Source organism: Curvibacter sp. T50, from assembly GCF_057219955.1.
Window position 1 is genome coordinate 1,824,053 of the sequence record NZ_JBXVVU010000001.1, and the last position, 112,151, is coordinate 1,936,203.

The 112,151-nt window shown below is 66.7% G+C and carries 108 protein-coding genes, 1 pseudogene and 1 riboswitch (2 of these 110 running past the window's edge); of the genes and pseudogenes, 37 read left to right on the top strand and 72 right to left on the bottom strand.

The window, feature by feature from the left end; genetic code table 11:
* The 8 genes from htpX to AC2EBU_RS08715 all read right to left on the bottom strand — a co-directional run.
* Window positions 1–339 carry the beginning of a protease HtpX gene (gene htpX / locus AC2EBU_RS08680; RefSeq protein ID WP_484609954.1) on the bottom strand. It extends 537 nt beyond the left edge of the window, so only the first 339 of its 876 coding nucleotides appear in the window; the start codon lies at window positions 337–339; the stop codon falls past the left edge of the window.
* A 69-nt stretch (window positions 340–408) separates the two neighbouring features.
* Complete coding sequence (locus AC2EBU_RS08685; protein WP_484609955.1) at window positions 409–1,200, bottom strand: DUF3025 domain-containing protein; 792 nt, start codon at window positions 1,198–1,200, stop codon at window positions 409–411.
* Window positions 1,185–2,216, bottom strand: a complete 1,032-nt coding sequence (gene pyrC, locus AC2EBU_RS08690) for a dihydroorotase (RefSeq protein WP_484609956.1) — start codon at window positions 2,214–2,216, stop codon at window positions 1,185–1,187. Before pyrC ends, AC2EBU_RS08685 begins: the two co-directional genes overlap by 16 nt.
* 167 nt (window positions 2,217–2,383) lie before the next feature.
* On the bottom strand, window positions 2,384–3,121 hold the full coding sequence (locus AC2EBU_RS08695) for an amino acid ABC transporter ATP-binding protein (RefSeq protein ID WP_484610151.1): 738 nt from the start codon (window positions 3,119–3,121) through the stop codon (window positions 2,384–2,386).
* 17 nt (window positions 3,122–3,138) lie between these two features.
* Window positions 3,139–3,807, bottom strand: coding sequence for an amino acid ABC transporter permease (locus AC2EBU_RS08700; protein WP_484609957.1), 669 nt, complete (start codon window positions 3,805–3,807; stop codon window positions 3,139–3,141).
* A 92-nt stretch (window positions 3,808–3,899) separates the two neighbouring features.
* Window positions 3,900–4,658 (bottom strand): amino acid ABC transporter permease, encoded by a 759-nt coding sequence (locus tag AC2EBU_RS08705; protein ID WP_484609958.1) that lies wholly within the window; start codon window positions 4,656–4,658, stop codon window positions 3,900–3,902.
* A gap of 87 nt (window positions 4,659–4,745) precedes the next feature.
* Window positions 4,746–5,645 carry a transporter substrate-binding domain-containing protein gene (locus AC2EBU_RS08710; protein ID WP_484609959.1) on the bottom strand — a complete coding sequence of 300 codons (900 nt, stop codon included), beginning with the start codon at window positions 5,643–5,645 and terminating at the stop codon, window positions 4,746–4,748.
* Between the two features lie 214 nt (window positions 5,646–5,859).
* A complete protein-coding gene (locus AC2EBU_RS08715; RefSeq protein ID WP_484609960.1) occupies window positions 5,860–6,804 on the bottom strand; it encodes a LysR substrate-binding domain-containing protein in 945 nt (314 codons plus the stop codon).
* 112 nt (window positions 6,805–6,916) lie between these two features.
* On the opposite strand from AC2EBU_RS08715, the gene AC2EBU_RS08720 reads away from it, so the two are divergent.
* The 5 genes from AC2EBU_RS08720 (at window position 6,917) to AC2EBU_RS08740 (ending at window position 11,227) form a co-directional block, all read left to right on the top strand.
* Window positions 6,917–7,873 (top strand): complex I NDUFA9 subunit family protein, encoded by a 957-nt coding sequence (locus tag AC2EBU_RS08720; protein WP_484609961.1) that lies wholly within the window; start codon window positions 6,917–6,919, stop codon window positions 7,871–7,873.
* Between the two features lie 151 nt (window positions 7,874–8,024).
* Window positions 8,025–8,714, top strand: coding sequence for a glutathione S-transferase family protein (locus AC2EBU_RS08725; RefSeq protein ID WP_484609962.1), 690 nt, complete (start codon window positions 8,025–8,027; stop codon window positions 8,712–8,714).
* A 125-nt stretch (window positions 8,715–8,839) separates the two neighbouring features.
* Window positions 8,840–9,403: a bacteriohemerythrin gene (locus AC2EBU_RS08730; protein WP_484609963.1), complete on the top strand. Its 564-nt coding sequence runs from the start codon at window positions 8,840–8,842 to the stop codon at window positions 9,401–9,403.
* A gap of 47 nt (window positions 9,404–9,450) precedes the next feature.
* Window positions 9,451–10,761: a multifunctional CCA addition/repair protein gene (locus AC2EBU_RS08735; protein ID WP_484609964.1), complete on the top strand. Its 1,311-nt coding sequence runs from the start codon at window positions 9,451–9,453 to the stop codon at window positions 10,759–10,761.
* A 58-nt stretch (window positions 10,762–10,819) separates the two neighbouring features.
* Entirely contained in the window at window positions 10,820–11,227 is a 408-nt protein-coding gene (locus AC2EBU_RS08740; protein WP_484609965.1) for a zinc ribbon domain-containing protein, read from the top strand.
* 21 nt (window positions 11,228–11,248) lie between these two features.
* Here the strand turns inward: AC2EBU_RS08740 and trxC are convergent, their stop codons facing one another.
* The 3 genes from trxC to AC2EBU_RS08755 form a co-directional block, all read right to left on the bottom strand.
* A complete protein-coding gene (gene trxC / locus AC2EBU_RS08745) occupies window positions 11,249–11,692 on the bottom strand; it encodes a thioredoxin TrxC (protein ID WP_484609966.1) in 444 nt (147 codons plus the stop codon).
* A gap of 74 nt (window positions 11,693–11,766) precedes the next feature.
* Window positions 11,767–11,961, bottom strand: a complete 195-nt coding sequence (locus AC2EBU_RS08750; RefSeq protein WP_484609967.1) for a DUF2905 domain-containing protein — start codon at window positions 11,959–11,961, stop codon at window positions 11,767–11,769.
* Between the two features lie 46 nt (window positions 11,962–12,007).
* Window positions 12,008–13,111, bottom strand: coding sequence for a class I SAM-dependent methyltransferase (locus tag AC2EBU_RS08755; protein ID WP_484609968.1), 1,104 nt, complete (start codon window positions 13,109–13,111; stop codon window positions 12,008–12,010).
* A 20-nt stretch (window positions 13,112–13,131) separates the two neighbouring features.
* Between AC2EBU_RS08755 and AC2EBU_RS08760 the strand changes: the two genes are divergently transcribed.
* The 3 genes from AC2EBU_RS08760 (at window position 13,132) to AC2EBU_RS08770 (ending at window position 16,154) form a co-directional block, all read left to right on the top strand.
* Window positions 13,132–13,920, top strand: coding sequence for an SDR family oxidoreductase (locus tag AC2EBU_RS08760; protein WP_484609969.1), 789 nt, complete (start codon window positions 13,132–13,134; stop codon window positions 13,918–13,920).
* Window positions 13,921–13,944: 24 nt separating this feature from the next.
* The gene (locus AC2EBU_RS08765; protein WP_484610152.1) at window positions 13,945–14,316 is read left to right on the top strand and encodes a dihydroneopterin aldolase; all 372 of its coding nucleotides are present in this window, start codon (window positions 13,945–13,947) and stop codon (window positions 14,314–14,316) included.
* Window positions 14,317–14,444: 128 nt separating this feature from the next.
* Complete coding sequence (locus AC2EBU_RS08770; protein ID WP_484609970.1) at window positions 14,445–16,154, top strand: CotH kinase family protein; 1,710 nt, start codon at window positions 14,445–14,447, stop codon at window positions 16,152–16,154.
* Between the two features lie 74 nt (window positions 16,155–16,228).
* Here the strand turns inward: AC2EBU_RS08770 and AC2EBU_RS08775 are convergent, their stop codons facing one another.
* The 3 genes from AC2EBU_RS08775 to AC2EBU_RS08785 all read right to left on the bottom strand — a co-directional run bounded on the left by AC2EBU_RS08775 (window position 16,229) and on the right by AC2EBU_RS08785 (window position 19,032).
* On the bottom strand, window positions 16,229–16,978 hold the full coding sequence (locus AC2EBU_RS08775; protein WP_484609971.1) for a hypothetical protein: 750 nt from the start codon (window positions 16,976–16,978) through the stop codon (window positions 16,229–16,231).
* A 198-nt stretch (window positions 16,979–17,176) separates the two neighbouring features.
* Window positions 17,177–17,704 carry a hypothetical protein gene (locus AC2EBU_RS08780; RefSeq protein ID WP_484609972.1) on the bottom strand — a complete coding sequence of 176 codons (528 nt, stop codon included), beginning with the start codon at window positions 17,702–17,704 and terminating at the stop codon, window positions 17,177–17,179.
* A 224-nt stretch (window positions 17,705–17,928) separates the two neighbouring features.
* Window positions 17,929–19,032 (bottom strand): hypothetical protein, encoded by a 1,104-nt coding sequence (locus AC2EBU_RS08785; RefSeq protein WP_484609973.1) that lies wholly within the window; start codon window positions 19,030–19,032, stop codon window positions 17,929–17,931.
* A gap of 87 nt (window positions 19,033–19,119) precedes the next feature.
* Here AC2EBU_RS08785 and ttcA point away from each other — a divergent pair, with 87 nt between their 5' ends.
* From ttcA to AC2EBU_RS08805, 4 genes are all read left to right on the top strand, one after another.
* Window positions 19,120–20,049: a tRNA 2-thiocytidine(32) synthetase TtcA gene (ttcA, locus tag AC2EBU_RS08790; RefSeq protein WP_484609974.1), complete on the top strand. Its 930-nt coding sequence runs from the start codon at window positions 19,120–19,122 to the stop codon at window positions 20,047–20,049.
* A 96-nt stretch (window positions 20,050–20,145) separates the two neighbouring features.
* Window positions 20,146–20,787: a histidine phosphatase family protein gene (locus AC2EBU_RS08795; RefSeq protein WP_484609975.1), complete on the top strand. Its 642-nt coding sequence runs from the start codon at window positions 20,146–20,148 to the stop codon at window positions 20,785–20,787.
* Window positions 20,771–21,946 (top strand): DSD1 family PLP-dependent enzyme, encoded by a 1,176-nt coding sequence (locus AC2EBU_RS08800; RefSeq protein ID WP_484609976.1) that lies wholly within the window; start codon window positions 20,771–20,773, stop codon window positions 21,944–21,946. The genes AC2EBU_RS08795 and AC2EBU_RS08800 overlap by 17 nt, the downstream gene beginning before the upstream one ends.
* Window positions 21,947–22,018: 72 nt before the next feature.
* On the top strand, window positions 22,019–23,827 hold the full coding sequence (locus AC2EBU_RS08805; RefSeq protein ID WP_484609977.1) for a lysoplasmalogenase family protein: 1,809 nt from the start codon (window positions 22,019–22,021) through the stop codon (window positions 23,825–23,827).
* A 55-nt stretch (window positions 23,828–23,882) separates the two neighbouring features.
* On the opposite strand, the gene ruvB is transcribed toward AC2EBU_RS08805, so the two are convergent.
* From ruvB to AC2EBU_RS08835, 6 genes are all read right to left on the bottom strand, one after another.
* Window positions 23,883–24,941, bottom strand: a complete 1,059-nt coding sequence (ruvB, locus tag AC2EBU_RS08810; RefSeq protein ID WP_484609978.1) for a Holliday junction branch migration DNA helicase RuvB — start codon at window positions 24,939–24,941, stop codon at window positions 23,883–23,885.
* Between the two features lie 6 nt (window positions 24,942–24,947).
* Entirely contained in the window at window positions 24,948–25,520 is a 573-nt protein-coding gene (gene ruvA, locus AC2EBU_RS08815) for a Holliday junction branch migration protein RuvA (protein WP_484609979.1), read from the bottom strand.
* 51 nt (window positions 25,521–25,571) lie between these two features.
* Entirely contained in the window at window positions 25,572–26,231 is a 660-nt protein-coding gene (locus AC2EBU_RS08820) for a response regulator (RefSeq protein WP_484609980.1), read from the bottom strand.
* Window positions 26,232–26,243: 12 nt separating this feature from the next.
* Window positions 26,244–28,409 carry a sensor histidine kinase gene (locus tag AC2EBU_RS08825; protein ID WP_484609981.1) on the bottom strand — a complete coding sequence of 722 codons (2,166 nt, stop codon included), beginning with the start codon at window positions 28,407–28,409 and terminating at the stop codon, window positions 26,244–26,246.
* 17 nt (window positions 28,410–28,426) lie between these two features.
* Entirely contained in the window at window positions 28,427–29,425 is a 999-nt protein-coding gene (locus tag AC2EBU_RS08830; RefSeq protein WP_484609982.1) for an SGNH/GDSL hydrolase family protein, read from the bottom strand.
* Between the two features lie 81 nt (window positions 29,426–29,506).
* Entirely contained in the window at window positions 29,507–31,474 is a 1,968-nt protein-coding gene (locus AC2EBU_RS08835) for a sensor histidine kinase (protein WP_484609983.1), read from the bottom strand.
* A gap of 3 nt (window positions 31,475–31,477) precedes the next feature.
* On the opposite strand from AC2EBU_RS08835, the gene AC2EBU_RS08840 reads away from it, so the two are divergent.
* On the top strand, window positions 31,478–32,446 hold the full coding sequence (locus tag AC2EBU_RS08840) for a PhoH family protein (RefSeq protein ID WP_484609984.1): 969 nt from the start codon (window positions 31,478–31,480) through the stop codon (window positions 32,444–32,446).
* 65 nt (window positions 32,447–32,511) lie between these two features.
* Entirely contained in the window at window positions 32,512–32,970 is a 459-nt protein-coding gene (ybeY, locus tag AC2EBU_RS08845; RefSeq protein ID WP_484609985.1) for an rRNA maturation RNase YbeY, read from the top strand.
* Window positions 32,971–33,075: 105 nt separating this feature from the next.
* On the opposite strand, the gene dtd is transcribed toward ybeY, so the two are convergent.
* Both dtd and AC2EBU_RS08855 read right to left on the bottom strand, forming a co-directional pair.
* On the bottom strand, window positions 33,076–33,531 hold the full coding sequence (dtd, locus tag AC2EBU_RS08850) for a D-aminoacyl-tRNA deacylase (RefSeq protein WP_484609986.1): 456 nt from the start codon (window positions 33,529–33,531) through the stop codon (window positions 33,076–33,078).
* A complete protein-coding gene (locus AC2EBU_RS08855) occupies window positions 33,531–34,460 on the bottom strand; it encodes a cation diffusion facilitator family transporter (RefSeq protein ID WP_484609987.1) in 930 nt (309 codons plus the stop codon). Before AC2EBU_RS08855 ends, dtd begins: the two co-directional genes overlap by 1 nt.
* A gap of 34 nt (window positions 34,461–34,494) precedes the next feature.
* Here AC2EBU_RS08855 and AC2EBU_RS08860 point away from each other — a divergent pair, with 34 nt between their 5' ends.
* The 4 genes from AC2EBU_RS08860 to AC2EBU_RS08875 all read left to right on the top strand — a co-directional run bounded on the left by AC2EBU_RS08860 (window position 34,495) and on the right by AC2EBU_RS08875 (window position 38,045).
* Window positions 34,495–36,000, top strand: coding sequence for a sensor histidine kinase (locus AC2EBU_RS08860; RefSeq protein ID WP_484609988.1), 1,506 nt, complete (start codon window positions 34,495–34,497; stop codon window positions 35,998–36,000).
* 35 nt (window positions 36,001–36,035) lie between these two features.
* Window positions 36,036–36,689, top strand: coding sequence for a response regulator transcription factor (locus AC2EBU_RS08865; RefSeq protein WP_484609989.1), 654 nt, complete (start codon window positions 36,036–36,038; stop codon window positions 36,687–36,689).
* Window positions 36,690–36,792: 103 nt separating this feature from the next.
* A complete protein-coding gene (locus tag AC2EBU_RS08870) occupies window positions 36,793–37,290 on the top strand; it encodes a GlcG/HbpS family heme-binding protein (RefSeq protein WP_484609990.1) in 498 nt (165 codons plus the stop codon).
* A 35-nt stretch (window positions 37,291–37,325) separates the two neighbouring features.
* Complete coding sequence (locus tag AC2EBU_RS08875; protein WP_484609991.1) at window positions 37,326–38,045, top strand: ankyrin repeat domain-containing protein; 720 nt, start codon at window positions 37,326–37,328, stop codon at window positions 38,043–38,045.
* 22 nt (window positions 38,046–38,067) lie between these two features.
* Here the strand turns inward: AC2EBU_RS08875 and tyrS are convergent, their stop codons facing one another.
* Window positions 38,068–39,300 (bottom strand): tyrosine--tRNA ligase, encoded by a 1,233-nt coding sequence (tyrS, locus tag AC2EBU_RS08880; protein WP_484609992.1) that lies wholly within the window; start codon window positions 39,298–39,300, stop codon window positions 38,068–38,070.
* Between the two features lie 158 nt (window positions 39,301–39,458).
* Here tyrS and AC2EBU_RS08885 point away from each other — a divergent pair, with 158 nt between their 5' ends.
* Together AC2EBU_RS08885 and AC2EBU_RS08890 are read left to right on the top strand one after the other, a co-directional pair.
* Entirely contained in the window at window positions 39,459–40,802 is a 1,344-nt protein-coding gene (locus AC2EBU_RS08885; protein WP_484609993.1) for a M23 family metallopeptidase, read from the top strand.
* Window positions 40,803–40,862: 60 nt separating this feature from the next.
* The gene (locus tag AC2EBU_RS08890; protein WP_484609994.1) at window positions 40,863–41,999 is read left to right on the top strand and encodes an anhydro-N-acetylmuramic acid kinase; all 1,137 of its coding nucleotides are present in this window, start codon (window positions 40,863–40,865) and stop codon (window positions 41,997–41,999) included.
* A gap of 51 nt (window positions 42,000–42,050) precedes the next feature.
* On the opposite strand, the gene erpA is transcribed toward AC2EBU_RS08890, so the two are convergent.
* From erpA to rplM, 5 genes are all read right to left on the bottom strand, one after another.
* Entirely contained in the window at window positions 42,051–42,416 is a 366-nt protein-coding gene (gene erpA, locus AC2EBU_RS08895; protein ID WP_484609995.1) for an iron-sulfur cluster insertion protein ErpA, read from the bottom strand.
* A gap of 57 nt (window positions 42,417–42,473) precedes the next feature.
* The gene (locus AC2EBU_RS08900; RefSeq protein ID WP_484609996.1) at window positions 42,474–42,881 is read right to left on the bottom strand and encodes a bactofilin family protein; all 408 of its coding nucleotides are present in this window, start codon (window positions 42,879–42,881) and stop codon (window positions 42,474–42,476) included.
* A gap of 18 nt (window positions 42,882–42,899) precedes the next feature.
* A complete protein-coding gene (locus AC2EBU_RS08905; protein ID WP_484609997.1) occupies window positions 42,900–43,619 on the bottom strand; it encodes a DUF6776 family protein in 720 nt (239 codons plus the stop codon).
* 102 nt (window positions 43,620–43,721) lie between these two features.
* On the bottom strand, window positions 43,722–44,114 hold the full coding sequence (gene rpsI, locus AC2EBU_RS08910; protein WP_484609998.1) for a 30S ribosomal protein S9: 393 nt from the start codon (window positions 44,112–44,114) through the stop codon (window positions 43,722–43,724).
* Window positions 44,115–44,125: 11 nt separating this feature from the next.
* The gene (rplM, locus tag AC2EBU_RS08915) at window positions 44,126–44,557 is read right to left on the bottom strand and encodes a 50S ribosomal protein L13 (protein ID WP_484609999.1); all 432 of its coding nucleotides are present in this window, start codon (window positions 44,555–44,557) and stop codon (window positions 44,126–44,128) included.
* A 205-nt stretch (window positions 44,558–44,762) separates the two neighbouring features.
* Here rplM and AC2EBU_RS08920 point away from each other — a divergent pair, with 205 nt between their 5' ends.
* From AC2EBU_RS08920 to paaE, 6 genes are all read left to right on the top strand, one after another.
* Complete coding sequence (locus AC2EBU_RS08920) at window positions 44,763–45,713, top strand: 23S rRNA (adenine(2030)-N(6))-methyltransferase RlmJ (RefSeq protein WP_484610000.1); 951 nt, start codon at window positions 44,763–44,765, stop codon at window positions 45,711–45,713.
* A 114-nt stretch (window positions 45,714–45,827) separates the two neighbouring features.
* On the top strand, window positions 45,828–46,850 hold the full coding sequence (gene paaA, locus AC2EBU_RS08925; RefSeq protein ID WP_484610001.1) for a 1,2-phenylacetyl-CoA epoxidase subunit PaaA: 1,023 nt from the start codon (window positions 45,828–45,830) through the stop codon (window positions 46,848–46,850).
* Complete coding sequence (paaB, locus tag AC2EBU_RS08930; RefSeq protein ID WP_484610002.1) at window positions 46,847–47,143, top strand: 1,2-phenylacetyl-CoA epoxidase subunit PaaB; 297 nt, start codon at window positions 46,847–46,849, stop codon at window positions 47,141–47,143. The genes paaA and paaB overlap by 4 nt, the downstream gene beginning before the upstream one ends.
* A complete protein-coding gene (gene paaC / locus AC2EBU_RS08935; RefSeq protein WP_484610003.1) occupies window positions 47,143–47,961 on the top strand; it encodes a 1,2-phenylacetyl-CoA epoxidase subunit PaaC in 819 nt (272 codons plus the stop codon). The genes paaB and paaC overlap by 1 nt, the downstream gene beginning before the upstream one ends.
* A gap of 10 nt (window positions 47,962–47,971) precedes the next feature.
* Window positions 47,972–48,502 carry a 1,2-phenylacetyl-CoA epoxidase subunit PaaD gene (gene paaD / locus AC2EBU_RS08940; RefSeq protein WP_484610004.1) on the top strand — a complete coding sequence of 177 codons (531 nt, stop codon included), beginning with the start codon at window positions 47,972–47,974 and terminating at the stop codon, window positions 48,500–48,502.
* Window positions 48,503–48,534: 32 nt separating this feature from the next.
* A complete protein-coding gene (gene paaE / locus AC2EBU_RS08945) occupies window positions 48,535–49,641 on the top strand; it encodes a 1,2-phenylacetyl-CoA epoxidase subunit PaaE (RefSeq protein ID WP_484610005.1) in 1,107 nt (368 codons plus the stop codon).
* Between the two features lie 78 nt (window positions 49,642–49,719).
* Here the strand turns inward: paaE and AC2EBU_RS08950 are convergent, their stop codons facing one another.
* The 5 genes from AC2EBU_RS08950 to ahcY all read right to left on the bottom strand — a co-directional run bounded on the left by AC2EBU_RS08950 (window position 49,720) and on the right by ahcY (window position 54,788).
* Window positions 49,720–50,997: an O-acetylhomoserine aminocarboxypropyltransferase/cysteine synthase family protein gene (locus AC2EBU_RS08950; protein WP_484610006.1), complete on the bottom strand. Its 1,278-nt coding sequence runs from the start codon at window positions 50,995–50,997 to the stop codon at window positions 49,720–49,722.
* A gap of 81 nt (window positions 50,998–51,078) precedes the next feature.
* Entirely contained in the window at window positions 51,079–51,561 is a 483-nt protein-coding gene (locus AC2EBU_RS08955) for a septal ring lytic transglycosylase RlpA family protein (RefSeq protein WP_484610007.1), read from the bottom strand.
* Window positions 51,558–52,400, bottom strand: coding sequence for a methylenetetrahydrofolate reductase [NAD(P)H] (metF, locus tag AC2EBU_RS08960; protein ID WP_484610008.1), 843 nt, complete (start codon window positions 52,398–52,400; stop codon window positions 51,558–51,560). Before metF ends, AC2EBU_RS08955 begins: the two co-directional genes overlap by 4 nt.
* Before the next feature lie 16 nt (window positions 52,401–52,416).
* Entirely contained in the window at window positions 52,417–53,208 is a 792-nt protein-coding gene (locus AC2EBU_RS08965; RefSeq protein ID WP_484610009.1) for a TlyA family RNA methyltransferase, read from the bottom strand.
* Window positions 53,209–53,348: 140 nt separating this feature from the next.
* Complete coding sequence (ahcY, locus tag AC2EBU_RS08970; RefSeq protein ID WP_484610010.1) at window positions 53,349–54,788, bottom strand: adenosylhomocysteinase; 1,440 nt, start codon at window positions 54,786–54,788, stop codon at window positions 53,349–53,351.
* A gap of 65 nt (window positions 54,789–54,853) precedes the next feature.
* A riboswitch (S-adenosyl-L-homocysteine riboswitch) is annotated at window positions 54,854–54,944 on the bottom strand.
* A gap of 162 nt (window positions 54,945–55,106) precedes the next feature.
* Between ahcY and AC2EBU_RS08975 the strand changes: the two genes are divergently transcribed.
* From AC2EBU_RS08975 to AC2EBU_RS08995, 5 genes are all read left to right on the top strand, one after another.
* A complete protein-coding gene (locus AC2EBU_RS08975; RefSeq protein WP_484610011.1) occupies window positions 55,107–56,663 on the top strand; it encodes a WS/DGAT/MGAT family O-acyltransferase in 1,557 nt (518 codons plus the stop codon).
* A gap of 82 nt (window positions 56,664–56,745) precedes the next feature.
* Window positions 56,746–58,374: a peptide chain release factor 3 gene (locus AC2EBU_RS08980; RefSeq protein ID WP_484610012.1), complete on the top strand. Its 1,629-nt coding sequence runs from the start codon at window positions 56,746–56,748 to the stop codon at window positions 58,372–58,374.
* 114 nt (window positions 58,375–58,488) lie between these two features.
* Window positions 58,489–59,310 (top strand): HAD family hydrolase, encoded by an 822-nt coding sequence (locus AC2EBU_RS08985; RefSeq protein WP_484610013.1) that lies wholly within the window; start codon window positions 58,489–58,491, stop codon window positions 59,308–59,310.
* A 126-nt stretch (window positions 59,311–59,436) separates the two neighbouring features.
* Entirely contained in the window at window positions 59,437–60,246 is an 810-nt protein-coding gene (locus AC2EBU_RS08990; protein WP_484610014.1) for a hypothetical protein, read from the top strand.
* Window positions 60,247–60,305: 59 nt separating this feature from the next.
* Window positions 60,306–61,004: a hypothetical protein gene (locus AC2EBU_RS08995; RefSeq protein WP_484610015.1), complete on the top strand. Its 699-nt coding sequence runs from the start codon at window positions 60,306–60,308 to the stop codon at window positions 61,002–61,004.
* Window positions 61,005–61,027: 23 nt separating this feature from the next.
* Here AC2EBU_RS08995 and AC2EBU_RS09000 read toward each other — a convergent pair whose 3' ends face one another.
* The 8 genes from AC2EBU_RS09000 to AC2EBU_RS09035 all read right to left on the bottom strand — a co-directional run bounded on the left by AC2EBU_RS09000 (window position 61,028) and on the right by AC2EBU_RS09035 (window position 71,799).
* Complete coding sequence (locus tag AC2EBU_RS09000; RefSeq protein ID WP_484610016.1) at window positions 61,028–61,993, bottom strand: tripartite tricarboxylate transporter substrate binding protein; 966 nt, start codon at window positions 61,991–61,993, stop codon at window positions 61,028–61,030.
* Between the two features lie 117 nt (window positions 61,994–62,110).
* Entirely contained in the window at window positions 62,111–64,276 is a 2,166-nt protein-coding gene (locus AC2EBU_RS09005) for a 3'-5' exonuclease (protein WP_484610017.1), read from the bottom strand.
* Window positions 64,273–64,647 (bottom strand): response regulator transcription factor, encoded by a 375-nt coding sequence (locus AC2EBU_RS09010; RefSeq protein ID WP_484610018.1) that lies wholly within the window; start codon window positions 64,645–64,647, stop codon window positions 64,273–64,275. The genes AC2EBU_RS09005 and AC2EBU_RS09010 overlap by 4 nt, the downstream gene beginning before the upstream one ends.
* 13 nt (window positions 64,648–64,660) lie before the next feature.
* Window positions 64,661–67,408 carry an ATP-binding protein gene (locus tag AC2EBU_RS09015; protein WP_484610019.1) on the bottom strand — a complete coding sequence of 916 codons (2,748 nt, stop codon included), beginning with the start codon at window positions 67,406–67,408 and terminating at the stop codon, window positions 64,661–64,663.
* A 13-nt stretch (window positions 67,409–67,421) separates the two neighbouring features.
* Window positions 67,422–67,637: a hypothetical protein gene (locus AC2EBU_RS09020; RefSeq protein ID WP_484610020.1), complete on the bottom strand. Its 216-nt coding sequence runs from the start codon at window positions 67,635–67,637 to the stop codon at window positions 67,422–67,424.
* A 214-nt stretch (window positions 67,638–67,851) separates the two neighbouring features.
* A complete protein-coding gene (locus tag AC2EBU_RS09025) occupies window positions 67,852–69,684 on the bottom strand; it encodes a putative nucleotidyltransferase substrate binding domain-containing protein (RefSeq protein WP_484610021.1) in 1,833 nt (610 codons plus the stop codon).
* Between the two features lie 94 nt (window positions 69,685–69,778).
* Window positions 69,779–71,494 carry a cation acetate symporter gene (locus AC2EBU_RS09030; RefSeq protein WP_484610022.1) on the bottom strand — a complete coding sequence of 572 codons (1,716 nt, stop codon included), beginning with the start codon at window positions 71,492–71,494 and terminating at the stop codon, window positions 69,779–69,781.
* A complete protein-coding gene (locus tag AC2EBU_RS09035; protein WP_484610023.1) occupies window positions 71,491–71,799 on the bottom strand; it encodes a DUF485 domain-containing protein in 309 nt (102 codons plus the stop codon). Before AC2EBU_RS09035 ends, AC2EBU_RS09030 begins: the two co-directional genes overlap by 4 nt.
* A gap of 470 nt (window positions 71,800–72,269) precedes the next feature.
* Between AC2EBU_RS09035 and AC2EBU_RS09040 the strand changes: the two genes are divergently transcribed.
* Entirely contained in the window at window positions 72,270–72,968 is a 699-nt protein-coding gene (locus AC2EBU_RS09040; protein ID WP_484610024.1) for a hypothetical protein, read from the top strand.
* A gap of 48 nt (window positions 72,969–73,016) precedes the next feature.
* Here the strand turns inward: AC2EBU_RS09040 and AC2EBU_RS09045 are convergent.
* From AC2EBU_RS09045 to AC2EBU_RS09055, 3 genes and pseudogenes are all read right to left on the bottom strand, one after another.
* Window positions 73,017–73,705, bottom strand: a pseudogene (locus tag AC2EBU_RS09045) (tripartite tricarboxylate transporter substrate binding protein).
* A gap of 114 nt (window positions 73,706–73,819) precedes the next feature.
* Window positions 73,820–73,990, bottom strand: coding sequence for a hypothetical protein (locus AC2EBU_RS09050; protein WP_484610025.1), 171 nt, complete (start codon window positions 73,988–73,990; stop codon window positions 73,820–73,822).
* Window positions 73,983–74,333 (bottom strand): HPF/RaiA family ribosome-associated protein, encoded by a 351-nt coding sequence (locus AC2EBU_RS09055; RefSeq protein WP_484610026.1) that lies wholly within the window; start codon window positions 74,331–74,333, stop codon window positions 73,983–73,985. The genes AC2EBU_RS09050 and AC2EBU_RS09055 overlap by 8 nt, the downstream gene beginning before the upstream one ends.
* Window positions 74,334–74,430: 97 nt before the next feature.
* Here AC2EBU_RS09055 and AC2EBU_RS09060 point away from each other — a divergent pair, with 97 nt between their 5' ends.
* Window positions 74,431–75,315: a LysR family transcriptional regulator gene (locus AC2EBU_RS09060; protein ID WP_484610027.1), complete on the top strand. Its 885-nt coding sequence runs from the start codon at window positions 74,431–74,433 to the stop codon at window positions 75,313–75,315.
* A 71-nt stretch (window positions 75,316–75,386) separates the two neighbouring features.
* Here the strand turns inward: AC2EBU_RS09060 and uvrA are convergent, their stop codons facing one another.
* The 5 genes from uvrA to AC2EBU_RS09085 form a co-directional block, all read right to left on the bottom strand.
* Window positions 75,387–81,353 carry an excinuclease ABC subunit UvrA gene (uvrA, locus tag AC2EBU_RS09065; RefSeq protein ID WP_484610028.1) on the bottom strand — a complete coding sequence of 1,989 codons (5,967 nt, stop codon included), beginning with the start codon at window positions 81,351–81,353 and terminating at the stop codon, window positions 75,387–75,389.
* Window positions 81,354–81,518: 165 nt separating this feature from the next.
* Window positions 81,519–83,642 carry a sodium:solute symporter family protein gene (locus AC2EBU_RS09070; RefSeq protein ID WP_484610029.1) on the bottom strand — a complete coding sequence of 708 codons (2,124 nt, stop codon included), beginning with the start codon at window positions 83,640–83,642 and terminating at the stop codon, window positions 81,519–81,521.
* Between the two features lie 3 nt (window positions 83,643–83,645).
* On the bottom strand, window positions 83,646–83,906 hold the full coding sequence (locus AC2EBU_RS09075) for a DUF4212 domain-containing protein (protein WP_484610030.1): 261 nt from the start codon (window positions 83,904–83,906) through the stop codon (window positions 83,646–83,648).
* A gap of 132 nt (window positions 83,907–84,038) precedes the next feature.
* Window positions 84,039–84,623, bottom strand: a complete 585-nt coding sequence (locus AC2EBU_RS09080; protein WP_484610031.1) for a tetratricopeptide repeat protein — start codon at window positions 84,621–84,623, stop codon at window positions 84,039–84,041.
* Window positions 84,614–84,910, bottom strand: coding sequence for a hypothetical protein (locus AC2EBU_RS09085; protein ID WP_484610032.1), 297 nt, complete (start codon window positions 84,908–84,910; stop codon window positions 84,614–84,616). The genes AC2EBU_RS09080 and AC2EBU_RS09085 overlap by 10 nt, the downstream gene beginning before the upstream one ends.
* A 147-nt stretch (window positions 84,911–85,057) precedes the next feature.
* Here AC2EBU_RS09085 and AC2EBU_RS09090 point away from each other — a divergent pair, with 147 nt between their 5' ends.
* Complete coding sequence (locus AC2EBU_RS09090; RefSeq protein ID WP_484610033.1) at window positions 85,058–86,950, top strand: DUF294 nucleotidyltransferase-like domain-containing protein; 1,893 nt, start codon at window positions 85,058–85,060, stop codon at window positions 86,948–86,950.
* Window positions 86,947–87,603 (top strand): 3'-5' exonuclease, encoded by a 657-nt coding sequence (locus AC2EBU_RS09095; protein WP_484610034.1) that lies wholly within the window; start codon window positions 86,947–86,949, stop codon window positions 87,601–87,603. The genes AC2EBU_RS09090 and AC2EBU_RS09095 overlap by 4 nt, the downstream gene beginning before the upstream one ends.
* 16 nt (window positions 87,604–87,619) lie before the next feature.
* On the opposite strand, the gene AC2EBU_RS09100 is transcribed toward AC2EBU_RS09095, so the two are convergent.
* The 11 genes from AC2EBU_RS09100 to AC2EBU_RS09150 form a co-directional block, all read right to left on the bottom strand.
* Window positions 87,620–88,273: a 2-hydroxychromene-2-carboxylate isomerase gene (locus tag AC2EBU_RS09100; protein WP_484610035.1), complete on the bottom strand. Its 654-nt coding sequence runs from the start codon at window positions 88,271–88,273 to the stop codon at window positions 87,620–87,622.
* On the bottom strand, window positions 88,270–88,500 hold the full coding sequence (locus AC2EBU_RS09105; RefSeq protein WP_484610153.1) for a DUF1289 domain-containing protein: 231 nt from the start codon (window positions 88,498–88,500) through the stop codon (window positions 88,270–88,272). The genes AC2EBU_RS09100 and AC2EBU_RS09105 overlap by 4 nt, the downstream gene beginning before the upstream one ends.
* Window positions 88,500–89,003 carry a YbaK/EbsC family protein gene (locus AC2EBU_RS09110; protein ID WP_484610036.1) on the bottom strand — a complete coding sequence of 168 codons (504 nt, stop codon included), beginning with the start codon at window positions 89,001–89,003 and terminating at the stop codon, window positions 88,500–88,502. Before AC2EBU_RS09110 ends, AC2EBU_RS09105 begins: the two co-directional genes overlap by 1 nt.
* 6 nt (window positions 89,004–89,009) lie before the next feature.
* Complete coding sequence (locus tag AC2EBU_RS09115; RefSeq protein WP_484610037.1) at window positions 89,010–89,654, bottom strand: LysE family transporter; 645 nt, start codon at window positions 89,652–89,654, stop codon at window positions 89,010–89,012.
* 1 nt (window position 89,655) lies between these two features.
* The gene (locus AC2EBU_RS09120; RefSeq protein WP_484610038.1) at window positions 89,656–90,564 is read right to left on the bottom strand and encodes a hydroxymethylglutaryl-CoA lyase; all 909 of its coding nucleotides are present in this window, start codon (window positions 90,562–90,564) and stop codon (window positions 89,656–89,658) included.
* A gap of 30 nt (window positions 90,565–90,594) precedes the next feature.
* Window positions 90,595–91,515 carry a 2-hydroxyacid dehydrogenase gene (locus AC2EBU_RS09125; protein WP_484610039.1) on the bottom strand — a complete coding sequence of 307 codons (921 nt, stop codon included), beginning with the start codon at window positions 91,513–91,515 and terminating at the stop codon, window positions 90,595–90,597.
* 62 nt (window positions 91,516–91,577) lie between these two features.
* The gene (locus AC2EBU_RS09130; RefSeq protein WP_484610040.1) at window positions 91,578–93,590 is read right to left on the bottom strand and encodes an acetyl/propionyl/methylcrotonyl-CoA carboxylase subunit alpha; all 2,013 of its coding nucleotides are present in this window, start codon (window positions 93,588–93,590) and stop codon (window positions 91,578–91,580) included.
* 9 nt (window positions 93,591–93,599) lie between these two features.
* Complete coding sequence (locus tag AC2EBU_RS09135) at window positions 93,600–94,325, bottom strand: DUF4126 domain-containing protein (RefSeq protein ID WP_484610041.1); 726 nt, start codon at window positions 94,323–94,325, stop codon at window positions 93,600–93,602.
* Between the two features lie 25 nt (window positions 94,326–94,350).
* Entirely contained in the window at window positions 94,351–95,142 is a 792-nt protein-coding gene (locus AC2EBU_RS09140; protein ID WP_484610042.1) for an enoyl-CoA hydratase/isomerase family protein, read from the bottom strand.
* Window positions 95,143–95,153: 11 nt separating this feature from the next.
* Window positions 95,154–96,287, bottom strand: coding sequence for an acyl-CoA dehydrogenase family protein (locus AC2EBU_RS09145; RefSeq protein WP_484610043.1), 1,134 nt, complete (start codon window positions 96,285–96,287; stop codon window positions 95,154–95,156).
* 15 nt (window positions 96,288–96,302) lie between these two features.
* Window positions 96,303–97,910: a carboxyl transferase domain-containing protein gene (locus tag AC2EBU_RS09150; protein WP_484610044.1), complete on the bottom strand. Its 1,608-nt coding sequence runs from the start codon at window positions 97,908–97,910 to the stop codon at window positions 96,303–96,305.
* 109 nt (window positions 97,911–98,019) lie between these two features.
* Between AC2EBU_RS09150 and AC2EBU_RS09155 the strand changes: the two genes are divergently transcribed.
* Complete coding sequence (locus tag AC2EBU_RS09155) at window positions 98,020–99,084, top strand: AraC family transcriptional regulator (protein ID WP_484610045.1); 1,065 nt, start codon at window positions 98,020–98,022, stop codon at window positions 99,082–99,084.
* Between the two features lie 22 nt (window positions 99,085–99,106).
* On the top strand, window positions 99,107–99,775 hold the full coding sequence (locus AC2EBU_RS09160) for a glutathione S-transferase family protein (RefSeq protein WP_484610046.1): 669 nt from the start codon (window positions 99,107–99,109) through the stop codon (window positions 99,773–99,775).
* Window positions 99,776–99,918: 143 nt separating this feature from the next.
* On the opposite strand, the gene AC2EBU_RS09165 is transcribed toward AC2EBU_RS09160, so the two are convergent.
* The 12 genes from AC2EBU_RS09165 to AC2EBU_RS09220 form a co-directional block, all read right to left on the bottom strand.
* Window positions 99,919–100,923, bottom strand: a complete 1,005-nt coding sequence (locus AC2EBU_RS09165; RefSeq protein WP_484610047.1) for a Bug family tripartite tricarboxylate transporter substrate binding protein — start codon at window positions 100,921–100,923, stop codon at window positions 99,919–99,921.
* 46 nt (window positions 100,924–100,969) lie between these two features.
* Complete coding sequence (locus AC2EBU_RS09170; RefSeq protein WP_484610048.1) at window positions 100,970–102,121, bottom strand: CaiB/BaiF CoA transferase family protein; 1,152 nt, start codon at window positions 102,119–102,121, stop codon at window positions 100,970–100,972.
* 97 nt (window positions 102,122–102,218) lie between these two features.
* Window positions 102,219–102,617: a YchJ family protein gene (locus AC2EBU_RS09175; protein ID WP_484610049.1), complete on the bottom strand. Its 399-nt coding sequence runs from the start codon at window positions 102,615–102,617 to the stop codon at window positions 102,219–102,221.
* 10 nt (window positions 102,618–102,627) lie between these two features.
* Window positions 102,628–103,053: a rhodanese-like domain-containing protein gene (locus AC2EBU_RS09180; RefSeq protein WP_484610050.1), complete on the bottom strand. Its 426-nt coding sequence runs from the start codon at window positions 103,051–103,053 to the stop codon at window positions 102,628–102,630.
* A 48-nt stretch (window positions 103,054–103,101) separates the two neighbouring features.
* Entirely contained in the window at window positions 103,102–104,562 is a 1,461-nt protein-coding gene (locus AC2EBU_RS09185; protein ID WP_484610154.1) for a TrkH family potassium uptake protein, read from the bottom strand.
* A gap of 23 nt (window positions 104,563–104,585) precedes the next feature.
* Window positions 104,586–105,974, bottom strand: coding sequence for a Trk system potassium transporter TrkA (gene trkA, locus AC2EBU_RS09190; protein WP_484610051.1), 1,389 nt, complete (start codon window positions 105,972–105,974; stop codon window positions 104,586–104,588).
* Window positions 105,975–106,034: 60 nt separating this feature from the next.
* Window positions 106,035–107,162 (bottom strand): acyl-CoA dehydrogenase family protein, encoded by a 1,128-nt coding sequence (locus AC2EBU_RS09195; protein ID WP_484610052.1) that lies wholly within the window; start codon window positions 107,160–107,162, stop codon window positions 106,035–106,037.
* 35 nt (window positions 107,163–107,197) lie between these two features.
* A complete protein-coding gene (locus tag AC2EBU_RS09200) occupies window positions 107,198–107,866 on the bottom strand; it encodes an SDR family oxidoreductase (protein WP_484610053.1) in 669 nt (222 codons plus the stop codon).
* Window positions 107,867–107,939: 73 nt separating this feature from the next.
* Entirely contained in the window at window positions 107,940–109,121 is a 1,182-nt protein-coding gene (locus AC2EBU_RS09205) for an acetyl-CoA C-acyltransferase (protein ID WP_484610054.1), read from the bottom strand.
* A gap of 79 nt (window positions 109,122–109,200) precedes the next feature.
* Complete coding sequence (gene aceK, locus AC2EBU_RS09210; protein WP_484610055.1) at window positions 109,201–111,045, bottom strand: bifunctional isocitrate dehydrogenase kinase/phosphatase; 1,845 nt, start codon at window positions 111,043–111,045, stop codon at window positions 109,201–109,203.
* A gap of 3 nt (window positions 111,046–111,048) precedes the next feature.
* Complete coding sequence (gene can, locus AC2EBU_RS09215; RefSeq protein WP_484610056.1) at window positions 111,049–111,801, bottom strand: carbonate dehydratase; 753 nt, start codon at window positions 111,799–111,801, stop codon at window positions 111,049–111,051.
* Window positions 111,802–111,838: 37 nt separating this feature from the next.
* Window positions 111,839–112,151, bottom strand: the 3' end of a protein-coding gene (locus tag AC2EBU_RS09220; protein WP_484610057.1) for an isovaleryl-CoA dehydrogenase. The gene runs 869 nt beyond the window's last position; 313 of the gene's 1,182 nt are visible here — the last part of the coding sequence; the start codon falls outside the window, past its right edge — the gene reads right to left on this strand; the stop codon is at window positions 111,839–111,841.

Below are 112,151 nucleotides of genomic sequence, written 5' to 3' on the forward strand. Positions count from 1 at the left end.
CGCAAAGGCGTTGGGATCGCCTTCGAAGATGCCGACCTCGGGCATGCCGATGCCGGCTTTGTCGGCAAACTTGCGCACGGTTTCGACGATCCAGCGCTCGTCGGCCGAGCCGGAACCATCGATCACCCGCACGCCGGAGCTCCACTTGGCGACGGGTTTGCTGATCAGCAGCGAGATGATCGCGCCGCCAAAGCCCATGATCAGGGCAAAGCCCAGCAAGGCGCCGAGGTTGAGGCCGTTGGCGGTCAGGAACCTGTTCACGCCGAGCAGGCTGGCCACGATGCCCAGCACAACGACCACGGCCAGGTTGGTCAATACAAACAGGATGATGCGTTTCATGTCAGTCAGGGTAAACAGCCCCGCAATGTGGAGCCGATGGCGCGAATATTAGGGCCGGATCGGGTGAAATCAAGCCACCCGGTCCAAATCCGGCTGCAGATACGGGCTTTCCGGCGGCGCCGGGCGCACACGCGCCGGCCGGAACACCGTGGGGTCGGCGTAAAACTCCGGCGCTTCGTTGGCGGCCCACCAGCCGGGCACACCCAGCACCGGCAGCGGCACGAAAGGCTTGGCCGCCAGCCTGGCAGCTGTGAGATCCTGGGCCAGCCAGGTGTCCAGCGCCGCCACCGAGCCCCAGGGCTGGCTGACCCGCCAGACATGCACGGTGATCGACTTGTAGGGCGTCACGAGTTTTTCCAGCGCCGCGTGGCCGAACACCACCAGTTGCGCCTGCGCCCACAGCGGACGCAGTTCACCGAACAGCCGCTGCCACTGCCGTGTCGCCAGCGCTTCCCACAGCGCGTCGGGCGCGTGCACCAGCGCGCCGTTTTCGTCGAGCACGGTGATGGCGTCGCGCACCGGCCCGCGCACGGCGACGCCGCGCGCGGCGATTTCCGCTGCCTGGATCTGGTTCAGCCGCCGCTTGGCCTGCGGGAACACCATCCAGCACAGTGCGTTGAAAAAATCGTGCAGGTTCTCGCGCGTCGGTACCTGGCCGCGCTCGAAGATGAATTGCTCGTAAGCCATGCCGGGCGGCAGCGCATCCTGGGAGACAAACGGCACCGCCGCGCGCCCGCACCGGTTGGCGGCATCGGGGACGCCGTCACCGGCGTCCACCCCTGCCTGGACCAGGCGCCCGGCGTCCCGCCAGGGCGCGAGCCAGGGGCGTTGCCAGTCGATGCCGTTCAGGCCAGCCGCCATGGCAGCGCTTCGCCCGCGCGCAGGGGCTTGAGCTCCGCCTCGCCGAAGGCGAACGACTCCGGCGGCGTCCAGCTTTCCTTGCGCAGCGTGATCGTACCGGTGTTGCGCGGCAGGCCGTAGAAATCGGCGCCGAAGAAGCTCGCGAAGCCTTCGAGCCGGTCGAGCGCGCCGGCGGCCTCGAAGGCCTCGGCGTACATCTCGATGGCCGCGTGCGCGGTGTAGCAGCCGGCGCAGCCGCTGGCGTGTTCTTTCAGGTGGGCCGGGTGCGGCGCGCTGTCGGTGCCCAGGAAAAACTTGGGGTTGCCACTGGTGGCGGCCTGGACCAGCGCCAGGCGGTGGGTTTCGCGCTTGAGCACCGGCAGGCAGTAGTAATGCGGCCGGATGCCGCCGGTGAAGATGGCGTTGCGGTTGTACAGCAGGTGGTGCACGGTGATCGTGGCGCCCAGCAGCGCGTCTTCACCCGCGACGTATTGCGCCGCTTCTTTTGTGGTGATGTGCTCCATCACGATCTTCAGGCCGGGAAAGTCGCGCCGAAGCGGCATCAGCTGCTGCTCGATGAACACCGCCTCGCGGTCGAACAGGTCGATGTCGGGGCTGGTGACCTCGCCGTGCACCAGCAGCAGCAGACCTTCGCGCTGCATGGCTTCCAGCGTGGGGCAGGTCTTGCGGATGTCCGTCACGCCGGCGTCGCTGTTGGTGGTGGCGCCGGCCGGGTAGAGCTTGACGGCAACCACACCCGCCTCTTTCGCGCGGCGGATTTCGTCGGGCGGCAGGTTGTCGGTGAGGTAGAGCGTCATCAACGGCTCAAACGCCAGGCCGACGGGCACGGCGGCGCGGATGCGCTCGCGGTAGGCCACGGCCTGGGCCGCGGTGGTCACCGGCGGCCTGAGGTTGGGCATGATGATCGCGCGGCCGAACTGCGCGGCGGTGTGCGGCACCACGGTGTGCAGCGCGGCGCCATCGCGCACGTGCAGGTGCCAGTCGTCGGGGCGGGTAAGGGTGATCTCGGAGGTCATGGGACCGATTGTCCCAGACGATCGACCCGCCACCGTCCCAGCGCGTCGCGAGCGGGTGTAGGGCAAGGCGCGGGTGTCAAGCCGCCGCAACGTACTTCAGGTACGTGAGGACGGCCTGAACGGGACCCGCAACGCCGCCCGGCGCCCGCGCAGTAGCGCCTTCGCGTCTAATGCGACAGGATCTTGTTGAGGAAGTCCTTGGTCCGCGGCTGGCGTGCGTCGGGATTGCTGAAGAACTCATCCTTGGGGCAGTCTTCCAGAATCCGGCCGCCCACGTCGATGAAGATCACGCGGTTGGCGACCTTGCGCGCGAAACCCATTTCGTGCGTGACCACCATCATGGTCATGCCTTCCTTGGCCAGTTTCACCATCACGTCCAGCACCTCGCCCACCATTTCGGGGTCGAGTGCGGAGGTCGGCTCGTCGAACAACATGACGATCGGGTCCATGGACAGCGCCCGGGCGATGGCCACCCGCTGCTGCTGGCCGCCGGAGAGCTGGCCGGGGAACTTGTCCTTGTGCGCCATCAGGCCCACGCGGTCGAGCATCTTCAGGCCGCGGGTCTTGGCTTCGTCGGGGCTGCGGCCCAGCACCTTGATCTGGGCGATGGTCAGGTTTTCGGTGACCGACAGGTGCGGGAACAGCTCGAAGTGCTGGAACACCATGCCCACGCGGCTGCGCAGCTTGGGCAGATCGGTCTTCGGGTCGTGCAGACCGATGCCATCGACAAAAATCTCGCCCTTCTGGAAGGGTTCGAGCGCGTTGACCGTCTTGATCAGCGTGGACTTGCCCGAACCCGACGGCCCGCAAACCACCACCACATCCCCCTTGTTGATGTGGACCGAGCAGTCATTGAGCACCTGCACCGGGCCGTACCACTTGGAAACATTCTTAATTTGAATCATCGACATGTCCGGTCTCCTCAACGGATGATCTGAATCTTGAGCTGAATACGCCGCACGGCATACGACAGCCCCATGCACATCACAAAATACACCACCGCTGCCAGCAGGTAGGCCTCCACCGGGCGGCCCAGGTTCTTGCCGGCGGTCTCGAAGCCCTTGAGCAGGTCGTAGGCGCCGATGGCATACACCAGCGAGGTGTCCTGGAACAGGATGATGGTCTGGGTCAGGAACACCGGCAGCATGTTGCGGAACGCCTGTGGCAGGATGACCAGCTTCATGTTCTGGCCGTAGGTCATCCCCAGCGCATAGCCGGCGTTCACCTGCCCACGCGGAATCGACTGGATGCCCGCGCGCACGATTTCGGAGAAATACGCCGCCTCGAACGCGATGAAGGTGATCACCGCCGAGGTTTCGGCTCCCAGCGGGCGGCCGATGGCAAACGGAATCAACAGGAAGAACCACAGCAGCACCATGACCAGCGGGATGGAGCGCATGGTGTTGACGTAGGCAGCTGCAGGGATTTCGAGAAACTTGTTGCCCGACAGACGCATCAGCGCCAGCACCGTGCCCAGCGCGATGCCGCCGATGGTGGCCACCACCGTCAGCCAGAGGCTGAAGATCAGCCCCTTGGTGACGAAAGGACCGATCAGCGACCAGTCGAAGAAGGAAAAGTCCAGGGAACCCATGTCAAGCCTCCCGACGGGCCGCCCCTAGGGTGGCTTGCGCCCCCTCGGGGGGCAGTGAAGTACACAAAGTGACGAACGTGGGGGCCATCATGTCAATGCCCCCCGCTCATGCCGCCCGCGGCGACAAATCCGGGCACCCGCGACTTCTTCTCGATGAAGCCCATGATGCGGTTGACGGCAAAGGCGGACACCGCATACAGCAGGGTCACCGCCAGGTACATCTCCACCGGCTGCGAGGTTTCCTCCCCGGACTGGCGGGCGAAGAACGTGAGTTCCGCCACCGATACCGCAAACGCCACCGACGAATTCTTGATGATGTTCATCGACTCGCTGGTCATCGGCGGAATCACGATGCGCAGCGCCATCGGCAGCAGCACGTAGCGGTAGGTCTGCGCCGTGGAAAATCCCAGCGCCATGCCGGCGTAGCGCTGGCCACGTGGCAGCGCCTGAATACCCGAGCGCACCTGCTCGGCCACCCGTGCCGAGGTGAAAAACCCCAGTGCCAGGATGACCAGGATCTCCGAAGGCACGTCCTTCATGGCCGGAAAAATCGCCGGCACCACGAAGTACCAGAGAAAGATCTGCACCAGCAGCGGGATATTGCGAAACAGCTCCACCCACGCATTGGCCAGACGCACCAGCCAGGGGTTATCGGGAAGGGTCCGCAAGGTGCCCATCACCAGCCCGGCGACCAGTGCCACCACCAGTGCGCTGAGCGACACGGTGAGTGTCCAGCCCCAGGCGGAGAGGATCCAGTTCAGGTATGTCTGGTCCCCCCCCTTGCCAAAACAACCGGCGATGATGTCACCGGTGGTGGTTTCCTTGCAGAAAACCTTCCAGTCCCAGGCCATTCTTGTCTCCTGTGGGATTTCGGTCGGAAAAACGGGATACAAAAAACCCCTCCGGCGCGGGCCGAAGGGGTCTCGCCGAACGGCTGCTTACTTCTTGGCGTAGTCTTCCATCGGCTTGTCGTTCGGGCTGGCCCAGGCGGCCTTGGTGCTTTCCGACAGGGCCAGGCCCACCTTGATGTTCTTCGGCGGGATGGGCTGCATGAACCACTTGTCCCACATCTTGGCCATGTCGCCGGACTTCACCAGGGCGGCGATGGCGTCATTGCCCACTTTCTTGAAGGCCGCGTCATCCTTGCGGATCATGATCGCGATCGGCTCGACGCTCAGCACTTCACCGACGATGCGGAAATCGGCGGGGTTCTTGGCGTTGGCGATGTTGCCGGCCAGGATGGAGCCGTCCATCACAAAGGCGTCCGCACGGCCGGACTCCAGCAGCAGGAAGCTGTCGGCATGGTCTTTGCCGAACACTTCCTTGAAGTCCACGCCCGCGCCGCGCTCGTGTTTGCGCAGGTGCTGCACCGAGGTGGTGCCGGTGGTGGTGGCAACGTTCTTGCCATTGAGCTGGGCAATGGACGTGATGCCGGAACTGGTCTTCACCGCGATACGCACTTCTTCGACGTAGGTGGTGTTCAGGAAGGCTACGTCCTTCTGGCGGGTGGCGTTGTTGGTGGTCGAGCCGCACTCGATATCCACCGTGCCGTTCTGCACCAGGGGAATGCGGTTCTGCGAGGTGACCGGGGTGTATTTCACTTCCAGCTTGCGGCCGACCGCTTTTTCGACTTCGGCAACGATGCGCTGGCAGACTTCGACATGGAAGCCGGCGAACTTGCCGTCGCCGAGCGTGTAGGACAACGCGCCGGACGATTCACGCACACCCATGCTGATGGAGCCGGAGGCCTTGACCTTGGCCAGCGTATCGTTGGCTTGCGCCATCGCGCTGCCGGCAGCAACGGTAGCCACGGCAAATGCAATCAGATGCTTCTTCATGAAGGTTCCTTGAAAACAAAAAAGTTGAAAACAACGGAAACAGGCATTCTAGGGACTTGTCAGTTTCGTGAAACCCGGAAAACCCTAGCGGCGACCTGCCGCGAAACCGACCCTTTTCGGGCCAAGCAGACTTCGTGCCCGTCGCGGTGGCGGACTGTAGAGGCATCTCCCCAATTTCGCCAATGCCGAATGCGGGGAGGTCCATGCATTTTTTTTATGACAGCAGCGCCCGCCCTGGCGGCTGGCTGTGAAGCCACTCCCACAAAGCCTGGGCCTGGTGCTTGTTCGGCTCGCGTCCGGTGGGCTTCTCGCGGTAGGCCCGCACTTCCATCACCATCTCCAGCGGCGGTCCGCCCGGCCCTGTGGCACTGACCAGCCTTTTCGCGCGCACATCCTTGCGCACCGCGCTGGCCGGCAGGAACGCCACGCCATGGCCCTCCAGTGCCATGGCCTTCAGGCCCTCGGCCATGTCGGTTTCATAGACGCGGTCCAGATGCACCGGCACGGCAGCTTCTTTCAGGATCAGCTCGACCACGCGGCCCAGATAGGCTCCGGGGGCATAGCCCAGGTAGGGCAGCGGGCGCCCCAGGGTTCCGGGCAGCCGGTGCAGCGGCTGCCCGTCCGCGCCGGGCCGCACCCACGGCGCGAGCAACTCCTGCCCCAGCACCATCATGTCGTAGCGCTCGGTATCCAGCTGCAGCGGCTGCGACGGGTGGTGATAGGCAATCAGCAGGTCGCAGCTGCCTTCGACCATGCGCAGCACCGCATCATGCACATTCAGTGCGATCAGGCGGCTCTTGAACGAGCCGAAACTCTGCCGCAGTCCCGACACCCAGGCGGGGAAAAAGGTGAACGCGAGGGTGTGGGGCACGGCGAATTCGATCACGTCCTGCCCCGCCGCCGAATGCCCGCGCAACATGGCGCGGGTGCCCTGCAGCGCCTGCAGGATTTCCAGCGACTGGGTGTAGAGCGTCTGCCCGGCGGGGGTGAGGCGGGTGGGGTAGGAGCTGCGGTCCACCAGGTCGGTCCCCGCCCAGGCCTCCAGGGCCTGGATGCGCCGGGAAAACGCCGGTTGTGTCACATGCCGCAACTGCGCCGAGCGGCTGAAGCTGCGGGTTTCGGCAAGACTGACGAAGTCTTCAAGCCATTTGGTCTCCATCGGCCGCATTATGGGCCGCGTCGGCGGGTTCGCCGCGAACCGCCACCCCTGGGCCAGGCAGGGTTTTCCGCAGCAAACGGCCTGGGGGCCATCGACACGGTAGAGTGACGCCATGGAACCTGTGCTTGTCTTGGGCGGAACCGGATTCGTCGGCCGCCACCTGTGTGAAAAACTGGTCCGTGCCGGCTACCCGGTCACGGTCGCAACACGCGCCGGAACACAGACTTCGCCGTTGCGGTGTCTGCCGCGCCTGAACCTGGTGCAGGCCGACATCCACGACGCACCCGTTTTGGGCGATCTGGTCGCCGGCCATCGGCTGGTCGTGAATCTGGTCGCGGTACTGCACGGAGACCAAGCCCGGTTTGCCGCCGTCCACGTCACCCTGCCCGGCCAGCTGGCCCGGGCCTGTCACGCGTCCGCCGTGCGCCGCCTGGTGCATGTCAGCGCACTCGGTGCCGACACTGCGGGTCCGTCGATGTACCAGCGCAGCAAAGGGCGTGGCGAACAGGTGCTGCGCGAAGCCCTCGCCGGGAGCGCCACAGACGGGTGCATCGTCCGGCCGAGCGTCATTTTCGGCGCGCAGGACCGCCTGCTCAACCTGTTTGCCCGCCTGCAGGCCTGGCTGCCGGTGCTGCCGCTGGCCGGCGCGGGCTGCCGCTTCCAACCGGTCTGGGTCGAGGATGTGGCCGAGGCCATCGTGCGTTGCCTGTCTGCCCCCACCCCCCCGGCGCCGGTCATCGAGGCGGCGGGGCCCGACGTGATGACACTGCGCGAACTGGTGACCCTGGCCGCGACCGCCAGCGGCAAGCCGGCGGCGCACATCCTGCCGCTGCCGGACACCCTGGCCCGCTGGCAGGCCCGCCTGATGGAGCTCGCCCCCGGCGAGCCTTTGATGAGCCGCGACAACCTGGCGTCCATGGCGGTGGACAACATCGCCAGCGGCCAGTTTCCCGGCCTTGCCGCCCTGGGGATCACACCTGCCAGCGTCGCGGCAGTGGCACCCGGCTACCTGGGGCAGCGCGGTCCGCGTTCCGGCCTGGATGGCCTGCGCAGAGGCGCTGGCCGCTGAAGCCCGACAGCAGCGGCCGCTCCTTCTTCGGCAGCAGCCCTCCGGTCCCGGCGCATTCAGCGTGCGGCCAGCATCAATGGCCGGCGTCGAATTCATCAATTCCGACCCCCTGGCGGCGCTAGCATGACCCCCTGTCCAACCGGAGGTCTTCATGCTCACGCTGTACATCGGCAACAAGAATTATTCGTCCTGGTCCATGCGTCCCTGGGTGCTGCTGCGCCAGGCGGGCATTCCGTTCCAGGAGGTGATGGTCCGCTTTGACGACATGGCCGCGCAATCGGCGTTCCGGCAGACCATGGCCGCGGTCACGCCGGTCGGCAAGGTGCCGGTGCTGGTCGACGACGGCCTGGTGATCTGGGACACCCTGGCGATCGCCGAGTACCTGGCGGAGCAGTTCCCCGACCGCGCCCTGTGGCCCGCCGACCGTGCCGCCCGGGCGCGCGCCCGCAGCATCTGCGCGGAAATGCACAGCGGCTTTTCCGCGCTGCGCAGTGCCTGCGGGATGAACATCGAAGCGAAACTGCCCCATATCGGGGCGCTGGCCCTGCGCGACCAGCCGGCCGTGCGCGCCGACCTGGCCCGCATCGTGGCCATGTGGTCCGAGCTGCTGGCGCAGCATGGCGGGCCGATGCTTTTTGGCGCGTTCAGCATCGCCGACGCCTACTACGCCCCGGTGGCCATGCGCATCCGCACCTATGCGCTGCCGGTACCGGCCGACGTGGGGGCCTACATCAACCGTCTGGTCGCATTGCCCGGTGTGGCCGCATGGATGACCGACGCGCTGGCCGAGCAGGACTTCGTTGCCTTCGACGAACCCTACCGCCTGTCCCGCACAGACTGACCGCCTGTCGCCGCGTGCCGGCTGTGGATTGGCGAACCGCGGGCTTGGCGCTACAGTGCGGCACGTGCTCCCCTCTGCGCGGTCGTTGTTGCGGCCGCAATTGCCGGGGTCCGGCGCCTCACACCATGGACTTCTCTGCGATTCACCTCACTCTTGGCCTTGCCGTGGGCATTGTGTTGCTGGGTTTTGCTGCCGTGCAATGGCGGGCACGGCAGCGGCCGGACTTCGGCCACAGTACCCAGGCCGGCGAATCCGGACTGCCCAGCCGCTGGTTGCCGGACCGCCCCATCACCCTGCCGCAGTGGTCCGACGATCTGGTCTGCGGCCATCCGGTCGTTGACGCCCAGCACCGCCACCTGGTGGAAGCCAGCGCTGCTTTGGTCGAACAGGCGCTGGCGGGCGGCCATCCGCGCGAGATCCTCAGGCAGCTTGCCGACCTGGTCGAGCATATTGCGCGGCATTTCGCCGAGGAAGAGGCCATCCTGGCGCGGACCCGTTTTCCGCTGTCGGACGAACACCGCTTTCACCACGAATGGCTGCTGGCGGCCGCGCGTTCGCTGCATGAGCGCGTGCGCAGCGGTCAGGCGGACCTGGCCGAGCTGGTCGACTTTGTCAGCGACGACCTGATTGCCGGTCATGTGCGCGATGAAGACCTGAAATTCGCGCTGAAGAAATCGCCCGCCGCCTGAGCGGCGCATCGGGCACAGGCCACAACCCCCACCACGATACGGGCGCGATGAAGATCTACCGCGTGGGCGGCTCCGTCCGCGACGAACTGCTGGGCCTTGCGGTCAGCGACCGCGACTGGGTGGTGGTCGGCGCCACACCGGACGAGATGCTGGCCCGCGGTTTCCTGCCGGTGGGCCGCGACTTTCCGGTCTTCTTGCATCCCGAAACCCGCGAGGAATACGCCCTGGCGCGTACCGAGCGCAAAAGCGGACGCGGCTACACCGGCTTCACCGTCTACGCGGCGCCCGGCGTGCGCCTGGAAGACGACCTGGCCCGCCGCGATTTAACTATCAATTCGATAGCTAAAGAAGACCTTTCCGCGATGGGTATTGACCAAAATGGCACCAAATCCGCGCTGATCGACCCGTTCGGCGGCCAACGCGACCTGCAGGCGCGGGTGTTGCGGCACGTCACCGACGCTTTTGCCGAAGATCCGGTGCGAATCCTGCGGGTGGCGCGTTTTGCCGCCCGTTTCACCGACTTCTCGGTGGCGCCCGAGACCATGGCCCTGATGCGCACCATGGTCGATCACGGTGAAGTGGACCACCTGGTGCCGGAGCGGGTGTGGCAGGAACTGGCGCGCGGCCTGATGGAAAAGCAGCCCTCGCGGATGTTTGCCGTGCTGCGCGACTGCGGGGCGCTGCGCGTGTTGCTGCCGGAGGTCGATCGCCTGTGGGGCGTGCCCCAGCGCCCCCATTACCATCCCGAGATCGACACCGGTGTGCACGTCATGCTGGTGGTGGACATGGCGGCGCGCCTGGGCGCCAGCCTGCCGGTGCGGGTCGCCTGCCTGATGCACGACCTGGGCAAAGGCACCACGCCCGCCGATGTGCTGCCACGCCATATCGGCCACGAACAGCGCAGCGCCCGGCTGCTGGCCGCCGTCTGCACCCGCCTGCGGGCGCCCACGGAATGCCGCGAACTGGCCGATGTGGTGGCACGGGAGCACGGCAACATCCACCGCTGCGGCGACCTGGGCCCCGCCGCGTTGATGCGCCTGCTGGAACGCTGTGACGCACTGCGCAAGCCGGCCCGGTTTGCCGACGTGCTGCTCGCCTGCGAATGCGATGCGCGGGGGCGCCTGGGATTCGCCGACGCGCCCTACCCCCAGCGCCCGCGACTGACGGGCGCGCTGCAGGCCGCGCTGGCCGTCGCCACCGCCCCGCTCGCGGCCCAGGCCGCCGCCGCCGGCCTCACGGGCGCCGACGTTGGCAAACACATCCACGCCGCGCGCTGCGCGGCGGTGGAAACCTGGCTGCGCGCAGCGTCGACCGGGCACGCGGCAACCATCGAATCCGGGCCGTCTGAAAGACCATGACTTTGGCAGGGTTTCGGGCGGCGCGTGCGCCATGGCGGCCCTTTTGCCATGATGGCGTGTGGCTGACGATCCGCGCAACTACCTGAACCGTCCCCTGGCCGAAGGGGTGCGGCGGGTCGGTTTTCGCAAGTGGTACGAGCGGGAGCTGCTGTCCAGCCATGCCCATCTGGTGCTGACGCTGCTGGCTACGGTGGCCATGATGGGCGCGGCAGAAGCCTTCGGCAAGGCCGACCTGCAAGGCAAGCTGATGGATGTGGCACTGTTTCTGATCAGTGCCGGTATCGGTCTGTGGGCCTTGCGAAGGTATCTGTACCTGCTGATGCACGCCGAGTCCGTGGCCAATCAGGCCAACTGCCCCGACTGCAAGACCTATGGCCGCTTCACGGTGGAACAGGACAACCCGCAGGGGCGATGGGTTCGGGTGTGCTGCCGCAAATGTGGCCACCGCTGGCCCATCGAATACTGAGGCCCCGGGGCGACGCGCGCTTCAGCGGGGCAGGACCGACTGCACCCAGCGGGCGATATCGGCGGCTGAGCGCAAGGCGCCCGGCTGGCGGGCCACTTCACGCCCGCCGACAAACAGCGCCAGCGTCGGAATGCTGCGGATGGCGAAGCGCGCGGCCAGGTTCTGGTGGTCTTCGGTATTGACCTTGGCCAGCCGCACGTGCGGCTCCAGTTCGGCGGCGGCCTGCTCGAAGGCCGGCGCCATCATGCGGCAGGGCCCACACCAGGGCGCCCAGAAGTCCACCAGCACCGGGATCTGGCTGCGGCCGATGTGGCGGTCGAACGCGGCGTCATCCAGCGCCACCGGGTGGCCGGCAAACAGCGGCCGGTGGCAGTGTCCACAGTCCGGCGCGCTGGCCAGATGTTCGGCGCGCACCCGATTGGTGGTGTGGCAGTGCGGGCAGACGATGTGCAGGGCTTCGGTCATGACAGATACTCCAATGGGTACCACGTAAGGACAAACAGGCGGGATTCAAGACCGCGGGCCGCTGGCGCGGCCGTTCAGATGAACTTGGCAATCACCCCGGCGACAAAACTCAGCAGCAAGGTGGTGGTCAGCGGGATGAACCACTCGCGCCCGAACAGCCGAAAGCGAAAGTCACCCGGCAGCTTGCCAAAACCCAGCTTGTTGAGCAGCGGCGTGAACCAGCTGATGAGCAGCAGCGCCAGAAAAATGACGATCATCCAGCGGATCACGGGCGGCTCCTTGCGGGCGCGGGCACCGGCGAAAACGCCACGGCGCTCACAGGCGGTGGCTCCGGTCGCCCACCGCGAAACCCAGCGCATCCCAGGGCTCGCCTGTGCACAGGCCGATCACCTTGAACAGCTCGCCCATCTCATGTTCGGCCACCAGCGTGTGCGCCTGCGCCCGGGTGGGCAGGTCGGCCGCGTCCAGCAAAGGACCCAGACCACAATTGAGCAGGAAACGGGCCTGGCTGGTGTAGCCCAGCACCGACAGCCCGCTGTCCTGCGCGGCCAGCGCCACGCCGGTGAAGTCCACATGCGCCGTGATGTCCTTCTCGCCCGGGTCGGCCAGGGCGTCCGCATCGGCCTGGTGGGCCCGGTGGCACATCAGCGTGCCTTCGTTGCGCTGCGGGTGCCAGTATTCCTGTTCCGGGAATCCGTAGTCGATGAAAAACGCCGCGCCGCGCCCCCCCGCGGCCAGCGCCGCCGCCAGGGTGCGCACGAACGCCTGGCCCTGGGGGTGGATTTCGGTCAGGTAGTCCTGGTCGCCGGCAATGGCCACCGGGGGCTGCAGGTCGGTCGGCCGGTCCTGCCAGACAAGCCGGCCGGCGGCATCCATCGCCACCCCGCGCTCCCGCCACTGGCCGGACACCCGCGCCAGCAGCTGCACCGGCATGGCGTCGAGCACCTCGTTGCCCACCACCACACCCGTCATCACGTCGGGAAGACGGTCCGCCCAGACCACCGTATCGCCCCAGGCCGCCAGCCGGGCCTGCTGGCGGTGCCGCAGCGCCCCCGACAGGTCCACGATGGTGTAGCGCCGCACGCGCGGGCCCAGCGCATCCAGCACCTGCGCGGCCAGCGCGCCGCTGCCGGCGCCGAATTCCCAGACGGTGTCGGTGCCGGTGTGGTCCAGGGCCTCGGCCACCTGCGCCGCCAGCGCCCGGCCGAACAGGGGCGACAGCTCGGGCGCCGTCACAAAATCGCTTCCGGTGCCGGGCAGGGCGCCGAACTTGGCGCTGCCATGGGCGTAGTAGCCCAGGCCCGGCTCGTACAAGGCCATGGCCATGAAGCGGTCAAACCCGATCCAGCCGCCGGCGGCGGCAATGGCCTGGGCCAGCCGGGTCTGCAACACGGTCGTTACACTGGGGGTATCGGTCATCACCCCCGGATTGTCCCTGAATGTCAGCCCCTGCCGCCCCGCCCGCAGCCCCGTCCCGCCCGCGATCGGTCCTGGTCACCGGCGCCGCACGCCGCCTGGGCCGCGCCATTGCGCTGGCACTGGCAGCGGCTGGCTGGCGGGTGGCCATTCATTACCGGCAGTCCGCCGAGGACGCTATCAAGACAGTAGCTGAATGTGACCTTTTTACGGTGGGTAGTGCCTGTTTTGACGCCGATCTGGACGACGAAGCCGCGACCCGCGCCCTGCTGCCCCGTGTGATCGCCCACTTTGGCGCGGTGGACGCCGTGGTCAACAGCGCCGCGCTGTTCGAGCATGACGACGCCACCAGCTTCGGCTACGCCGCGCTGGAGCGCCACCTGCGCAGCAACACCGCCGCGCCCATCGTGCTGGCACAGGCGCTGCATGCGCACCTGGTCGCGCGCGATGCGCGCGGCTGTGTGGTCAACCTGCTCGATCAGAAGCTGTGGAACCCCAACCCCGACTTTCTGAGCTACACCCTGTCCAAAGCCGCCCTGGAAGCCGCCAACACCCTGCTGGCGCAGGCGATGGCGCCGCATGTGCGGGTGGTGGGCGTGGCGCCGGGCCTGACGCTGACCAGCCACCTGCTCAGCGAAGAAAAATTTCAGGCCTTGCACCGGCTCAGCCCCCTGGGGCGCTCGTCCACGGCGGACGACGTGGCCTCGGCGGTGCGCTTTGCGCTGGACAACGGCGCGCTCACCGGCACCACGCTGCTGGTCGATGGCGGCCAGCACCTGATGAAATTCGACCGCGATTTTTCGCTGATGTGAACCGCCATGGACGCCAAGACGCTGATGGGCAAGACGCCCGGAACCCAGATCCTGACCCTGAACGGGCTGCGTTTCGATGCCAGTCTGGGCATCCTGGACCATGAAAAGTCCGCGCCCCAGCCGATCCGGGTCGATGCCGAGCTCAACCTGGGCCCGCAGCCGCTGCTGCCGCGTGATGACGACATCACCCATGTGCTGGACTACCGCAAGGTGCGCCAGATCATCATCGACGAATGCACCGCCGAACACGTCAACCTGCTCGAAAGCCTGATCGGCAAACTCGCCTGGCGCCTGATGCAGCTGCCCGGCGTGGTCGGCGTGCGGGTGCGGATCGCCAAGCTGGAGATCTTTGACGACTGCGAAGTGGCGATACGGGCCGAAACCGGTCAGTGGTAGGCGCGCCGGGCGACACCGGTGATCCCGCAGTTTTTTTCGCCCGGGTCTTGCCGGGCGGCGCATTGCCGGGCAGACTGGCAGGCGATTGGCCGCGCACATCCCGTGCATCTTCCGGCCGGTCCCGCCTGATGCCCACCTGGACTGTGTCTTTCCCTTTCCCCGGCGCCATCGCCGGGCACCGGTTCGGCCGGTTTGCCGGACAGGGCCTGCGGCGAGCCCTTGCGGCCTTGCTGGCGGCCATGCTGACCGCATTTCTGGTGGCCTGCGGAGGAGGCGGCGGAAGCACCGAGCCCGCCGTGGCCCCGCCACCCGCCGTGCCGGACGGCTGGCCGATCAGCCTCCAGGCCAGCAGCGATGCGATCACCGTGCGCTGGTCGCCCCTGGCGACGGCCGTTCGGTACACCGTCTGGCACCGCCCGGCCGGGCAGACGGGCGGCGGCACGGCGTCGCGCACCCTGGCCGCCGACTTGCCGACGGTGCACACCATCCCGGAGCTGGGCCCGGGCAGGACCACCACCGTCTGGGTGACGGCAGAGCTGCCGGCGGCTGGCAGCTCGCGATCGGCCGAGGCGCAACTGCGCACCACCGCCGGCTCCGCCACGCCCCAGACCCGGAGCAGTTACCGCCCGGGCACCCAGAGTCTGCCGGTGCTGGTGATCGACACCGCCGGCGGCGTCGCGGTCGACAACCGCGAGGACTACCGCAGCGCCACCTTCAGCCTGTTTGCCGATTCGGCCGGGCGCGACAGCGGGGTGCGCCTGGCGGCGGGCGCAGTGCAGATTCGCGGCCGGGGCCACAGCAGCTGGGAGCAACACCCGAAAAAGCCCTACCGCCTGCGCCTGGCCACCGCCACCGCCCTGTTGGGCATGCCCGCCAATCGGCACTGGGTGCTGCTGGCCAACCATTCGGACAAGACGCTGCTGCGCAATGACCTGGCGTTTGAAATCGCCCGGCGCATCGGGCTGCCCTACACCACCCGATCGCGCACGGTGGAAGTCACCCTCAACGGCGACTACCTCGGCGCCTATTCGCTGGTCGAACATATCCGCCAGGGCAGCGAGCGTGTTGCGGTGGCCGAACTGGGCGCCTCGGCGGACGACAACACCGAGCCGCGCATCAGCGGCGGATACCTGCTGGAAGTGGACCGCACCGACGCCACCGATCCCGGCTTCGACAGCCGTGTCTGCACCAGCCAGTCACCGCGGATGCGGCTGACCGTCCAGACACCCGACCCCCCGACGGCGACCCAGCTGGCCTGGATCGACAACTACTGGAACCAGACCGAGCGCGCGCTGCACGCCGGCAATTTCGCCGACCCGGTGAACGGCTATGCCGCCTGGATCGACGTGGACAGTTTTGTCGACTGGATCATCCACGCCGAGATCGTGCACAACATCGACTCCTTCCGCTTCAGCACCTTCCTCACCAAAGACCGGGGGCAGAAGCTGCGCATCGGCCCGGTGTGGGACTTCGACCTCGCCATGGGCAACTACGACACCTATTTCTCTGACCGGCCGGGACGGACCGACGGGTTTTCACCGGCCCTGACACGCTGCTGGTACAGCCGGCTGATGGCCGATCCGGCCTTCGTCAGCCGGGTCAAGGCCCGCTGGGCGGCCTTGCGCGCCGGCGGCCTGGCCGACCTGTCGCCCTTCCTGCGGGAACAGGCCCGCCTGACGGCGCCGGCCGCCGCCAACAACGAGGCGCGCTGGGGCATCCTGTCCGCGCCGCTGTGGAAAAACATTGTGGCCACCGGCAGCTACGACGCCGAAGTCGAATACCTCGACTGGTGGCTGCAACGCCGCCTGCGCTGGCTGGACAGCCAGTGGCGGCAATAGGCCTGCGGGCAACGCAACCGTTCTCCGGGGGTGATGGTCTGCCGCGTGCGCCGCGCAGGCTGCTGCCATCCCGCTCAGCGCGGCTTGGCGTAGTCGTAGTAAACGCCACTCACACAAAAACGTACCCCTTCATCCACCCAGCCAGCGCGTCGCATCTCTTCCTTGCTGTCGGGTGTGTCGGCAACAAACCGATGGCTGGGTGTGCGTCCGGTCAGATGACCGTTGTTGTAGTAACGGCGAATGAGCACTTTTCCCCGCGAATCGCTACACCCCGTCCCCGTCGCATCCAGCGCCACCACGCTGAAAGCGTTATCCGATTCCAGGTTCCAGCGCGGTTGGTCCGGTGGTCCTTTCGGTAACGATTGCAAAAAAGCGCACTCCGTCGGGTCAGCGGTAAAGAAATGGCTGTTCGGCCCCGGCCAGACCGAACCGTAAAAGCGGCACACCCTCGTCCCGCCGGCATTGCCAATCCAGACGCCAAACTCCCGAAAGGTCCTGCGCCATCCCGGCCCGGCGGCGCCGGACCAAATGATCTCCTCGTCGTTACTGCAGGGCTGCGTGTAGAAGAACTGATTCAGGAGAACGTTGTAATACTCCGTCAAATACACATGCGGGTAGATGCTGTAGCAGGCCCGAGCCGGCTCATCGCCGAAATCGTCGACGGTGATCGATTCGTCAAGGACGTTCGCATGGCCCGCTGGGCTCGCGCATAAAAGGCTACAAACCAACCCCAGCGCCAGACCCAGGGCGCGAACGCGACCGCTCTGGCGGCCGGCGCGCCGCGGCAGCCGCCGCAGGTACTGCTCCTTTGGACGATGGGTCAAGACAGCCTCCTTGCACCTTTTCGAAATGGGTCTTGAAGTCCAGGATTTGCCTTTACGGGCATCCGGTCGCAGCGAAGACCTCGCCCACCCCAGGTGCTGTTCAAATACGATAGCAGGAAAGGACGTCTTTTCGCTGGGTATGCGCCCAAAAACAGGACCCATACGGTTGGACAGTGACGCCGCGCTGGCCGGCATCCCTCAGGGCCGCTTGACGGCGTTGAAATACACACCAGACACACAAAAGCGGACTCCTTCATCCACCCAACCCTTGCGCAACATCTCGTTCCTCAGGTTCACCTCGTCGTCGGCCACGAAACGGTGGTTTGAGTCGCGGCCGTTGGCAGGGCCATTGTTATAGAAGCGGCGCACCAGTTTCTTTCCAGCGGAGAATTTGCATCCCGTTCCGGCCGCATCAAGGTCGATGGCGGCAAATGCGCTCGCAGTCTCCAGGTTCCAGCGCGGCTGCGACGGAGGGCCTTTTGGCAACAATTGCAATGCGTTGCATTCCTGCGGATCAGATGTAAAAAAATGGCTGTTCGGCCCCGGCCAGACCGAGCCATAGAAGCGACAAAAAACACCAGCGCTTGACCAAGACCAGACACCGAACTCCCATCCTGTTTTGTACCAACCCGGCCCGGCAGCGCCAGATGTGATGATGGCCTCGTCGTTAAAGCAGGGCACGGCATAAAAATATTGGTTGAGGAGATGGTTGTAGAACTCCGTCAAGAAGACATTCGTGTAGTACGAATAACACGCCCTGACGGGCTCCCCGCCAAAGTCACCAATGCCGGCAGACTGCGATGTCGGGCTCAGAAAGAGAAGCCCTATAAATGACAGTCTCGCCATTCGGTGCAGGGAGCGGACCAGTCCGAAGACTTTTCCCTGAATGAAACGCTGGATACTGCGAAACCCGCAGTATCCGCTTTCTAGGCTGAGAGTCGACCAAAGCATCAGAACCAGCCTCCTTGTACTTGGGTGAACTGGATGTCGAAGTCAATGCCTTGAGTGTTGCGGTCCTCCGTCGTCGTAAAAACCAACACGCCGCCACCGTTCGGGTCCCAGTATGTCGGGCGGACACTGCTGGTGTTTTTGGCGCGAGGGGTTAGCCCGGGCCCCCAGTAGGCCACATCCTGGTACATGTTGGCGTGCAGGGTATAGAACTGGGTCTGCCCCAGCGGCGCCGACTGCGGCTGGCAGGTGCTGTCGAAGACCGCGTTGCCTCCGACCCAGAAGGCTTCGATCTGCGAGTTGAACGCGGGATAGCCCGAGCCAGGCCCCCCGCAGCCAATCAGGTCAGGTCCCGGCGTAGACGTGGACCAAGCCTGAGTGCTGCCGATGACCATACCGTTGCCAATGATCGCCAGGGCGCCCACGTTGGGGGTCAGGAACAGCGTGACGGCAATGTGCTCCTGCGTCGCCTGATACGAGGGGGACATGTTGACGCCAAAGTTCAGCCATTGGGTGGTGGTGCCCGCCGGACGCTGGGCAATGGTGTAAAACCCACTGGTATGGAAGTAAGCGGCTGACAGAATGACGCCGTAGACGATGCCGCTCAGGCGGACGACGGAGAACTCCGGGGGCAGCGAGGGTAGTGCCCACGCCGTCGCCGATGCCAGCCTGGCCCGTTCTGACGTCGGAACGGCTACCCGCGACAGGTCGACAGATTCGTGGGCCAGCACCTCGCGACCGGGCGCTACGGGCACCGGACCGCTTGCCAGCGCCGGGGCGTCACCAAAAAGCGCCAGTTCGTATCCCTGCCGGCACAGGTTGGCCGCCTCGGTGCGGCGTTCGACGCGGTAGCGCAGGGTGGGCCCGGTTTCAGCCCGGGTGTCCGCTACCTCCAGACTGACCATGCGGCCCAGCGCATCCCGGTAAACGTGGATGAGCCCCCGCTTCGCGGATGTCTGGTTGGCCGCTTCGACAGGGCCAATGACCTGGTCACAAACCTTGGGGAACGGCGACTCACGCGCCTGCGCCAACGCGGCCCCCCCCCCGATCAGCATGACCAAGCCCAAGGCCGCCCGGGTTGCGACCCGCACCGATGTGACTGACATGATTTCCCCCTGAAAAATGATGGTGGAAAAGATGATACGGCGACGAGTGCAGGCGGCGCAAGCGCCCCGCGGTGCGAAAATCGGCCGATGAACTATCCCGTAGAACACGAGCACCTGGCGGCGCCGAACGGTGCCGCCGGCAGCTTGCGGATCGAGCGCGAAACCCACAAGCTCGAAAAACGCCTGTGCCGCCAGGTGGGCCAGGCGATTGGCGACTTCAACATGATCGAGGCCGGCGACCGGGTGATGGTGTGCCTGTCCGGCGGCAAGGACAGCTACACGCTGCTGGACATCCTGATGACGCTGCGCAAGCGGGCGCCGGTGGACTTCGAGCTGGTCGCGGTGAATCTGGACCAGAAGCAGCCGGGTTTCCCCGATCAGGTGCTGCCGGCCTACCTGAAAGGCCTGGGCATCCCGTTTCACATCGAAACGCAGGACACCTATTCCATCGTCAAGTCCAAGATTCCCGAAGGCAAGACCACCTGCAGCCTGTGCTCGCGGCTGCGCCGGGGCATTCTGTACAAGGTGGCGCGCGAGCTGGGCTGCAACAAGCTGGCGCTGGGCCACCACCGCGACGACATGTTGCAGACCTTTTTCCTCAACATGTTCTTCGGCGGCAAGCTCAAGGGCATGCCGGCCAAGCTGACCAGCGACAACGGCGAGTTCATCGTCATCCGGCCGCTGGCCTACGTGGCCGAAAAAGACATCGTGCGCTGGGCGGCGCACCGGCAGTTCCCCATCATTCCGTGCAACCTGTGCGGCAGCCAGGAGAACCTGCAGCGCCAGCAGATCGGCGACCTGCTGCGCGACTGGCAGAAAAAATACCCCGGCCGCATCGAAAACATGTTCACGGCGCTGCACAACGTGGTGCCCTCGCACCTGATGGACGCGTCGCTGCATGACTTCAAGGGCCTGAAAGCCACCGGCGTGCCCGACGAGAACGGCGACAAAGCCTTCGACGCCGACGAACCGCCCCGCGCCGCGCCCCCGGGGCTGGCGGTGGTGAATTTTGAATGAAAATGATCCATACCCAGCGTAAAAAGGTCACTTGACGCTATCTTTTTTGATTGCCTAAGACCCTGACTCGCCCCCACCGAACGATCTGCACCCGCCATGGAAGCGACCCGCATCCTCGCCATACGCCACGGCGAAACCGCCTGGAACGTGGACGCCCGCATCCAGGGCCAGCTGGACATCGCGCTCAATGAAAAGGGCCGCTGGCAAGCCGCCCGCCTGGCGCTGGCGCTGGCGGCACGCGACCGTATCGACGCCATCTACACCAGTGACCTGGTGCGCGCCCGGGACACCGCCCGCGCGATCGCCGAGCGGACCGGCGCGCCACTGACGGCCGACAAGGGCCTGCGCGAGCGCGCTTTCGGCCGTTACCAGGGAATGACGTTCGCCGAGATCGAAGCCGTCCGGCCGGACGAGGCGGCCCGCTGGCGCCACCGCGACCCGCACTGGGCGCCGCCCGAAGGCGAATCCCTGCTGCAGATGCGCGAGCGGGTGCGGCAGACCCTGGACCAGCTGGCCGCGCGCCACCCGGGCGGGCAGATCGCGGTGGTGGCCCACGGTGGGGTGCTCGATCTGCTGTACCGCGCGGCCACCGGGATGGAGCTGCAGGCGCCCCGCACCTGGCAACTGGGCAATGCGGCCGTGAACCGCCTGCTGTGGACCACCCAGGCGCTGACTTTGGTCGGCTGGGCCGACACCGCCCATCTGGACGAGGACTGGCACGATGAAACCAGTACCTGAGGACGCCCCCGAGGCGCTGCGGGCCCTGGTGGGCCAGCCGGTCACCCAGATCGACACGCCGGCGGCAGTGGTCGATCTGGACCTGATGGAGCGCAACCTGGCCCTGATGGCCAGCTGGTGCCGCGTGCACGACCTGCGCTGGCGCCCCCATGCCAAGATGCACAAATGTGCCGCGCTGGCGCGGCAGCAGATCGCCGCGGGCGCCGTGGGCGTGTGTGTGCAGAAAGTGTCCGAGGCGGCCGCCCTGGCGGCCCAGGGGGTGCGCGACATCTTCATCACCAACGAAGTGGTGGCACCGGCCAAACTGGCGCATGTGGCGTCGCTGGCGCGCATCCTGCAAGGCCTGGGCGGCCGGCTGGCCATTGCCGTGGACAGCGCCGAGGGCGTGGCCGGCCTGGCCGGCGCCATGGGCCGCCAGGAAAACAGCATCGACGTGTTTGTGGAGATTGACGTCGGCCAGGGGCGCTGTGGCGTGCCGCCCGGACCGGCCGCCTGGGAGCTGACGCGCCGGGTGCTCGCCCAGCCGGCACTGCGGTTTGCCGGCCTGCAGGCCTACCAGGGGCAGGCACAGCACCTGCGTTCGGCCAGCGAGCGCAGCGCCGCCATCACCCGCGCCGCACAGGCGGTGCGCATCGCCCGCGCCGAAATCGAAGACCAGGGCGTGCCGGTGGAGCTGGTCACCGGCGCCGGCACGGGCAGTTTCCCGCTGGAGGTGGCCACCGGCCTGTGGGGCGAAATCCAGCCCGGCAGTTTTCTGTTCATGGACGCGGACTACGCCCGCAACGAGCCGCTGCCGGGCACGCCGCGTTTTCGCCAGGCGCTGTACATCCGCAGCCAGGTCATCAGCCGCGGCCCCGGCCACGCGGTCTGCGACGCGGGCCACAAGGCCCATGCCATCGATTCGGGCCTGCCCGACGTGCTGCTGACACCGGGCCAGTCGCCACTGCGTTATGCCAACGGCGGCGACGAGCATGGCGTGCTGCGCTGTGTGGAGCCCGACGGCCAGTTGCCGGCGGTGGGTGATACGGTCTGGCTGATTCCCGGCCATTGCGACCCGACCGTCAACCTCTACGACTGGCTGATCGGCGTGCGCGGCGGCCCCAACCACGGGGTTGTCGAAAAGCTCCTGCGGGTGGACACCCGCGGCTGCATGACCTGAGCGGCCGGCCCGCGCAGGGCGACTGGCACAAACCCGCTTGCGGGCATTCCGCGCCGGCGGCACCATCGCCGCATGAGCCCCAGCCAGATCATCGTCCTTGCCACCCCGGTCTTTTTCCTGCTGATCGCCCTCGAATTCGCCTGGGGCCTGCGCACCGGGCGCAACACCTACCGGCTGGACGATGCCATCAGCAGCATCGGGCTGGGCATGCTCAGCCAGATCAGCGCGGTGTTCACCCGGCTGCTGCGGGTGGGCCTCTACACTGCCGCCTACACCCATGTTTCTCTGGTGCCCGAGGCGGCCGCCCAGGCCTTCTGGACCAGCGCCGGCGGCTGGCTGCTGGCGCTGGTGTTCTACGACTTCTGTTACTACTGGCTGCACCGCCTGAGCCACGGTGTGGCGGTGCTGTGGGCGGCGCATGTGGTGCACCACCAGAGCGAGCACTACAACCTGTCCACCGCGCTGCGCCAGACCAGCAGCGGCGCGCTGCTCGGCTGGGTGTTCTACCTGCCGATGGCGCTGGCCGGGGTGCCGCCGCTGGTGTTCGGGGTGGTGGCGCTGATCGACCTGCTCTACCAGTTCTGGGTGCACACCGACCATGTGCCGCGTCTGGGCTGGTTTGACCGCTGGTTCTGCAGCCCCAGCAACCATCGGGTCCACCATGCCGTCAACGACCGCTACCTGGACCGCAACCACGGCAGCATCCTGGTGCTCTGGGACCGGCTGTTCGGCACGTTTCAGGAGGAAGACCCGCGCGAGCCCTGCGTCTACGGCACCCGCGCGCCGCTGCGCAGCTGGGACCCGCTGTGGGCCAACGCCGAGGTCTACGCCGCCTTGGCGCACGACAGCTGGCATGCCCGAAGCTGGGCCGACAAGCTGCGGGTGTGGATCAAGCCACCCGGCTGGCGACCGGCCGATGTGGCGGCGCGCTTTCCGCGGCCCGCCTTTGACCTGGCCCAGGTGCAGCCCTGGCGGCCGCAGGTGGGCCGGGCGGCCTCGGCGTTTGGTGCGCTGCAGTTTGCCGCGCTGCTGGCCGGTGTCTCGGTGTTTCTCTGGTTTGCCGACACCCTGGCCACCGGGCCGGCGCTGGTGGGTTTTGCCGCGCTGACGGCCGCGCTGTGGGTGGCGGGTGCGGTCACGCAGGGCCGCATCGGGGTGCTGGAGGCGCTGATGATCGACTGCGCCATCCTGGCCACGATCACCAGCGCCTGGGGTCTGGTGGAGTGGCACCGGCTGTTCAAGCCGGCGACGATGCTGATTGCAATGGTTCTGGTAGCAAATTATGACCATTTGACGCTGGGTATCGCCCGAAAACATTCCAAAAGCGCCGCGACGATGCCCGAGGGGCCGTCCGTAGGCGACGGCGCCGGCCGCCGCTGGCTGCTCGCGGCGTTGGCGGCATCGCTGGCCGGCGATGTGGCGCTGATGTTCCCCGGCTACTTCGTCCCCGGGCTGGTGGCTTTCCTGCTGGCGCATCTGGCCTACATCCGGCTGTTCGGGCGCGACGCGCCGTGGTTCGCCGACCGCCGCGCGCTGGCCGCCACGCTGGGTGTGGGCGGCATGATGTTCGCCGTGCTGTGGACCGGCGGCCTGCCGGCAGCCTTGCGAATGCCCGTGGCCGCCTACGTGGTGGTGATCGCCCTGATGGCCGCCCAGGCCATCGGCCGCGCGCGCACCCTGGGCGGCACACCGGCCTGGAGCGTGGCCGCCGGCGCGGCGCTGTTCATGGTCAGCGACTCGCTGCTGGCCTTCAACCGGTTCGTGACGCCGCTGCCGCTGGCGCAACTGGGTGTGCTGGGCACCTATTACGCGGCCCAATGCCTGATCGTGGGCGGCTGGCTGCGCGGGCAGGCCGACGGCCAGGCACGCCGACACCCCTGAAACCATAGCAAAAGAAGACCTGTTTACGCCGGGTATGGGCGGTTTTGCCGGGTATTTACTCGGCAAACAGCTCGCCGGCGGCTTTGGGCGGCGTCAGGCCCAGATGGCGGTAGGCCGCCAGCGTGGCGATGCGCCCGCGCGGGGTGCGCTGCAGGTAGCCCTGCTGGATCAGGTAGGGCTCGATCACGTCCTCGATGGTGTCGCGCTCCTCGCCGATGCTGGCGGCGATGTTGTCCAGCCCCACCGGGCCACCGTCGAAACGGTGGATCACGGCTTCCAGCAGCTTGCGGTCCATCAGGTCGAAGCCTTCGGGGTCCACGTCCAGCATGGCCAGTGCGCGGCGCGCGATGTCCTGGGTGATGCGCCCGTCGCCCTTGACTTCGGCGTAATCGCGCACCCGGCGCAGCAGGCGGTTGGCGATGCGCGGCGTGCCGCGTGAGCGCCGTGCGATCTCGAAGCCGCCTTCGTCGTCCATCGGCGTCTTCAGCAGGCCGGCGCTGCGGGTCACGATGCGCGCCAGCTCCTGCGGCGTGTAGAACTCCAGCCGCGAGACGATGCCGAAGCGGTCGCGCAGCGGGTTGGTGAGCATGCCGGCGCGTGTGGTGGCGCCCACCAGCGTGAACGGCTGCAGGTCGAGCTTGATGGAGCGCGCGGCCGGGCCCTCGCCGATCATGATGTCGATCTGGTAGTCCTCCAGCGCGGGGTAGAGGATTTCCTCGACGACCGGGCTCAGCCGGTGGATCTCGTCGATGAACAGGACGTCGTTGGCCTCCAGGTTGGTCAAGAGCGCCGCCAGGTCCTTGGGCTTTTCCAGCACCGGGCCGCTGGTCTGGCGCAGGTTCACGCCCAGCTCGGCGGCGATGATGTGCGAGAGCGTGGTCTTGCCCAGCCCGGGCGGGCCGAACAGCAGCACATGATCCAGCGCCTCGCCGCGTTTGCGCGCCGCGCCGATGAAGATTTCCAGCTGCTCGCGCACCTTGGCCTGGCCCACGTATTCGTCCAGCAGCTTGGGCCGAAGCGCCCGCTCGATGGCTTCTTCCTGCGGCGAAGCGGGCGCAGCCGAGACCACGCGCTTCGGCGGCGCGGGCAGGAAATCGTCGGTCTTGATGGTCATGGACGTTTACTTCGCCAGCGCCTTCAGCGCCAGCTTGATGCCTTCGCTCACGCCCACACCGGCCGGCAGCGCCTTCAGCGCCAGGGCGGCTTCCTTGTCGCTGTAGCCCAGCGCCACCAGCGCCTGCAGGATGTCGGCCTGGCTGTCGTCGGCCACCTGGACCGGGGCACCCAGGTCGGCGCCGAGTTTGCCTTTGAGCTCCAGCAACAGCCGCTCGGCGGTTTTTTTGCCGATGCCCGGCACCTTGACCAGGCGGCCGGGCTGCTGCGCCGTCACCGCCTGCGCCAGCTCGGCCACGCTCATGCCCGAAAGCACCGAGAGCGCCGTGCGCGGGCCGACCCCGCTGATCTTGACCAGCTGGCGGAAGGCCTCGCGCTCGGTGGCGGTGCCAAATCCATACAGGATCTGCGCGTCCTCGCGCACCACAAAATGGGTCAGCAGCGTGACCGTCTCGCCGGTGGCGGGCAGGTTGTAGAAGGTGCTCATGGGCACATCGACCTCGTAGCCGACGCCGTTGCAGTCCAGCAGCACCTGGGGGGGATTTTTTTCGGCAAGGATGCCGCGCAGACGTCCGATCACGGGGGCACTTTCAGGGCAGGAGGTGTGCGGGCAAACGGGCGCTGGCGCCGTTCAGGGATTGACGAGGCCGCGCCGGGCGGCCTCCAGCGCCGCTTCGGCGCGCGAGGAAACATTGAGCTTGCGGTAGACCTGCTTGATGTGGTCCGCAATGGTGTGTCGCGACAGCCCGAACTGGGTCGCGATTTCGGGCAGGGTGTAGCCTTTGGCCACCCGCTGCAGCACTTCGGTTTCCCGGTCGGTGAGTCGCACCTGATCTTCCACCTGCCGCACCAGGCTCTGCCGGCGCTGCGCCTCCCCGGCGAAATACGACAGCACGCGCCGGGCGATCGGGGGCGACAGCGGCGGCTCGCCCTGGGTCATGCGCAGCAACTGGGCCACCAGCGCGTCCTGCGGCTGCTCTTTGAGCAGGTAGCCGAAAGCGCCCGCCTGCAGCGCGGGAAACAGATGGTCGTCGTCGTCGTAGATGGTCACCACCACCGGCACGGCCGTCGGCTGGCGCTGGCGCAGGGCACCGACCACGTCGATACCCGAGCCGTCGGGCAGGCCCAGGTCGATCAGCGCCAGGTCGAATCCGCGCTCGGTCACACGGGCCAGCGCCTCGTCGACCCGCGCCGCGCGGGTGACGGCCACCCCGGGAAACGCCGCCTGCGCCACCTGGACCAGCCAGTCACGGATCTCGGGCAGGTCTTCGACAATCAGGGCGTTTTGCATGGCAGGCGCATCTTAGCGGATGGCTGCGCCCGCCCGGTGGAGCGCCAGCGGTACCTCGACCGTCAGTGTGGTGCCGCCGCCCGGCGGCGTATGAAAGCGGTGGTCTCCACCAAGTTTGCGCACCCGCCGCTCGATATTGGGCAGCCCATGGCCCCCTGCGGACGAATGTGGCTCGCCGCCCAGGCCACAGCCGTCGTCGGTCACCGTCAGCCGCAGCTGCTGCGGGGTCCGCCGCACGCACACCTGACAATGCCGGGCGCCGCTGTGCCGGATCACATTGGAAACCGCCTCGCGCAGCACCCGGGTCAGCTGGCCGATGGGTCGGGCGGCGACCAGTTCACCGGCTGGCGGCTCGTCGGCCAGCCACTGGGCCGCGATCCCCGCCGCGCTCAGTCGGGACACGGTCTCGGCCCGCCAGTCGGCCAGCGCGTCGGCCAGCACCACCCCGTCGCTGGCCATGTCGCGCAGGCTCAGCCGCATTTCGTCCATCGCCTGCCGCGCCAGCGTCGCGGCCGGCCCGGACGGCTGGGTGTGCGCAATCGCCAGCAACTTGGCCCCGAGGTCATCGTGCAGGTCGGCGGCGATGCGCAGCCGCTCCTCGCGCACCCCGCGTTCGTAGGACTCCTGCGACTGCAGGCCATGCCGGACCAGACGCAGGATTTCTTCGGCCCGCTGCGCATCGCGCCGGTTGAACAGGCGCCGGCCGCGCTCGGGCAAGGACAGCTGCAGCGACTGCAGGCGTCCCCAGCCGGGTATGCGCAGCGATTGCCCCTGACCGTCGATCGCCACCGCGCCGTCGTGCACCGTGGGCTGCAGCTGCTGCGGCGCAAACATGTGTTCCCAGAGTTGGCGCCACAGCTCGTTCAGGCGCGCCGGGTCGGCCTGCGACACGGTGGCAATCTGCACCACGTCGGGCAGCAGGTCCCGGGTTTCGGGGAGGCTGCCACGGGTCAGCCGGGCCCACAGTGCCTGACGCAGCGGGAAATACAGCCAGCCGCCGATGGCCAGCGCGAGCATCAAGGCGTTTTCGTTGCTCAGCGGCAGGAGGGTCAGCAGCAGCACATCAAGCACCACCACCAGCAGCCCGCCCAGAAACCACAGCCAGGCCAGCGCCCACCAGCGTTCCAGCCGGAACAGCCCGATGCGCCCGACCAGCGGAACCAGCCCCAGAAACACCAGGGCAATGATGGTGAGGCCGAAGTTCTGCGGCAGGGTGATCACATGGCCCATCGCGCCCATCGCATAGGCCACGAACACCACCGAAAACGACGCAAAAAGCAGCAGACCCAGCCACTTGAGTTGCCCCCGCAGCAAGGGGTCGTGCCGGCATGCGCGCCACTGCGCCACAAAAACCAGCGCCATGGCCGCCGTCACCGCCACCAGCGGAATACGGAACGTCAGCGCGATGGTCGGCAGGCCGTGCAGGGCATCGGCCAGCACCGACAGCCCGCAGACCAGCAACAGGACGGTCGGATACAGCGCGCCACCCAGTGGCCGGGGGTGGCGCCACAACACCATGCTCAGCCCGATCACCACCAGAAATGAGCCCGCGTGGGAAAACACATGCAATGCCGGCCAGAGCCAGGGGTCCTGCGTCAGCAGCCGCGAACCCCAGCCGGCGGTGCACAACATGCCACTGGCATACCCCAGTGCCGCCGCCGCGTACCACCATGCGGCCGGGTCGTCCGGGCGGTGGGCCCAGACCATCAGACCCACCGACAGCGCCAGCAGGCTGACCAGCCACGGATACCAGAAGCGCAGGCCCAGCTCCAGCAGATCTTTGCCTTGCGGCTGCGCCCATTCGACGCCACGGTCGTGTTCGATGCCCACCCGGGTCTGGTGCAATATCTGCCACAGGGCCCGGTGCTCGTCAAAGAAAATCCGGTGGTCGCTGTAATCGTTGTGCTGTCCTGCGCTTTCCACCAGCGCCAGCGGCGAGATCGGCGCGCGAAGGCCGTCTTCAGCGATCAGCGCGCGCACCCCGGTCAGCACCGCCTCGCCCCGGACCTGGGTCGCCTGGGGCCGGCCGCCCTCATCCAGCGAAAAGCGCCAGCCGAGCGACGGCTCCAGCATGGCACGCCACAAGGCCAGCAAGGCGAACGCCACGATCAGGGTCGACGCCAGCGCCATCCGCCATCCCGCCGGCGGCGGACGCGGGGCGGCGGGAGAGTGGTCCATGCGCCGCCGCCCGGGTCTTACAGACGCCCGGCCGCCCGCAGCACCGCAAGGACCTGGGTGGCCAGATGGCGGTGATAGGCCGGTGTGGTGTGCAGCGTATCCGCCCACAGGGAGGTCTGCGCCGCGCCGGCCGCGACCAGCGTCGCATCGCTGCAGACAATCGCGCTGCGGATCGGCAGCCGATCCAGCGCGCAGGCGGGATCGGTGACATTGTTCAGACCGAACGCAGCCGGATCGGCCACCACACGGCGACTGAAGGTGAACTGGTCGACCACCATCACCGACGAGCCCTCCAGCGCCGCGGCCAGCGCCGCATTGAACCGGGGCGTCAGATCCTGGTAGAGCGCGCGCACCGGGGCGCTGGCTGCGGCCACCGGTGACTGGGCGCCGTCGGCCTGGTTGAGCAGCACCACCGGCCCCAGCGCCTGCAGGCGCCGTGCCTGCGCCGCCATCTGCTGCGCCGCGGCGACCACACCGGCGCGCGCCTGATCGGGCGAAATGGCGCCCGCCAGCACCGCCTGACCGAGAAAGCCGATGTCATTGCCACCCCCGTTGAGCAGGAACAGGCTGCCCGACGCCGAGGCCACCGGTCCCGCCAGGAAATGATCTACCTGCTGGCGCACCGACAGCGCGGCCAGTTGAACGCCCGGCGTCAGTGAAACCGCCGGCGCATCGACCCGCGCTCCGCCCTGGGCCCAGGAGTCGCCGTTGCCGGCGACCACCGGAAACACCGCGAATTGCGGTGTGGTGAGGGTCACGCCACCGCTGAGCGCCGGCGCAATCGTCAGTTCCAGGTCGGCGGCGAGCCATTCGGTCCAGATGCGGGGGCCCGCGCCATTGACCGTGAACCGGCCGCCGCCAAATGCCGCCGCCGCGGGGCGGTACGACCCCACATCCGACAGGCTGTCGCCGAACGACACGATGCGACTGAACGGCGGCTCGGCGCTGCAGCCCCCCAGCGCCGCCAGCAACACGACCAAAACCAACCAACGCAAGCGATGAACAAGGCGGAACATGGGGGAAATCTCTGTTGGACAAGCCCGGACGGGCCACTGTGCGGCATTCTGCACCAAGGGGTCGGGCGCGCGCCGGGTCTTTTACCGGGCAAGGCGGTCGGGTGAGGCAAGCCGTTTTTCGGGCCCGTCGGCGACACCGGCCGTCGCGGCTGCCGCCGCCATGCCCTGGCTCGCCACCGTGTCCGGCAACACGGGAATCGACACCTCCAGGCACACGCCGCCCAGCACACTGACGCGCCACGCCGACTGCCCGCCCAGCGTACGCACCCGCCGTTCGATGCCCCCCAGCCCATGGCCCTTGTCGGTCGATCCGGCCACATCCATGCCCACACCGTCGTCTTCCACCGTCAGGGCCAGCTGCTCGTGGGCCATGTGGACGGTGACCCGGCACCGGCGCGCGCCGCTGTGCCGAATCACGTTCGACACCGCCTCGCGCAGCACCCGCGTCAATTGCACCTGGGCCCGCGCCGGCACCAGAAAGTCGGCGGGCGGCTCGGCAGCGGTCCATTCGACCTGCAGCCCGGCGGTCATGAGACGCTGCACGGTCTCCGCCCGCCAGTCGGCCAGCACGTCCGCCGCCCGCAGCGGCTCGCGCACCATGCCCTGCACCGACAGGCGCATTTCGTCCAGCGCCTGGCGCGCCAGGTTGGCCAGTTCTTCCCGATCCCGCTGGCGCGCGCTTTCGTGCGCGATGCTCAGCAGCTTGGCACCCAGGTCATCGTGCAGGTCCGACGCGATGCGCCGTCGCTCTTCCTGGGCCGCCTCGCGCGCGCGCAGCAGGGCCAGCTCGGCATAGCTGCGTTCGATCTCCGACGAGGCCTGCCGCACGCGGCGCTCCAGCTCGTCATTGAGTTCTTCGCTGCGGCGCAGGTTGTCGCCGAACACACCGATCAGCCGCAGGCACAAGGGAATCAGGGTGACGGGTCCGCCCAGGTGGCCCAGGTGCATCTTGAGCGGGTAGCCGAAGAAGGCCGCCGCAAACTCGACCGCAATGATGCCGATCATGATGAGCAGGATGGCGGAAAACAGCCAGAAGTCGCGCCGCGACACCCGCCAGGACACCACCGTGAACCACACCGACACCCCAATGAACTGCGGCACCAGCCACAGGTAGACCGCCCGGGCCACCGGGTAGATGTGCTCCGTGCCCGACAGCAGGAAGACCACGGGAATGACCGCAATCTGCCACCACAGCACCTGATTGATCCAGCCCACTTCGCGGCGGAGAAAGCGCATCAGGAACAACACCAGGCCCGACACACACACTGGCGCCGTGGCGGGTACCAGCAATTCGATCCACGGCCCCGGCAGGGGCGGATCGATGACATACAGCCGGGCGGTATTGATCGTCCACCAGCCGATCCAGAGGGTGAAATAGCCATAGATCGAATCCTGCGGCCGCGTCAGCCACAGGGCGCCGATGAACACGGTAAAGGCCCCGAGAACCGCGGTGATGATCTTGGGCAGGGTGATGTTCCACCACAGCGCCTGCTCGTACTGCGCGCGCAGCTCCTGGGCATCGCCCATGCGGATCACCGACAGGCCCGACGAACGCTGCGCCGCCGAAACCTGGCGCAGCGGGTACCCCACCACCTGAACGGTGACGGTGTTGACGCCCGGGCTGAGCAGCGCCAGCGGCAGGGTGAAAAACTGCGGCGTGAAACAGTTGCGGCTGTAGGGAAGCACCAGGCTGCCCCCGGAGCCGACCAGCGCGCCGTTGAGGTAGACCGCCAGGTTGCTGCACACGCGCTCGATATAGATGGCGGGCACGATGCTGGCGCCGGAAAACACCCGGGCATCCACCGTGAAGCGGTACCACAGCGTCCCGCCATGCTCGGGGCGGGTGCGGCCCCAGTCGTCCGGCAGTGCCTGCGGCCGCCATTGCGCGACCGTCCCGCCCGGTGCGCCCGCTCCGGGCGGAGCAGCCACTTCCACCTGGTCGATCCGCAGCACCTCGGCCAGAGCCGGCGCCGCCAGCAAACCGAGCCACAACAGCGCCGCCGCAGCGGCGCGCGAAAGCGCGACAATGAAGGAACCGACCCCAGACACCCCATGATTGTCCGCCACACCTTCACCCCCCACGACAACACGCGCCTGTCGCACCTGTGCGGCCCCATAGACGAACATCTGCGCACCATCGAAGCCGCGCTGCAGGTCTCCATCGCCCACCGGCATGAGCAGTTCAAGGTCGACGGCCCCAAGGCCAAGGCCCAGCGGGCCATGGAAGTGCTGCAGGCCATCTACGAAATCGCCGAACGCCCGGTCAAGGCCGAGACCGTGCAGCTGATGCTGGCCGGCGACGCCGCCACTCTGGACGAGCCTCCCGGCGGCGCCGTCAGCCTGCACACCCGCCGCGCCGACCTGCGCGCCCGCACGCCCAACCAGACGGTGTACCTGGACAACATCGCCACCCACGACATCACCTTCGGCATCGGCCCGGCCGGCACCGGCAAGACCTACCTGGCGGTGGCCTGCGCGGTGGACGCGCTGGAACGCGCCGGCGTGCAACGCATCGTGCTTACCCGTCCGGCGGTCGAAGCCGGCGAACGCCTGGGTTTCCTGCCCGGCGACCTGAGCCAGAAGGTGGACCCCTACCTGCGCCCGCTGTATGACGCGCTCTATGACCTGATGGGCTTCGAGCGGGTGCAGAAAGCCTTCGAGCGCAACGCGCTGGAGATCGCGCCGCTGGCCTTCATGCGCGGGCGCACGCTGAACAACGCCTTCGTCATCCTGGACGAGGCGCAGAACACCACGCCGGAGCAGATGAAGATGTTCCTGACCCGCATCGGCTTCGGCGCCCGCGCCGTGGTCACCGGGGACGTCAGCCAGATCGACCTGCCCAAGGGCCAGCTGTCGGGCCTGATCGAGGCGGAACAGGTGCTCCGGCGCGTCAAGGGCATCGCCATCACCCGCTTCACCAGCGCCGACGTGGTGCGCCACCCGCTGGTGGCCCGCATCGTGGACGCCTACGACGCCCGCGGCCGCACGGCCCGCGCACGGCCGGCAACCCGTGACTCCTGATTCAATAGCAGAATATCACCTTTTTACGCTGGGTATCCGGCAAAAAACCTTAGAAACGGCGCGCCATGGCCCTTCCGCCCCTCCTGCTGTCCCTTCAATTCGGCCAACTTGACAACGCGGCCGTCCACCGGGCCGCCCTGCCCCGCCACGCCGTGGCCCGCTGGATCCGCCACGCCCTGGCGCGCGAGGCCGAAATCACCGTGCGCATCGTGGACAGCGACGAAGGCCGCGCGCTCAATCGCGACTACCGACACAAGGACTACGCCACCAATGTGCTGACCTTCGACTACAGCCGCGAACCGGTGGTCTGCGCCGACCTGGTGCTGTGCGCCCCGGTCGTGGCGCAGGAAGCCCGCGAGCAGGGCAAGACGCTGCAGGCGCACTACGCCCACCTGCTGGTCCACGGCACGCTGCACGCCCAGGGCTGGGAGCACGAAACCGGCGAGGCCGACGCGCAGGCCATGGAAGCCCATGAAACCGCCCTCCTCGCCCGGCTGGGCATCGCCGACCCGTACGGGAGCTGACATCCGGCGGCCTGCGCGCCCAGTGGGACGCTTTTGGGGCATTTTCCGGCCCTACCCAGCGTAAAAAGGTCGTTTTTAGCTATCTCTACGATAGCTCCAACTCCCTCAGACCACCTGGATCGGAATCGTCACCGGGCCGTCGTTGATCAGGTGGACCCGCATGTCGGCAGCAAACTGCCCGGTCTGCACCTGGGGGTGGGCGGCGCGGGCGCGGTCCACCAGGTAGTCGAAAAGCTGACGGCCTGTGTCCGGCGGCGCGGCGTTGGTAAAACTGGGGCGGTTGCCGCCGCGGGTGTCGGCCGCGAGGGTGAACTGGCTGACGATCAGCAGCCCGCCGGGGGTGCCGCGGCCGTCGATGTTCTGCACGCTGTGGTTCATCTTGCCGCCGTCATCGCTGAAGATGCGCAGCTTGAGCAGTTTGGCCAGCAGGCGGTCGGCCTGTTCGGGCGTGTCACCCCGTTCCGCACAGACCAGCACCAGCAGCCCCGGCCCGATACGGCCAATTTCGGTACCGGCCACGAGCACGGCGGCTTCGGCCACCCGTTGCACCACACTGAGCATCAGATCAGGTCCTTGGCGTCATCAAAGTGGGCCTCCACATCACTGGGCAGCAACTGGATGCTGGCCCGCAGGCCGGGCACGGCGCTCATCAGGGCCTGCTCGACGCTGGCGCGGACGGCCGCGGCCCGCCCCAGCGTCCAGGCCGCGGGCATGTGCATGTGCAGGTCGACAAAACGGCGCTGGCCGGCCTTGCGGGTGGTGACGTGGTCAAAGCGGACGATGGCGGTCTCGCCGCGCCGGTGCTCGAAGCCGTCCAGCGTCTGGCGGATCGTGGCCAGCACCTCGGGCTCCACCGCCTCGTCCATCAGTCCCTGCGATGAGCGCCACATCAGGTGAAAACCTTCCTTGAGGATGTTCAGCGCCACGCCGATGGCCACCACCGGGTCCAGCCACAGCCAGCCAGTCACAGACACCAGGGCGATGCCGATCACCACGCCGGCCGAGGTCCAGACATCGGTGACCAGGTGACGCGCGTCGGCTTCCAGCGCAATCGACCGGTGCTCCCGCGCCGAGCGGAACATCACCCAGGCCAGCAGGCCGTTGAGCGCCGAACTGGCCACCGACAAGGCCAGGCCCCAGCCGACCTGCTCCAGCGGCTGCGGGGCCAGCAGCCGGTGCAAGGCCGTCCAGATGATGCCGATGGCGGCCGCGATGATCAGTACGCCCTCGAAGCCCGAGGAGAAATACTCGGCCTTGTGGTGCCCGTACGGATGGTCCTCGTCGGCGGGCCGCGCGGCGATGGTGACCATGACCAGGCCAAAAATGGCGCTGGCCAGGTTAACCAGTGACTCCATCGCGTCGGACAGCAGGCCAACCGAGCCCGTGAGGTACCAGGCCAGTGTCTTGAGCGTAATGGTCACCACCGCAACGACCACGGATGCCATCAGCAGGCGGCGAGGCGTCAGGAAACGGGTGACAGGACGGTTCATGCGCCGATTGTGACGCAGCGGGCACAATGCACCCATGCGCACAACACCGCTTGCCGCGTTCCGGCACCACGGCCTGTGGCTGCTGGTCTGGTGCGTGCTGTCACTGGCGGGCGCGGCGCTGGTGGGTCGTTCGGAGTTGGCGCGCCAGCAAAGCACTTTCGAGACCGATGCCCGCATCACCCACCGCCTGCTCAGCCAGCGGGTCGTGCAGCATGACGCGATTTTGGCCACGCTGGCCCTGCTGCAACCGGCGACCGACGCGTCGGCGCCCGAGCGGCGCCTGCCGGCCCTGTATTCGCAGATCCTGGCCGTCGAGCGCCGGGACGGTGGGGCCCCTTGGGCCGTGCCGGCCCTGGACACCGCCGAGACGCTCTCGCGCGCCCTGCGGCGGCCCGCGCTGGCCGGTCTGGACCTGGCCGCCGGGCGTTTCTGGCTGGTGCTGGCCGCCGAGCCAGCCAGTTTCGCCCTGCAGATGGACCTCAAGGCCGTCGTTCCCTGGGCCGAATGGCCCATGGCGGCCGACACCAGTCCGGTGCGGGTCACGCTGGAGCATGCCAGCCAGACCTTTGTGGTGCAGCCCGGACGAATGCGCGCCGGTGGCTGGCAATACGACTTCCGCAAGCCGCTGGCGTCAGACAGCCAGCCTTTTGACGTCGTCGCGACACGTCGGATCGGCTGGGGTGAGCTGCCATGGCTGACCATGGCGGTGCAGGCAGTGATCCTCGCGGGGGTCCTGGCCGGGTTGCGCACCGTGCTGCGCCAGCGCGAGCAGCGCCGCCGCGCCGAGGAACTGCTTCGCCTGGGCCAGGTGGCACGGTTGAATGCGATGGGTGAACTGGCAGCCGGCATGGCGCACGAGATCAACCAGCCGCTCACCGCCTTGCTGGCGAGCACCCAGGCGTGTGGACGCCTGCTGGACGACGAGCCGCCGGACTTGCCGCTCGCGCGGGTCGCGGCAGAACAGGCTGCCCGGCAGGCGCGTCGCGCCGCCGATGTGGTGGGCCGCCTGCGCCGCACCGTCGAGCAGCCCGACCTGCGCGCCCCGTTGCGCCCGGTCGATCTGCGCCAGAGCGTGCGGGCCGCACTGCACCTGTTGGCGCCCGAGCTGCAGGCCCGGCAGATCCGAACGGACATGGAGGCCGCCGGCGCCTCGGTGACCGTACTGGCGGACGCGGTGGCGCTGGAGCAGATCGTGCACAACCTGCTGGTCAATGCCCTGCAGGCGCTGGAACAGGTACCGCAGGGGCAGCGCGCGCTGGTGCTGTCCGTCGGCGAAAGCGGCGGCACGGGCGCGCTGACGGTGCGGGACACCGGCCCGGGGGTTGCGGCGGAGGCTCTGCCCCGGCTGTTCGAGCCGTTTTTCACGACCCGACCCGGCGGCCTGGGCCTGGGCCTGAACCTGTGCGAGACCCTCGCCGGCCGGATGGGCGGTCAGCTGATCGCGGCCAACCACCCTTCTCGGGGGGCAGTATTCACCCTGACACTGCCTCTGGCGACCCCGCTCGGGGATGGGGCGGCCAATGCCCTGAACACCCACTGACCATCAATCGCCCAGGCCTCCAGGCATTCCTGTCCATGTCCCACTCGCTGTCTCCGCTGATCCATCTCATCGACGACGACCACGCCGTGCGCGCCAGCTTGTCGCTGCTGATCGGTACGGTCGGACTGCGCGTGCAGGACTGGTCCGATCCGCAGCAGTTTCTGGATCGCTTCGACCGCCAGGCGATCGGGGCCATCGTGCTCGATGTGCGCATGCCCGGCATCAGCGGACTGGCGGTGCTGGACCGCCTGGTGGCCGAGGGGGTGGACCAGCCGGTCATCATGCTCACCGGCCACGGTACCGTCGATATGTGCCGGCGCGCCTTCAAGTCGGGGGCGGCCGAGTTCCTGGAAAAGCCGGTCGACGACGAGATGCTGCTGGAGAGTCTGCAGGCCGCCGTGCGCCAGCATGTGCGCTCGCGCCAGCACCATCAGGCCGACCGCGCGGCCCGCGAACATTACGCCCAGCTGTCGGCGCGCGAACGCGAGGTGCTGGGCCTGATTGTCGGCGGCCTGACCAACAAGGAAATCGGTCGGGCGCTGGAGCTTTCGCCGCGCACGGTGGAAACACACCGTGCCAATCTGTTTGCCAAGTTGCACACCGGATCGCTGGCCCAGCTGATACGTCAGTACGCCGCGCTGGTGGAGGCGTCCGACAAAGACCGGCCGCCCCCCGGCGCCACTGCGTAGTTCTACGGAGCTTCGCGCGTAGTCGGCCGAATGGCCGTGACCGGTCGGAATTCCTACAGTTCTCCCACGGTTGATTGAACCGCATCACCTCCAGGAGAACCCCATGAAACACACCCGTTCGACCATCACATCCGCCCTGCTGCTGACGCTGCTGTCGGCCGCCGCCTCGGCCCAGCCCGTCCGCACCGAACGCAACATGTCGCTGGACCTGGCCAGCCAGATTGCCGCTGCCACCGTGGCCGCCTGCTCGGCCAACAATTACAACGTCACCGCAGCCGTGGTGGACCGGGCCGGTACCTTGCGTGCGCTGCACCGGGCCGATGCCGCGGGCCCGCACACCGTAGGTGCGGCGCAGGCCAAGGCCTACACGTCGGCTTCGGCCCGCAACACCACGTCGGCCATGCTGGAGAACGTCCAGAAGAACCCGGGCGCGGCGACACTGGTGCATATCCCGGGCTTTCTGATTCTGGGTGGCGGCGTTCCGGTGCGAGTCGGCAACGACGTCATCGGCGCGGTCGGAGTGGGTGGCGCGCCTGGTGGTCACCTGGACGAACAATGCGCCATGGCGGCGCTGGACAAGGTCAAGGATCTGCTGAAATAAGCAGCACCGTACCCTCCGCCGCAATGACCTCTGCCATGAAACGGTTGTTCCTCCCATGCCGCCGAAGCTCTTGCTGCCTGGCAGCCGCTTGGGCTCTGGCGCTGTCCCTGTCGGCCCCGCCGGCAGCGGCGCAGACGGCGCCTTCACCGACGGAAGTCGCCCGCTACACCGGTTTGCACGCGGCCGCGCATTCGGGCAGCCCGTCGCTGATCGAACGGCTGATTGCCGACCGCGCAGACCTCAACAGCCGCGACGCAAACGGACGCACGCCGCTGCATGTGGCGACCTTCGCGCGCCAGCGCGACGCCATCCGCGCTCTGGTGCGGGCCGGCGCCGACATCAACCGGCTGGAAAACGACCGGTACGACGCGGTAACCATCGCTTCGGTCGCCGATGACGAAGAAACCTTGCGCCTGCTGCTGTCACTGGGTGCCAGCGCCCGGCAGGTCACCAGTCGCTACGACGGCACCGCCTTGATCGCCGCGGCCCACCTGGGTCACGACGGCGTCGTCCGCCAACTGATCGCCGCCGGTGCGCCGTTGGACCATGTCAACAACCTGCACTGGACGGCGGTGATCGAGTCCATCGTGCTGGGCGACGGCGGCATGCGCCACCAGGCCACGCTGAAAGCCCTGATCGACGCGCGGGCCAATCTGCAACTCACCGACCGCAACGGCCAAACACCGCTGCAGCTGGCGCGCGCGCGCGGATATCGGGAGATGGTGAAAATGCTGGAAGTCGCCGGCGCCCGCTGAGACGAGCCGCCGACCCTCGGGATCAGCGGAGCGTGACCCGCGCAAACTTGCGTTTGCCCACCTGGACGACGTAGGTCCCTGCGCCCAGCTTGAGGCCCCGGTCGCTGACCACACTGGAGTCGACACGCACACCGCCGCCGTCAATCAGGCGACTGGCCTCGCTGGTCGACGGCGCCAGCCCGGCAGACTTGAGCACCGCGCCAATCCCCAAAGGCGCGCCGCCGAGGCTGATTTCGGGGATTTGATCGGGCACGCCCCCTTTGCTGCGATTGATGAAATCCTGCTCGGCGGCATCAGCCGCCGCGGCGCTGTGGAAACGGGCGGTGATTTCCTTGGCCAGCGCCACCTTGGCGTCCTTGGGGTTGCGCCCGCCTTCGACCTGGGCCTTCAGTGCGGCGATTTCGGCCTCGGTCCGGAAACTCAGCAAGGTGTACCAGCGCCACATCAACTCGTCGCTGACGGACAAGACCTTGGCGAACATCGTGTTGGCGTCCTCGGCAATGCCGATGTAGTTGTTCTTGGACTTGGACATCTTTTCGACGCCGTCAAGGCCTTCCAGCAAGGGCATGGTCAGGATGCACTGCGGCTCCTGGCCATATTCCTGCTGCAGGTGGCGGCCCATGAGCAGATTGAACTTCTGGTCGGTTCCGCCAAGTTCCAGGTCGGCCTTCAGCGCCACGGAGTCATAGCCCTGCATCAGCGGATACAGGAATTCATGCACGCTGATCGGCGAGCCGGCCTTGAAACGGTCGTGGAAATCGTTGCGCTCCATCATGCGCGCCACGGTGTATTTCGCGGCAAGCTGGATCATGCCCATGGACCCCAGCGGAAGCGACCACTCACTGTTGTAGCGAATCTCCGTTTTGGCCGGATCCAGTACCAGGCTGGCCTGCCGGTAGTAGGTCTCGGCGTTGGCCTTGATCTGCTCCGGTGTCAGTGCAGGGCGGGTGCTGTTGCGTCCGGACGGGTCTCCGATGAGGCTGGTGAAGTCGCCAATCAGAAAAATCACCTGGTGCCCAAGGTCCTGCAACTGGCGCATCTTGTTCAGCACCACGGTGTGCCCGATGTGAATATCCGGCGCTGTGGGGTCCAGGCCCAGCTTGATCCGCAGCGGCACGCCGCTGCGTTCCGATCGCGCCAGTTTGCGCACCCAGTCATCTTCCGGAATCAGTTCGTCACAACCACGACGCGTCACGGCCAGCGCCTGCTTGACACAATCGGTTACCAGAAGGTGGTTTTCAGAGTCGGTTTTCATGGGTTTCGGCGCTGGGAGGCACGGCCTCCCGTCGCTATACTCGGGCGTTTTCGGACCTGCGATTCTAGTGGTCCGGTTTCCTATTTCCCCTCGCAGACCGAGACTGGCTCCCGCCGGCTCGCGGACTGACCGAAGGCCGATAACAAAACAGAGACGCCGTGGTTGAACGCCTTGAAGAATCGCTGTCCCGCCTGACAGCCTGGATCCGGCAGCACCCCCAACGAATCAGCGCGGCCATGGCGGCTGTCCTGATGGCCGGTGGCGGTGGAGCCTATGCGGTTGCCACCCTGGGCCCCGACGCAGCAGCAATGCCGGTTCAGGAACTGGTCGAGTCCGTCAGTCCGCTTGCACTGGCCCCGCAGCTTGCGGCACTTGAGCGCATGAACCTGCAGCTTCAGCGGAGCGAGATGACGCGTTCGTCTGACACGCCCGAAGCCTTGCTCCAGCGCCTGGGTGTCCGGGATGCCGAAGCGGCTGCCTTTCTGCGGCGCAGCCCGGAGGCCCGGCAAGCGCTGTTCGGGCGTGCGGGAAGGCTGGTCACGGCGGATGCCGGCCGCGCCAACGAGCTTCTGGCCCTGACCACACGCTGGATCACCAGTGATACCGATACCGAATTCAAGCGTTTCGTCGTGAAACGCGGCCCCGCGGGGTTCACGGCGCGGATCGAAATCGCGCCGCTGGTTGCGACACAACGGCTGGGCAGCGGAGCGATTCAGTCCTCCCTGTTTGCGGCAACGGACGAGGCCCGCATTCCGGACGCCGTCGCTGTGCAAATCGCGGAAATTTTTTCCGGTGACATCGACTTCCGCCGCGATCTGCGCAAAGGCGACCGCTTCAGCGTGGTGTTTGAAAGCCTGGAAGCCGATGGCGAACCTTTGCGGACCGGTCGTGTGCTCAGTACCGAATTCGTCAATGCATCGCGCACCTTCCAGGCGGTCTGGTTCTCTGAGGCAGGGCAGGACGGCGGCTACTTCACCCTCGACGGACGCAGCACCAACAAGGTTTACCTCGCGTCGCCGCTGCTTTTCTCCCGCGTGAGCAGCGGCTACGGCATGCGCTTTCATCCCATCCACGGCGACCGGCGCGCCCATCTGGGCGTAGACTATGCCGCCCCGACCGGAACCCCGGTGCGCACCGTCGGTGACGGTGTCGTCGAGTTTGCCGGGTGGCAGCGTGGCTATGGCAACGTCATTGTCGTCTCCCACCGCAATCAGGACAGCACGCTCTACGCCCACCTGAGCCGCATCGATGTCCGCAAAGGTCAGCGCGTCAGCCAGGGCCAGTTCATCGGTGCAGTCGGCTCGACCGGCGCCTCCACGGGGCCGCACCTGCATTTCGAGTTCAAGGTGGCAGGTGTCCACCAGGATCCGCTCCTGGTGGCGCGGCGCAGTGAAAGTGTGCCTTTGCCGGCGCATCTGAAGCCCCGATTCGATGCGTTGGCCCAGATCCAGAAGCACAATCTGATCGCTGCAGCGTCAATGCAGCCCGCCGGATTTCAGTAAACCGCCCGGCCGGGAATCCAACCGCATTGCCCTGGCGCCTTTCCCGGAGGAACCGACCGGATGGAGTACCTGCTGATCGGGTTGATGTCGGGTACTTCGCTGGACGGGGTTGACGCCGTCCTGGCACGCGTCTCTGACCATGATGCGCGCGTTCTTGCCCACGCCAGCGCGCCCTTTCCGGCTGCGCTGCGCACGGAACTTCTGGCCCTCAATGCGTCGGGGACGGATGAGTTGCACCGGGCGTCGCTGGCCGGCAACCAGTTGGCCCGGATCTATGCCGAACTGGTCTGGGAACTGTTGTCACGCTGCAGATTGCGGCCCGCAGAAATTGCGGCCATCGGTGCGCACGGGCAGACAGTTCGACACCGGCCGCTGGAGTTTGACGCATCCCCGGACGGCCGCTGGCCCGCCGTCGGATACACCATTCAATTGAACAATCCGTCCTTGCTGGCCGAATTGACCGGAATCGACGTGGTCGCCGATTTCCGTAGCCGAGACCTTGCTGCAGGGGGGCAAGGCGCGCCACTGGTTCCGCTGTTCCATCGGCATTGGTTCGGCAACGCGGGAGCCGACATTGCGGTCCTCAACATCGGTGGGATTGCCAATCTCAGCGTCCTGTCCGCCAATGGCGAAGTCTTGGGATTCGACTGCGGGCCGGGCAACGTTTTGCTGGACGGCTGGACCTCCCGTCATCTGGGCCAGGCCTATGACCAGGATGGGGCGTGGGGCGCCGGAGGCACTCCTGATCCCGCCCTGCTGGAAACATTGCTCGCGGAGCCATTCTTTCGCCGTGAGCCCCCCAAGAGCACCGGCCGCGACCTTTTCAATCTGCCGTGGCTTGACCGACGCTCGGCAGACTTCACCCACCTGAAGCCGGTGGACGTGCAGGCAACCCTCGTGCGCCTGACGGCTGAAAGTTGCGCCCATGCGGTCAAGGCGTGGGCGCCGGAATGCACCCGTTTGATCGTCTGCGGTGGAGGAGCCCTGAATACCGACCTGATGACCCGGCTGAGAGCGTCATTGCCAAGTGCGGTTGAGCTGCAAGGATCGCAGGAGTGGGGCCTGCCCCCTCTTCAGGTTGAAGCCACGGCTTTTGCGTGGCTTGCTTGGCGCACCTTGCGACGGGAGACGGGTTCGATTGCTGCGGTCACCGGCGCGCGTGGAGCCCGCGTGCTGGGGGCGATCTACCCGCGGTAGGTTTCCAAGCGTGCGGGCGAAAGCGCCCGCATTTCAGGCCCTGGGAAACGTTCAGACCGAGAACGAAGAGCCACAGCCACAGGTGGTCGACGCATTCGGATTGCGAATGACAAACTGGGCGCCCTGAAGGTCTTCTTTGTAGTCGATTTCGGCGCCCACAAGGTACTGGTAGCTCATCGCGTCAATCAACAGGGACACGCCATTCTTGGTCATGGTGGTGTCATCTTCGTTGGCGATTTCGTCAAATGTGAAACCATACTGGAAGCCCGAACAGCCGCCCCCTTGCACAAAAACGCGCAATTTCAGGTCGGGGTTGCCCTCCTCGGCGATCAGGTCCGCCACTTTCGCAGCAGCGCTGTCGGTAAAAACGATCGGGGTGGGCGCTTCCGTCTGGATCGGTTCCGCAATGGCGTTCATGGCAACTCCGTTTCAATAACTGACCGTATGCTACGGCAATTGCAAACCTGCAACCGGTCAGGGGTTGTTTGCAGCGAGCTTCAGCGCGGGTTTGTCGCCCTCGTCCACCCCGCCACCCATCAAAGGCCGCAACTGGCCGGAGATGGTGGCTCCCTGGTGCATCTCCAGCGCTTTGTACGCGACATCTCCGGTAATTCGCGCTTTCGGCTGCAGTTCCAGCAGTTCATTGGCAAGCACCGGCCCGATGACCTGCCCGTTGACGATGACATGGTCCGCCTCAACCGAACCGGTCACCGATGCTGTTTCTGAAATCACCAAAATACTGGCCGCTGACTTGCCGGCCTTCACATCGCCCACCAGTTCGCCATCAATGCGCAGGCCTTCAGAGAAAGTAATGCCACCTTCAATCAAGGTGCCTTGTGCAATGAGACTCTTGATCGGCGGCAGCTTCTTCTGAAAAAACATGGCGAATTCCTTCAATGCCTAGATTTTGACTGTTTGGGAGGCCCGCGTCACCTGACCTTCGATAACCCGGACAGTCAATGTGGCCGGGATGACGCGAGCAGGCAGTTCCACCAGTCCGGTGGCCCGCCGATGTTGGGAAAACTGGAGACTGGTGGAGGCCAGAGGCGGTACGGATGTCCAGGTTTTTCCATCCAAGGTGCCGGACACGACCACGTCGATCCGCCCATCGAACGCCGCAACCTGGCGTGAGAGCTGCTGTACCAGCACTTGCCAGCGCAAGCCTGTGGTCGGGCCGGAAGTCGACAGCCGCTCGACCTGCAGACCCCGAATGGCGATGCCGTCGGTTCCCGCGACGGGAGCGAGCTTCTCGAAGAATCCCAGGTCATCACGCAACTGAGCGTTTTCGGCTTCCAGATGGCGAAGCTGCGTGACCAGCCGTTCCTGCGCCACCTTTTCTGCCGTCAGAAGGCTGCCGGAGGTATTTGCCACGGTCTGGGCCTTGTCGCGCTCTTCACGCAGACTCACCACCTCCTGTCGCAACTGGGCCAGTTCCTGCTTGGCGCCGCGGTCGAGACCGGCGATTTCCTTTCCGAATTCGAACGCCCACAGTCCAATGGCTGCACAGAACCCCATGACCACCGCCGCAAGCCCCCATCGGATCGGCCACGGCATTGCACTGCGGATTGCCATCCGCGAGGCACTGATGGTCAGGCGGCGACGAAGAAGACGAAAACGCATGGGACCGGGAGCATACGACAGAACATCGCGCACGGAAAAGAAAAACCGCCGCGGGACAGGATCCAGCGACGGTCTTTGGGGCTGACTTGCAGCGAGAAACGATCAGCGCTTGCTGAACTGCTTGCGCCGGCGTGCGGAGTGCAGACCGACCTTCTTGCGTTCCACTTCCCGGGCATCCCGGGTCACGAATCCAGCCTGACTCAGGACGGGCTTGAGCGCCGCATCATAGTCAATCAGGGCACGGGTGATGCCATGGCGGGTCGCGCCGGCCTGACCGGATTCACCACCACCATGCACGTTGACCTGGATATCGAACACTTCAAGGTTGCCGGTCAGCGCCAGGGGCTGTTTGGCGATCATGATGGAGGTCTCGCGGCCGAAATAGGCCTGGATATCCTTGCCGTTGACCGTGATCTTGCCGGTGCCTTTTTTCAGGAAAACACGGGCGACGCTGGACTTGCGACGGCCGGTTCCATTGTTCCATTCACCAATCATCTCAAGGCTCCTTAGATTTCCAACGCTTTGGGTTGCTGGGCGCTGTGCGGATGCTCGGCGCCACCGTACACCTTGAGCTTCTTGATCATGGCGTAGCCCAGGGGACCCTTGGGCAGCATGCCCTTGACGGCCTTTTCCAGGGCACGGCCAGGATGCTTGGCCTGCATGTCGCGGAAGTTCGTGGCGGTAATACCGCCCGGATATCCGGAATGGCGGTAGTAAACCTTGTCCAGGGATTTGGCCCCTGTGACGCGCAGCTGGGCTGCATTGATGATGACGATGAAGTCACCGGTATCGACGTGAGGCGTGTAAATGGCCTTGTGTTTGCCGCGCAAACGGAGAGCAACTTCGCTGGCTACTCGTCCGAGGACCTTGTCGGTCGCGTCAATCACAAACCACTCGTGCTTCACGTCAGCGGGTTTCGCGCTGAACGTTTTGGTCATGAGTTTTCTCGCAGAGAACGGTTTGGCGGGCTCTTTTCCACGGTCGGTGTTCCTCTGCAGGGAACCTCTTAGGTGGTGTTGTACTTCCTCAGGAAGCCTTCGCCGCGGAGCCACGGTTGCGCTGCGAAGCCCGCCATTATACGAAAAATCAAGGACTTGCGCGAGTTACCCACACAGCCGACCGCCCGGCAGGTACCATCAGGCCATGTTCAGTTACCGACACGCCTTTCACGCCGGCAACCACGCCGACGTGCTCAAACACACCACGCTGATTGCGACGCTGCGCCACCTGATGCTCAAGGACGGCGCACTTGTGATGATCGACACCCACGCGGGCGCCGGCCTGTACCGCCTTGACGGCGACTATGCGGAGACCAGCGGGGAGGCGAACGAGGGGGTGGTTCGCCTGTTGGCGGCGTTTTCGAAACAGAAAGTGGCAAAACCCATCACAGAAAGGTCCTCTAACGCTGCAAATGATGTAGCACCCGCATTGCAGGACTATCTCGACCTGATCAAAGCCTTCAACGCCGACGGTGGCGCCCGAATCTACCCGGGTTCTCCCTTTGTGATGCACCACCTGCTGCGGTCGGATGCGCGCGATCGGCTGAAATTGTTCGAACTGCATCCGACCGACGCCAAAACTCTGGATGCCAACACGGCCCAACTGGAGGCCGGGCGTCAGATCACCGTGACTCGCCAGGATGGCTTTGAGGGCCTCAAAGCCCTGTTGCCACCGCCACCGGCCGCGAACGGCTCGCGCCGCGCGCTGGTGCTCATCGACCCCAGCTACGAACTCAAGAGTGACTACAGCCGCGTCACGGAATGTATTGAAGACAGCCTGAAACGCTTCCCGACCGGCTCGTACCTGATCTGGTACCCGGTCATACCGCGCCCGGAGGCACATGACCTTCCCCGCCGCCTGAAAAACCTGGCCAAGCGGGCCGGGCGTCCTTGGCTGCACACCACGCTGGCGATCGGCCAGTCGCCTGACCGGGGTCCGCAGGAACGCCCCGGCCTGACGGCCAGTGGCATGTTCATCATCAATCCGCCCCATACGCTCAAGGCAAGCCTGCAGGCTTGCCTGCCCCAGATCCTGGCCGCTCTGGGCCGGGGACGGGGACAAGGCCATACGATCGAAAGCGGCGGCCCAGGCTGAGTCTCCAGAAACCGGTAAAAACCCTGACAAGATCGACGCAATTAACCGACCGAGCGGTCGGTTAATTGACTATACTGCGGCCCAACCCCGGTTCCATCGGGGATGGAGTCGCCCATGTACACCCAATCTTTCTCCGTGCAGGACCAGGCCGAGGGGAAGCCCGCCGGCCTGAAGGCTGTTCCGCTGTCCGAAGCCGAACAGGTCCTCAACAACCGCTTCGAGGCCACCATCGACGCCGACGGCAAGATCGAGCCACGCGACTGGATGCCAGACGCCTATCGGAAAACCCTGGTGCGCCAGATCAGCCAGCACGCCCACAGCGAAATCGTGGGCATGCTGCCCGAGGGCAACTGGATCAGCCGTGCACCCAGCCTCAAACGCAAGGCGATCCTGATCGCCAAGGTGCAGGACGAAGGCGGCCATGGCCTGTACCTGTACTCGGCCGCCGAAACCCTGGGCACCAGCCGCGACCAGATGCTCGCGGCACTGCACAGCGGCAAGGCCAAGTACAGCTCCATCTTCAATTACCCGACACTGAACTGGGCGGATGTGGGGGTGATCGGCTGGCTGGTGGATGGCGCGGCCATCATGAACCAGATCCCGCTGTGCCGCTGCAGCTACGGCCCCTATGCCCGCGCCATGATCCGGGTGTGCAAGGAAGAATCCTTCCACCAGCGCCAGGGTTACGAGGCGCTGCTGGTCATGATGCGCGGCAATGACGAACAGAAGGCCATGGTCCAGGACGCCGTCAACCGCTGGTGGTGGAAATGTCTGGCCATGTTCGGGCCGCCCGACAGCGACAGCCCGCACAGCGCCCAGGGCATGCGCTGGGGCATCAAGCGCATCTCCAACGACGGCCTGCGCCAGAAATTCATCGACGCCACCGTGCCGCAGGCCCAGGTGCTCGGCGTCTCCTTGCCCGACCCGGAACTGAAGTGGAACGAGGCACGCGGCCACTGGGACCACGGGCAGATCGACTGGGACGAGTTCTGGGCCACCGTCAACGGCAACGGCCCCTGCAACAAGGAACGCCTGGCCACCCGCGTCAAGGCCCACAACGACGGTCAGTGGGTGCGCGACGCCGCACTGGCCCACGCCCGCAAGCAACAGCAACGCACCTTGAAGGAAGCCGCATGAGCACCCCCGCACTGAAAGAATGGCCCCTGTGGGAAGTTTTTGTCCGCAGCAAGCAGGGCCTGGAACACAAGCACTGCGGCAGCCTGCACGCCAGCGATGCCCAGCACGCGCTGCAGATGGCGCGTGACGTCTACACCCGCCGCCAGGAAGGCGTGAGCATCTGGGTGGTGCGCTCGGTCGACATCACCGCCAGCGAGCCCCACGAAAAAGGCGAGTTCTTCGAGCCGGCCGGCGACAAGATCTACCGCCACCCCACCTTCTACGACATTCCGGAAGAAGTGGGGCACATGTGATGAACGCCGTCGAACCGCGCATGGCGGCCAGCGTCCAGGCACCTGTCGACTACCTGCTGCACCTGGCGGACAACGCGCTGATCCTCGGTCAGCGCAACGCCGAATGGTGCGGGCACGGCCCGATCATCGAAGAAGACCTGTCCATGGCCAACAACAGCCTGGACCTGATCGGCCAGGCCCGTCTGCTGTACCAGCACGTTGCCACGCTGCAGGGCAACGGCGCCACCGAAGACACGCTCGCCTACTTTCGGGACGTGCCGGACTTCCGCAACTACACCCTGCTGGAACTGCCGCACAGCCCGGCGCTGGCCGGCACCGCCCGGGGTGATCGCGACTACGCCACCACCATCGTGCGCAATTTCCTCTACAGCGCCTTGATGGTGCTGGTGTGGGAGCGCCTGCAGGGCTCGACCGATCCACAGCTGGCGGCCATCGCGGCCAAGTCGCTCAAGGAGGTGCGCTACCACCTGCGCCACTCGCGTGACTGGCTGGTGCGTTTCGGCGACGGCACCGAAGAGTCGCACGCCCGCGCCCAGGCCGCGCTGGACCACCTGATGCCCTACACCACCGAATTCTGGGCCGACAGCGCCGCCGAAACGGTGGCCCAGGCGCAGGGAGCCGGCGTCCATCCCGGCGCCCTGCGCGCCGACTGGGACGCCCTGGTCGATGCCGCGCTGCAGGAAGCCACCCTGGTGCGGCCCGCCCCGGCCAAAGGCTACGTGACCGAAGGCAAGCAGGGCATCCACTCCGAGCATCTGGGTTTCGTGCTGGCCGAAATGCAAAGCCTCGCCCGCGCACACCCGGGCGCAACCTGGTGACCTGGCGGCCATGAACGCCACCGACATCCAGCCGGCCGGGCACACCGCCATCTGGTCGGCACTGGAGGTGCTGACCGACCCCGAAATTCCCGTGGTCACCCTGCGGGAGCTGGGCATCCTGCGCGACATCCGTCGCGGGACGGACGGCATGCTGGAAGTGGTCATCACCCCCACCTACAGCGGGTGTCCGGCCATGGGCCAGATCGAAGACGACGTGCGGGCCACGCTGGCCGCGCAGGGTGTCGAGGCGCGCGTCGTCACCCAGCTCGCCCCCGCCTGGACCACCGACTGGATGACCGACGACGCCCGCGAGAAGCTGCGGGCCTACGGCATCGCACCGCCGCGCTGCAGCAGCGCCATGCCGGCGCCGGGCGCCAGCGCCGTGCTGCGTTTTGCCGCGCTGCCCGCTGCAGCCGTGCCCTGCCCGCACTGCGGCAGTGCCAACACCACCGAAATTTCGCACTTCGGCTCCACCGCCTGCAAGGCGCAGTACCGCTGCCTGGACTGCATGGAACCGTTCGATTACTTCAAACCCTATTGACCGAGGAGACGCGCGACCGGCGCGAAAAAAACATGTCCGTTGCCCCCCGTTTCCACGATCTGCCGATCACGCGCGTCAGCCCCGAGGCCGCCGGCGCCGTTGCCATCGCGTTTGCCGTTCCCGAGAGCCTGCGCGAGACCTTCGCCTTCGAGCCCGGCCAGTTTCTGACCCTGCGCGCCCAGATCGGGGGTGCCGATGTGCGCCGCAGCTACTCGATCTGCAGCACGCGCAGCCGCTTCCAGCAACAGGGCGAACTCGAAGTGGGGATCCGCCCCATGGGAGGCGGCGTGTTTTCCAACTGGGCGGCCACCACCCTCAAGGCGGGCGACACCCTGGCCGTGATGCCGCCGGACGGCCGCTTCACATCGAAACGGCCCCGCGCCCTGCACCGGGTGGGCTTTGCGGCCGGTTCGGGCATCACCCCCATCCTCTCCATTCTGGCCACCGCCCTGGAAGAGCAGCCGGAAACCAAGTTCACCCTGGTCTACGGCAACCGCCGCATGGACAGCGTGATGTTCAACGAAGCGCTGCAGGACCTGAAAGACCAGTACCCCGACCGGCTGACGCTGATCCACATCCTCTCGCGCCAGGCGCAGGAGGTGGACCTGCTGCAGGGCCGGATCGACGGCGACAAGGTGCGCGCCATCATGGACACGCTGCTGCCGGCCCGCAGCATGGACGAGGTGTTCGTCTGCGGCCCGGAAGCCATGATCGAAGCCACCGAAGCGGCGCTGCTGGGGGCGGGCGTGCCGCGCGAGCGCGTCTATACCGAACGCTTCACCTCGCCCACGCTGGAGGCCCTGAACGCCGAGCAGCGCACGGCGGCCGTCGAAAAAAGTCACACGGTGTCGCAGACCGGCTCGGTGGCCCTCACGGTGGTGCTGGACGGCAAACCCCATGCGCTGCGCATGAACCCGGAGCAGCGGGTGCTGGACGTGGCGCTGGCCGCCGGCCTGGACCTGCCTTGGTCCTGCCGCGGCGGTGTGTGCTGCACCTGCCGGGCCAAGGTGATGGAAGGCTCGGTGGTCATGGACAAGAACTTCACGCTCGAGCCCTGGGAGACCGAAAAGGGTTTTGTGCTCTCCTGCCAGGCGCGCCCGACCAGTGACGCGCTGGTGGTCAGCTACGACGAGCGCTGAGCACGGCGTCCATCGGCTGCCCCTGAAAACCAAGGGCCCGCAAACGCGGGCCCTTTCTCATTCGCTGCGACGATTGGATCAGACCTGGGCCAGCGCCTGGTCCAGATCGGCGATCAGGTCGTCGATGTGCTCGATGCCGACCGACAGGCGCACCATGTCCGTGCTCACGCCCGCCTTGGCCAGTTCGGCCGGGTTGAGCTGGCGATGGGTGGTCGACGCCGGGTGGCAGGCCAGCGACTTGGCGTCACCGATGTTGACCAGCCGGGTGAACAGCTGCAGCGCGTCCTGGAAGCGCGCGCCGGCGGCGATGGCGTCATCGGACTTCAGGCCGAAGCTGATGATGCCCGAGGCGCGTCCGCCCATGTACGTCTGCACCAGGCCGTGGTCCTTGTGGTCCGCCAGGCCGGCGTAGTTGACCCAGCCGACCTTGGCGTGGTGCTTCAGGTGCGTGGCCACCTTGACCGCGTTCTCGCAGATGCGGTCCATGCGCAGCGCCAGCGTTTCGATGCCTTGCAGGATCTGGAACGCGTTCATCGGGCTCAGTGCAGCGCCCATGTTGCGCAGCGGCACCACCCGCGCGCGGCCGATGTAGGCCGCCGCGCCCAGCGCCTCGGTGTAGACCACGCCGTGGTAGCTCACGTCGGGCTCGTTCAGGCGCTTGAAGCGCGTCTTGTGCTCCGCCCAGGGGAACTTGCCGGAATCGACGATGGCGCCGCCGATGCTGGTGCCGTGGCCGCCCAGATACTTGGTCAGCGAATGCACCACGATGTCGGCACCGTGCTCGAACGGGCGGCACAGGTAGGGGCTGGGCACAGTGTTGTCCACGATCAGCGGCACGCCGGCCGCGTGGGCCACGGCGGCCAGCACCCCGATGTCGGTGACGTTGCCCAGCGGGTTGCCCACCGACTCGCAATACACCGCCTTGGTGCGCTCGTCGATCAGCGCGGCAAACGCGGCCGGGTCGGACGGGTCGGCAAAGCGCACCGTGATGCCCTGCTGCGGGAAGGTGTGGGCAAACAGGTTGTAGGTGCCGCCGTACAGCGTGGAAGCGGAGACGATGTTGTCGCCCGCTTCGGCAATGGTCTGGATGGCGTAGGTGATGGCCGCCATGCCCGAGGCCACGGCCAGCGCGCCGATGCCGCCTTCCAGCGCCGCGATGCGGGCCTCCAGCACCCCGTTGGTCGGGTTCATGATGCGGCTGTAGATGTTGCCCGCCACCTTCAGGTCGAACAGGTCGGCGCCGTGCTGGGTGTTGTCGAAGGCGTAGGCCACCGTCTGGTAGATCGGCACCGCCACCGCCTTGGTGGTGGGATCGGGGGTGTAGCCGCCGTGAACGGCCAGGGTTTCAAGTTTCATGGTGTCTCCTGGGTGAAAAATGCACTGCGGCGGCGATTGTGGGGCATGGACGGGCGGTTCCGGCCACCTGCGGGAAAACGCTCAGGGCTCGACCAGCACCACCTCGGACGTACCCGAGGACAGCATGCCCAGTGCCTGCGCGGCCGCCTGGCTCAGGTCCAGGATACGGCCGTCCACGTGCGGTCCGCGATCGTTGATGCGCACCTCCACTTCGCGGCCCGATTCCACATGCCGCACCCGCAGCCGGGTGCCGAACGGCAGGCTGGGGTGAGCGGCCGTGAGCGCATACATGTTGAAACGCTCGCCACTGGCCGTGCGGCGCCCGTGAAACCGCTTGCCATACCAGGAGGCCTTGCCGCGGTCGATTTCGCGCTGCAGGGCCTGCTCGATCTCGGCCCTGGCCGGCGGCTCGGCCCGCAAGCCGGTGCCGGCGCCCGCGTCGGGGGTCGCTTCCGTCGCCAGCTCCAGGGCCGGTGGCGGGGCGGGCTCCGCCCCTTCCGCGGCCGCGCCCCCGGGGCCTGCCAGCAGCAGCACCCACGCCAGCGCCGCCGCCAGCGGTCTCACGCCACGGCTTCCGCCAGCCCCAGCCGCCGCAGGATGTCGGTGGTCGGGCCACTCTGGTTCATGGTGTAGAAGTGCAGCCCCGGCGCGCCGGCGCTGCGCAGCTGGTCGCACAGGTCGGTCACCACGTCCAGGCCAAAGGCCTTGATGGACGCCGTGTCGTCACCGAAGGCCTGCAGGCGCAGGCGAATCCAGCGCGGCACCTCGGCGCCACAGTTGTCGGCAAACCGCAGCAGGCCGCTGGCGTTGGTGATGGGCATGATGCCCGGCACCACCGGGATGTCGGCGCCCAGCTTGTGCGCGTCGTCCACAAAGCGGAAGTAGGCGTCGCTGTTGAAGAAAAACTGGGTGATGGCCGAGTTTGCCCCCGCCTTCACCTTGGCGGCATAGGCCTGCAGATCCGCCTCGGGGCTGCGCGCCTGGGGGTGCATTTCGGGGTAGGCGGCCACTTCCAGGTGAAAGGCGTCACCGGTCTCGGCGCGGATGAACGCCACCAGATCGGCGGCGTAGCGCAGCTCGCCCATGCCGCCGTAGCCGCTGGGCAGGTCACCGCGCAGCGCCACCAGGCGGCGCACCCCCATGGCCTGGAACACCGCCAGCTTCTCGCGCACCGACGCGCGGCTCGCGCCGACACAGGTGAAGTGCGACGCACCGCGCTGCCCCTCGTCCAGGATGGCCTGCACCGTCTGCAGCGTGCCGTCCTGGGTGGAGCCCCCGGCGCCATAGGTGACGGAACAGAACTCGGGACGCAGCGCATACAGCGTCTGGCGCACCGCGCGCAGCTTGTCAGCGCCCTCGGGCGTCTTGGGCGGAAAAAACTCGAAACTCAGCGCAAGACCCATGGTCTGCCTCCTTTGGTCAGCAGGCGCCCGGCGTTCGGGCGCAGACAAAAAATTCCCGGTTGCCGTCGCCCCCGGTGATGGGGCTGTCGAACCAGCCGGTAACCGTCAGCCCCAGGGCCACGCAGGCCGCGCGGATACGGGCCTCCACCACCGGGTACAGCGCGGCGTCTTTCACGATGCCGCCTTTGCCGATCTGGGCCGGCTGCAGCTCGAACTGCGGCTTGACCAGCATCAGCAGCTGTCCGCCCGGCCGCAGCAACGGCGCCAGCGCCGGCAGCACCAGCGTGAGCGAAATGAAGGACAGATCGCCCGTCACCAGATCGAATTCAGCACTTTTTTGGCCGATACCCAGCACAGAATGGTCATCGTTTGCTATCAAAACAGATGCATCCAGCGTCCGCGCGTTCACCCCTTCCAGCGCCGTCACCCGTGCGTCCGCGCGCAGGCGCGGGTGCAGCTGCGCATGGCCGACATCCACGCCGGTCACGTGGGCGGCGCCGCGCTGCAGCAGGCAGTCGGTAAAGCCCCCGGTGGACTGGCCGACGTCCAGGCAGCGCCAGCCGCTCACGTCCAGCCCCGCCGCGGTGAGCGCGCCGTCGAGCTTGAGCCCGCCGCGCGAGACAAACCGCGCCTCGGCGGCGTCCAGCAGTTCCAGCTCGGCGCCGGCCGGCAGCTCCTCGCCGTTCTTGGCCACCGCTTTCCAGCCGCCGCCGGGCAGCCGCCAGCGCACGCCGGCCGCGACCAGCCGCTGCGCCTGCGCGCGGGAAGCGGCCAGGCCGCAGTCGACGAGGAGTTGGTCAGCACGCATGGAAAAGTGCCTGCGACAGGTCCTGCGCGTGGCGAGCGGTCCGGTGGCCCGATGCCGGGGACCCTGCCGCCCCGCCAAGTGGCGGATTCCGTGGCTGACCCGCCACGAAGCATCCGGACCACGCAGCCGCGCTGACGACCTCAATAGCGGTAGGTGTCCGGCTTGTACGGGCCTTGCTTGGGCACACCGATGTAGGCGGCCTGCTCGTCGCTCAGCTCGGTCAGCATCGCGCCCACCTTCTTCAGGTGCAGGCGGGCCACTTTTTCGTCCAGGTGCTTGGGCAGCACGTAGACCTTGCCCTGCTCGTAATAGTCGCTGTGCGTGAACAGCTCGATCTGGGCGATGGTCTGGTTGGCAAAGCTGGACGACATCACGAAGCTGGGGTGGCCGGTGCCGCAGCCCAGGTTCACCAGCCGGCCCTTGGCCAGCAGGATGATGCGTTTGCCGTCCGGGAAGATCACATGGTCCACCTGGGGCTTCACTTCTTCCCAGCGGCACTTTTCCTCCAGGCGGGCCACCTGGATTTCATTGTCGAAATGGCCGATGTTGCAGACGATGGCCTGGTCCTTCATCGCGCTCATGTGCTCGAAGGTGATCACGTCGCGGTTGCCGGTGGTGGTGACGAAGATGTCGCCCTTGTCGGCGGCCCAGTCCATGGTGACGACCTTGTAGCCTTCCATGGCGGCCTGCAGGGCGTTGATCGGGTCGATCTCGGTCACCCACACCTGGGCCGACAGCGCGCGCAGGGCCTGGGCGCTGCCTTTGCCCACGTCGCCGTAGCCGCAGACCACGGCCACCTTGCCGGCGATCATCACGTCGGTGGCGCGCTTGATGCCGTCCACCAGCGATTCGCGGCAGCCGTAGAGGTTGTCAAACTTGCTCTTGGTGACCGAGTCGTTCACGTTGATGGCGCGGAACATCAGGCTGCCCTTGGCCGACATTTCCTTCAGGCGGTGCACGCCGGTGGTGGTTTCTTCGGTCACGCCGATGATCTGGGCGCTCTTGCGGCTGTACCAGGTCGGGTCCACCGCCAGCTTGGCGCGGATGGAGGCATACAGGATGCGCTCTTCCTCACTGTGGCCGTCACCGGCGACCAGCGACGCGTCTTTCTCGGCACGCTTGCCCAGGTGCATCAGCAGCGTGGCGTCGCCACCGTCGTCCAGGATCATGTTCGGGCCTTCGCCGTCGGTGCCAGCCGCGCCGAAGTCGAAGATGCGGTGGGTGTAGTCCCAGTAGTCGGCCAGCGTCTCACCCTTGACGGCGAACACCGGCGTGCCACCGGCGGCAATGGCGGCGGCGGCATGGTCCTGGGTGGAAAAGATGTTGCACGAGGCCCAGCGCACCTGCGCGCCCAGCGCCTGCAGCGTCTCGATCAGCACGGCCGTCTGGATGGTCATGTGCAGGCTGCCGGTGATGCGCGCGCCCTTCAGCGGTTGCTTGGCCGCGAATTCCTCGCGGATGGCCATCAGGCCGGGCATTTCGGTCTCCGCGATGCGGATTTCCTTGCGGCCCCAGTCGGCCAGGGTGATGTCGGCGATGGCGCAGTCGGTCAGGACGGCAGGATTGGTTCGGGCGTTCATGTGTACTCCACAACAGATCAGTTGACAAAGCCACCGCCGGGGGGAATCAGGCTCACCACACGGACAGTGGATGAGCGTCGTTGCGAAGAAGGGTTCCGAGCCTCACGCTCCGCCAGGGACCAACGGCCCCGGGGGCGCTGCAACGCTCCTCGGAAGCTGCGCATTATATAAAAGACGGCATTCCCCCTGCTGGCGACGACCCGGGAGCCGCCCCGGCCCCGATGTCCCACAGGGGACCGCCCGCCACCAAGGCCGTTTGGCCCGTTGCGGTGGCGGGCGTAGACTTGCGGCCACCCGTCCCACGCCGGAGACCGACCCATGAAACATCTCAGCGGGCTTGACGCCGCTTTCCTGCACATCGAATCACCCGAGATGCCGATGCACATCGGCTCGTTGAACGTGTTGCGGCTGCCCGATGGCTACCAAGGCGATTTCTACGAAGACGTCAAGGCCCACATGGCCTCGCGTATCCACCTGGCCGAGTTGTTTACCCGCAAGCTGGTGCTGATGCCCTTCGACCTGTCCGACCCGGTCTGGGTGGAAGACGACGACTTTGACCTCGACTACCACGTCCGCCATATCACCCTGCCCAAACCCGGCACCAACCGGCAGCTGCAGCAATATGTGGCCCGGCTGCATTCGTCGCTGCTCGACCGCAGCCGCCCGCTGTGGGAGTTTTTTGTCATTGACGGCCTCAAGAGCGGCGAGGTGGCGCTCTACACCAAAGCCCACCATGCAGGCATCGACGGGCAGGCCGGCATCGCGGTGGCGCAGGCGATTTTTGACACGGCGCCCACCGGCCGTGTGGTGCGCCCGCCGCGGGCACGCATCAAGCGCAGCAGCCACCAGCTGGGGCTGGCCGAGCTGGCCGGCGCGGCCGTACGCCACACCGCGGTGCAGTACGCCAAGCTCGCGCGCATGGCGCCGGGCATGGTGCGTGCCGTGCGCGAGGCTTTTGCCCGCCCGCAGGATGACGGCCCCGCCACCGCCCCGCCTTCGCTGGCCAGCCGGCTGGACCTGTTTGCGCCCCGCACGGCGCTCAACGTCAGCATCACCAATCAGCGGGCATTCGCCGGACGCACCGTCCCGCTGGCCGAGGTCAAGCAGATCGCCCACGCGCTGGGCGTGTCGGTCAACGATGTGGTGCTGGCAACCACCGGGGGAGCCATCGACCGTTTCCTGCGCGAACTCGGTGAAAAGCCGGCCAAGTCACTGGTCGCCGCCGTCCCGGTCAGCCTGCGCGACGCCGGCGACGCCACCGGCAACAATCAGGTCAGCATGGTGACCATGACACTGGCCACCGACATCCGCGACCCCGCCGCCCGGGCGCGCCACATCCACGAAGCGACCAGCGCAACCAAGGCGCGGATGAGCCGGCTCAAGGCGGTGATCCCGACCGACTTTCCCATCATCGGTTCGCCCTGGCTGATTTCCGGGCTTGCCGCACTGGTCAGCCGGTCGCGGCTGATGAATATCGTGCCGCCCTTGGCGAACGTGATCGTCTCCAACGTGCCCGGACCGAATTTCCCCCTGTACTTTGCCGGCGCCGAACTCACCAGCTACTACCCGGTGTCGATTCCGGCCCATGGCGTGGCGCTCAATGTCACGGTGCAAAGCTACAACGGCCGGCTGGACTACGGACTGATCGCATGTCGTCGCGTACTGCCCGATGTGGCCGACCTCGGGGATCTGATCGTGGACGAACATCGCCGCCTTCTGCAGGCGGCGCGGCAGACCGCTGAGGCCGCCGTGGCCCAGGACGCGCACGCCCCCCGGATCACAGACACCACGGCATCCGCAGCGCCGGCCGCGCCCACAAGACGCCGCGCAGCCAGCCCGGGACGCAAGGTCCGAACGGCGGGGCCGGCCGCCTGAAACGGCGGGTCGGTAAAATCCAGCCCCTTCGACCCGCGCCGCCCGGACCGGCGGGCCTGCCCTTTCCCTTCGGATCTCCACCGTGTCCTACGCCCACGAAACCCGGCGCCGCCGCACCTTTGCCATCATTTCCCACCCCGACGCCGGCAAGACCACGCTGACGGAAAAACTGCTGCTCTTCTCCGGCGCGATCCAGATCGCCGGCAGCGTGAAGGCGCGCAAGGCCAGCCGCCACGCGACCAGCGACTGGATGGAAATCGAGAAGCAGCGCGGCATTTCCGTCGCTTCGTCGGTGATGCAGATGCTGTACCGCGACCACGTGGTCAATCTGCTCGACACCCCCGGCCACAAGGACTTTTCGGAAGACACCTACCGCGTGCTGACGGCCGTGGACTCGGCGCTGATGGTGATCGACGCCGCCAACGGCGTGGAGGCGCAGACGCGCCGCCTGATCGAGGTCTGCCGCCAGCGCGACACGCCCATCATCACCTTTGTCAACAAGATGGACCGCGAGGTGCGCGACCCGCTGGACATCCTCGACGAAGTGGAGCGCGAACTCGGCATGCCCTGCGTGCCCATGACCTGGCCGGTGGGCCAGGGCAAAAGCTTCGGCGGCATCGTGAACCTGCGCACCCAGGCCATGACCGTGTTCGAGTCCGGTAGCGAACGCCGCCCGCAGGACTTCGAGACCGTGCCGCTGACCGACCCGGCCTCCCTGAAGGCCCGCTTCGGCCACGACTGGGACACCGCCATGGAGAGCATGGAACTGGCCACCGGCGCCTCGCCGGCCTTCGACCGCGAGGCCTTTCTCGCCGGCAAACAGACGCCGGTGTTCTTCGGCTCCGGCGTGAACAACTTCGGTGTCATGGAAGTGCTGGACGCGCTGGTGGACCTGGCACCCTCGCCCGGCCCGCGCAAGAGCTCGCTCCTCGTCAACAGGCAGCCGGTGGAAAAGACCGTGCTGCCCGACGATGAAGGCTTTGCCGGCGTGGTGTTCAAGGTGCAGGCCAACATGGACGCCAACCACCGCGATCGCATCGCCTTCGTGCGCGTGGCCTCGGGCAAGTACACGCCGGGCATGAAGCTCAAGGTGCAGCGCACCGCCAAGGAGCTGCGCCCCACCAGCGTGGTGACCTTCATGAGCCAGCGTCGCGAGGCGGTCGACGAGGCCTACGCCGGCGACATCATCGGCTTCACCACCCACGGCGGCGTGCAGCTGGGCGACACCATCACCGACGGCGCCAACCTGCAGTTCACCGGCCTGCCCTTCTTCGCGCCCGAGCTGTTCATGACCGTGATCCTGAAAAACCCGCTGCGCACCAAACAACTGCAGACCGGGCTGGACCAGCTCGGCGAGGAAGGTGCGATCCAGGTCTTCAAGCCTGAGATCGGCGGCCCCATGCTGCTGGGCGCGGTCGGCCAGCTGCAGTTCGAGGTGGTGCAACACCGCCTCAAGAGCGAGTACGACTGCGACGTGCGCCTGGAGGGCTGCCAATACACCGGCGCGCGCTGGATCACCGCCGACACGCCGGCCGAGCTGCGCGAGTTCACCAACGCCTACCCCCAACGCCTGGCGCTGGACGCCGCCGGCACCCTGGCCTACCTGTGCACCAGCCCATATGACGTGCGGCTGGCGCAGGAGCGCTTTCCGAAAATCCACTTCCACCCGCTGCGCGAACATGCGGGGCTGGCGCTGGGCTCGGCGGGGTGATGTGGCGCCCCCTGCTGGTCGCTGCAAGCACGGCACCATTTTCAGCGGGGGCAGCGGCCCGGCGGCGGGCCGGCCTCGCCCGCTCGCACTGAACGTCTGGAAGTGCCCCCGCCCATGAAACCCCTCGCCGACTGGCCGCTGGACGAGCGGCGCGCCATCCGCGGGGTGTTCACCGACATCGACGACACCCTGACCACCCACGGCACCATCACCGACGATGCCCTGGCCGCACTGGCCGCACTGCGGTCCGCCGGCCTGAGGGTCATCGCGATCACCGGTCGGCCGGTCGGATGGGCCGAACCCAAGGCTCTGGACTGGCCGGTTGATGCTGTGGTGGCCGAAAACGGCTCAGTCGCGCTGTTTTCAGGCAAAAACTGCCAATACCCAGCGGAAAAAGGTGATTTTTCGCTATCGAAAATATACCAACTGGATGCCGCTACCCGCGACGAACACTCCCGCCGCCTGCGCCAGGCGGCGGCGCGGGTGCTGCGCGAGGTCCCCGGGGTGAACCTGTCGCGGGACGCCGCCGGGCGCGAGACCGACATCGCCTTTGACCACGCCGAGTTCGATTGCCTGGCGCCGGAACAGATCGACGCCATCGAAGCCGTGCTGCGCGCCGAGGGGCTGTTCACCACCCGCAGCAGCATCCACACCCACGGCGCCGTGAACCCCTTCGACAAATGGAGTGGCGCCGTCTGGGCCGCCCGAACGCTGCTGGGCCGCGACCTGCCGGCCGAGCTGGACCGCTGGGTCGCCGTGGGCGACTCGGGCAACGACGAAGCGATGTTCCGGCATTTCCGCCACAGCGTCGGTGTCGCCAACATCATCCACGCCGCACCCCGGATGCAGCACCTGCCGCGCTACGTCACCGTGGGCGCACGCGGCGCGGGCTTTGCCGAACTGGCGCAGGCGCTGCTGGCGGCACGCGGGCACTGAAGCCGCGCACCCGGCATTCCGCCCCCTTTCCCCTACCGTCATCAGGGTTGAGTACGCCACGGGTGACGGTGGCCCCGGCGAGGCATACAGTGGTTCGGCCCATGGCTTTTCGCAAGGAGAAACACCATGCACCGCATCGACACCGGACGCCGCTGGGTCCTGATCGCGCTGGCAACGACGTCGAGCATCGCGGCAGCGCAGACACCGGTGGCCAAGCCGGCCGAAGCTGTGGATGCCCGCGGACAGCTTGCCCGCCTGAACCGCCTGTCCGTGCTCAGCGACCGCATCACCCGTTGCGCCGTCCAGCGACATCTGGGGGTGCTGACTTCCCAGGCTGAAAAGGTGCTGGCCGGTGTGTTGCGGGAAGCCCGAACCCTGATCGACGAACTCTCGCCGCTGGACAAATCCAACAGCCTGCGGGCGGGCTGGGCCAACGCCCGCACCGCGTACCGGAGCTACCTGCAAGCCGCCGAAAAACTGGACCCGAAAGACCGCGAAGGGCTGGTGAGACTGGCCAAAGAAGCCGACGATCTGGACGAGAAGGTCACCGCGGTGAGCGACCAGATCCTCAAGGAATCGGGCAACCCGGCCGCCGCCATCCTCAACTTGACCACCGAAATGCAGCGCCTGACGCAACACCTGGCTGTGCATTTCCTGCTGGCGCGCGCCGGCGTCGACGAAAAGGCCAACGCCGAGGAAGTGACCACGGCCCGCGGCAGCTTTACCAAACTGCTGGCGGAGCTGAAAGCCTCGCCGATCCAGTCCCCTGCCATCGCCAGCCAGATGCAGTTGCTGGAAGGCCAGTGGATCTTCATGAATTCCGCGCTGGGCGCGACGGTCCGCAGCCAGCAGTCCCTGGAGGCCGCCAGCACCACCTCGGAGCGCACGCTGGAGGTGCTTTCGCAACTCCAGACCCAGTTCGAATCGGCCCGTTGACAACCAACCGGCCCTTGCCACGATCCGGGCGCACCGATGCCCACCACCAGGAGTCACCGATGAACCCGATCACCCCGTTGATGCCGCATTCCCGTTGGCTGGCCGCTGCACTGTCCCTGTGGTGTGCCGGCGCCTTCGCCGAAGCGCCCATGGTCACCGACGACGCCGGCACCCTGGGCAAGGGCGGCTACAAGGTCGAGTTCGAATGGGCCCGCGAGGGCAGCGTGCGCGGGCCGGCGCTGGGCTTCGGCTTCGCACCGGTCGAACACCTGGAGATCGGCCTGGTGGTGGCCCGCGCCTCGGACCACGCGACGGTGCCGTCCACCGCCGAGCGCACCACCGGGCTGTCGTTCAAATGGGTGCCGCTGACATGGGGCGAGACCACGGCCGGCCTGAAACTGGAGCTGGCAAACGCCCGGCCGGATGGAGCGCCGCGGGTGCGCGACACCGCGTTGACCCTGTTGCTCACCCACCGCTATGACGGCGGCCATGCCGTGCACCTGAATCTGGGCCATGCGGTCGCGCGGCCGCAGGGCGGCCCCAGCCAGTCGGTCAACACCTGGTCCATCGGCGGGGAATGGGCGTTGAGCCCCACCGTTTCCCTGACCGGCGACCTGTTCGGCGACTCCGGCCCGGGCGACACCGGCCGCCAGCTCGGCCTGCGCTGGCGCGTGCAGGAGGGCGTGGCGCTCTCCATCGGTCTGGGCCGCCAGAACGGCCAGAATCTGGGACGCGCCGTCGCAGCGTGGGAGTTCTGAGGGGTGCGCCACCTGGCACCCGCTTACGACGCCTTCGCCAGCCCGAGCTTCTCCACCAGTGCTTTTTCCCGCGCAAAGGTCTCCTGCGCGAACTTCAGATACGCGGCGCTGCTCATGTACATGGGCACCATGTCGTAGCGTTTGAGCGCGGAGATGTAGCTCTCCTGCTCCATCGCCTGTTTGAAAGCGTCGTGCAGGCGTTTGACCACGGCGGGCGGCGTGCCTTTCGGGGCGCCGATGCCAAAGGGGGAGTTCTGTACCAGGTCCAGGCCCAGCTCCTTGAGCGTGGGCGCATCGGGGAATTTGGCCAGGCGCTCGGCGCCCCAGGTGTTGAGCACCCGCAGCTTGCCCGCCTCGACCTGGGGCGCGAAGCCGGTGGAATCGGCCGCTGCCATGATGTTGCCGCCCAGAATGGACTGCATCAGGTCCGCGCTGCCCCGGTAGGGCACATGCACCAGTTGCAGGCCGAGCTTCTGGGCGATGAGCTCCATGGTCAGGTGCGGGCTGGTCATCGTGCCGGTGGAGCCGTAGGTGAGTTTGCCCGGGTTGGCCTTGGCCCAGCCCACGAAATGGGTCCATGTGCGCAGCGGCGAGTCCGCCGGAACCACCAGCCCGAAGGCGTAGCCGGTCACGTTGAGCACGTAGGTGATGTCTTTGATCGGATCCCAGGTGAGTTTGGTGGTGTAGGGCAGGCGGAACACCCCCAGCGGGATTTGCGCCAGGGTGTGGCCGTCGGCCGCTGCCGTCTGCAAGCCCTGGGCCGGCAGGGTGCCGCCAGCGCCAGGCTTGTTCTCAACGATGACCGGCTGGCCCAGAATCTTGCTGGCGTTGTCGGCCAGGGCGCGCATGGTGATGTCGGTCGGGCCGCCCGCCGGGAAGGCAATGACCAGCCTGATCGGTTTGGTCGGAAATCCGCCCTGCGCGGAAACCCCCAGGGCGGGGGCAGCAAGCGTGGCGGCGGCAAGACGGGCAAATTGGCGGCGTTTCATGGGGCGAAGTCTCCGATGCAGGCAAACAAAACCCGATTGAACGAAGGGCCCAGGCCGGGGTCAAGGCGGAAACCCCCAACACTGTCTCCATGTCGACAGCGTGGCGCGTCATGGTCTTCAGTACTTCAGGCGCGCGTAGTAGGTTTTCTGAGCCGCATCGCGGGCCTCGCGCAGCGTGTGGATGCCCTTCTCCTGCAGCAGCGGAATCAGACGCAATAGCACTTCGGCTGTCACGATGGCGTCGCCCAGCGCGGTATGCCGGCCGAGCACGGTGATGTTGAAGCGCTCGGCAATCGCCTCCAGACGGTGCGACTCCTGGTTCGGATGCACCACCGCCGACAGCAGCAAGGTGTCGAGCACCGGCTGGTGAAACGACAGGCCCGTGCTGGCCTCCTTGAGCTGCAGGAACTTCATGTCGAACGCCGCGTTGTGGGCCACCAGAACGGTGTCCTGGGCGAAGGCATGGAAGGCCGGTAGCACCTGTCCGATGCGGGGCTTGCCTTGCACCATGTCCGGCGTGATGCCATGGATCGGAATGGATTCGGCAGGAATGTCCCGCGCGGGATCCACGAGCTGCTCGAAGGCCTCCTGCCGCAGAAGCCGCCCGTTCACTACCCGTATGGCGCCGATCTGAATGATCTCATCGCCCTGTGAAGGATTCAGCCCGGTGGTCTCGGTATCGAACACGGTGAACGACAGCAGCGAAAGCGGCCGGTCATCCAGGGCGCTGTCTGTCTCCGTGCCCTGAAAAAGATCAAAGTCGTAATACTCGGGCCGGCTTTCGTTGACCAGCACCTGCGCGGCCTCCAGCTGCTCCGAGGCATTGGCCAGCGGCAGCAGGAAGCGGAAGAAAGCCTCGTGGCGCAGGCGCTCGCGCTCGAACCACATTTCGCCGCCATGGCGGTCGACCACGTCGCGCACGCTCAGCGGCGTGCTTTCCGACCCGAACCGCATCGGATCGGCTTCCCAGCTCATCACGGTTTCGGTGCTCATGGCGTGCCCTTCCCAGATCAGGTCCAGGCGGGCGCGTCCCTCCGCCGACTGCAGGCGCAGCCGCAGGAAGCGCACCTCAAACTCCTCGAACAGCCGAGTCGACAGATAGGTCAGCGCTTGAATCAGCGAAAAGCTGTCCACATGCAGCCAGACCGAGGCATCGACCTCGGCCGTGGGCACGGAACGACCGGTCACCGCCTCGATGCGCCGCTGCGCGGCCAGCAGCAGGTCCGCACCCAGCATCTCTTCCAGCGGCCAGCGGGTCTTGAGGCCCTGGGTCGTGGTGTGGGCCAGGTCCGCGATGCGCCGGCTCATGGCCGAGACTTCGTCGCCGACGATGCCCAGGAAGCGCTCGCGCATGTCCGGCTCCAGATCGGGCAAGGCCAGCATGTCGACGGCGGTCTGCATGCTGGCCAGCGAAGACCGGCTGCGCTCCGTCAGGCCGTGCATCAGCTGGTCGCGTTGGTGCTCCTCCTGAAAACTGCGCGTCACATTGTCGAGCATCAGCACGAAACCGCTCAGCGCCGGCTCACCCGCCGCCGCGTCGCTGACTCGCACCGGCGCCATCTGGGCCCGCAGCAGCTGGCCCGAGCGGGTGGTCGTGACAAATTGCGCCGAGGGACTTCCAGCGCCGCGCGCCATGCGCAGGTGGATGCTCTCCAGCGCGTGCGCCACCAGTTGCCGGTCGAACACACCGTAAATGGACCGCCCGATGCCGATCAGCTCGGCGCCGTCGGCCAGGGTTGGCGACTGTGACAGTGCCCGAAACTGCAGCCGCGCCCGGTTGTTGTACAGCACGATGCGGCCGTCGAGGTTGCACACGACCACGCTCTGCGTCAGTTCGGACATCAACGCCGCCAGTCGGTTGCGCTCCTGCTGGATGCTGCGGCTGGCCTCCTGCACCCGTTCGGCCATGTTGCGTCGCAGCTCGTCGCGCTGGCCGGCCAGCTCATTGATGGCCTGTGCAAGGTCTTGGATCCCTTTCGGGCCGGAGGCCGCCACGGGCGGAGCGCCCTCGGTCGACACCAGTGCCCGGGCCTGATCGGCGATGCGGGCGGGTGTGACCATTGCCGGCATCAGGTAGCGCCGGATCAGTCCGGCCACCACCATCACCGCGAAGACCCAGCTCATCAGCGCCAGCGCCCAGCGCGGCGCCAGCAGCTGCTGCACCAGTGAACGATCCGCTGGCTCCAGCGTCAACATCACCAGGGCGACGGTCAGACCGAGCCAGGCGGCCAGCGCCAGCGCGGCCAGCCCAGTCACCAGCAGCAGGCGGCGTTCAGCGGTCATGCGTTGCCCTCAAGCATGTCAGCGATCTTCTGCACCAGTTCACGGGTGGCGAAGGGCTTGGTCATGTAGGCGTCCGCACCGAGCGCCTGGCCTTTGGCGACGTCGGTGTCACGGCCTTTCGCCGTCAGCATCAGGATCTTCAGCGCGGCAAAACGTTCGTCCGCCCGCAAGGCCTGGCAGACCTCGAAGCCGTTCTTGCGCGGCATCATGACGTCCAGCAGCAGCAGGTCGGGGCATTCCCGACCCACCGCGTCCAGCGCCTCCTGGCCGTCGCGGGCGACGGTGACCTGGTAGCCCTCGCGTTTGAGCAAGTACTCCAGCGAGATCAGGATGTTGGGCTCGTCATCGGCAATCAGCAGCTTGCGCGTCATGGAAACGCTCCTTTCAGGATGAGGATCCGGACGGGACTGGCGCCCCGAACGGCAGGAAAAACGCGAAACAGGCGCCCCCGCCGGGCGCCGGCTCCAGCCAGAGCCGACCGCCGAAGCGCTCGACAATCTGGCGGCTGATCGGCAGGCCCAGACCGGTGCCACCGGGGCGGTAGTGGTCATCGCCGCTGACCTGCCGGAACTTCTCGAACACCCGCTCGCGTTGCTCCAGCGGGACGCCCGGTCCGTTGTCCTGTACCTGTACCTTGACCCCGTCCGGCGATTCCTGCAGGCTCAGCCGCACCCGACCGCCGTCCTGCGGCGCGTACTTGGCCGCGTTGGAGAGCAGGTTGAGCACCACCTGGGTGATGCGATCGGCATCGGCCTGCAGCGGAGCAACCTGCTCGGGGAGCTCCAGCGACAGGGTGATGCCGCGCTCCCGCATCAGCTCGGCCAAGCTGCCGGCGGCCTGCTCCAGCAGCGCACGCATGTCCACGGCGGTGTTGTGCCATTCGGCGTGGCCGGCCTCGATCTTGGCCATGTCCAGCACCTGGTTGACGAGCCGGCTCAGGCGCTCGGCCTCGACGACCACAATGCCCAGGAACTGCTGCCGCTGCTCCGCCGGCATGTCCGGTTCGTCGCGGATGAGCTCCGCCATGGCGCGGATCGAGGTCAGCGGCGTGCGCAACTCGTGGGTGACCGAGGACATGAAATCGTCCTTGAGCCGATCCAGGCTGGTGAGCTGCTCGTTGGCCTGGCGCAGCTCGGCCGTCGCGCGTTCCAGCGAGACCGACTTTTCTTCGAGCGCGTGTGAATAGGCCCGAAGCTGCGAGGCTTCATCCAGGATGCGCATCACGTCCTGCAGATCCAGCGCCTCTTCTTCGACCGTCGATGCCACCATCACCCGCGCCGACGCGCTGCCGATGGCGCCGGCGAGCTGGGTTTCGACAAACTGCACCAGCCGCGCATCCGCCACCAGAGCCTGCACCGTGCCGCCCGCCTGCTCCTGCGCGTAGCCATCGATCAGGCGCTGCGCCCGCTCGACACCGAGAAAGCGGGCCAGCAAGGCCTGCAGCGCGGGGGCCTGGGCCCGTCCCTGCCAGAACACCGGCTGTCTGGCATCGGATCGCCGGTCCACATCGACAAACAACAGCGCCTGACTGGCTTCGGCGGCAGTGGGCAGGCGCCAGAGCGACACGCCCACATAGGCCCCGATGTTGAGCAACAGGCTCCAGAACAGCGAATGCGTCAGGTTGTCCAGCGCCCCCAGGCCGAGCAGCGCCTCCGGCTTGAGCCAGACGATGCCAAACAGCCCATCGCGCAGAAAGCCGTCGTCCAGCCAGCCGGATTTGGCCAGCGAGGGCAGCATCAAGGTGTAGGCCCAGCACAGAAAGCCGGCCAGCAGGCCGGCCATCGCGCCGTGGCGGGTGCCCCCCTTCCAGTACATGCCGCCGAGCAAGGCAGGAGCAAACTGCGCCACCGCGGCAAAACTGATGAGGCCGATGCTCACCAGCGCATAGGCTTCGCCGGCGAGATGGAAGTACAGGTAGCCCAACATCAGGATGACCAGAATGGCCAGCCGGCGGATGCCCAGCAGCATCCCGGTCAGGTCCGCCGCCGAACGGGCACCGAAGCGCCGGGTGCGCAGCAACCAGGGCATGACCAGATCGTTGCAGACCATGGTCGAGACGGCGATGGCTTCGACGATCACCATGCCGGTGGCCGCCGACAGGCCACCGACAAAGGCCGCAAGCGCCAGCATCGTCCACCCTTGCGCCAGCGGCAAGGACAGCACGAACATCTCGGCGTTCATCCGCCCGGGTCCGAAATGCAGCAGGCCGCCGATGGCGATCGGCAACACGAAGAGGTTGATGAGGAGCAGATACAGCGGAAAAACCCACACGGCCCGCCTGAGGTGCGACTCGTGCACGTTTTCGACCACCATGACCTGAAACTGCCGGGGCAGGAAGATCACCGACAGCATGGCCAGCAGCGTCAGCCCCGCCCATTGGGAATACGCGAAAGGCTGTCCCTGGCCGAACTGCAACAGGCGACGAATGCCGTCGTCGCCACGGGCGCGAGCGAACAGATCCCCCAGTCCGTTGAACAACCCGTAGGTGACAAACAGACCCACCGCCACAAAGGCCAGCAGCTTGACCAGGGATTCGAAAGCGATGGCCGCCACCATCCCCTCATGCCGTTCGGTGGTGTCCAGGTGCCGCGCGCCGAAGACGATGGTGAAGCCAGCCAGCGCCAGCGCGAAGTACAGCGTGCTGTCGGCCCACCAGGGGCCGGCCCGCGCGGCCATGGCCCCCAGCGGCGAGGTCATCACCGCGTAGGCGCTGGAAATGCCTTTGAGCTGCAAGGCCATGTAGGGCACGATGCCGACCACCGTGATCAGCGTCACCAGACCGGCCAGCGACGGGCTCTTGCCGTAACGGCTGGCAATGAAATCGGCGATCGAGGTGATGCGGTAGGCGCGGGCGATGCGGATCATCTTGCGCACCACCAGCCAGGCCAGGATCATGGCGAGCATCGGCCCCAGGTAGATGGGCAGGAACCACACGCCGGACCCGGCCGCGCGGCCGACGCTGCCGAAATAGGTCCAGGCGCTGCAGTACACCGCCAGGGACAGCGCGTAGACCCAGGCGTTGCCGATAACCGATCGCCCCGCCTGCGCCCGTCGGTCCGCCCACCAGGCGATGGCGAACAACGCCAGCAAGTAGGCAAACGAAACCGCAATGAGCAGGGAGGCGGGCAACACCGGAATGCTCGCCTCAGCGCGTGCCTTGTGCCGGTTCGGGAGAACGCTCGACCACCCAGGCCAGCAGGCCGATCAGCAAGGCCCAGATGGCGAACAACGCCACGGGGAATAGAGGAAGACCCAACCAGTGGGAGTCATGGTCCCACAGGGCCAACAGGGGAAAGTTCAGCAACGCGACAGCCACCCCGAACAGGGCGACCAGGCGCTGTGTCACCAGAACATCGGGCATCAGAAGTCTCCTTTGATCCGCGCATCGTGGGCACGGTCTTTTTTTTCGCTTCCCATTTTGCGCCGTGCACTGACCATGGCCTTACTTGCCCAGTCCCGGCGCACGGTTCCACCGAGCCCTGCACGCGCCAGCCCGCTGAAACCTGCTCGCCCTCGGAACCGGTCAGCGTACTCGCAACGGTCAGGTTTCCAAGGCCTCAAACAGCCCGCAGCCTTCAGACCGCGCCCAGCTTGAAATGCTGTTGCAAGAACTGCCGGAAACGCTTGATGATGCCCAACGCATCCTGAAGGCGATCGCGTTCGAGCGTGCTCATCGACCCCATGCGCACCAGGTTGTCTGCCGGCTGACCGCCCTGCCGTTGGGCCAGGTTGTTCTTCAGCTTCAGCGCCATCATGAAGTGCAGCGCCTCGATCAGGTCGCGTGCCAGCGGCGCCTCGACCCGCCCGCGATCGACCAGCGCGCGCAGTCGATCGGTGGTGGCCAGTTGCGTGACCTGCTCCTGCAAAGCCAGGGCGCGAACGCCGTGAACGATCGGAAAAGTCCCCAGTTTTTTCAGGTCGAAAGGCAATTCGTCCCGGGCGCGCGGCGAAGTCAGGCGCGCCCACCAGCCCACCGAGGGCTCCTCGAACTGGTCGGCCGCGGCGGCAAAGCGGGCCAGGAAGGCGTCGTTGCCGGGAAGGATGTCGAAGGCGAAATCGCGCGCGCTCTGCAACAGGCTCGCATCGCCGGCCACCGCGGACGCATCCATGAAGATCGCCAGGTGCATCGCCCCATCGGGATCGCTGCCATAGATCCAGCTGCGCAGGTGCTCGCGAAAGGTGGCCAGCGGCGCACGCCACATCGGATTGGTGAGCATGACGAGGCCGGGGCAACTCGGCCAGCCAAAATCGATCAATGCCCGGTTGAAGGCCTCGGCCACCTGGGGCAGCTCGGCGCAGTCAAAGCCGTCGCGCAGCAGCAGCGCATTGTCCTGGTCGGTTTTCAGGATCTGTTCACCGCGGCCCTCGCTGCCCATCACCAGCAGGCAGCTGTTGGCGACCAGTTCGGGCGGCGCGACGAAACTCCACAGCCGCGCATAGACCTGGCCGTTGAGCACGCGCACCATGCTGCTGATGACCTCGATCTTGACGCCACCGCCGTGCAACAGTTCGACCAGGCCGTCCAATTGCAGCGCGGCGGCCTTGAGGTCGGCAAGGTTCCTGGCTTGCTCGACCTGCAAGGCGATGAGGTGCGAATGGTTGGAGACGAAGCTCATCAGGTCGAGCTGACTGAGCACGCCAACGATGCCGGTGTCGTCGCGGACCAGAACGCGGTGCACCCGGTGGCGCAACATCAGCAGCAGCGCCTCGAACAGCTCACGGTCGGCATGGACCGAGATCAGCTCGAAGCGGGCCACGTCCCGCACCTTGACGGCATGGGGTGCGAGGACGTCGCCCCCGTCGGAACGGCGAAGCAGCGCATCGCGCAGGTCGGTGGTGGTGAACATCCCGACCCGATCGCCGTCGCGCACCAGCGCATTGCTCTGGCCGGCGGCGGACATGGCGGCGCAGGCCGAAACCAGATCCGCCGCGCCGTCCAGGTAGAAGGGCTTGCGCACGTACGCATCACGCACCCGGGCCATCATCAGCGACAGGAATTCCCTTTGCTCGGCACGCGCCTCCTGCTGCGAAACCCGGTGCGCGATCTCGCTGAAAACCGCCGCGCAGAATGCCGGGCTATCAACCAGCAACGCCTGAAGCGTGGATTTCGGTAGTCGCCAGGCCTGCACTTCGCCCTGCGCCAGCGAGACACTGGTCGCGCGGCCCGACAGCACGGCGCGCGCGCCAAACAGGGTGCCCGGTCCGTAGGTAGCCTCGGCCAGCATGCCGGCCTGCCGTCGCACACTGCCCGACACCAGCAGGTAGGCATGGACCGGTTCGACCTCCGGCGTCAGGATCAGGTCGCCCGCCGCATAACGCACCAGCTCGGCGTTGCCGCGCACCGTTTCCTGCTGCGCCGAGTTCAGAAGGTCGAACGGGGCGACATCGAAGTCGAAACTGGAGCTCATGGTGGATGGAAACGAAAAGGGACCGCGTGCCTTGCGGCAGCGATCCCGAAGAGGATAGCGCAGTGGGGCCTGGGCCGACCACTGCGCGACAGACTCAGTGCCCCGAAGCGCCGGACGCGCCGATGCCCGTCTCGCTGCGAACCTGCTGGGCGGCGAAGCCCGCACGGTCCTCGTCGCCGCGCTTGCTGTTGTCCAGGATCGAGAACAGCCAGATGCCAACGAAGCCGATGGTCATGCTGAACAGCGCCGGGCTGGTGTACGGGAACCACGCGGAGCCCTTGGGGTTGCCAAGCGTGGCTTCCCACACCGCGGGCGACACCACCGTCAGCACCACCGAGCTGATCAGGCCCAGGAAGCCGCCGATCACCGCGCCACGCGTGGTGCAGCCCTTCCACAGCACGCTCATCAGCAGCACCGGGAAGTTGGCCGATGCCGCGATGGCAAAGGCCAGGCTCACCATGAAGGCGATGTTCTGCTTCTCGAACGCAATGCCCAGCACCACCGCCACGATGCCCAGGCAGATCGTGGTGATCTTGGAGACACGCAGCTCCGCAGCGCTGTCCGCCTTGCCCTTCTTGATGACGGTGCCGTACAGGTCGTGGGACACGGCCGAGGCGCCACTGAGCGTCAGACCGGCCACCACCGCCAGGATGGTGGCGAAAGCCACCGCCGAGATGAAGCCCAGGAACACGTTGCCGCCGACCGCGTTGGCCAGGTGCACCGCCGCCATGTTGTTGCCACCCAGCAGCGCGCCCTTGGCGTCGAGGAAACTGGGGTTGGTCAGCACAAAGACGATGGCGCCAAAGCCGATGATGAAGGTCAGGATGTAGAAGTAGCCGATCCAGGTGGTGGCCCACAGCACCGACTTGCGCGCTTCCTTGGCGTTGGGAACGGTGAAGAAGCGCATCAGGATGTGCGGCAGACCCGCCGTGCCGAACATCAGGGCCATGCCGAAGCTGATGGCGCTGATCGGATCCTTGACGAAGCCACCGGGGCCCATGATCGAGAAGCCGGCCTTGGCCGCTTCTTCCGGCGTCTTGCCCGCGGTGACGGCCAGGCCCGTCTTGATCTCGACCGCTTTGGCGAACATCGCCTCGGGGCTGAAGCCGAAGTGCCAGAGCACCGCGCCGGCCATGAAGCTGGCGCCGCACAGCAGCATGATGGCCTTGATGATCTGTACCCAGGTCGTGGCGGTCATGCCGCCGAACAGCACGTAGACCATCATCAGCACGCCGACGATGACCACCGCGTACATGTACTCCAGCCCGAACAGCAGCTTGATGAGCTGACCGGCACCGACCATCTGGGCGATGAGATAGAAGGCCACCACCACCAGGGTACCGCTGGCGGCAAACATGCGCACCGGCGTCTGCGCGAAGCGGAACGCGGCCACGTCGGCGAAGGTGAACTTGCCCAAGTTGCGCAGCCGCTCGGCCAGCAGGAAGGTGACCACCGGCCAACCGACCAGGAAGCCGATCGAAAAGATCAGTCCGTCGAAGCCCGAGGCCATGACCGCCGCGGAGATCCCCAGGAACGAGGCTGCCGACATGTAGTCACCGGCGATGGCCAGGCCGTTCTGGAAGCCGGTGATGCCGCCGCCACCGGTGTAGAAGTCGGCCGCGCTCTTGGTCTTGGCTGCGGCCCATTTGGTGATCCACAGCGTGAAGGCGACGAAAATCGCGAACATCGCGATTGCGGTCCAGTTGGTGGCCTGCTTGTCGGCCTGGCCCAGGTCGGCGCCCGCGGCCATGGCCACCCCCGCGCCAATCAGCGCAGCAAAGGGCAATGCGTATTTCGTAGTCGATTTCATTTCAGCACCGCCTTGGTGATGTCATCCGACAGCTTGTCGAATTCGCTGTTGGCACGGCGCACATAAATGGCCGTGATGATGATGGTGAACAGAATGACGCCCAGACCGATGGGCATGCCCAGGGTCATGACGCCGCTGCCGATGCGCGAGGCCAGCAACGGCTTGTTGAACGCCACGAGCAGGATGAAGCCGTAGTACACGACCAGCATCGCAATCGTGAGCCACCAGCCGAAGCTGGTCCGCTTGGCCTTCAGTTCCTGGTATTTCGGATGGCTGGCTATCCGCTTCGCCAGTTCGTCTTCCATGATGTGTTTCCTTTTTTGTGAATGCACACGACAGCCATCCGCCGCCTGCTGCAACAATCTTCAACCTTACGACTGACAAGGATATGACAGCAATCCAACAAAGGCTGACAGCCGCCGACGGGTCATTGGAAGGATGCCCTGCACGGCCTGCGCGCCACCCATGCAGCCGGGCGCGCACCGGTCATGCCCTCGGCAAGGCAAGAAAAATGTGCTCCGGGATACCGGCAAACGGGCGCGCCCGGACACTACATGTCCCGGCCCGCCGAATCACCACCATCGAATTCGGCAAGCACCATCCCGTCCACGAATGGCAGTGAAGCGCCGAACTGCAGGCCGCACCCGCTCCATTACTTGTCCTTCGAATTTTCGTGTGGTATAAGCCCGTCCCCCATCGAAATTCAGCGGCTGGCGAAGCCGCGCCTGCGCCAGGCTCCGACCCGCACCGCCCGAGCGAATCCACCGAGGACACCATGACCAACTTGCACCCTCTGCCCCGTCACTCCCTGTTCGCCGCGGCTGTGTTTGCCCTGGCAAGCCCGTTTGTTCTCGCCGAAGCGCCGATGAACACCGACGATGCCGGCGCGCTGGGCCGAGGCGGCTACAAGATCGAATTCGAGTGGGCCCGCGAAGGCAGTGTGCGCAGCCCGACGCTGGGTTTCGGATTTGCGCCGGTCGAAAACCTTGAAATCGGGCTCGGCTTCGGGCGATCGTCCGACCGATCGACCATCCCGTCCACGACCGAACGCGCCGCCAGCGTGGCCTTCAAATGGGTGCCGCTCAAATGGGGCGAAACCACTGCGGGCCTCAAACTGGAGCTGAGCAACGCCCGCCCCGATGCCGGGCCGCGGGTGCGCGAAAACACCCTCACCGCCCTGCTGACCCACCGCTACGACGGCGGGCATGCGGTGCACATGAACCTCGGCCACGCCGCTTCGCGCCCGCAGGGCGGAGCCAGCCAATCGACCACCCAGTGGTCCCTGGGTGGTGAGTGGGCACTCGCGCCCACCGTTTCGCTGACGGGCGACCTGTTCGGCGAATCCGGTCCCGGTGGCCTGGGCCGACAACTCGGGCTGCGCTGGCGCGCCGCCGAGGGCGTAGCCCTCTCCATCGCCCTGGGCCGCCAGGACGGCCAGAGTCAGGTAAGGTTGGTGGGCGCCTGGGAGTTCTAGGATCGGCGCGCCATGCGCCGCAATGCGCAAGCCGCGCCTGCCGGGTGCTCAGGTCGGCTTGGCCAGCCCGAGCTTCTCCACCAGTGCCTTCTCGCGCGCGAAGGTCTCCTGCGCGAACTTCAGATACGCGGCGCTGCTCATGTACATGGGCACCATGTCGTAGCGCTTGAGCGCGGTGATGTAGCTCTCGTGCTCCATCGCCTGTTTGAAAGCGTCGTGCAGGCGTTTGACCACGGCGGGCGGCGTGCCTTTCGGGGCGCCGATGCCAAAGGGGGAGTTCTGCACCAGGTCCAGGCCCAGCTCCTTGAGCGTGGGCGCATCGGGGAATTTGGCCAGGCGCTCGGCGCCCCAGGTGTTGAGCACCCGCAGCTTGCCCGCCTCGACCTGGGGCGCAAGTGATGTCTTTGATCGGGTCCCAGGTGAGTTTGGTGGTGAAGGGCAGGCGGAAACCCCCAGCGGGATTTGCGCCACGGTGTGGCCGTCGGCCGCGGCCGTCTGCAAGCCCTGGGCCGGCAGGGTGCCCCCGCGCCGGGCTTGTTCTCGACGATGACCGGCTGGCCCAGAATCTTACTGGCGTTGTCGGCCCGGGCGCGCATGGTGATGTCGGTCGGGCCACCCGCCGGGAAGGCAACGACCAGCCTGATCGGTCTGGTCGGAAATCCGCCCTGCCCGGAAACCCCCAGGGCGGCGGCAGCAAGGGTGGCAGCGGCAAGCTGGCCGAGCTGTCGACGTTGCACGGAGTCTCCGGGGGGCAAGGCATGAAACCCGGATTGGCCCCCCGACAATCACGCCATCAGGAACGCCCTTATGGGCTGTCGCGCAGGCTTCAGCGCCGCCCGCCAGGCCGCAGTTCAGAGCAGCCAGACCGCCAGACTGCCGGCAAGGCCCAGGGTGCCCGAGACCGCGAGTGCACCGGCATCGCGGTGATTGCTGGCCCGGAACTCATGGAGAGCCGCAACCAGGATGGCCAAGGCGACCACGAGGACCCCAAACGCCAGGTCCACGGACGAGATATCAGGCATGGGCGTCTCCCGCCACAAGCCCCAGCGCACCGATCCGGTTCTGTCGCTGGCGGCGCTGGCGTGCGCGTGTCAGCGACTGCATCGCGGCCGCGAGGGCGCAATCGAGGGCAGCCCTCCAGTCATGCGCGAACGCCGTCTTCACGACCGTGCCGGCGCCGTCCGTGCGCAATTGGATCCGGCAGCGCTGGTCCATGCCACCGCGCGGGCCGTTGACATCGGCGAAACGGACTTCCACCCGAGGCACAGCCGCCCGCAGCCGGCGCAAGGCGAAGCGGATCCGGGCGGCGGCGAATGCGCGAGCGCCCTCATCGACAGCCGGGTTCGACACGACCAGTATGAGCATCACAAAGCCTTTCAGTTATTGAGGCGCTCCACACTACCGTCCCAACACACCATATAAAAGCAGATAAATTCGAACAAATACTCCTGAAAAACCATCCGTGTCCACACCATTCAACTACAAGCACCTTTACTACTTCTGGGTTGTCGCCCAGGAAGGCGGCATGACCCGGGCCGCCGACAAGCTCGGCATGGCGGTGCAGACCGTGAGTGCCCAGGTCCGGGAGCTGGAGCGTGCGCTCGGATTCGCACTGCTGAAACCGTCCGGCCGCGGACTGGTCCTGACCGCCGCCGGGGCGGCCGCGCTGAAACAGGCGGACCTGATCTTCCAGCTCGGAGGGGAATTGCCAGCCCGGGTTCGAAATGCGGCCAGCGCCCCCGAAGTGCGGCTGGCCGTCGGCGTATCGGACGGGCTACCCAAACTGATCGTGCACCGGCTGCTGCACCCGGTGCTTTCCACGCCCCATTTGCGCCTGCTGTGCCACGAAGGCGAACTGGACGATCTGCTGGGTGATCTGGCCTTGCACCGGCTGGATGTGGTGTTGTCGGATCGCCCCGCGCCACCGAATCACGCCATGCGGCTTTACAGCCACCGTGTGGGCACATCCCCGGTTGCCTGGTATGGATGCGCCGATCTGGTTCACGGCTGCCGCGATCATTTCCCCCACAGCCTGCGGGACACGCCGGTTTTGCTGCCCACGGCCCATGCGGCGATGCGCGAGCGGCTGGACCGGTGGTTCGACGCGCATGACCTGCGTCCGAGAATCGCGGGCGAGTTTGAAGACAGCGCGTTGCTGAAGACCTTCGGCGCCAGCGGCATGGGCCTGTTTCCCGCCAGCGAATGGGTCCACGCCGATCTGGAACAACGGTACGCCGTCCACCGGCTCGCCACCATCGAGGGCGTGACCGAGCACTATTTCGCGATCGACACCGAGAAGCGGGTGAAACACCCGCTGGTGCAGCGCGTGCTGCCGAAAGGCGCCTGAGCCAGGCGCCGTCCGAACGGATCAGTCTGCCGCACGGCGCGGCCCGACACCGGCAACATCGCGCGGCGCCCTCACCCCCGCGCCAGCACCGGCCCCAGCGCCACCCCGGTGGGCGTGCCGGCACGCACCACGGCCTCGGGCGTGGCCGCGGCCACGATGCGCCCGCCGCCGGCGCCGCCGTCCGGGCCGAGGTCGATGATCCAGTCGGCTTCGGCGATCACGTCCAGGTCGTGTTCGATCACCACCACGCTGTGGCCGCCATCGACCAGGCGGTGCAGCACGCGGATGAGTTTGTCCACGTCGGCCATGTGCAGGCCCACGGTGGGCTCGTCCAGCACGTACAGGGTGTGGGGCGCCTTCTGGCCGCGTTTGCCCACCTCGTCGCGCACCTTGGACAGTTCCGTCACCAGCTTGATGCGCTGCGCTTCGCCGCCGCTGAGGGTGGGGCTGGGCTGGCCCAGCGTGAGGTAGCCCAGGCCCACGTCTTTCAGCAATTGCAGCGGATGGCTGATGGCGGGCATGCTGGCGAAGAAGTCCACCGCCTCGTCCACTTCCATCTGCAGCACGTCGCCGATGCTTTTGCCGCGCCAGGTGACGGCGAGCGTCTCGGGGTTGAAGCGGGCGCCGTGGCAAACCTCACAGGGCACTTTCACGTCGGGCAGGAAGCTCATTTCGATGGTGCGCACGCCCTGCCCTTCACACGACGGACAGCGGCCTCCGCCGGTGTTGAAGGAGAAGCGCCCCGGCCCGTAGCCGCGGGCCTTGGCCTCCAGCGTTTCGGCAAACAGCTTGCGCACGGTGTCCCAGAAGCCGATGTAGGTGGCCGGGCAGCTGCGCGGGGTCTTGCCGATGGGGGTCTGGTCCACCTCCAGCACCCGGTCCAGCGTCTCGAATCCCTGCAGGCCGGCGCAGCCCACCAGTGAAGGCGCCTGGCCGGCATCCATCGCGTCGCGGCCCGCTTTGGTGGCGCGCTGCCCCACCCAGGCCGCCACGTTGGCCAGCAGCACATCGCGCGCCAGCGTGGACTTGCCGGAGCCGGAGACGCCGGTCACCGCCACCAGCCGGCGCAGCGGCACGGCCACGTCGACGCGCTGCAGGTTGTGCAGATCGGCCCCCAGCACCCGCAGCCAGGTGGTTTCGTGGTTTTCAGTGCTTTTTTGACCGTTACCCAGCGTGGAATGGTCATTGTTTGCTCTTGTTTTTGAAGTTACCGGCGCCACGGCCCGGCGCGGCTGCAGCGGGTGGCGCATCGCGTGCAGCAGGTAGCGGCCGGTCTGCGAGTCTTCGGCGGCGGCCAGATCGGCCACCGAGCCCTGCGCCACCAGCCGCCCGCCGCGTTTGCCGGCGCTCGGCCCGATGTCGATCACATGGTCGGCGCGGCGGATGGTGTCCTCGTCGTGCTCCACCACCACCAGGGTGTTGCCCTTGTCGCTCAGGGTCTTGAGCGCAGCCAGCAGGATCTGGTTGTCGCGGGCGTGCAGGCCGATGGTGGGCTCGTCCAGCACATAACAAACACCTTGCAGGTTGCTGCCCAGTTGCGCGGCCAGCCGGATGCGCTGCGCCTCGCCGCCGCTGAGCGTGGGCGCGCCCCGGTCCAGCGTGAGGTAACCCAGGCCAACCTGTTCCAGGAATTCCAGCCGGGCGGCGATTTCGGGGATCAGGTCGCGGGCGATCTCGGCCTCGCGGCCGGTCAGCACCAGGGCTTCGACCCAGCGGCGGATGTCGGTGACCGACAGGCGGGCCAGGTCGGTGATGGACCAGCCCTCACCCCTGCCCTCTCCCGCCAGCGGGAGAGGGAGAAGTTCTGGCTCCCTCGCCCCTTGGGCGAGAGGGTGGGGGTGAGGGGTGCCCGCGCCAAACCGCACCGCCCGCGCGGTGGCGTTCAGCCGCGTGCCCTGGCAGGTCGGGCAGGCGGTGTCGGCCACGTCGTCCACCTCGGGTTCGGCAAAGGTCTGCTCACGACCCTTGTTGTCGTCATCCCGCACCGAATCGTCCAGCGCCTTGCGCTGCTCTTTCGTCAGTTTCACGCCGGTGCCCACGCAGTCCGGGCACCAGCCGTGTTTGCTGTTGTAGGAGAACAGGCGCGGGTCCAGCTCGGCGTACGACGTCGCGCACACCGGGCAGGCGCGCAGGGTGGAAAAGGCCAGCAGCTGGCCGATGCCCGCCGTGGGCGCGCCGGCCGCCATCGCCTCGCGCAGGCCATCCAGATGGCTGAGCACATGGACCACGCCTTTGCCGTGCTCCAGCGCGCGGGCCAGGCCGTCGCGGAGCAGGGCCTCGTTGGCGGGTGTGACGTCCAGGCTCAGCACCGGCAGCTCGATGGTGTGTTCCTTGAAACGGTCGATGCGCGGAAAGCCGGTGGTGGGCAGGAAATGGCCGTCCACGCGCAGATGGGTGTAGCCGCGCGGGCGCGCCCAGTCGGCCAGCTCGGTGTAGACGCCCTTGCGGTTCACCACCAGCGGCGCCAGCAGGCCAATGTGCTGGCCGCGGAACTGCGTCATCAGCTGCGCGGCGATGCGATCCGCCGACTGCGGCGACACCGCCGCGCCGTCGTGGATGCAGTGCTGCGTGCCCAGCTTCACATACAGCAGGCGCAGGAAGTGCCAGACCTCGGTGGTGGTGCCCACCGTGCTCTTGCGGCCGCCCCGGCTCAGGCGCTGCTCGATGGCCACCGTGGGCGGAATGCCGTAGACCGCGTCCACCTCGGGCCGGCCGGCCGGCTGCACGATGCTGCGCGCGTAGGCGTTCAGGCTCTCCAGGTAGCGGCGCTGGCCTTCGTTGAACAGGATGTCGAACGCCAGTGTGCTCTTGCCCGAGCCGCTGACCCCGGTGATGACACTGAACCGGCCGCGCGGAATCTCCACGCTGAGGTTTTTCAGGTTGTGTTCGCGGGCGTGGACAATTTCAATGACGTTTTTGGCCTCTACCCAGCGTGAAATGGTCTTTTCCTGCTTCTCTTTGAGGAGCATTGACGGCTCCTGCACGGTGCGCAGGCCCGCGCCCATCGCCGTGTCGTAGGCGCGCAGCGCGGCGCCGGTGTGCGAGGCCGGATGCTGGCGCAGGTCGTCCGGTGTGCCTTCGGCCACCAGCTGGCCGCCGCCGTCGCCGCCTTCGGGGCCGAGGTCGATCAGCCAGTCGCTGGCGCGGATCACGTCCAGGTTGTGTTCGATCACGATCAGCGAGTGCCCGGCCTCCAGCAGCTTGCGCAGCGCGCGCATCAGCTTGGCGATGTCGTCGAAGTGCAGGCCGGTGGTGGGCTCGTCGAACAGGAACAGCGTGCCTTTGCGGGCGGTGGGCTGGCGGGACGCCGAGCCGGTCTTTGCAGCTTCGGCCAGAAAGCCGGCCAGTTTCAGCCGCTGCGCCTCGCCGCCCGACAGCGTGGGCACCGGCTGGCCGAGCTTCACGTATTCCAGCCCCACGTCGACGATGGGCTGCAGCGCGCGGATCACGTCGCGGTCCTGGGCGAACAAGGCCGCCGCCTCGCTGACGGTGAGGTCCAGCACCTCGGCCACGTTCAGCACGCGCGGGCGGACGGCGCCCAGCGCCTGGCGCTCGATGGTCACTTCCAGGATCTCCGGCCGGTAGCGTTTGCCATCGCAGTCGGGGCAACGCAGGTACACATCGCTCAGGAACTGCATCTCCACATGCTCGAAGCCCGAGCCGCCGCAGGTGGGGCAGCGCCCGTCGCCGCTGTTGAAGCTGAATTTGCTGGCGGTGTAGCCGCGCTGGCGCGCCAGCGGCGCGGTGGCGAAGATTTCCCGGATCGCGTCCCAGGCGCCGACATAACTCACCGGGTTGGAGCGGGCCGTCTTGCCGATGGGCGACTGGTCCACAAACACCACGTCGGCCAGGTGGTCGGCGCCCAGCAGCCGGTCGTGGGCGCCGGGGGTCTCGGTGGCCTTGCCGAAATGGCGCAGCAGCGCGGGCGCCAGCACGTCCTGGATCAGGCTGGACTTGCCCGAGCCGCTGACGCCCGTCACCGTCACCAGACGCTGCAGCGGAAAGTCCACGCACAGGTTGCGCAGGTTGTGCTCGCGCGCGCCCTCCAGGATCAGGCGCGGCGTGTTGTCGGTCACCATGCGGCGCAGGCCCATGCCCACCTGTTTGCGCGCGCCGAGGTACGCGCCGGTCAGGGTGTCGGCGCCGCGCAGCGCCTCGGGCGTGCCGTCGAACACGATCTGCCCGCCACGCTCGCCGGGGCCGGGGCCCATGTCGATCACCCGGTCGGCGGCCAGCATCACGGCCGGGTCGTGCTCCACCACCACCAGGGTGTTGCCCGCATCGCGCAGGCGCAGCATGGCCTGCGTGATGCGGTCCATGTCGCGCGGGTGCAGGCCGATGCTGGGCTCGTCCAGCACAAACAGGGTGTTGACCAGCGAGGTGCCGAGCGCGGTGGTCAGGTTGATGCGCTGCACCTCGCCGCCGCTGAGCGTGCGGCTCTGGCGATCCAGCGTGAGGTAGCCGATGCCCACGTCGCACAGGTAACGCAGCCGGGTGGCGATTTCGGCATGCAGCAGCTTGAGCGCCTGGGCCTGCGCGCCGTCGCCGTCGGTGGACAGGTCCATGCTGTCAAAAAAGCGCCGCAGCCGCTCGATGGGCAGCAGCATCAGGTCATGGAGACAAAAGCCCGGCAGCGCTTCCAGCTGCGCGCGGGACCAGCCCACCCCCGCCGGCAGGAACCGCGCGGCCGGCTCGAGCACCGCATCGGCGCCCTCCTTGCTGCCGATACGCCACAGCAGGCTTTCGGTCTTGAGCCGGGCACCGCCGCAGGTCTCGCACGGGGTGTAGCTGCGGTACTTGGACAGCAGCACCCGGATGTGCATCTTGTAGGCCTTGGTCTCCAGGTAGGCGAAGAAGCGCTTCACGCCATACCAGCGCTTGCTCCACTGGCCCTCCTTGTAGTCGGGCACGCCATGGATCACCCAGTGGCGCTGTTCGGGCGTGAGCCGGTTCCAGGGGGTGTCGCGCGGGATGCCGGCGGCCTCGGCGTGGCGCATCAGGTCGTCCTGGCACTCCGCCCAGGCCGGCGTCTGGAAGGGTTTGATCGCCCCGGCGCGCAGGGTGCGTTTGTCGTCCGGGATCACCAGACCGTAGTCCACGCCGATGACCCGGCCGAAACCCCGGCAGGTGTCGCAGGCGCCCACGGCGGAGTTGAACGAGAACGCCGAGGGAATCGGATCGGCGTAGCGCAGGTCGCTGTCGGGGCAATGCAGGCCGGTTGAAAAACGCCAAAGCTCATGCGCCCCCACGCTCCCCGCTTCGCGTGGTTCGCTGCCCCCCGCGGGGGCTGCCCCGGCTTGGGACGGCCCGGCGCCGGGGCGCTCACCACCTTCTGGCAGGCAGTACACATTCAGCCGGCCGCCGCCGCGCTTGAGCGCCACCTCGATCGCCTCGACCGCGCGGGCTTTTTCCACGTTGCCGAGACGGAACCGGTCGGCGACGACGTCCAGGACTTTGCGGGGGCCGGTGGGTGAGGCCACCTCGCGCTCGGCCTGCACTTTGGTGAAGCCGCTGGCCGACAGCCACTGTTCGATCTGCGCGGGCGGGGTGCCGGCCGGCAGTTCCACCGGGAAGGTCAGCACGATTCGCGGATCGTCGGCCTGCGCACGGGCCTTCAGTTCCGCGTAAATGGTCTCCGGAGAATCATGACGCACGGGCAACGCGGTCTGACGGTCAAACAGCTGGCCGGCGCGGGCGAACAGCAGCTTGAGGTGGTCGTTCAGCTCGGTCATCGTGCCGACGGTGGAACGGGACGAGCGCACCGGGTTGGTCTGGTCGATGGCAATGGCCGGTGGCACGCCCTCCACCTTGTCCACCGCCGGTTTGTCCATGCGGTCCAGAAACTGGCGCGCATAGGCGCTGAAGGTTTCGACGTAGCGGCGCTGGCCTTCGGCATACAGCGTGTCGAACACCAGGCTGGACTTGCCGGACCCGCTGGGGCCGGTCACCACCGTGAGCTCTCCGGTTCGGACGTCGAGATCCAGGTTCTTGAGGTTGTGCTGGCGCGCGCCGCGGATGCGGATGGTTCCCTGGGGCATGGCTGGGTCGGTTCGAATGGGCCTTGCATTCTATTGACCGGGTCGGCGCCTGCAGAGGGCACCCGCAGGAAGCCCCAAAACGAACATGGCAGGCGCGAGGCCTGCCATGTGAGGGATTGCAGCACTGCGCCACCACCGGCCCCGGAGGGCCGGCGAGGCGAAGGGTCAGTTGGCTGACAGGTTGGGGTAACGCACGTGTTCCACCAGTTCCTGGATCTTCTTGCTAGGCGCCGGGGTCACCAGGCTGACCAGGATGATCACGGCAAAGCCCAGCGGCACGCCGAACACGCCGGCCGAGATCGGCTGGATGCCTGCCCACAACTCTACCGGCGACGTCACACCAAACACGCCACGCAGCCAGGGCTGGGTCATGACCATGTAGTAGAACGTGACGCCCACGCCCGCCAACATGCCCAGCACCGCTGCCGTGCCGGTGGCGCGTTTCCAGAAGATTCCCAGCGTCAGACACGGGAAGAAGCCCGCAGCCGCCAGCGAGAACGCCGCAGAGACCAGGAACAGGATGTCCGCCGGTTTCTGAGCGGCGACGTAGGCGGCAGCCAGCGAGACGACCAACAAAAGGCTCTTCGAGATCGCCACACGGCGGGCCGTGGAGGCGTTCGGGTCGATCATCTTGTAGTACAGGTCGTGCGACAGCGCGTTGGCGATGGTCAGCAGCAGGCCGTCGGCAGTGGACAGCGCAGCAGCCAGGCCGCCGGCAGCCACCAGACCGGAGATGACGTAGGGCAGTCCACCGATTTCCGGCGTGGCCAACACGATGATGTCGCCGCCGATGCTCATTTCATTCAGCTGGAAGATACCGTCCTTGTTGACATCCACAACCGACAACAACGTGGGATCGACCTTGGCCCATGACGCGATCCAGGCGGGCAGTTTGTCGAACGGCAAGCCAACCATCGCGGTGAACACCTCATATTTCACCAGCACGGCCAGGGCCGGCGCGGTGAAATACAGCAGGAAGATGAAGAACAGCGACCAGGTCACCGATTCCCGCGCTTCCTTGACGGACGGCGTGGTGTAGTACCGCATCAGAATGTGCGGCAGGGCGGCGGTGCCCACCATCAGGCAGAAGATCAGCGCCAGGAAGTTGCGACGGGACGTGTCATAGGCTTCCTGTGCCTTGGCATCACCATTCGGGTCGCCGACAAACTGCTGCGCATGGGGTGGCATGCCGTTGAGCGGACGGGACTTGGCGTCAGCGGAAGCCTTTGCGGCGGTCCAGCGCTTCCTGGCGTCCGCGGCATCCTTGGGCAGGCCCGCCAGCGCTTTCTCGGCGGCAGCAATTTCAGCCGCCGGGGCAGAAGCTGCCTTCAGGTCGGCAATTTTCTTCTCGGCGTCGGCCTTGTCCTTGGCGAGGGCAGCAGCCGGGTCCTTGAGCTTTTCAGCCAGGGCCGCAGAACGCTGTTTGAAAATCTCGCGCACTTCCAGCTCTTTGGGGTCGACGGTGAGCTTCTTCTCGGCCGCAGTCACTTTCTCCAGCTGGAAGCCGTAGACGGCCTGCGGAATCGGCACCGAGGTCTGCTTCACCGACAGCCAGACCACGGGGATCATGTAGGCCACGATCAGCACGATGTACTGGGCCACCTGGGTCCAGGTCACGGCCTTCATGCCGCCCAGGAACGAGCAGACCAGAATGCCGCCCAGCCCCAGGAAAATGCCCAGCTCGAAGGCCACGCCGGTCAGACGCGACGTGATCAGGCCCACACCGTAGATCTGGGCCACCACGTAGACGAACGACACCAGGATGGCAATCAGAATACCGACAAACCGTGCAGCGTTGCCACCATACCGCTCCCCCAGGAAGTCCGGAATGGTGAACTGGCCGAACTTGCGCAGGTAAGGCGCCAGGAACAGCGCCACCAGGCAATAGCCGCCCGTCCAGCCCATGATGAAGGCCAGTCCGCCGTAACCGGTCAGGTACAGAGTACCGGCCATGCCGATGAAGGAAGCAGCCGACATCCAGTCCGCGCCAGTGGCCATGCCGTTGTACACCGCGGGCACCCGGCGCCCGGCCACGTAGTACTCGGCGGCGTCGCTCGTGCGGCTCATGAAGCCGATGCCGGCGTAGAGGCCAATGGTCGCCAGCAGGAAGATGTAGCCGATCCATTCACGGCTCAGCCCCATCTGCTCCAGCAAGCCCAGCACAACGACGAAGGCGATGAAGCCGCCGACGTACCACTTGTAGATCTTGTTCAGGTTCTGTTTGAACGCCTTGTTGGCCGCCGCATTGCTGACGCCAACACCATCATCACCACCAAATAGTCCAGCCATGGTTCAGTCCTCGCTTTCGGCTACGCCATGCTCGATATCGAGTTTGCCCATGTAGCGGGCATAAAACGCGATGATCAAGCAATACACGATCAACGACCCTTGCGCGCCCATCCAGAAACTGAAGGGCCAGCCAAAGAAGTTGAAGCTCAGGTCGCGGGCGAAATAGCCCACCACGAAGGTCACCACAAACCATATTGCAAGCAATAACGCTGTGATATTGAGGTTTTTCCGCCAGTACTGGCGGTGACTTTCAGATAGTTGCATGTCTCCTGCCTCGGTTTCATTCGCCCAAGTGGGCTGATCGTGACCACAACCCGGCACGCCGGATCATCTGCAGCCGGTCACGGCTCCTTTCCGCCCCGCCCGAAGGCGAGGCAGTCCTGGCCACCCGGTTCGTCAGGCGGACTGCGCGGGACGCAGTCCGGTTTCCCGTTCGAGCTGGGCGGCCACCTTGGGCTCGAACTGCCGGAGGTGGAGAATGATCTTCTCAGCCTCCTGCGGTTCGTGCCGGTCGACATGAACCCGGGCCAGCTGGTACCAGCCGTACGGACTCATGGGTTGCAGTTCGGTATTGCGGCGCAACGCATCGACAGCTTCGTCGAAGCGGCGCAGGCGGATGAGGGTGAGGCCCAGGCCGTACCAGGCGCGGTCAAGCTTGGGCGACAGGCGGGTGGCTTCACGGAAGGCCACCTCGGCCTCTTCCAGTCGGCCCGCTTCTTCCAGCATGAAACCCAGATTGAACCAGGCGTGGGCCTGGCCGGGCGCCTGCCGCGTCAGCGCTTGCTGCAACTCGATGGCCCGGGCCGGGTGCCCCAACTGGCTTTCGATCTGCGCCATGCTCGCCAACGCATAAATATTGTGCGGATCGAGCGCGTGCATGGCCTCGAAACGCTCCAGCGCCGCCTCGCGTCGGCCCAGCACCAGCAGTGCCATGCCCTGCCATTTGAGCCAGGAAAGAGAAAGCTTGTCGATTATTGACACAGGTGCACTCCGATCTGGACGCAGGTCTGGACCTTGAGAATCGTGACACCGAACCAGCCAAAGGCCAGCAGCAGAAAGGCAACCAAAGGCACATGCCGGTCGATGACCTGGCGGGGCGCCATGAAACGGGCCACCACGATGAACGGACGGGACATGATGTCCAGAAGTTGCCAGAACAGGTTCTGCTCTTTGCGGGCGCCCGCCAGCAGTCCCAGAACCCAGCGGCCGAACAGGGCCATCAGGGCAATTTCGAGAACCAACTTGACGATGATCAAGGTTGTGAGCATGGGTGTCCGGTAATTTGTCACGCGATTCTTCTGTGGGCACTTACCCTTTTCTTACAAACGGAATGGGGAAAAGGCCATATCCGGGTAAGTCCGTACTGAATTCGGGAATACCCGGAGTTCGACGTTTTCCGGGAACACTTGACCACTATGCCCTTCAGCAACCTCACGACTCCATCTGCGCCGTTATTGGCGCACTACCGTGGCCAACTGCGCCGCTGGCATCCGTTTGCCGACATGGAAGACGCCGACGTGGACTGGTTCCTCGCCCGCTGTGAACAGCGTTACCTGGAAGCGGACGAGGTGCTCCTGGCACCCGACCGGGGCATTCCGGACACCCTGTTCCTGATTCGTGAGGGCCAGGTTCGCAGCCAGCAAGGGTTGGGCGGGCAGGCAGGCGCCGGCTTTGTTCATGACGCCGGGGACATGCTGCCGGTGGCCGCTTTGCTGGCCAAACGGGCGGTGATGTCGACCTACGTCGCCGCCGGCGACCTGTTTGTGCTGGCGATCAAGGCGGCAGATGTGGAAACACTCGCGGGCCACAGTCCGGCGTTCGCCGACTTCCTCAACCGGCGGGTCCAATCCCTGCTGGAGAAGTCGCGGCAATCGATGCGCGAGGTGTATGCCAGTCGGGTGCTGTCGGAGCAGTCGCTGGAAACCCCCCTGGAGAAGCTGATCCGCTACGAGCCGGTGCATTGCGGGCCCGACCTGCCGCTGCGTGCCGTGTTGCAAACCATGCACGAGCGCAAAGTTGGCTCGATGCTGGTGCTGGGTGAGGATGGTGCGCTGCAAGGCATTATGACCCGCAACGATTTGCCCGGACTGGTGATCCGGCCGGATTTCAGTCTGGAAGCGGCCATTGCGTCGGTGATGAGTTCGCCGGTACGCAGCCTGACACACCGGCATACCGCCCAGGACGCGGCGATGCTGATGAGCCAGTTTGTCATCCGCCACGTTCCGGTCACCCGTGACGGAAAACTGGTCGGGATGGTGTCGGAGCGTGATCTGTTTGCCTTGCAGCGGGCCACGCTGCAGCAAGTCAGCGCCCGCATACATGGCGCCGGGAACGTCGCCGCGCTCAAGATTGCGGCGGACGATATCCGGCACCTGGCCAGCAGTTTGCTGGTGCAGGGCGTGCAGGCTCGGCAGGTGACGACACTGATCAGCCATCTCAATGACCTGCTGACCGGACGTCTGGTCGAACTTCGGGCCAAAGAAGCCGGTCTCGACACGCGACGCCTGTGTTGGGTGGTGATGGGCTCGGAAGGCCGCGGCGAACAGACCATCGCCACCGACCAGGACAACGCGATGATCGTGCCCGATGACACGGACGACGATGCCCTGGAAGCCATCCGCCGCTGGGCGGACCAGGTCAACCAGGACCTGGACGCCTGCGGCTATCCGCTGTGCAAGGGGGGCATCATGGCCGGACAGGCCGCCTGTTGCCTGCGCCAGCGTGACTGGCTCGCCCGTTTCGAGCGCTGGATTTCCCAGGGCAGCCCGCAGGACCTGCTGCACGCCAGCATCTTTTTTGACTTCCGGGCGATCGCCGGCGACCTGGCTCTGACCGACCCCTTGACCACCCTGGTCAAGGAACGGATCCGCGAAACACCGCGATTCCTGCACCAGCTTGCGGTAAATGCGCTCACGCACCGATCGCCACTGAACTGGCTGGGCAACATCGAACTCGACGATCGCGAGGGGCTGGACCTGAAGCTGCAGGGCACCGCGCTGTTTGTCGATGCCGCCCGGATTTTTGCCTTGGCACAGGGCGTGACCGCCACCGGCACCCGCGACCGGCTGGAGCAAAGCGGCCAGGCGATGGGACTCAAGCCCAACGAATACGAAAGCTGGATTGGGGCCTTCGAGTTCCTGCAAAGCCTGCGCCTGCGCGTGCAACTCGATGGCGAAACGGCGAAGTCGGACGAACCCAACCGGCTTGCCTTTCGCAGCCTGAGCAATATCGACCGCCGGATTCTGGCCAGCAGCTTCCGTGTCGCCCGCTCGATTCAGCAACGGCTGGAAATGGACTTTTCGCGATGAGCTGGCTCGACTGGATACGCGGCAGACAGGGCGAAGCCGGCGCCCCCGGCGAGATGCCGGAACGTTGGCTGGTGCTTGATGTTGAAACGACGGGGCTGGATCCGGCACATGACCATCTGCTGGCCATCGCGGCGCTCGCGGTGCGGGTGGATTGGCGGGAACGCCGCCTCAGCCTGCACCCCGGGGACAGCCTGGCCATGACCATCTGTCCGGAAAAAACATCGGACAAGACCAACGTCCTGATCCATGGCATCGGTATCGGAACCCAGCGACAGGGCATGCCGCCCGCGCAAGCGATGGCCGCGTTCCGGGACTGGATCGGCGATGCCCGGCTGGTGGCCTACCATGCCTCATTCGACCGTACCCTGCTGGGGCGCTATGCGAAGCAGTACCTGGGCCAGGATATTGCCAATGAGTGGCTGGACATCGCGCACCTGTGCACGGTGGCCTACCCGGACATCAAGGCCCGGGCGCTGGACGACTGGCTGGATCACTTTTCGATCACGTGTCTGGCCCGGCACGAGGCCACGGCCGACGTGATGGCGGAATGTGATCTGCTGCAACGCATCTGGCCCCGCATCGCCCGCGAATGCGGCAACTGGCGCGACGTTCGCAAGTACGCGAGCCAGCACAACTGGTTCGCCGGGCGGTAGGGCAGCCGCGCCCCGGTCAGGTATCGGGCTTGGGTGCTCGACGTACGCCGTGCCCGACCGCGGCAGCCTGTTCCCAAGCGCCCGACACAAACCAGGCATCGCCCCGCAGATAGGCCGCGAGCATCGGCAGCGCGTCAAAGCCCCAGAACACGCGCCCGTCGACCACAAAAGTGGGCACGCCAAACAGGCCCAGGCTGATGGCCGAGTCGGTGTGGGCGCGCAGGTTCGCCTTCACCTGACCATCGGCCGGATCGCGAACCGGCGCAAGCTGGGCCTGCAACGCAGCCAGCCGGGCCGGATCGGCCGCTTCGGCGCCGCCCCGCCAGACATGGCGGAACACTGTTTCGCAGACAAACCGGTTGGGCTCACCGGCCCGGTCGCAGGCAACCGCCAGGCGCAGCAGGCCCAGCGGATTGAACGGGTGGCTGGCGGGCAAATCGAGCGGGATGTCGTGAACCTGCGCCTGCCATAGAACCTGGCGGTAGGTCCAGTCGCGTTTGGGTGCGATCTCCGCCGGACCGAGCTGGCCGTGATGCGCGAGCAGTCCGGCGAACAGCACGGGCTTGTGGCGCACGTGGTAGCTCATCCCCTCCAGCGCAACGGGCAGGCGCTCGAAGGCCAGGTAGGCATAGGGTGAAATGAAATCCAGGTAGAAATCGATCGTTTTCATGGTGCCGCCTTCAGTTTCTGCGCACGTTCTCCAATGCGAACCCAGACCGCGCGCCGGGCCGCGTCGTCCAGGGACGACCACAGGCCGATTTCTTCCAGACGACGCAGGCATCCTTCGCACCAGCCGGTGTTGGCATCCATGCGGCACACGGAAATGCAGGGAGAAGGCACTTTTTGGCCACTACCCAGCGTGATACGGACTTTTTCCGCTATTAAATCAGGATCCATCATGATAGGGGCGGCTGGTCAATGTCGGCCACGGCCGCACCGGTCAGGTGCACCAGATCGGCCGGACGCAAACGGAACACCCCATGGGGATGGCCCGCCGCAGCCCAGATTTCGTCGAAGCGGAAAAGCTCGCGGTCGATCAAGGTCACTGGCGGGGTGGCATGGCCGACAGGCGACACTCCTCCGATGGTGAAACCGGTGCGCGCCTTGACAAATTCGGCGTCGGCGCGTCCGATCTTGCCGACCAGGGCGGCCACTTTCTTTTCGTCGACCCGCCGGTCGCCCGACGTGATCACCAGCACGGCCGCATCGTCGCCCTTGCGCCGGAAGATGATGCTCTTGGCAATCTGGCCCACGGTGATGCCCAGGGCATCGGCCGCCTGCTGCGCGGTGCGCGCGGCATCGTCCAGCATGACCGGCGCGTGGGGGTGGCCGGCCTCGCGAAGCACAGTCGCCACGCGCAGCACGCCCTCGGGCAAGGGTTTGACTTCCGCTCCACACATGGCTTCTCACGCTCCGTTCGTTGCGCTGCGGCGCACCAGCAGCAGACTGGCGCCCATCGCCATCAGCACGCCGCCAAAGATCTGGTTTTGTATCCGCCGGGCCCGCACCGAGCGCAGCAGGCCCTGCAGACTGGCGGCCAGCCAGGCGTAGCCATGCATGACCACCACGTCGATCACGACCGTGGTTACCAGAAGGATCAGCAATTGCAACCACAGGGTCCGCTGGGGATCTATGAACTGCGGCAACACCGCCACCATAAACACGATGCCTTTCGGATTGGTGACATTCGTGAGCAGCCCGCGCACCAGTCGCTGGCGCGCCGAGAGCGCCCCTTCCCCGCCGGCCAGCACCGCTTGTTCTGCCGCAACCGGGGCGCGCCACTGGCTCAAGCCCAGCCAGAACAGATAGGCAGCCCCCAACACCTTGACCACCCAGAAGGCCTGGGCCGATGCCAGCAACAGGGCGCCGACACCCACGCCCGCAGTCACCAGGATGATGGACAGCCCGATCTGCAGGCCCGCAATCGTGGCCGAGGTTCGGCGCACACCATAGGCCAGTCCATGACTCATGGACAACACCGCCCCGGATCCGGGGGACAGGGCGATCACCCATGCCGCGACCATGTAGGCCAGCCAGACCTGAAAATCCATGTCAGCCCACCCGCTTGTTCAGGATCGCCGTGGCCGCCCGGGACTGGGGCTTGCGCTGCAGGAAATCGCTGATGAACACGCCCGCGTCGACCAGTCGGTCCAGGTCGATGCCGGTCTCGATACCCATGCCGTTCAGCATGAAGACCAGGTCTTCGGTGGCCACGTTGCCGGTGGCGCCTTTGGCATAGGGACAGCCCCCCAGGCCCGCCACAGAGGACTGGAAGTTCCAGACACCCAGCTCCAGCGCCGCGAGTGTATTGGCCAGCGCCTGGCCGTAGGTGTCATGGAAATGCCCAGAGACCCGGTCGATGGCGAAGTGCTGAAGCGTGGCTTCGAACGCAGCCTGAACCTTGCGCGGCGAGCCCACTCCGATGGTGTCGGCAACGTCCACCCGGTCAACGCCGATGCCTTTCATCAGGCCCGCCAGGTAAGCCACCCGTGAGGGTGCGATGTCGCCCTCATAAGGGCAACCGACGGTGCAGCTCATCGCGCCACGCACCGCAATCCCGGCCACGCGGGCGGCCTGAACCACCGGCGCGAAGCGCTCGATGCTCTCGGCGATCGAGCAGTTGATGTTCTTCTGGCTGAAGGCCTCGCTGGCCGCGCCGAAGACAACGATTTCATCCGGAAGATCGGCCAATGCAGCCTCGAAGCCTTTGAGGTTGGGCGTCAACACCGAATAGCGCACGCCCGCCTGGCGCTCAATCCCGTCCATCACCGCATGGTTGTCCGCCATCTGCGGCACCCATTTGGGCGAAACATAGCTGGTGACCTCGATCTCCTTCAGGCCTGCGGCCTGCAGGCGGTGCACCAGTTCGATCTTGATGTGGGACGGCACCGGCTGCTTTTCGTTTTGCAGGCCGTCGCGGGGGCCGACGTCGATCAGCCGGACACGGGAGGGAAGGGACATGAAAGCGGTCCTTGTCTGTAGGAGAGAGATTCAGTAGCCCCGCGCGGGGTCCACCACGCCGGCAACGGGCTCGCCGCGCTCCAGTGCGGCAATCTTGCCCGCAATCTGGGCAATGCTTTCGTCGCGCAGCGTGCGCGCCGAGGTGTGGGGTGTCACGGTGATGGCAGGATGGCCCCAGAACGGGTGCCCGACGGGCAACGGTTCGGTGCGGAACACATCCAGCGTGGCGCCGGCCAGATGGCCGCTGTCCAGCAAGGCCAGCAGATCTTCCTCGACCAGGTGGGCGCCCCGTGCGACATTGATCAGGTAGCCCCCCGGCCGCAGACGCGACAGGTTGGCAAGGTTCAGGATGTCGCGGGTGTCGGGCGTCAGCGGCAACAGGTTGACCAGCACCTGGCTGGCCGCGAGAAATGACGGCAACGCGCCGTCGCCGGCGAAGCCGCGCACCCCGTCGATCGACCGTGGCGAGCGGCTCCAGCCGTTGACCGGAAACTCGAACGCCCGCAGCGCCTGCGCCACCCGGGAGCCCAGCACGCCGAGACCCATCACCCCGACCGGGAAATCCAGTCTGTCGCGCGGTTTACGGTACGACCAGCGCCCTTGCCCGACATCCCCCTCGTAGCCGTCAAATTCGCGAAAATGGCGGATCACCGCGTGGCAGACGTATTCCGCCATCTGCACCGACATGCCGGCGTCATCCAGCCGGACGATTCGCACACCCGGCGGAAGGCGGCGCTGCAGCAACGCGTCCACGCCGGCGCCGATGTTGAACAGCGCCTTCAGACCTGCCTGCTCGTCCAGAAACACCTGCGGCGGCGCCCAGACCACCGCATAGTCAGCCGGCGGGGCGCCGGGCGCCCAGGCCTCCACCCGCGCCAGCGGCAGAGCCGCGCGAAGGCCGGCGAGCCAGGGCTCGGGCTTGGTGTCGGTACAGCAGAACGTGATGACCATGCGGCGATTCTGGCATCCCCTGCCGGGTGGCGTGGGGGCGGGGTCTTGGACCGCCCGCGCGATCAGGCCGCGGCCAGCTTGAGCAGCTCCGCCCCCTCAGCCACCTGGTCGCCCGGGGCATACAGCAGCTCCGCCACCGTACCGTCCGCCGGCGCGGCAATGGTGTGTTCCATCTTCATGGCTTCCATCACCGCCAGGGCCTGACCTTTCTTCACCGTGTCGCCCGCCTTGACGGCAAACGACACCACTTTGCCTGGCATCGGCGCCGTCAGGCGCCCGCCCTCGCCCGCCCCGTCGCCGGAGTGGGCCAGGACGTCCAGTTCCTGGATCTGGGTAGCACCGTCTTTTGTGAAGACATGAACGGTTTCGGCCCGCTGCCAGGTGTCGGTACGGATCCGGCGGCCATCGAATTCAAGGTCGAAGGTGTGCATTCCGCCCTGGCGGGTCGCGGGCTGGAACGCCAGCGACCCGCACCGGTCACCGACCTGCAAGGTCAGTCCGCCGGAGCGCTCGTACACCAGATGCGCGGCCAGAGGCTCCTTGCGGAATTCGAAATCGAAGCGCCGACGGGCCAGCGGACCATGCGAGCACCAGCCGTCGGAGCGGCTGAAAGGGTCGGCGTCATTGGCTTGCCGCTCCGCCAACAGGGTATGCACCACCGCCGCGGCGACTGCCGTGATTGCGCCAACCCGCTCCTGTTCAAACAGGAGCGCAGCCTCTCGCGGAATGAGGGCGGTATCGAGGTTAGCTTGGACAAAGGACGGCGACGACAGCACATGCCGGAGAAACTGCACGTTGGTTGCCAGCCCGATGATGCGGGTGCGCGCCAGTGCCTCATCCAGTCGCGCAAGCGCCTGGGCCCGTGTTTCGCCATGGACGATCAGCTTTGCGACCATCGAGTCGTAGAACGGACTGATCGCATCGCCCTCGCGCACCCCATCGTCGAACCGCACCAGTCCGCGATCGAAGGCGGTCGCCGCCGGTTTTCGGTAGACATGCAGCGTGCCGGTGGCCGGCAGGAAGTTCTTGTCGGGGTTTTCGGCACAGATCCGGGCCTCGATCGCATGGCCGCTGATGCGCAACTGGTCCTGCGACAGTGGCAGGGGCTCGCCAGCTGCCACCCGCAACTGCCACTCCACCAGGTCCTGCCCGGTGATCGCCTCGGTGACCGGGTGTTCCACCTGCAGTCGGGTGTTCATCTCCATGAAATAGAAATGCATTTCGCCTGCTTCGCGCTGCTCGACGATGAATTCCACCGTTCCCGCGCCAACATAGTGCACCGCACGCGCAGCGGCCACGGCCGCGAGTCCCATCTGGGCCCGCATCTCCGGGCTCAGACCCGGCGCGGGGGCCTCTTCCAGCACCTTCTGGTGTCGGCGCTGGACCGAGCAATCGCGCTCGAACAGGTAAACGTAATTGCCGTGGGTGTCGCCGAACACCTGGATCTCGATGTGGCGGGGACGCTGCACATACTTCTCGATCAGCACGGCATCGTCACCGAAGCTGTTTCTGGCCTCCCGCTGGCAGCTCGCCAGTGCGCCGGCAAAGTCCTCGGCCTTTTCGACGATCCGCATGCCTTTGCCGCCGCCCCCGGCGCTGGCCTTGATCAATACGGGGTAGCCAATGCGGTCGGCCTCGTGGCGCAGCATCGCCGGATCCTGGTCGCTGCCGTGGTATCCGGGCACCAGCGGGACGCCGGCGCGCTCCATCAGCTGTTTGGATTCGGCCTTCAGGCCCATGTCCTTGATGGCCGAGGGCGGCGGGCCGATGAAGACCAGTCCGGCGTCGGCACAGGCCTGGGCGAACTCTTCGTTTTCACTCAGGAATCCGTAGCCAGGATGGATCGCCTGGGCACCAGTGGCTTTGGCTGCCTCGATGATGCGTTCCCAGCGGAGATAACTGTCCCGTGGCGCGCTGCCGCCGATATGGACCGCCTCGTCGCAGGCTGCAACATGTTTGGCATGGGCATCCGCATCGGAATACACCGCAACGGACCGGATGGCCATGCGCCGGGTGGTGGCAGCCACTCGGCAGGCAATTTCGCCACGGTTGGCAATCAGGATCTTGGTGAACATGGGTGGGCCTCAGGAGGGGGCAGAGTCAGGGGAAAAGAACGCGCGCAGACGCCGCAGCGCCGCCCGCAGAAATCGCAAAAGCATCCAGGTGACGATCCACATCAGCACCAGGACAAGCGTCAACACAATCGCGAAAACAAACGGATGCTGGGTCGCCAGCCAGACGGCCCCGACGACGAGGCCGTCTTCCACCAGGCTCATCGCGACATTGGAAAACGGCTCGGGCGAGGTATTGATGGCTGCACGGGTCGTCGTCTTGGCGGCCTGGCTGCTGGCCGCCAAGGTGCCGCCCATCAGCGCCGCCACCACCGCCATCGTGGCGTGGTCCGCGCCGAAAACACTGGCCGCCAGCGCCGCGCCCGCCGGAACACGGATCACACTGTTGACGAGATCCCACACCGAATCCAGCCCAGGGATCTTGTCGGCAAAAAATTCGACAAACAGCAGCAGGCCGCTGACGATCAGCACAACCGGATGCTGCAACACGCCCAAGCCGGGCGGCAAATCCATCCAGCCGGCGTTGCCTGCAGCTCCCACAAGGAAAACCACTGCATAGAGCCGGAACCCGCTGGCCCAACCCAAGGCTGCGGCCAGCGCCAGCAGCCCGGCCAGATCCATCTGGCCGGCGACCTGCGCGATGGCGCCGGGTGCGGACGTGGTCGCGTCTTTCGGGACGGACAGGTGAATCCCCATGGTGTGCAACCATTGCACGATGGACATCCACAGGGGTTCCATACGGTGGCGGCTCGTGTCGGGCGGGTCAGCCGGCCAGCCAGTTCGGCGGGCGCTTGTTCAGAAACGACGACACGCCCTCGCGCCCTTCGGCGCTGGCGCGGATGTCGGCGATGCGGCGCGCGGTCTCATCCCGCAGCGCGGCGTCGATCGGACGGCCGGCCACGTCGCGCACCAGCTGCTTGCAGGCCCGCACCGCCGCCGGCCCGTTGGCCACCAGTGTCGCCACCAGCGCGGCCACGCGGGCGTCGATCTCGTCCGGCGTGCACAGCTCGTGCACGAAACCCATGGCCTGGCCCTGCGCGGCGCTGAAGCGTTCGGCGGTGGTGAACCAGCGCCGCGCCGCCTGCCCGCCCATCGCCCGCACCACATAGGGTGCGATGGTGGCGGGCAGCAGGCCCAGCCGCGCTTCCGAGAGGCAGAACGTCACGTTGTCCGACGCCACCAGCACGTCACACACCGAGGCCAGCCCCATGCCGCCGGCGTAGCAGTCGCCGTGGATGCGGCCGATGATCGGCACCGGGCACTGGTCGAGTGTCCACAGCATCTCGGCCAGCTTGCCGGCGTCGGCGCGGTTTTCGTCCCAGCTGTAGTCGGCCATGGCGCGCATCCAGTTCAGGTCCGCGCCGGCACAAAAGGCCTTGCCATGGCCGCCCAGCACCACCACGCGCAGCTCGGCGTCCTGGTTCAGGCGGGTGAAGGCCTCGGTCAGCGCGGCGATCACGCCGTCGTTGAACGCGTTGCGCACCTCAGGGCGGTTGAGCCAGACCTCGGCCACATGGGGCGAGGGACGGCGGATGTCGAGCACGGATTCACTCATGGTTGGCAACCTCAATAGCGTTTGGCGACTTCTTCCAGCATGACCTCGGTAGCGCCACCGCCGATGCCCAGCACCCGCGCATCGCGCCACAGACGTTCGATGGCGGTTTCGCGGATGAAACCCATGCCGCCGTGGAACTGCTGGCAGGTCAACACCACCTCGTTGACCAGTTCGCCGGTCAGTGCCTTGAGCATGGACACGTCCTGCACGATGTCGTGGCCCTGGGTGACGCGCCAGGCGCACTGGTACATGAACGCCCTGGCGGCCCGCGTCTTCGCGTCCAGCATCGACAGGCGCTGGCGGATGGTCTGCTGGTTCCACAGCGGCCCGCCAAAGGCCTGGCGCTGGCGCACGTAGTCCAGCGTCAACCGGATCGCCTGCGTGCAATGGCCCACGGCCATGGCCGCCAGCGCGATGCGCTCGGTCTGGAAGTTCTTCATCACCGAGTAGAAGCCCTTGCCCTCTTCGCCCAGCAGGTTGGCGGCGGGGACGCGCACGTTCTCGAACACCAGTTCCGCCGTGTCGGACGACAGCCAGCCGGTTTTCTTCAGCGCGCGGCCCACCGAAAAGCCCGGCGTGCCTTTTTCGACGATGAACATCGACACCTCGCGCTTTCCGGGACCGGTCTTGGCGGCCACGAAGTACAGGTTGGCGTGCACGCCGTTGGTGATGAACATCTTGGTGCCGTTGAGCACCCAGTCATCGCCCTCGCGCCGGGCGGTGGTGCGGATGCCCGCCACGTCCGAGCCGGCGCCCGGCTCGGTGATGCCCACTGCCGTGATCAGCTCGCCGGCGGTCACGCCGGGCATGTATTTCGCCTTCTGCGCGGCATTGCCCGCGTGGTGCAGGTGGGGCCCCGCCATGTCGGTGTGCACCAGCACGGTGATGATGAAACCGGCAAAGGTGGACTGGCTCAGCGCCTCGGCAAAGACCAGGTTGGTCATCGCGTCGGCACCGCCACCGCCGTAGGCTTCTTCGAACATCAGGCCCAGCAGACCGGCCTGGCCCATGCGGCGCAGCACATCCCGGGGCACGCAGCCGGCCTCTTCCCACGCAGCGCCGTGCGGCTCGACCTCGCGCTCGATGAAGCGCGCGACCTGCTCGCGCAGCAGTTCGTGCTCGGGGGTGATGTAGATGTTGTCCACGGCGGTCAGCGTGGATTACATCCGGAAGATGCCGAACTTCGGCTCGCCGATCGGCGCGTTCAGGCTGGCACTCAGGCCCAGGGCCAGCACGCGGCGCGTGTCGGCCGGGTCGATCACGCCGTCGTCCCACAGGCGGGCGCTGGCGAAATAGGGGTGTGACTGGTGGGCGAACTGGTCCAGCAGCGGCTGCTTGAAGGCCGCTTCTTCCTCGGCGCTCCAGCTGCCGCCCTTGGCCTCGATGCCGTCGCGCTTGACGGTGGCCAGCACGCTGGCCGCCTGCTCGCCGCCCATCACCGAAATGCGGGCGTTCGGCCACATCCACAGGAAGCGCGGCGAGTAGGCCCGGCCACACATGCCGTAGTTGCCGGCGCCGAAGCTGCCGCCGATGATGATGGTGAACTTGGGCACGCTCGCGGTGGCCACGGCCGTGACCATCTTGGCGCCGTGGCGGGCGATGCCTTCGCTCTCGTACTTGCGCCCCACCATGAAGCCGGTAATGTTCTGCAGGAAGACCAAGGGAATCTTGCGCTGGCAGCACAGCTCGATGAAGTGCGCACCTTTCTGGGCCGACTCGGAGAACAGGATGCCGTTGTTGGCGATGATGCCCACGGGCATCCCTTCGATACGGGCAAAGCCACAGACCAGCGTGGTGCCAAAGCGCGCCTTGAACTCGTCCAACTCGCTGCCGTCGACGATGCGGGCAATGATCTCGCGCACGTCGAAGGGCTTGCGGGCATCGATCGGAATGACGCCGTACAGCTCGCTGGCCGGGTAGCGCGGCGCGACCGGCTCATGGGTCGCAATCGGCGGCTGTTTGCGCCGGTTGAGGTTGCGGACGGCCTGGCGTGCCAGCGCCAGCGCATGCAGGTCGTTCTGCGCCAGGTGATCGGCCACACCCGAAAGACGGGTGTGCACGTCGCCCCCGCCGAGGTCTTCGGCACTGACCACCTCGCCGGTGGCCGCCTTCACCAGCGGCGGGCCGCCCAGGAAGATGGTGCCCTGGTTCTTGACGATGATGGTCTCGTCGCTCATCGCCGGCACATACGCGCCGCCGGCGGTGCACGAACCCATCACCACCGCAATCTGCGCGATGCCCTGGGCGCTCATGTTGGCCTGGTTGTAGAAGATGCGGCCGAAATGGTCCCGGTCGGGGAACACTTCGTCCTGGTTGGGCAGGTTGGCGCCGCCGGAGTCGACCAGGTAGATGCAGGGCAACTGGTTCTGCAGGGCGATCTCCTGGGCCCGCAGGTGCTTTTTCACCGTCATCGGGTAGTAGGTACCGCCCTTCACTGTGGCGTCGTTGCAGACGATCATGCAATCGACGCCACTGACGCGGCCGATGCCAGCGACGATACCGGCGCCCGGCGCGTCGTTGTTGTACATGTTCAGCGCGGCCAGGGGCGCGAGCTCCAGAAACGGGGTGCCGGGGTCAAGCAGCCGCAACACCCGCTCGCGCGGCAGCAGCTTGCCGCGGGCCGTGTGGCGCGCCCGCGCCTGTTCGCCGCCGCCCTGGGCTACGGCGGCAAGCTGCGTCTGCAAATCGTCGACCATCGACTGCATGGCAGCGGCGTTGGCCTGGAAGTCGGCGGAACGGGCGTTGAGCTGGGTCTCCAGAACAGACATGGGAATCCTTGTTGAAGCAGTCCGCCATGGTGGCGTCAGGACGCAAGAATACGGTCAGGGTTTGCCCGATGCACGCCACCGAGGTTGCAAATCGTGCCAGAATTTCCTCATGAGTTCGCCAACCTCCCCAGTCTCGGGAAACATCGATACACCCCTGGACGGAACCGCTGCGACCCCCATCGCTTTTGCACGGGCGATCGCTGAGACCTTGCGGCGCGCCGGATTGGCTGCCGAGCCCCATCTGCGTTCGGCACAGATTGCGCCAGATCGACTCGACGAGCCCGACGGGCGCATCACGGCCCGACAGATGGAGTTGCTGTCCGGCGCGGCAATGATGGCACTGGATGACGAGGGGCTGGGCGCGTTCTCGCGGCGCCTGCCCTGGGGCAGCTACGGCATGTTGGCCCGTGCTTCGCTGAGCGCCCCCAACCTGGGGCTGGCACTCAAACGCTGGTGCCGCCACCACGGGCTGATCGCCGACGACTTGCGCCTTCGCCTGGAGGTTCAGGGCGGACGGGCCGCCATCCACGTGGTCGAGCAGCGGCCCTTGCGCGGCGTTTCGCGCGAATTCAGTCTGGTGCATGTGCTGCGCAACATCCACGGCCTGGCCTGCTGGTATGTGGACTCCCGGATTCCGCTGCTGGGTGTGCAACTGCCGTTCGCCGCCCCCCGCCACGAGGCGGTCTATGGTGTGCTGTTTCCCGGCCAGGTCGCGTTTGCCGCCGACCATGCGCAACTGGCATTCGACGCGCAATACCTCGCGCTGCCGCTGCGCCGCGACGAAGGAGCCATGACCCAGATGCTGCAACGCGCCCTGCCGCTGACGGTGTTGCAGTACCGGCGCGACCGCCTGCTGGTGCAACGCGTGCGGCAGGCGCTGGCGACCCAGCCGCTGGCCACCCACAATGCCGAGGCACTGGCCGCGCTGCTGGCCGTGTCGCCGCGCACGCTGCACCGCCAGCTCAAGGACGAAGGTGCCACGCTGCAAGGCCTGAAAGACGAAGTACGACAGGCCCGCGCCACCGAGTTGCTGCTGCGCACCGACCGCCCGGTCAAGCAGGTGGCCGCCGCGGCCGGCTTCCTCAACGAAAAGAGCTTCATCCGCGCTTTTCGCGGCTGGACGGGGCACAGCCCGGCGGAGTTCCGCCAGCAGGTCGCCGCGCCCGCGGGCTGATCGCCCGCCTACACTCGGCGCCATGATCACCCTGCACCACTGCGTCAGCGCCCGCTCGTTCCGCCCGCTGTGGCTGATGGAAGAAATCGGCCTGCCCTACACCCTGCGTTTGCTGCCGTTTCCGCCGCGTGTGCACGCCCGGCCGTTCCTGGCCGACAACCCGCTCGGCACGGTGCCGCTTTTTGTCGACGGCGCCACACGCATGACCGAATCGGCCGCCATCTGCCACTACCTGGCAGCGCGCCACAGCCCCGGCCAGCTGGACGTGCCGGCGGACGACGCCGCGTTTGGCCCGTACCTGAACTGGCTGCACATGAGCGACGCCACCCTGACCTTTCCGCAGACCCTGGTGCTGCGCTACACCCACATGGAGCCTGCAGAACGCCGGCAGCCCCAGGTCGTCACCGACTACGCCCGCTGGTTTCTGGCGCGGCTGCGGGCGGTCGAGGCGGCACTGCAGCATGAGCACTGGCTGTGTGCCGGCCGCTTCACCGCTGCGGACGTGGCCGTGGGCTACGCGCTGATGTTGGCCGACTACCTGGACCTGGCGCCGCAGTTCCCGCCGGCCGTGGCGGGCTTGTGGGCGCGCCTGCAGGAGCGCCCGGCCTACATGCGAGCCCGCGCGGCCGAGCACCAGGCCGCCCTGGACCAGGGCATCGACCCGACGCCGGCGCCACTGCTGCGCTTCTGATGCTTCATTTTTTGTAGCTGAAAACGACCTTTTTACGCTGGGTATCGGTCGAAAATGCACAAAAAAGCCGCCCGACACCAGTTCGGGCGGCCCGGGTCAGCGGCGGTGCGAGGCAGCAGGGGCGCGGCCGTCGCGACCGACGCTTACTGGGGCTCGATCTTCGCGTCGCGGATGGCCTTGGCCCATTTGGCGGTTTCGGCGCGGCTGCGCTGGGCCAGCGCTTCCGGGGTGCCGGGTTCGACGGCGAAGCCCAGCGGCGCAAACTTCTCCTGAATGTCCTTGCTGGAGGCGGCCGCGTTGAAGGCCTGGTTGAGGCGGTTGACCACGTCCGCCGGGGTGCCGGCGGGTGCGAAGGCAGCAAAGTAGGCGATCAGTTCATAGTCTTTCAGGCCCAGTGCTTCGTTGACGGTGGGCAGGTCGGGCACCACGGGCGAACGCTTGGTGGAGGTCACCGCCAGCCCGCGCACTTTGCCCCCCTTGACCTGCGGCACCATGACGGCGAAGTCGGCGGTGAACATGTTCACCTGGCCGCCGATCAGGTCGGTCATGGCAGCCGGGCCGCTCTTGTACGGCACATTGGTCATCTTCACGCCGGCCATGCTGGCCAGCATTTCCGAGGACACCAGCTGCGAGGTACTGGCACTGGCAAAAGTGACATGGGTGGGCTTGGCGCGGGCCATGTCGATCAGCTCCTTGAGCGTCTTGGCCGGCACGTCATTGTTGACGGCCACAATCAGCGGCACCTGGCCGAGGTAGGCAACGGGCGCGAAGGCCGTGTCCTGGTCGTAAGGCAGCGACTTCATCAGGCTCTTGAGCGCGGCGTTGGTGCTGTTGGTGCCAATCAGGATGGTGTAGCCGTCGGGCGTTGCCTTGGCGACTTCCGCGGCGCCCAGCATGCCGTTGACCCCGGGTTTGTTCTCCACCACCATGGCTTGACCCAGGCTTTCGGTCAGCTTGGCCGCGAAGGCCCGGGTGATCTGGTCGGTGGCGCTGCCGGCCGCAAACGGCACGATCAGCTTGACCGGCTTGTTCGGGTAGGCCTGGGCCCAGCTGGTCGAAGTGCCCAGCAGCGCGCCGGTGGCGAGTGCAACGGCGCCCAGGCCGAGGGCAAAGCGGCGGCGGCTGGATGGCAGGTTCAGGGATTTCATGCGTGGTCTCCTTGGTGTCAGTGGTTGGTCGGGGGTAAACGGTGGTTCAGGCGGGTGACCGCGGGGCCTTGTGATCGGCATTGTGCGCGCCCAGCGGGGGTGCGGGGGCCCGCAGCGGGGGCCGCTCGCCGTCGATCAGCAGCGGAAAACCGGTCAGGGACAGGTCCGGCAGCCCCGGGCCCACGGGAACGGCCTGGCGCAGTCCGAGTGCCAGCACCTGGGGGTGCGCCTGCGCCTCGGCCAGCGAATGTACGGGGGCACAGGGCACACCGGCCGATTCGAAACACGTTTGCCACTGTGCGCGGGGCCGCTCGCGCAGGCAGGGCGCCAGCAACGCCAGCAAATCATCCTTGTGGCGAAGGCGCGCCCGATTGGTGGCAAAGCGCTCATCGGCCGCCCAGTGGGGATGCCCCAGTGCCTGCGCCAGTTTGGCAAACAGCCGGTCATTGCCGCAGCAGATCAGCAAGGGGGCATCGGCGGTGTCAAAAGCCTCGTAGGGGGCGAAACCGGGGTGGCCGGAACGGTGCCGGTCGGGCTGGCGGCCTTCGTTGACCAGCGCGTCGGACTTTTGCGCGGTCCAGACCAGCGCGGTCTCCAGCAAGGAACCTTGCACGATACCGCCCCGACCGGTGACCTGGCGCCGCCACAGCAGCGACAGCAATCCGATCACCACCCACATGCCGGTGCCCTGGTCACAGATGGAGGCGCCCGCGCGCATGGGCGGATCGTCCGGACCGCCATTGATGGCCGACAGGCCGCTGAAGGCCTGGAGCAGGGGTTCGTAACCCGGCAAGGAGGCCATGGGCCCGCGGGCACCGAAGGCAGACATCTCGCCGTAGATCAGGCGGGGAAAGCGCGCGGTCAGGGTGGGCCCGTCCACACCCAGGGCCTGGGCAACCCCGGGCCGCAGGTTGTGCAGGAAAACATCGGCCCCGGCCAGCAGGTTGTCGAGCGCGGCGCGGTCAGCGCTCTGGCGCAGGTCCAGCGTGACCGACTGTTTACCGCGGTTGAAGACCTGAAAGACCAGCGCGTCGTCTCCGCCAAACGGTGGCCCCATGCGGCGGGCGTCGTCGCCGCCGTCGGGGCGTTCGATCTTGATGACCTCGGCGCCCAGGTCGGCCAGGATGGCGCCCGCAAACGGCCCGGCCAGCACCTGGCCGAGCTCCAGCACCCGAAGGCCCGACAGCGGAAGATTCATGGATTTCAGTTTACGGCAGTCGACAAACACCGACGGTCGCCGTTCGGACAGCCGCATCCCCGCCGACCTCCGCGCCGGCAAGCGCGGGCGCGCGGTTTCAGGCGATATCGCCGTCCAGGTACAGCCAACGACCGGCCTCGCACACGAAACGGCTGCGTTCGTGCAGGCGCGTGGCCCGGCCCCCCAGGCGGGAGCGGGCGACGAATTCCACCTCGGCGGTGTCGGGCCCGGTGACCCGGTGGGCACGCACCTGCAGACCCAGCCAGGTCAGCCCGGGTTCGAAATCCAGCGACGGCGGGCGGTGCGCCGGGTGCCAGGTGGCCAGCAGCCAGTCCGCGCGCTGGCGCACAAAGGCGGTGTAGCGCGAGCGCATCAGGTGCTCGGCATCCGGGACCGGCTCCCCACCGTCCAGAAAGCGGGCGCAACAGCGGGTGTACGGCACCGGGCGGCCTCGGGCGCCGAGGCGCCCGCAGGGGCACGGATCGGTCGCGATCACGGCTTTGCCACTACCCGGCCGGGTGGCGGCGCGCGCGGTGGGCTTCGTAGCTTTCGACCGGCGCGCCTTGTTTGACCCATTCGGCAAAACCGCCGTCAATGTGGGCGACGTTGGTCATGCCCATGTCCTGCAAGGCTTTGGTGGCCAGCGCGCTGCGCCAGCTGGCGGCGCAAAACAGGATGTATTCCTTGTTTTCGTCACCGAACACCGGCTTGAAATACGGCGACTGCGGATCCACCCAGAACTCCAGCATGCCGCGCGGCGCGTTCACGCACCCGGGCACCGTGCCGGCGCGTTCGAGCTCGCGCACGTCGCGGATGTCGACCAGCTGCACGCCAGGGTCATCGAGGCGGTCGCGCACTTGCTCGACCCGGTAGGTGGTGATCTGCGCGTTGGCTTCGTCGATCAGCGCGCGAAATCCTTTGGTAATGGGCATGGCGAAATCTCCTTGTCGAACGGTAGGGCGCGCCGCAGGCAGCCCCGCTTACTTGCGCCAGAACTGGGGAATGAACAACACCATGACCGCCAGCAGTTCCAGCCGCCCCAGCAACATGGCAAAGGTACACACCCAGGTCTGGAAGTCGGTCAGCACGCCAAAATTGGCGGCCGGCCCGACCTGGCCCAGACCGGGGCCTATATTGTTGATGGTCGCGACCACGGCAGAAAACGCCGTCACGATATCCAGCCCCGACAGCAAGAGCAGCATGGTCAGGCCGACAGTCGATGCGCCATAGATCAGCATGTAGGCCATGACGGCCGCAATGACCGTCGGCGCAATGGCGCTGCGCCCCAGCGTGACCGGATTGACCACCCGCGGATGGATGGCCCGCACCAGTTCGCGCCGCGCCTGCTTGATCAGCAGCAACATGCGCACCATCTTGATGCCCCCCCCCGTGGAACCGGCGCAGGAGGCAAAACAGCCCAGAAACATCAGCCACACCGGCGCAAAAACCGGCCACAGCGAATAGTCGGTGCTGGCGTACCCGGTGGTGGTGGCGACCGAGACGACGTGGAAGGCTGCCGCCCGAAGGGCCAAAGCCGCTTCGGTATGGACGCCATGGGCGAGCAGCACCAGGGTCAACAAGACCGTGGACCCAACCAGCGCCGCGCCATAGGCCCGGACTTCGACATCCCGCCACAACGGCCCCAGGGAACGCGAGCGCCAGACGATGAAATACCGGGCGAAGTTGATGCCCGCCAGGCTCATGAAGATGATCGCGACCAGTTCCACCTGCCAGCTGGCCCAGTGGCCCAGGCTGGCGTCGCGCGACGAAAAGCCGCCCAGCCCCATGGTCGAGCACATGTGCATGAAGGCGTCGGCCCAGTCCATCCCCGCCCAGCGGTATCCGGCCAGACAGGCCACCGACATCACAAAATACACCGCCCACAGGCCCCGCGCGGTTTCGGTGATGCGCGGTGTCATCCGGGCATCTTTCATCGGCCCCGGCGTTTCGGCCTTGTACAACTGCACGCTGCCCAGCCCCAGCAGCGGCAGGATGGCCACCACCAGCAGCACAATCCCCAGCCCGCCGATCAGTTGCAGAAAACAGCGCCAGATGTTCACCGACACCGGCAAATGGTCCAGACCCGAAAGCGCCGTGGCACCGGTGGCCGTCAGGCCACTCATGGATTCGAAATAGGCGTCGGTCCAGCTCAGCCCGTCGATGGCCAACACCAGCGGCAGCGCGCCGAACGCCGGCAACACCAGCCAGACCAGGTTGACCAGCAGGAAACCGTCGCGCGGATGCAGCTCGCGCCGCTGACGGGCCGTAGCCAGCCACAAGGCGGCACCACAGGCCATTGTCAGCCCGGCGCTGGTGAACCAGACCTCGCGCATGGCCTGGTGGTCCACCAGCCAGCCCCAGATCATGGGCACCAGAAACAGCAACGAATAGACCACCAGGACCCGCGAGAGTACCGAGAGGACAGCGGCCAGACCGGACATGGGCAGCGTGGGCGGGTTGTGGGTCAAAAGAAGGTGGCGCTGACCTGAAACAGCTTTTCCACCGTTCGCAGCAGACGTTTGCTGGTCAGGAAGATGATGACGTGGTCACCTTCTTCGATCACCAGGTCATGGTGCGGCATCAGCACCTCACAATGGCGCCCCTCGCCGCGCACGACCGCCCCGAAACGCGCGCCTTCGGGTAGCGTGATCTCCTCGATGCGCCGGCTCACCAGCTTGGAGGTGCGCGCGTCGCCGCGCGCCACGCCTTCGATGGCCTCCGCCGCGCCCCGGCGCAGGCTGTGCACCGCCGCCACGTCGCCCCGGCGCACGTGCGCCAGCAGTTCGCCAATGACCGTGTGCGCCGGCGACAGCGCAATGTCGATGGTGCTGCCCTGCATCATGTCGGCATAGATGCGACGGTTGATCAGCGAAATGACACGCCGCGCGCCCAGGCGCTTGGCCAGCATGGCGGACAGGATGTTGTCCTCGTCGTCACTGGTCAGCGCAATGAAAAGGTCCATGTCGCCGACGTTTTCTTCGATCAGCAGTTCCTCGTCGGCCGCATCACCGTTGAGCACCAGCGCCCCCGAGCCCAGTTCGCCCGCCAGGTAATCGCAGCGTTTGCGGTCGCGCTCGATGACCTTGACCTCGCATTGGCCCAGCAGACCCCGCGCCAGCCGCAACCCGACTTTTCCGCCACCCGCGATCATGACCCGGCGTACCGGGCGGTCGAAATTGTGGATGGCCCCCAGCACATGGCGGATGCGTTCCTTGTCCGCCAGCACAAACACCTCGTCGCCGGGCAGCACCCGGGTGTCGGGGGCCACGGCCACCTCGACACCCTGACGGTAGATCGCCACCACCCGCATGGGGGCGGCCGGATACAGCTCGCGGAACTCGCGGATGCTGTGGTTCACCAGAATGCTGCTGGACGCCGCCCGCACCGCGATCAGGTGGGCGCGGCCCTGCGAAAACTCCAGCACCTGCAGCGCCTCGGGGTAGTCGATGAGCTGGTGGATGGTGCGCATCACCGACTCTTCCGGACAGATCACATGATCGACGGCAAACCCCTCGGGGCCCAGCAGCGGGTCCCCCTCGACAAACTCGGGCGAGCGCAGGCGGGCAATGGTCGTGGGAATGTGAAAAACGGTCCGCGCCACTTTGCTGGCGGCCAGATTGGTCTCGTCCGATGACGCACAGGCGATGAACAGGTCCGCGTCTTCTGCGCCCGCGCGACGCAACACGGAAGGCTGGATGCCGTTGCCCGGCACACCACGCAGGTCCAGGCGCTCCTCCAGCTCGTGCAGACGCGCCGGATCGGGATCGATGACGGTGATGTCGTTGTTTTCCGAGCACAGGCTCTCGGCGACACTTTCGCCGACGCGGCCCGCTCCGAGGATGATGATGCGCATGCTGCTCCGCCGCAGTTGGAGGGCGGCCATCCGGCCAGCCGCCCGGCTGTCAGAGCCGGATCATAGCCCCCGCTGGATGATGATCTTCTGCACGTCCGACGTGCCTTCGTAGATCTGGCACACCCGCACGTCGCGGTAGATGCGCTCCACCGGGAAGTCGCTGACCACACCGTAGCCGCCCAGGGTCTGGATGGCGGCGGAGCAGACGGCTTCGGCCGTTTCGCTGGCGAACAGCTTGGCCATGGCGGCTTCTTTCAGGCAGGGGCGGCCGGCGTCGCGCAGGCTGGCGGCGTGCCAGATCAGCTGGCGGGCGGCTTCGAGCCGGGTCGCGCACTCGGCCAAGCGAAAACCCACCGCCTGGTGGTTGACGATGGCGGTGCCAAAGCTCTGGCGCTCCTTGGCGTAGGCAATGGCCACATCGAGTGCGCTGCGCGCCATGCCCACACTTTGCGCGGCAATGCCGATGCGCCCGCCTTCCAGCGCCGACAGGGCGATCTTGTAGCCCTCGCCTTCCGCGCCGATCAGGTTCTCCGCCGGCACGCGGCAGTTGTCGAAGTTGATCTGCGCCGTGTCGCTGCTGTGCTGGCCGAGCTTGTCTTCCAGCCGCGCCACGGTGTAGCCGGGCGTGGACGTGGGCACCAGGAAGGCGCTCATGCCCTTTTTGCCGGCGGCCTTGTCGGTGACGGCGATCACCACCGCCACATGGCCGTTCTTGCCGCTGGTGATGAACTGCTTGACGCCGTTGATGACGTAGTCATCCCCCTCTTTCACCGCCGTGGTGCGCAGGGCCGACGCGTCCGAGCCCACATGCGGCTCGGTCAGGCAGAAGGCGCCCAGCATCTCGCCCTGGGCCAGTTTCGTCAGCCACTGCTGTTTCTGTGCGTCGTTGCCGTAGCGCATCAGGATGGCGTTGACCGGGCAGTTGGTGACGGAAATCGCCGTGCTGGTGCCGCCGTCGCCGGCGGCGATTTCTTCCAGCACCAGCGCCAGCGTGAGGTAATCCAGCCCGGCGCCGCCCAGGTCTTCGGGTACGCAGATGCCGTAGGCCCCCAGCGCCGCCAGGCCCTGGTGGGCGTCTTTCGGAAAGTGGTGTTCCTTGTCCCAGCGGGCGGCGTTGGGCCAGAGTTGCTCGGTGGCAAAGGCGCGCACGGCGTCGCGGATCATTTCCTGGTCTTGGGTCAGCAGCATGGGATCACTCGAAAAAGGGGTTGGGGAATGCGGGGTCACCAGGACGCGGCGCGGCGCCCGTCGTGGTGGATCAGGGCGCCGTTGTCGGCCGGTGTCAGGCCGGCCAGCACGGCGCGCAGGCCGGCCACGCTGGTGGCCACATCCAGCGGCGCACCGGGGCCGCCCATGTCGGTGCGCACCCAGCCGGGGTCCAGCGCCACCAGCGTTGCGCGGGGATAGTCGAAGCGGGCGCTGCGCAGCGCCATGTTCAGCGCCGCCTTGCTGGCGCGGTACAGCCAGCTGTTGCTGCCCGGCACCGGGCCGATCTGGCTCATGGACGAGGACAGTGCCGCGAACACGCCGCCGGCTTCTTCCACCATGGGCATCACCTGCGGCAGGGCCTGCATCAGCCCCAGCACATTGGTGTGCAGCACCCGGTCAAACACGGCCTGGGTGGGCGGGCTGCGGGCGTCGCCGCGGTCGATCACGCCGGCCGCATAGAGCGCCAGGTCGATCTTTTCGCCGTCCAGCTGCCAGGACAGGCCACTGACGCTGGCGCTGCTGGCCACGTCCACCCGCAGCACCTCGGCGCCGAGTTCGCGCAGCCGCGCCAGGCCCGCGTCGTCGCGCGCGGTGGCGATCACCCGCTCACCGGCCGCGCGCGACTGGCGCACGAACTCCAGACCGATGCCACGCGAGGCGCCGATGACCAGAACGGTTCCCATGGGCGGTGTTCCCGGAAATTGGAGCAAAAAAGGCCGTTACCCAGCGTCAAATGGTCGTTGTCTGCTCTGCAAATCAGAGTAATTCCAGCGCCACGGCGGTCGCCTCGCCACCGCCGATGCACAGCGTGGCCAGACCTTTTTTCAGGCCGCGGGCCTTCAGGGCGTGGATCAGCGTGACCATGATGCGAGCGCCGGAGGCGCCGATCGGGTGGCCCAGCGCGCAGGCGCCGCCGTGGACGTTGACCTTGTCGTGCTGCACGTCCAGCTCTTTCATCAGCGCCATCGGCACCACGGCGAAGGCTTCGTTCACCTCCCACAGGTCCACGTCACCCACCGTCCAGCCGGCTTTTTCCAGCGCCTTCTGCGTGGCGCCCACCGGGGCGGTGGCAAACCACTCGGGTTCCTGCGCATGGGTGGCGTGGCTGACGATGCGCGCCAGCGGCGTGCAGCCCAGCTTCGCAGCGGTGGAGGCCTTCATCAGCACCATGGCGGCCGCGCCGTCGTTGATGGAGCTGCTGGACGCGGCGGTGATGGTGCCGTCTTTCTTGAACGCGGGCTTGAGGGACGGGATCTTGTCCAGCTTGATCTTGCCCGGGCCTTCGTCCACCGAGACCACCGTGTCGCCGCCGCGGCCCTTCACGGTGACCGGGGTGATTTCGGCGGCAAAGGCGCCGCTGGCCGTGGCCGCCTGGGCGCGCTGCACGCTGGCGGTGGCAAACGCGTCCTGCTCGGCACGGGTGAAGCTGTATTTGGCGGCGCAGTCTTCGCCGAAGGTGCCCATGGAGCGGCCGGGCTCGTAGGCGTCTTCCAGGCCGTCGAGCATCATGTGGTCGAAGATGCGGTCGTGGCCGATGCGGTAGCCGCCGCGCGCCTTGGGCAGCAGGTAGGGCGCGTTGGTCATGCTTTCCATGCCCCCGGCCACCAGCACCTCGTGGCTGCCGGCCAGCAGCATGTCGTGCGCGAACATGGCCGCGCGCATGCCCGAGCCGCACATCTTGGACAGCGTCACCGCGCCGGCGCTCTTGGGCAGGCCGCCCTTGAACGCGGCCTGGCGGGCCGGCGCCTGGCCCTGACCGGCCATCAGGCAGTTGCCGAAGATCACTTCGGTGACGAGTTCCGGTGCAATGCCGGCGCGCTCGACGGCGGCCTTGATCGCCGCGCCGCCCAGGTCGTGGGCGGCCAGCGACGCGAAATCACTCTGGAAGCTGCCCATGGGGGTGCGGGCGGCGCTGACGATGACGATGGGGTCGTTCATGGGATGTCCTCAGAAAAAACAAAGAAAACTGGCTATACCCAGCGCAAAAAGGTGTTGTTTTGCTATTTAAATAGGAATTTCAGATTGACGTCTCGGGGGGCGCCCCGCTCGGCTGGTGACGAAAGCGGCGCTGCGGGTCATAGGGGAAGACGTCAAACACATGGCCCTGGCGGATATGTTCCTGATGGGCCTGCCAGAACGCCGCATCCAGCAGGTCGGCATGGTGTTTCATGAAAAGCTCGCGCACCAGCGGGTTGCCGAGCAGGAAGGGGCCGAAGGTTTCGGGAAAGACGTCGCGCGGGCCGACGCTGTACCAGATTTCGCCGCTGAGCTCATCGTCTTCGTTGCGCGGGGCCGGCACCCGGCGGAAGTTGCAGTCGGTGATGTATTCGATTTCGTCGTAGTCGTAGAACACCACCTTGCCATGCCGGGTGATGCCGAAGTTCTTCCACAACATGTCGCCCGGGAAAATGTTGGCCGCGACCAGGTCCTTGATGGCGTTGCCGTATTCGACCACCGCCCGCTCCAGCTGTTCATTGGCCCGGCGTACGGCCGTGTCCGGCACCCCGGCCGACTGCAGGATGTCAAAGGCTTCCTGCAGGTAGATGTTGAGCGGGATCATGCGCCGCTCGATATAGACATGCTTGAGGATCAGCTCGGTCTGGCCGTCGCCGTCCCGGTCGGAGATTTCGACCTGGCTGGGGGCGAATTTCTGCAGCTCGGCCACCAGCTCGGGCTCGAAGCGGTCGAACGGGAAAGCCACCTCGGAAAACTCCAGCGTGTCGGCCATGCGGCCCACGCGGTCGTGCTGCTTGACCAGGAGGTATTTGCCACGGATCTGCTCGCGGCTGGTGTCCTTTTGTGGCGGGTAGTAGTCCTTGATGACCTTGAACACAAAGGGAAAGCTGGGCAGGTCGAACACCAGCATCACCATGCCCTTGATGCCCGGCGCGATGCGGAACCGGTCGCTGCTGTGGCGCTGGTGCTGCAGCAAATCCCGATAGAACAGGGTCTTGCCCTGCTTGGCCAGGCCCAGCGCGTTGTAGAACTCGGCCCGTGGCTTGCGCGGCATCAGGCTGCGCAGAAACTGCACGTAGGCCGACGGCACCTCCATGTCGACCATGAAATAGGCCCGCGCGAACGAGAACAGGATGAGCAGGTCGTCTTCGCCATGCAGCAGGGCATCGATGACCAGCTGGCCCTGCGGGTTGTGCAGGACGGGCAGCGCGAATGGCAGTTCCTGGAAACCATTGATCACCTTGCCGACCACATAAGCGCCCTTGTTGCGGTAGAACAGGCTGGAGAGGACCTGAATCTGGAAGTTGGCGCGCAGGTGCAACACGTCAAAGCGCTGGCGCAAGGCAGCGTCCACCAGCGCGGTGTCGCGATCGAAGTCCTCGAACGGCACCCGCAAACCGAAGTCCTGCACCATGCGCCGCACTTCGGCCAGGGTGGTGTCGCGGCGGGGGTAATACGCGCGGTAGGTGGTGCCACTGATCGGGTCAACCGGCTCGATGTATTCGGTGCTGATCGCCGGCCGGACAAAAATGAAGTCGTTGTGGAAGTAGCTGCGGTGCAGGATTTTGGTCGTGACCGAATTGAAGAAGGTCTCGGCCAGCTCGGGCTGGCGGTGGTCGACCAGCAACCCGATGTAGAGCAGCTTGACCTGCTGCCAGACCTCCATCGGTTGCTCGGCGGCCTTGAATTCGCGCTCCAGACGCATGGAGCATTCGCGTACCCGCAGGTCGTAAAACTCGATGCGTTCGCGCTGTGCCCGCTGCTGGCCATGCCAGTCGCGCGTTTCAAAACGGTGTTTGGCCCGGGCCGACTCGGTGCGAAAAAGCCGGTAGTGGCGGTTGAAGCCGTCGATCATGGCACGGGCCATGTCGGCGGCAAGGGGCGAATTGAGACTGGGCAGCAGCATGGCCTATCTTCCCGGCGGCCGATCCGGCGCCGGGCCGCCCCAAGCCGGATCAGCCCCCCCGGGGGGCAGCGACCCGCGCAGCGGCGGAGCGTGGGGGCCTGCTGTCGCCGCCCTGGGGTAGCGCTTGAGTGCGTTGCGGAAGGTCTCGACCACCGACTCGGCCCGGTTCATCGACACGCCCAGATCCTTGAGCAGGCCATCCTGCAGGCCGTAGACCCATCCGTGTACGGCGACCTTCTGCCTGCGGGCCCAGGCATCCTGCAACACCGTGGAGGTGGCGACATGGCCGACCTGCTCGATCACGTTCATCTCGATCAGCGCGTCCTCCTGCGCCTGCGCGTCCAGGTGGTCCAGGCGCTTGCGGTGACGCAGGCGCACGTCGCTGACATGGCGCAGCCAGTTGTCCACCAGCCCCACCCGGTTGCCCCGCAAAGCCGCCCGTACGCCCCCGCAGCCGTAGTGGCCGACGACGATGATGTGCTCGACCTGGAGGTGGTCCACCGCAAACTGGATCACCGACAGCGCATTCAGGTCGGAGGGCACCACCACGTTGGCCACGTTGCGGTGCACGAACACCTCGCCGGGCTCCAGCCCGGTGATCTGGTTGGCCGGCACCCGGCTGTCCGAGCAGCCGATCCAGAGGTATTTGGGCAATTGCTGCTGGGCCAGGTCGCTGAAAAAGCCCGGGCGTTGCCGCACCATGCGGGCAGCCCAATCCCGATTGGCGTCGAGCAGGTGTTGCAGTGTCGAAGTCATGACGCCATCTTAGCGAGGCAGGCCTCCGCGCCGACCCTCAGCAGGTCTCGGAAAACAGCTCGCGGCCGATCAGCATGCGGCGGATTTCGCTGGTGCCGGCGCCGATCTCGTACAGCTTGGCGTCGCGCCACAGGCGGCCCAGCGGGTATTCATTGATGTAGCCGTTGCCGCCATAGATCTGCACGCCTTCGCCCGCCATCCAGGTGGCTTTTTCGGCCGTCCACAAGATGACGGAGGCGCAGTCCTTGCGCACCTGGCGCACATGCTCGGTGCCCAGCAGGTCCAGGTTCTTGGCCACGGTGTAGGCAAAAGCACGGCCGGCCTGCAACACAGTGTACATATCGGCCACC

Bases quoted from the DNA above. Each gene is read 5' to 3' on its own strand.
- can (WP_484610056.1), bottom strand. From the start codon at position 111,801: ATGACTTCGACACTGCAACACCTGCTCGACGCCAATCGGGATTGGGCT.
- AC2EBU_RS09090 (WP_484610033.1), top strand. From the start codon at position 85,058: ATGCCCTTCAGCAACCTCACGACTCCATCTGCGCCGTTATTGGCGCAC.
- AC2EBU_RS08875 (WP_484609991.1), top strand. From the start codon at position 37,326: ATGAAACGGTTGTTCCTCCCATGCCGCCGAAGCTCTTGCTGCCTGGCA.
- AC2EBU_RS09165 (WP_484610047.1), bottom strand. From the start codon at position 100,923: ATGAAATCCCTGAACCTGCCATCCAGCCGCCGCCGCTTTGCCCTCGGC.
- AC2EBU_RS08765 (WP_484610152.1), top strand. From the start codon at position 13,945: ATGGGCAAGACGCCCGGAACCCAGATCCTGACCCTGAACGGGCTGCGT.
- AC2EBU_RS08870 (WP_484609990.1), top strand. From the start codon at position 36,793: ATGAAACACACCCGTTCGACCATCACATCCGCCCTGCTGCTGACGCTG.
- AC2EBU_RS08755 (WP_484609968.1), bottom strand. From the start codon at position 13,111: ATGACCGATACCCCCAGTGTAACGACCGTGTTGCAGACCCGGCTGGCC.
- AC2EBU_RS09150 (WP_484610044.1), bottom strand. From the start codon at position 97,910: ATGTCTGTTCTGGAGACCCAGCTCAACGCCCGTTCCGCCGACTTCCAG.
- AC2EBU_RS09020 (WP_484610020.1), bottom strand. From the start codon at position 67,637: ATGCCCGATGTTCTGGTGACACAGCGCCTGGTCGCCCTGTTCGGGGTG.
- AC2EBU_RS08820 (WP_484609980.1), bottom strand. From the start codon at position 26,231: ATGCAAAACGCCCTGATTGTCGAAGACCTGCCCGAGATCCGTGACTGG.
- AC2EBU_RS09075 (WP_484610030.1), bottom strand. From the start codon at position 83,906: ATGCAACTATCTGAAAGTCACCGCCAGTACTGGCGGAAAAACCTCAAT.
- AC2EBU_RS08900 (WP_484609996.1), bottom strand. From the start codon at position 42,881: ATGTTTTTTCAGAAGAAGCTGCCGCCGATCAAGAGTCTCATTGCACAA.
- AC2EBU_RS09115 (WP_484610037.1), bottom strand. From the start codon at position 89,654: ATGGATTTTCAGGTCTGGCTGGCCTACATGGTCGCGGCATGGGTGATC.
- AC2EBU_RS09125 (WP_484610039.1), bottom strand. From the start codon at position 91,515: ATGGTCATCACGTTCTGCTGTACCGACACCAAGCCCGAGCCCTGGCTC.
- tyrS (WP_484609992.1), bottom strand. From the start codon at position 39,300: ATGAAAACCGACTCTGAAAACCACCTTCTGGTAACCGATTGTGTCAAG.
- erpA (WP_484609995.1), bottom strand. From the start codon at position 42,416: ATGAACGCCATTGCGGAACCGATCCAGACGGAAGCGCCCACCCCGATC.
- AC2EBU_RS09155 (WP_484610045.1), top strand. From the start codon at position 98,020: ATGAGTTCGCCAACCTCCCCAGTCTCGGGAAACATCGATACACCCCTG.
- AC2EBU_RS09095 (WP_484610034.1), top strand. From the start codon at position 86,947: ATGAGCTGGCTCGACTGGATACGCGGCAGACAGGGCGAAGCCGGCGCC.
- uvrA (WP_484610028.1), bottom strand. From the start codon at position 81,353: ATGCCCCAGGGAACCATCCGCATCCGCGGCGCGCGCCAGCACAACCTC.
- AC2EBU_RS08735 (WP_484609964.1), top strand. From the start codon at position 9,451: ATGAAGATCTACCGCGTGGGCGGCTCCGTCCGCGACGAACTGCTGGGC.
- AC2EBU_RS08730 (WP_484609963.1), top strand. From the start codon at position 8,840: ATGGACTTCTCTGCGATTCACCTCACTCTTGGCCTTGCCGTGGGCATT.
- ttcA (WP_484609974.1), top strand. From the start codon at position 19,120: ATGAACTATCCCGTAGAACACGAGCACCTGGCGGCGCCGAACGGTGCC.
- aceK (WP_484610055.1), bottom strand. From the start codon at position 111,045: ATGCTGCTGCCCAGTCTCAATTCGCCCCTTGCCGCCGACATGGCCCGT.
- AC2EBU_RS08920 (WP_484610000.1), top strand. From the start codon at position 44,763: ATGTTCAGTTACCGACACGCCTTTCACGCCGGCAACCACGCCGACGTG.
- AC2EBU_RS09005 (WP_484610017.1), bottom strand. From the start codon at position 64,276: ATGACCGCTGAACGCCGCCTGCTGCTGGTGACTGGGCTGGCCGCGCTG.
- AC2EBU_RS09180 (WP_484610050.1), bottom strand. From the start codon at position 103,053: ATGCCCATTACCAAAGGATTTCGCGCGCTGATCGACGAAGCCAACGCG.
- AC2EBU_RS09110 (WP_484610036.1), bottom strand. From the start codon at position 89,003: ATGTGTGGAGCGGAAGTCAAACCCTTGCCCGAGGGCGTGCTGCGCGTG.
- AC2EBU_RS09025 (WP_484610021.1), bottom strand. From the start codon at position 69,684: ATGAGCTCCAGTTTCGACTTCGATGTCGCCCCGTTCGACCTTCTGAAC.
- rplM (WP_484609999.1), bottom strand. From the start codon at position 44,557: ATGACCAAAACGTTCAGCGCGAAACCCGCTGACGTGAAGCACGAGTGG.
- AC2EBU_RS09000 (WP_484610016.1), bottom strand. From the start codon at position 61,993: ATGAAACGCCGCCAATTTGCCCGTCTTGCCGCCGCCACGCTTGCTGCC.
- AC2EBU_RS08805 (WP_484609977.1), top strand. From the start codon at position 22,019: ATGAGCCCCAGCCAGATCATCGTCCTTGCCACCCCGGTCTTTTTCCTG.
- AC2EBU_RS08725 (WP_484609962.1), top strand. From the start codon at position 8,025: ATGCTCACGCTGTACATCGGCAACAAGAATTATTCGTCCTGGTCCATG.
- AC2EBU_RS09040 (WP_484610024.1), top strand. From the start codon at position 72,270: ATGACCAACTTGCACCCTCTGCCCCGTCACTCCCTGTTCGCCGCGGCT.
- AC2EBU_RS09010 (WP_484610018.1), bottom strand. From the start codon at position 64,647: ATGACGCGCAAGCTGCTGATTGCCGATGACGAGCCCAACATCCTGATC.
- AC2EBU_RS09100 (WP_484610035.1), bottom strand. From the start codon at position 88,273: ATGAAAACGATCGATTTCTACCTGGATTTCATTTCACCCTATGCCTAC.
- AC2EBU_RS09160 (WP_484610046.1), top strand. From the start codon at position 99,107: ATGATCACCCTGCACCACTGCGTCAGCGCCCGCTCGTTCCGCCCGCTG.
- ahcY (WP_484610010.1), bottom strand. From the start codon at position 54,788: ATGAACGCCCGAACCAATCCTGCCGTCCTGACCGACTGCGCCATCGCC.
- AC2EBU_RS08860 (WP_484609988.1), top strand. From the start codon at position 34,495: ATGCGCACAACACCGCTTGCCGCGTTCCGGCACCACGGCCTGTGGCTG.
- AC2EBU_RS09035 (WP_484610023.1), bottom strand. From the start codon at position 71,799: ATGGAAGACGAACTGGCGAAGCGGATAGCCAGCCATCCGAAATACCAG.
- AC2EBU_RS08965 (WP_484610009.1), bottom strand. From the start codon at position 53,208: ATGCGTGCTGACCAACTCCTCGTCGACTGCGGCCTGGCCGCTTCCCGC.
- AC2EBU_RS08905 (WP_484609997.1), bottom strand. From the start codon at position 43,619: ATGCGTTTTCGTCTTCTTCGTCGCCGCCTGACCATCAGTGCCTCGCGG.
- dtd (WP_484609986.1), bottom strand. From the start codon at position 33,531: ATGCTCAGTGTGGTGCAACGGGTGGCCGAAGCCGCCGTGCTCGTGGCC.
- AC2EBU_RS09135 (WP_484610041.1), bottom strand. From the start codon at position 94,325: ATGGAACCCCTGTGGATGTCCATCGTGCAATGGTTGCACACCATGGGG.
- paaC (WP_484610003.1), top strand. From the start codon at position 47,143: ATGAACGCCGTCGAACCGCGCATGGCGGCCAGCGTCCAGGCACCTGTC.
- AC2EBU_RS09200 (WP_484610053.1), bottom strand. From the start codon at position 107,866: ATGGGAACCGTTCTGGTCATCGGCGCCTCGCGTGGCATCGGTCTGGAG.
- AC2EBU_RS09050 (WP_484610025.1), bottom strand. From the start codon at position 73,990: ATGCCTGATATCTCGTCCGTGGACCTGGCGTTTGGGGTCCTCGTGGTC.
- AC2EBU_RS08830 (WP_484609982.1), bottom strand. From the start codon at position 29,425: ATGTTCCGCCTTGTTCATCGCTTGCGTTGGTTGGTTTTGGTCGTGTTG.
- AC2EBU_RS08985 (WP_484610013.1), top strand. From the start codon at position 58,489: ATGAAACCCCTCGCCGACTGGCCGCTGGACGAGCGGCGCGCCATCCGC.
- AC2EBU_RS08890 (WP_484609994.1), top strand. From the start codon at position 40,863: ATGGAGTACCTGCTGATCGGGTTGATGTCGGGTACTTCGCTGGACGGG.
- AC2EBU_RS08715 (WP_484609960.1), bottom strand. From the start codon at position 6,804: ATGGAGACCAAATGGCTTGAAGACTTCGTCAGTCTTGCCGAAACCCGC.
- AC2EBU_RS08710 (WP_484609959.1), bottom strand. From the start codon at position 5,645: ATGAAGAAGCATCTGATTGCATTTGCCGTGGCTACCGTTGCTGCCGGC.
- rpsI (WP_484609998.1), bottom strand. From the start codon at position 44,114: ATGATTGGTGAATGGAACAATGGAACCGGCCGTCGCAAGTCCAGCGTC.
- trxC (WP_484609966.1), bottom strand. From the start codon at position 11,692: ATGACCGAAGCCCTGCACATCGTCTGCCCGCACTGCCACACCACCAAT.
- AC2EBU_RS08760 (WP_484609969.1), top strand. From the start codon at position 13,132: ATGTCAGCCCCTGCCGCCCCGCCCGCAGCCCCGTCCCGCCCGCGATCG.
- AC2EBU_RS09130 (WP_484610040.1), bottom strand. From the start codon at position 93,590: ATGTTCACCAAGATCCTGATTGCCAACCGTGGCGAAATTGCCTGCCGA.
- AC2EBU_RS09085 (WP_484610032.1), bottom strand. From the start codon at position 84,910: ATGCTCACAACCTTGATCATCGTCAAGTTGGTTCTCGAAATTGCCCTG.
- AC2EBU_RS09195 (WP_484610052.1), bottom strand. From the start codon at position 107,162: ATGCTGCTGACCCAAGACCAGGAAATGATCCGCGACGCCGTGCGCGCC.
- AC2EBU_RS09140 (WP_484610042.1), bottom strand. From the start codon at position 95,142: ATGAGTGAATCCGTGCTCGACATCCGCCGTCCCTCGCCCCATGTGGCC.
- pyrC (WP_484609956.1), bottom strand. From the start codon at position 2,216: ATGACCTCCGAGATCACCCTTACCCGCCCCGACGACTGGCACCTGCAC.
- paaB (WP_484610002.1), top strand. From the start codon at position 46,847: ATGAGCACCCCCGCACTGAAAGAATGGCCCCTGTGGGAAGTTTTTGTC.
- ybeY (WP_484609985.1), top strand. From the start codon at position 32,512: ATGGCCCTTCCGCCCCTCCTGCTGTCCCTTCAATTCGGCCAACTTGAC.
- AC2EBU_RS08825 (WP_484609981.1), bottom strand. From the start codon at position 28,409: ATGGACCACTCTCCCGCCGCCCCGCGTCCGCCGCCGGCGGGATGGCGG.
- AC2EBU_RS08685 (WP_484609955.1), bottom strand. From the start codon at position 1,200: ATGGCGGCTGGCCTGAACGGCATCGACTGGCAACGCCCCTGGCTCGCG.
- AC2EBU_RS09070 (WP_484610029.1), bottom strand. From the start codon at position 83,642: ATGGCTGGACTATTTGGTGGTGATGATGGTGTTGGCGTCAGCAATGCG.
- AC2EBU_RS08770 (WP_484609970.1), top strand. From the start codon at position 14,445: ATGCCCACCTGGACTGTGTCTTTCCCTTTCCCCGGCGCCATCGCCGGG.
- AC2EBU_RS09205 (WP_484610054.1), bottom strand. From the start codon at position 109,121: ATGAACGACCCCATCGTCATCGTCAGCGCCGCCCGCACCCCCATGGGC.
- AC2EBU_RS08705 (WP_484609958.1), bottom strand. From the start codon at position 4,658: ATGGCCTGGGACTGGAAGGTTTTCTGCAAGGAAACCACCACCGGTGAC.
- ruvB (WP_484609978.1), bottom strand. From the start codon at position 24,941: ATGACCATCAAGACCGACGATTTCCTGCCCGCGCCGCCGAAGCGCGTG.
- AC2EBU_RS08785 (WP_484609973.1), bottom strand. From the start codon at position 19,032: ATGTCAGTCACATCGGTGCGGGTCGCAACCCGGGCGGCCTTGGGCTTG.
- AC2EBU_RS09170 (WP_484610048.1), bottom strand. From the start codon at position 102,121: ATGAATCTTCCGCTGTCGGGCCTTCGGGTGCTGGAGCTCGGCCAGGTG.
- AC2EBU_RS08720 (WP_484609961.1), top strand. From the start codon at position 6,917: ATGGAACCTGTGCTTGTCTTGGGCGGAACCGGATTCGTCGGCCGCCAC.
- AC2EBU_RS09185 (WP_484610154.1), bottom strand. From the start codon at position 104,562: ATGTCCGGTCTGGCCGCTGTCCTCTCGGTACTCTCGCGGGTCCTGGTG.
- AC2EBU_RS08975 (WP_484610011.1), top strand. From the start codon at position 55,107: ATGAAACATCTCAGCGGGCTTGACGCCGCTTTCCTGCACATCGAATCA.
- AC2EBU_RS09120 (WP_484610038.1), bottom strand. From the start codon at position 90,564: ATGTCCCTTCCCTCCCGTGTCCGGCTGATCGACGTCGGCCCCCGCGAC.
- AC2EBU_RS08950 (WP_484610006.1), bottom strand. From the start codon at position 50,997: ATGAAACTTGAAACCCTGGCCGTTCACGGCGGCTACACCCCCGATCCC.
- AC2EBU_RS08990 (WP_484610014.1), top strand. From the start codon at position 59,437: ATGCACCGCATCGACACCGGACGCCGCTGGGTCCTGATCGCGCTGGCA.
- paaA (WP_484610001.1), top strand. From the start codon at position 45,828: ATGTACACCCAATCTTTCTCCGTGCAGGACCAGGCCGAGGGGAAGCCC.
- AC2EBU_RS08695 (WP_484610151.1), bottom strand. From the start codon at position 3,121: ATGATTCAAATTAAGAATGTTTCCAAGTGGTACGGCCCGGTGCAGGTG.
- AC2EBU_RS08800 (WP_484609976.1), top strand. From the start codon at position 20,771: ATGAAACCAGTACCTGAGGACGCCCCCGAGGCGCTGCGGGCCCTGGTG.
- AC2EBU_RS08840 (WP_484609984.1), top strand. From the start codon at position 31,478: ATGATTGTCCGCCACACCTTCACCCCCCACGACAACACGCGCCTGTCG.
- AC2EBU_RS08795 (WP_484609975.1), top strand. From the start codon at position 20,146: ATGGAAGCGACCCGCATCCTCGCCATACGCCACGGCGAAACCGCCTGG.
- paaD (WP_484610004.1), top strand. From the start codon at position 47,972: ATGAACGCCACCGACATCCAGCCGGCCGGGCACACCGCCATCTGGTCG.
- paaE (WP_484610005.1), top strand. From the start codon at position 48,535: ATGTCCGTTGCCCCCCGTTTCCACGATCTGCCGATCACGCGCGTCAGC.
- AC2EBU_RS08865 (WP_484609989.1), top strand. From the start codon at position 36,036: ATGTCCCACTCGCTGTCTCCGCTGATCCATCTCATCGACGACGACCAC.
- AC2EBU_RS09055 (WP_484610026.1), bottom strand. From the start codon at position 74,333: ATGCTCATACTGGTCGTGTCGAACCCGGCTGTCGATGAGGGCGCTCGC.
- AC2EBU_RS08855 (WP_484609987.1), bottom strand. From the start codon at position 34,460: ATGAACCGTCCTGTCACCCGTTTCCTGACGCCTCGCCGCCTGCTGATG.
- AC2EBU_RS09105 (WP_484610153.1), bottom strand. From the start codon at position 88,500: ATGGATCCTGATTTAATAGCGGAAAAAGTCCGTATCACGCTGGGTAGT.
- AC2EBU_RS08700 (WP_484609957.1), bottom strand. From the start codon at position 3,807: ATGGGTTCCCTGGACTTTTCCTTCTTCGACTGGTCGCTGATCGGTCCT.
- trkA (WP_484610051.1), bottom strand. From the start codon at position 105,974: ATGCGCATCATCATCCTCGGAGCGGGCCGCGTCGGCGAAAGTGTCGCC.
- AC2EBU_RS09030 (WP_484610022.1), bottom strand. From the start codon at position 71,494: ATGAAATCGACTACGAAATACGCATTGCCCTTTGCTGCGCTGATTGGC.
- AC2EBU_RS08995 (WP_484610015.1), top strand. From the start codon at position 60,306: ATGAACCCGATCACCCCGTTGATGCCGCATTCCCGTTGGCTGGCCGCT.
- metF (WP_484610008.1), bottom strand. From the start codon at position 52,400: ATGGGTCTTGCGCTGAGTTTCGAGTTTTTTCCGCCCAAGACGCCCGAG.